Genomic DNA, 115,343 nt, shown 5'->3' on the forward strand with positions numbered 1-115,343 from the left:
AGCCCCCCTCAAGATGAGATTTCCCAACTAGTAAGACCCCTTGAAGACGACGAGGTAGATAGGTTGGAGGTGGAAGTGCAGCAATGCATGGAGCTGACCAATACTAATCGGTCGAGGGCTTATCCAAAACACCCCAAAAAGTGAAGCGAAGCTTTGAAGCAACGCCGAATACTTTCCGGGGACCCCGATAATATATTGGGGAAATGCTACGGATTCTAAAACACGCAAATTTCGTTTCGTATCTAGTTTTCAGGTGATCAAGCATCTGAAGCCGTTTGGTGGCGATGGCGGAAGGGTTCCACGCGTACCCATACCGAACACGACCGTTAAGCCTTCCAGCGCCGATGGTACTTGGACCGAAGGGTCCCGGGAGAGTAGGACGTCGCCAAGCGAACAACCATAAAGACCGTTATCGAGTCATCGATAGCGGTCTTTTTTGTTACACATAAAAAGTAATCATGAATCATCAGAAAGAAGGGCCCCCAGGGTACCCTTCTTTTCTTTACCTTAATAAGCTTCCTTCTCTAACATGTTTTCTTAGCTTAATATCTTTCCAAGATCAGCTGTGTCTTCAAGCCGTCCATGGGAAGCAGCCAACCGTTAGACTCGAGGGTATCCATAAGCTCTGAGCGAAGCTGGGAAGCAACCGAGACATCGGATGTTTTAAAAGAGATTTCGATCAGATTCTCGGTTCCTGTGCCGTCTGCATTGCGAATCGGCCAAACTTCGAGGCTCATTTTCTGGCCATTCCATGATCCTTCATAGCGGTGGAACGTCAGCGGTCCATGAATTCGGGACTGTGAGAGCTTTTGTTCACCCCAATTCGGGGAGGACCATTTTTTGAGCTTACCTGGGAGTTTGTCCAGCAGTAAAGCCAAGGCGTCTTGTTCGGACGGGAGTGTTGTGCCGGTTGTATTCGTGCTTATTTTCTTGGTGTTGGAGAAGCTAAGCGTTTGTTTGCCGTAGCCCCAATCAATCTCGGCCTCGTAATTGTCATCCGAAGCATCAAAGCCTTCCTGGTTTGCCAAGCTGAGCGCGGCGTTAATATCTCCATTTACGATGGGATACCGTTTCTTATAGGTAAGCTCGTAGTTATCTTTGTCCTCTTTTTTGCGAAAGCGTACGTTCCAGCCTTCAGCATCCAATTCCAGATTGTCCGTATCATAATAAGCTACACCGATCGCTTGGGGAACAGCGGCCAGTCCGAATGCTTGAATGACTTCGCTCCGCAGGCTTTCGCCGTTTTCCAGCACGGTTTCGGGTTTGGCAAGGAACTTCACCTCATACGTAGGCACGGCATTGGCTGCGGCTGAAACCTCCGTTCCATGGAGTCCGGTGAATCCACTTCCTAGAGCTGCGAAACCTACCATGAAAGACAACGTCAGCTGTTTCCATCTTCTCAATACAATCACTCCCATAAGCTGGATTTAGGTACACAGCTTACTTTAAACGCTGAATAATTGTGAGTTGTTAACGGGGGATGGCGAATGTATCAAATATGTATAGAATTATTGAATACCGGCATACATTTTTTGTTAATCTATCCATCTGACTTACAGCTTAAACTCCCCTTAATCACAGGATCTGCTCCAATTGGGTGCCCACTTCGCGCAAGACCTCTTGAAAACGCTGAATTTGTACGGAGGGAAGTCGGTCTTTATTCTGGACACTGTATATATGCCGGGATGCCCGGTGGCCGGGAATCGGCATAACGTGCAGGACACCTTCTTGCTGCTCCCGCTGTACCGCCATCCGTGACATGAAAGAAATATGGTCCCCCAATAACACAAGTTGCTTGATCGCTTCGAGCGAGTCCAGCTCCACCGGGCTCCGCATATGCAAACCATGCTGCTCCAGCCAAAGGTCGGTCAGCTGCCTTGTGCTGGATTCACTTCCATGCAAGGCGAAGGGACTGCGGATAATCTGCTCGGGCTGCAGCGAATCCGATTTTGCCAGCGGATGGTCTGGTGAAGATATTAGGGTCAGATCATCCTTGCACAAGGACTCGGCCTGGAGACTGGAACCCGTAAAGGGCTCTGATGAAATAATGCCCAGATCAATCTGGTGCCGTGCCAGCATGTCGCGGATAACCGGTGAAGGCTTGACGGATAAGGAGATCCGTATGCCGGGAAACTCACGGGCAAAGGTATTCAATATCGCGGGCAGCAGATAGGTGGCAGGGACATAACTGGCTCCAATGTGCAGCGTTCCCCGATATAAGCTGTCGTATTCGCGGACGACACGCTCCGACTCCTTGGCAAGCGCGTTAATTTTTACTGCATAATGCAGCAGAGCTTGTCCGGCCTCGGTGAGAAATGTTTTTCCGCTTCGGGACTCGAACAGTCGGACTTGCAGTTCTTCTTCCAGTGACTTCATATGAAAAGTAACCGTGGGCTGCTTAATGCCAAGTATTTCTGCCACGCTGGTCATATGATGATGGCGGTCGATCAGCTCCACAATTTGCAGCTTCATCAGATTCATTCGTATATCTCTCCCTTGGTTATTCCTTATTTATGCTCTCTATATAGATTTAATCTATGAGTATCAACAGAATTCAAACAAAAAGTTAATTCCAAGTTTACATTAGTCTAATACAACGCTTAAACGTAACCCTTACACTGGAAACAGCTTAAGAAGACAGGTTGGGATCGAAAGTGGATATTGAAATCAGGGGCATTGAAAAGTCATTTCAGGGTACACCAGCGTTGCTTCCTACCGATTTAAAACTGCGTCATGGTCAATTCACCACATTGCTCGGGCCGTCAGGCTGCGGCAAAACGACACTGCTGCGGATGATCGCCGGGCTGGAACAGCCGGACGGAGGAGAAATCTATGCGGAAGACCGGTGCATCTACTCCGTGCATAAAAAGATTGACGTTCCGGCGCACAAACGCAACTTCGGGATGGTATTTCAGGATTTTGCCCTCTGGCCGCATATGACGGTATACGAGAACGTTGCCTTTGGATTAAAAGCGGCCAAGCTTAAAACGGATCTCAGGCAAAAAGTAACCGAGGCGCTGGCCATGGTCCGCTTGGAGGGGATGGAGGACCGTTATCCGCATCAGCTGTCCGGTGGACAACAGCAGCGGGTTGCATTTGCCAGAGCGGTAGCGATCCGTCCGGCACTGGTACTGTTCGATGAGCCGTTGAGTGCGCTGGATGCCGTGCTTAGGGAGGAAATGCGGATCGAAATGATGTCGCTTGTGAAGGATATGGGGTTGACTGCCCTTTATGTCACACACGATCAGGTGGAAGCCATGTCGATGTCGGATGAAATCGTGGTCATGAGGAAAGGAGAAGTCCTGCAGCGTGGAACCCCGGAAACGATATATGAAACCCCTAGTCATCCCTTTGTGGCGTCGTTTATTGGCAAGTCCAATTGGCTGACGGTCGATCACTCCATGGTGAGGCCGGAGCATGTGACCTGGAGCAGGACAAGCTCGGAGGATGTATGCTATCAGGCAACCGTGCTAAGCGTGAGTTATGTCGGCGAGCGATACGAAATACGCTTACAGGTGGATGGTTTGGACAAATGGACCGCTTTCCTGGACAAGAGGGTGCCTGTCGGAGAACGCATGAATCTGTACGTGGCTCCCCATACGATCTGCCGGATGGGTGAAGGACCAAGTCATGATACGAATACGAACATGCAACACAATACGGCAAAACGCACGCCTGCTGCTGCAGGCTAAGATGAAGGGGAGTTGGGGAGAAATGAGTCAATTGAAATTACGGAGAAAAAGCGCGATGCTGTTGCTGGCATCCGTCATGAGCCTAAGTCTGTTTGGATGCGGCAGTACCCCAAATGGGGATTCAGTTACGATGCCGGCACAGGATACAGGCAAGACATCTGCATCGGGGAGTGCGCAAGCCGGAGGCAAGCTCGTTCTCTACAGCGCAGGCCCTCAAAAGCTTGCCGACAATATCGTGAGCGGTTTTGAAGCCAAGACCGGAGTGAAGGTAGAGATGTTCCAAGGCACAACGGGCAAAATTTTAGCACGGATGGAAGCGGAAAAATCGAATCCGGTCGCGGATGTGGTCATTCTTGCATCTCTCCCCTCCGCACAAGCGCTGAAGGCGGATGGGCTGACATTGCCTTATCGTGAAGCCGCCAATGCGGACAAGTTGAACAAGGATTGGTCCGACGCCGAAGGAAACTATTTCAGCACAAGCGCATCGGCGCTCGGGATTGTATACAACACCAATCTGGTCTCGGCCCCGCCTCAAAGCTGGGCGGACTTAGGGATGCCAGAGTGGAAGGATGCGGTCAATATTCCGGATCCGACGCTGTCGGGATCGGCGCTGGATTTTATCACGGGCTATTTGAGCGTGAAGGGCGACGCAGGCTGGGAACTGTTCGAGAATTATAAAGCCAATGGCACGGCTATGGCAGGAGCGAACCAAGAAGCACTGGACCCTGTGATCACCGGTGCCAAGAGTTTGGTTGCCGCAGGGGTGGATTATATGGCGTATTCGGCCAAAGCCAAAGGCGAGCCGCTTGACATTGTATATCCGGATGAAGGAACCGTCGTGAGTCCGAGACCGGCTGCGATTTTGAAATCCAGCCCGAACGTGGATAATGCCAAGGCTTTCATTGACTACTTGCTGTCTGACGAAGCGCAGAAGCTGGTGGCGGATGCCTATCTGATTCCGGGCCGTGAGGATGTGGAGGCCGAAGGCCGGACCAATCTGAAGGATATTCCGGTGTTTAAAGTGGATTGGGCTTGGATGAATGACCATGGGGATGAGACGGCGGCACGTTTTTCCGAAGTATTCAAGTAAGTGCATAAGAGGAACCACAGGAAGGCAATGTGAGGTGAACCGCAGTGAGACCTGTCATCATGGACAGTCAGCGATTTTTACGGAAAATGGGCGTTATTCTCGCCCTTTTTCTTCTTATTATAAGCATTGGTGTGCCATTGCTGCTTGTTTTCTGGCAAAGTGTATACCCGGATCAGCACTTTGATTGGCTGGCGCCGATACGAACGATAGCCGGTCATGAGCTGTCCGGCATTTTGCTGCAATCCATCTGGCTGGGGGTATGCGTGGTGGCAGGATCGACACTGCTCGCGCTGCCGCTCGCCTGGATGATGGCCAAAACCCGGTTGGGACAGCATCGGTGGGTGGACGTGATTTTGATGATTCCGTTCATGACCCCGCCGTATATCGGTTCGATGGGCTGGATTCTGTTTATGCAAAAGGGCGGATATTTGCAGCAGTGGCTGCCGGGAGCAGCGAGATGGAGCGATTCCTTCTTCAGCTTCGGAGGTATGGTGCTGATCATGAGTCTGCATTTGTTCCCGTTTCTCTACCTGCTGCTGCGGGACGCTCTGATCCGGATCGGTGGTAATCTGGAAGAGGCCGGAGCGGTTCATGGCGCAAGCGCAGGATACCGGTTTAGAAGAATCATATTGCCGCTGCTGTTATCCTCTTACGGTATGGGCGCGATGCTGGTGTTCGTCAAAACTATTGCTGAATTCGGTACCCCGGCAACGTTCGGTCGACGCATTGGCTATTATGTGATGACCTCGGAAATCCACAAATATATTTCAAGCTGGCCCATCGATTTCGGTAAAGCGACCTCGCTCGCGTCGGTCCTGCTGTCGGTTTGTCTGGTGATGTGGTACATGCAGTCTACGATCAGCCGGAGGTTTACCTATCGTCTTGTCGGTGGCAAAGGTCAACGCTCCAAAAGATATTCGCTGCGCGTCAGCAAAGGCGTCGTCTGCGCTCTATACATCGGTTTGCTGCTGATATTGTCTGTCGGCATTCCTTATTTTTCTGTCATTGCGGCATCCTTGATGAAGCTCCGGGGAGCCGGATTATCCTTGGATAATCTGACGTTTGCCCATTACAAGGAATTGCTGTCCTGGGGATCGGTCAGCCAGAAAGCGCTTGGTAACAGTCTGGGTCTGTCGCTTGCAGCATCTACGGTTGCCGTTCTGCTCGGTACCGGCTTTGCCCTGACGATAGGCAAGTCCCAGGCACGGATGCAGCGGGTCATTGATCTGTTAAGCCTCTTGCCGAATACGGTACCCGGCATTGTGATGGTGGTCGGTTTGATCCTTCTCTGGAATGCGCCATGGATGCCGGTTACGCTCTACAATACCTACGGGATGGTCGTGCTGACGTACGTCGTGCTGTTCCTTCCATATACGGTGCAATACGTGAAGGCCAGCTTTACGCAGATTGACGGTACTCTGTTTCAGGCGGGGCAGGTATTTGGAGGCGGTCCTCTGCTTATACTGCGGCGGATTCTGCTGCCGCTGATTATGCCTGGCATGCTGGCAGGATGGATCATGACCTTCACGATTGCGTCACGGGAGCTGGTCGGATCACTGCTCATTCTGCCGCCATCGATGCAGACATCGGCTACGTATATATTTGCCCAGTTTGAGCAGGGACAGGTATCTCTCGGGATGGCGATGGCCGTTGTCTCCGTCGGCATGACGGTGCTGCTGTTGCTGCTGGTCGAAGCTATGAATTCTAAAAGAAAGTGGAATGCATCATGATGAAACTGACAGTGTGGGGCGGTGCAGGCGAGCACGGCCGCTCCGCCTATTTACTAAGCGGCAGCCAGGTTCATTTGCTGCTGGATTGCGGCGTCAAGAAGGAAGGGTCGGGAGACTATCCCATGATCCAGCAAGAACAGGTGCCGAAGCTGGATGCCGTGTTTCTGTCGCATGCCCACGAGGATCACTCGGTGGCGATTCCGCTCCTGTACCGGCTTGGCTATCAAGGGGAGTTATGGACTACCCGGGAGACGGCAGTCCAGTTAACGGCCTACTTTGCCTCCTGGAGGGAGTATACGGCAAGGGCAGGCGTAGAGCTTCCTTATATGGAGGAGGATCAGCTGGCGATCCGCTACCGGTACCTGGAGGAAGAGGCCGAGAAGTTGACATGGTTTGAAGCGCTTCCCGGCGTAGAGATCATGTGGGGACGAAGCGGCCATATGGTGGGGGCTGTTTGGTTTTTCGTACAGGCTGAAGGAAAACGGATCTTCTATTCTGGCGACTACACATCCGAATCGCTGCTGCTTGAGGATGACAGCCCTGCGCTGGTAGACAAGCCTTCTTCCATGCTGCTGGATCTGGCTATAGTGGATGCGGCTTACGGGACCGACGCTAATTCACAGGCCGATAAACTGAAGCAATTGGAACAAAAGATTGAGAGCACGCTGCAAACCGGCGGGAAGGTATTATTACCGGTGCCGGCCGCCGGCCGAGGGCAGGAAATGATCCTATGGGCATACAGGAATTGGGGAAACGTGCCGATCGTGATCGAAGCGCCACTGATCGAAGGGATGAAGCGACTGCTCTGTCGTTCGGCGTGGCTGCGCGGCAAGGACTCCGATCAAGGAGCGAGAGATCAGCTGGAGTCATTACTGAACCGGAACGATTGGATCATACCCGCTAGTGAGGCGGAACGTAAGTCCTTGCTCCAGAAACACGGGGCATCGCTATGGTTCGTAACCGATGGGATGATGCAGTCGAATCTGGCGCAGTGGTACTATCACCAGATGTCGGGCGATACCCGGAATCTGGTTCTGCTCACAGGTCATGTTTCCAAGGGGACCTTTGGACATCGCCTCCTCCAACATCCGGCATCGTACGGTGTCTGCTCTGTCATGAAAATCAGGTATAAGGTACACCAGGGCCTGGCGGACGTGCGCCAGATGATAACCGGCGTTCCGGCACTGCATACCGTACTCGTCCATGCAGACAAAGGAGAAACGGACCGGTTACGAGACTGTCTGACAGAGGAAGCATCGGACCCCAACCTCCACATTTATTCCATGTCGGCTGGTGAGGAAGTATACTTTTAGACGTGATTAGAGTACCTTTATCGCTCCAGCGATAAAGGTTTTTTTGTGGAATGGCTGTTGTGTGTTTAGATGTAGGTGAAGTTGGTGAAGGCTGTAATGAACAGTTATAAAAATAAATTAGTACCAAGTACTAGTACTTGGTGATATAATAACTATAAACTTGGAGGTGTGAATGATGAGCCAATCAAAATCAAGAATGACGGCAATCGGGACCTATGTTCCTGAACGGATATTAACCAATGCGGATTTAGAGAAGATGGTTGAAACGAGTGATGAGTGGATTGTGCAGCGAACAGGCATGAGGGAACGACGGATTGCTGCCCCGCATGAGTACGTGTCGGATCTTGCCATCAAGGCTGTAGAGGATATGGTTGATCGGTACGGCGTTACCGTGCGGGATGCCGATATGATTCTTGTGGCCACAAGCACGCCGGAGTATTCTTTTCCCAGTACAGCTTCCCGGGTGCAATCGAAGCTGGGCATTGCAAGCACGGGTGCGCTGGATCTGAATGCCGCTTGTGCGGGATTTGTATATGCACTACAGATGGCTGACGGATTAATATCCGGAGGAGCCTACCGTAAGATTCTGGTTATCGGTGCAGAGACCTTATCGAAGATTACGGATTACACCGACCGAACGACATGCGTATTGTTTGGGGATGGCGCCGGTGCCGTATTGTTGGAGAAAGATGAGGAATCCCCAAGTGTGATAGCTTCCGTATCGGGCACTTTTGGCGAAGGCGGCATTCATCTGTATAAAACAGCGCTCTCCGAGCAAATGGACGGCACGGAATTAAAGAGCGGCTGCCTTGTTCAAAATGGGCGTGAAATTTATAAGTGGGCCATTCGGAACATTCCGGACGGCGTCCGTGCCCTTTTGTCCAAAGGAGGCATGACCGCAGAAGAAGTGGATTGGTTTGTCCCGCATAGCGCCAATCTTCGCATGATTGAAGCGATTAACGAGCGGGGGCCATTTACAATGGACCGCACCTTAACCAGCGTCGAGTACCGCGGGAATACGTCGGCAGCCTCCATTCCGCTTGCACTCCAGCTGGCGGTGGATGAAGGACGGCTGAAAGCGGGAGACCACGCCCTACTCTATGGGTTTGGCGGGGGAATGACCTATGCCGGCTCTATCGTAAAATGGACGATATAAAATCGTGACATGAAAACGATGGAACGAACCACCGATTATGGAGAAGCGGACGACTCCGGAGGAAGCGGGACTCACAGTAATGGTCCACGAACCGGAGGAATAATCCGACTGACGAAGTGCTGATCCAACGCGAGAGATTCATCATGTTAATCCATAAGACCGCTATCGACATTCGATATGCGGTTTTTTTGTGCTGCGATTTTTGGATGAACGAACCTGAATCGTAATAAATTCAACTCAAATTCGAAAGTTTACCACCTCAAAATTTGGCGCCGCTTTCATTAGACTAAAGAGGAAAAATACGTTTCATGGAAGAGGGGTAGAAGAATGAAAAGGTTTAAATCATGGAGCTTGCTGCTCCTGAGTATCATCATGGTGTTCACGCTGGCCGCATGTGGAGGCGGTGGCGGCAACGGAAGCAGTACGGCTGAATCTCCGGGGGGAGGCAGCAGTGAAGGGACGGACAATACGAAAGAAGGAACCGAGTCCACAGAGAAAATCGAGCTCTCCTTCTGGTCGCTGGGAACGACCAACTATGAAGATCTGGCGAAGGAATACACGAAAGAACATCCGAACATCACGTTCAAATTCCAGAATACGTCGGACCAAACCGCACATCACAACAACCTGACGACAGCATTGTCCGCTGGCTCGGGCGCGCCTGACATTTTCCAATTGGAAATCGCGTTTATGGAGCGTTTTATCAACAACCAGGATAAATTCTACAATCTGTACGATCTCGGCGCCAAAGACTTAGAAGGCAACTACCTGGAGTGGAAATGGAAGCAGGCCACATCGGTTGACGGCACCTTCCAACTTGGTTTGCCAACAGACATCGGCCCTACGGTCGTATATTACCGTACGGATCTGGCTGAGCAAGCCGGACTGCCGACGGATCCGGACGGGTTTAGCGCAGCGATTGATTCATGGGACAAATTCGCCAGCGTAGCCAAGGAGTTCACAAGCAAAACAGGAAAACCGTTCGCCGACTTGACGGACCTGGTATATAACGGGGTACGCGACCAGTCCCCGGATCAAATCTACTTCAACAAAGAGGACGGCTCCTTTATCGGAGATACGAACCCGCAAGTGAGAAAAGCTTACGACTTTACGGTAAAAGGAATTCAGGAAGGCTGGATCGGCAACTGGATTCTGTGGTCTCCTGAATGGCAAAAAGCGATCAATGATGGAGACTTTGGCGTCATGCTCGGCCCGGCTTGGATTGCCGGCACGATCCGCAATGCCAAGGATACCGCAGGCAAATGGCAGATTGCCCAGCTTCCTGAAGGAGCAGGCAACTGGGGCGGTTCGTTCCTGACCCTGCCGAAGGAAGGCAAGCATTCGAAGGAAGCCTACGAATTCATCTCGTGGGTGCTGAACAAGGAGAATCAGCTGAAATCGTTCAAGGACAGCGGCCTGTTCCCGTCTATCCCGGCGGTGTACAGCGAGCCTTCGTTCACGGAGGAGAAGGATGAATTCTTCGGCGGCCAGGTGATTTCCGAAGCGTATGCCAAATCGGCGGAACGCATCAAGCCGGTTTACTACGGACCGCTTCATGACCAGACCGACACGATCATCAAGAACGCGCTCAAAAACGTACTGGAGAAAAAAGCCGACCCGCAAAAAGAATGGGAAAGCGCCATGAAACAAATCAAGACGCTGGTTGATCGCAGCTAAGCTAAACAGACGGATCATTCCCGCTAGCGCGTTTATATCCAATAACCGTCCGAACCCGAGAAGGGATAAAGCTCTCTTCGCTCGGGTTCGGATTTATCCTTACCTACCTGGAGGTGCATCATGGCAGACACAGCAACGGCAGAATCGCCGAAGCCTGTGCCGCAAAGGCGGCGCTTGTTGACGGAGACCGTGCGCAGCCGGTTTACGGCTTATACGTTCATATCGCCATTTTTCATATTGTTCGCAATTTTTGGCCTGTATCCGATTCTTTTTACCATCTATTTATCCTTCTTCAAGTGGGACGCGCTCGGACCGATGAAATACGTCGGCTTCAAAAACTACGAGCTGATTACAAGCGACCCGACCTTCTGGATCGCGTTTAGCAACACACTCATTATGGCTTTGATGGGAACCGTGCCGCAGCTGATTGTGGCCTTATTTGTGGCGGTTATGCTCAACTCGGCCTTGAACAAATTCAAGAATACGTTCCGCATTCTGTATTTCATGCCGAACATCACCTCCATCGTTGCCGTGACGCTCGTGTTCAGTACGATGTTCGGCAACAACGGGATGGTCAACTGGCTCCTGAACACCTTCGGTGCGGAAAGCGTACCGTTCAACTCCGGCTGGTGGGGAGTCAAAATCGCGATATCGACCATGGTTATGTGGCGGTGGATGGGTTATAACGCCATTATTTTTCTGTCGGGGCTGCAGAGCATTCCGACCGACATTTATGAAGCGGCCAAAATCGACGGCGCCACCCGAGGCCAACAGCTGCTTTATATCACGCTGCCGCTTCTTCGGCCATTCATTCTGTTTGTTACCTTGGTATCAACGATTGGCGCGCTCCAATTGTTTACGGAGCCTTATGTATTCCTTGGTCAGTCCGGCACGGGTTCTACGCGTCAGGAAGGGGTAACGATGGTCACTTATCTGTATAATGAAGCATTTAAGAACGGATTTTTCGGTACGGCAGCGGCAACGGCGGTCCTCTTGTTTATCGCCACCATTCTATTCTCGGTGTTAAATATGATGCTGGGCCGAGAAGGTAAAGATACGGGAGGTAAAAAAGCATGAGCACAGTCGCCATAAGCCGAAAAAAACCGGATGAACCCGGTGTTGTCGCTAAATTTTTCTTCTACCTCTTCATGATCCTTGGCGCGCTGGTCTCGATCTTCCCGTTCTACTGGATGTTTGTCGTGGCTACGAATGACAAGGATGCGGCATTTCATATTCCGCCGCTGCTTACGCCCGGCACGCAGTTTCTGGATAACTTCGCGCGCGTGCTGGAGCGAACGGATTTTTTCAGGGCGTTGATGAACTCGGTCGTGGTGTCTACGGCCGTGACCTTGTCCGTTGTGTTCCTCTGTACGCTGGCGGGTTATGCTTTTGCCAAGTATGAGTTCCCATTAAAGAAGACGCTGTTTGTCTTTGTCATTGCCACGATGCTTGTGCCTGCCCAGCTGGGCGTGCTTCCACAGTACGTCATCATGGCCAAGCTGCACTGGATCGACAGCTATAAAGCGCTGATCGTGCCCGCTATGGTCAATGCCTTCGGCATTTTCTGGATGAGGCAGTACATCGCTTCTGCCGTTCATACCGAACTGATCGAAGCGGGGCGGATCGATGGCGGCGGACATTTCCGGATTTTCTGGAACATAGCTATTCCTGTGGTAACACCGGCGATGGCTACACTGGGAATTCTGAATTTCATGAATGTGTGGAATGATTTCTTCTGGCCGCTTGTCGTATTGAAAAACAGAGAAAATTACACCATTCAAATTGCGCTGCAGCAATTGTTCACCAATAAGGACGGCCTTGATTTCGGGATGATCATGTCCGCTACCTTCACGGCTACGCTGCCGCTTCTCATTGTGTTTCTATTGTTCAGCCGCTATGTCATCGCGGGTCTGACATCAGGCGCGATAAAAAGTTAACATGCGGGGTGATGTCCTACAAGGAATGCGGGCTGTCATGAAGAATAATAGACATAGTAGAGTGGAGGGAGGAAGGATTCATGAAACTCCGCCGAAAGATATTGCTGGCTATTATTCTTCTGGTCTTCATTCCGGTCATCGCGCTGGGCGGGGTATCTTATTACAGCTTTTCGGAAGCGATGGAGAAGAAGTCGAATGATTTTTACTGGATTTCGCTTCTGGAAACGGATCGGAAGCTGAAGTTCGCCTTGAATGAAATCACGACGATTTCGAACTCGGCAATCACCCAGCAGTCGGTTCAGCAGATGTTGAAGCAGCCGGAATACGCAGTTACCTACGAGCAGCGGCAGGAGATCAACAATTTGATCAATCATCCGATGATTGCGTCGTTTGCCTTTTACTCGAACGACCAATTGCTTTATCATACGAATAGCGGAATGGAGCTTCAGGAGCTGAGGCACCAGGAATGGTATGAATCGGTGGAGAAGGCGGAAGGGCGCCCTGTATGGGTCGGTCCAGGCGAGAACGGCTCTGCGGCATCCGGTTCTCCCGTTTTGATTCAATCCAGAGTCATTAAGGATTATTACTCGCTGGAGGATATCGGGACCGTCGTGATTTATGTGAAGCCGGATCTGCTCGATCAGGTATTCTGGGAGGCGGCAACGCTGAAGCAGGGGGATATTTTGCTGGTCAACAAGCAGGGGCGGATCGTGTTCAGCAAGTCAGGTGGGCATATCGGGGAGCGGACGGCATTCCCGTTTCTGTCGGATAGCTATACGAATGGAAAAGGCTATTATATCGATCAATATGCAGATGAAAAATCGCTGATCACGTATTCTCCTTCTCACAATAAAGAATGGTTTCTGGTCGCCATCACACCAAGCAAACTCATCTCGGCCGAATCGGTCTCGATTCGTAATCTGGCCTTGATTCTGGGATTGATCTCGCTCGTGTCGGCATTTCTGTTCGACCGTTTTTTTGTGCGCAGAATGGTGCGCAGCATCATCAGCGCGGTAAACGGGATGAAGCGCGTTAAGCAGGGCATCTTCGTTCCGATCCCATCGCATAAAGTGGCGGAGGACGAGACGGATCTGTTAATTGACGGCTTTAACCGGATGAGCACGCAGATTCAGGAGCTGATCGGACAGGTCGAGACGGAACAAGCACGGAAAAAGGAAGCGGAGATGCAGGCGCTGGTCGCTCAGATCAATCCGCATTTTATATACAATTCACTGGAATCGATTAATTCGATGGCCGTGCTTCAGGGAAACAAGGATATCAGCAAGATGGTGGTCTCCCTTGGTAAGCTGCTTCGCATCAGCATCAGCGAGCATCATGAGCTCATACCGGTCAGCATGGAGCTGGAACATGTCCAGCATTATATGCGGATACAGAAATTCCGATTTGAGGAAAAATTCGATTACGGCATTGAGCTTCCGAATGAACTGAGGCACTACGTTACACAAAAGCTGATTATTCAGCCGATTGTTGAGAACGCTTTATATCACGGGATTGAGCCGATGGAGGAAAGCGGATTGATCTCAATCAGGGTGTCCGAGGACGGCGAGGATATCGTGATCGATGTGGAGGACAACGGTCCGGGCTTTGATCCGGAAACGCTGATCAAGCTATGGAATACGGACCCGGGACAACTAAAGAAGTATCGCGAGAACGGGGTCGGTCTGAAGAATGTACATGAAAGGCTGCGGATCCGGTTTGGCAGCCGTTACGGATTGATGATTTGTTCCTCGCCCGGTTACGGCTCCTTGATACGAATCCGAATACCGAAAATACTGACATGACAGGGGGTGCTGCAGAGTGAGATGGTTTTGGAATTGGGGCTGGATTGTCGGATATGCCACTCTGTTGGCGCTGTCTGTCGCGTGGGTTACGGTGCAGAGTCAGGGACCGGCCCGGGAGGAACAGCCCGAGAAAATTACGCTGACGTTCCGGCATTTCTGGAACAAGGAGCATGACAGACCGGTGCTGGCCATATTCGAGAGCATTGTTCGCACGTATGAGAAAGCGCATCCAAATGTAAAGGTGAACTTTGAAAGCATTGATCAAACGATTCACCGGGAACAAAAGCTGAAGAGCGAGATGGTCACCGGTACGCCGCCGGATATGTTTGTCCTGTTCGGCGGAGCCGAGATCGTGCCCTATGCCAGATCCAACCGGCTGATGGATTTAACGGATTTTTTGCAGGATACCGGTCTGAAAGAGCAATTCAAGGATCTGCACCATTGGACCTTCAACAATCGGATTTACGGTCTGCCTTTTGAGGGACACGCGGAGCCGATCTATTATAATCGGGCTTTATTCCGGCAGCTGGACCTGGAGCCTCCGAAGACGCTGGATGAGCTGAATGAGGTGATTCGGAAGCTTCGCGAGAACGATATCATTCCCTTTGCGCTTGGGAACGAAGACCGCTGGCCGGCAGGGATTTTTGCGCATTATTTCATGGATCGGTACGCGGGCCCGGAGCTGATTGACCGGCTGGTTGAAGGAGAGGATCAGGTCAGCTTTGTGCATGAGTCGTATTTGGAGGCGTTTGAGCAGCTGGAGTCGTGGATCAACGCAGAAGCGTTCAGTCCGAACGCAAATAATATTTCCACGGAAGAAGCGATAGCCCAGTTCACCGAAGGAAAGGCAGCGATGTATCTGAACGGCAGCTGGGATATCACGCTGTTCCGGAATGAGGATCATCCGGATTTTCAGAATGAGGTAGGCGTCATTCCCTTTCCCTCCCTTCTTCCTGGCGAAGAACGGTCCTTGGCAGGCGGATACACGATCGGGATCGGGCTGTCATCGGATTTGGATGAGTCAAAAAAGCAAGCGGCTTTGGAGCTGCTGGGCATGTTCTATACCCCAGAGGTGCAGACACGGCTGGTGTATGAAGGGCTCCGCGTTCCTTCGATGAAGATTGCCTATGATTCAAACAAAACCGGGCCGGTGTTTGCCCAGGTCACGGAATTGATGGAGGAATCCACGAGTACGTTTCTGCCATACGATAACAAGCTGTCACCTGAGGTGAACCGTTTATTCCTTAAAGTTATCGAGGATATGATTGGAGGACGGACGCAAGCTGCCGCCGCACTGGAACAGATTCAGAAGTCCTCGGTGCGCTATTGGCAGCTAAGGCGAAACACGGTGCCGGAGTAACCAAAAGAGACAAGGGGGAACATCATGGGCGGATCGGACGGTAAATTCAGAGTCATTCTGGTTGATGATGAGCCGATCATTCTGCGCAGTCTAAGGGCAGCCATTCCCTGGGATGAGCTGGATCTGGAAGTCGTAGGGGAGGCTAAGACAGGGGACAGCGCTCTGAAGCTGGCGCGTGAAGTGTCGCCGCATATGATCATCAGCGATATTCGGATGCCGGGAATGGATGGCATTACGCTCATGAAGGAGCTGAAGGCGGATCAGGCACGGCGGATTATTATTTTTATAAGCGGGTACGGTGAATTCGAATACGCAAGGGAAGCGCTGCGCGAAGGGGCATTCGATTACTTGCTGAAGCCGATCGATCATGATGAGCTGACGGAGACGATAGCCAAGGCGGCCAGAGCCCTGGAGAAGCAGATTGCGGATGACCAAATGCTGCACTCGATCAAGGTTCTATCGCTGCTGGCCCGGGAGCGGATGCTGACGGAATTTATTGAGGGGAACCGAAGCCCCTTGCAGCATATGCAGTGGCTGGAGGACAGCGAGCTGGAGCATGGATACACGATGGCCGTCATTCAATTGGATCATTACTTGCGGCTTAACGAGTCATGGAGCATGGACGAGAAGCGCCTGTGGCTGTTTGCCGTACGGAACGTCCTTGAGGAATGGTCCTTGCAGCATGGCGGGTTAACGGTATTTCCTTTCCGCAGCGGGGAATGGGTGCTGCTGTTTCCGAACCTGACGAGGGAGCGGCAGGAGGTCATCGGCCGGGATCTGGTGCAATTGATCAAGCGGAACACGAAGCTGTCCTGCTCGGTTGGCTTCAGTCCCAGTATGGCGGGGATTGACCGCTTGGGAACGGCTTATGAGACGGCGGTCCGCGCGTTATACCAGCGGTTCTATTCCGGGGAAGAGGGGGTGTTTGTCGGGACTCCCGATTCCGTCATGGAAACGGCCAGCGAAGCGAAGTATCCGAAGCATCTCGAGTCGCTCATGGTGGAAAGCATCCGCACGCTTCACAAGGAGCGGCTGCTGGAGCTTTTTGACGAGACCAAGGCTTATATCGAGGATCATGCCTTCAGCCGGGAAATGACCGAGCGGGTGCTGCTGGAGATGAGCGTTGTGCTGTATCGGCAGTTTGAGCATATGAAGGTGCTGTTTGAGTGGTCGCTGGAGGAATTGCTGCAGGAGCTTCATGCATCCGGCACCCTTCAGCAGCTGATGGATGTCATTAAAAGCCATTTCAGCAAATGGATTGCCGAGAGCCGGTCGGGGCAGGCCAAGGACAATGTCCAGGCCGTTATGGGCAAGGCCAAGGATTATATCGCGGAAAATTATCAGAAGGATCTCAGCATTGAAGAGGTTTCGGAGCTGGCGGATTTGAGCATCAGCCATTTCTGTACCCTGTTTAAGGCCACAACGGGATATACGTTTCTGGAGTACTTAACGGAATGCCGGATCGAGAAGGCCAAGAGCATTTTGCTGAATACGGATGTGAAGGTATACCAGGTAGCGCCGCTGGTAGGGTATCAGGATCCTCGATATTTCACGCAGGTATTCAAGAAAATAACAGGGAAAACGCCCTCCGAGTATCGAGAAGAGGCGATATCCAAGACATAAAGAGGCTTATGCCTTGTTCGTGGTGTTAATGGGCCAATCCTATGAGGATAGGTTTCAGTACAGCAGGGAATGAATAACAGATCCATTTTTTCCGGTTTGATCAGGGAAAAAGGGAGTTCTGTTATTTTTATTTTGAATATCTTAATATTAAGACTTGACGATTTAAGGTTTAAATACTAAACTGAGATTAAGCACCAGAAACACAAGATAAGTTAAAGAATCAAGGATGAAGCAGCTTTTCGAATAAGGCGTTTATCCAAACAGGACAGGTGCCTAGAAGGGTTCAAATGGTTTCGTTTATGACGAATAAATCATATAGATGGAGGTTGAAGTCATGAAGTTTAAAGGAATTCATCACGTATCCGCGTTAACGGCTGCGGCTTCGCGCAACTTCGAATTTTATACAAAGGTGCTTGGCATGCGTTTGGTTAAGAAAACGGTGAACCAGGACGATGTATCGGTCTACCATCTGTTTTACGGCGACGAAAAAGGAAACCCCGGGACGGAGCTTACCTTCTTCGAAATTCCGATGGCCGGCCGGACCCGTGAGGGAAACAACAGCATTTCGGCAACATCCCTGCGCGTGCCCAGCGACCGCGCTTTGGAATACTGGACCCGGCGGCTGGATGAACACGGGGTAGAACGCGAGGAGATCAAGGAACGTGCCGGCCGATTAACACTTCTCTTCAGGGATTTCGAGGGGCAGCGCATCATTCTGGTTTCGGATGAACATAATGAGGGAGTTCCTGGGGGCATCCCATGGGAAAAGGGACCGGTTCCGGCGGAATACGCCATCATCGGATTAGGCCCGGTGCAGCTGACCGTGCCTAATCCGGTGCAGACTGTGAAGGTATTGACGGAGCTGATGGGCTTCCGCTACAAAGGGCACTATGCTTCGCCAGTTGACGGGCAGCCGGATATCCTGGTCTTTGAGACAGGAGAAGGCGGTACGGGAGCGGAAGTGCACGTGGAGGAACGAACGGATCTTCCGCAGGAACGGCTTGGCCGGGGCGGCGTTCATCACGTTGCATTCCGCGTCGAGGACGAGGAGGAGCTTCGGTCCTGGATTGATCGGATTGGCGATGTTGGATTTTCGAATTCGGGATTTGTCGATCGCTTCTACTTCCGTTCCTTGTATTTCCGGGAACCTAACGGTATTCTGTTCGAGGTGGCCACCGACGGTCCGGGCTTTGACACGGATGAGCATATTGATCATCTCGGCGAATCCCTTGCGCTGCCGCCGTTCCTGGAGCCGAAGCGGGAACAGATTGAAGCCAACCTAAAGCCTCTCCACACCATTCAATAATGATGGCTCATATCAACGAACCAAAAAGCACCAGGCAAGCCTCCATTTTCGGGGCGTTTGCCGGGTGCTTTTTTATAGATATCAGAAAGTATAAACTTTGAAGGTGGGCTTCCTGATATCGCAAGAAAAACTACCTCTAACTGCGGTCTGTCAACTGAGAAAGTACGTCGGTAGGTGTTTTTCTTATAGATATCAGAAAGTATAAACTTTGAAGGTGGGCTTCCTGATATCGCAAGAAAAACTTCCTCTAACTGCGGTCTGTCAACTGAGAAAGTACGTCGGTAGGCGTTTTTCTTATGATCTATTCATATAGCCGTGAAATGGCTTTTGCCGCTGTGCTGACATGCTCGCGCAGCTCCTGTGGAGCAATCACCTCGATTTCCGCTCCGCAGCTTAGAAGAAATGCCGAAGCCGATTCCAAGGTGTTGAATTCCAAATCGGCCTCAACCCATCCGTCGTACTGGCTTTCCAAGTCGCACCGGATTATTTTTACGTATCGCTCCCGCTCAAAGCGTTTGATCAGAGAAACGGTCATTCGAACCTGTGCCGGATACTGCGGGAGATTCTGCATGAACCGTGCCAGCGACTCCTCCCAATACTCAGCTAGATTAAAATCAGCCGGGCGCTCGAAGGTATCCTCGGACATGACGGCATCCACGATTCTCGATACACGGTAAGTTCGCAGCTCGCCTTCGGATTCCGCGACCACATACCAGGTGCTGCGTTTGGCAACCAGCCCCAGCGGATGAATGATTCTTTCGGCCCGCTCCTCCCCCTTCATATATTGTATTCGGATGATACGATCCAGCCATAGTGCCTCCTGAAGCACGGTAAGATACGGATGGGATTCATGGTAGGAGTGCCAGCCTGCGCCATCAATATGGATTTTCTCCCGAATAATTTCGGCATCCTGCCGAATGGAGCGCGGGGAAGAGGCCAACAATTTCTGATATGCTGCATCAAACTGCTTGCGGATTCCCAAATCCCCGATCAGCGGGCTGTGACTGGAGACTAGGAGGGAGATAAGCTCGTCAGGCGTCATCCCGGTCAGGTTCGTTCGATAGCTCTCCTCCAGCACCCAACCGCCGAGGGAGCCTCTTTCCGCATAGACGGGAATACCCGCCGAGCTTAAGCTTTCCATATCGCGTATGATCGTTCGTTCCGATACCTCGAGCTGCTCCGCCAAATACCGGGTATTCTTCTTACCTCCGTTCTGGAGCATCAGCATAATGGACAATAGACGATCCGCCCTCAAGTCATGTCACCTCTTTAATATCTGTAGAAGATAATTGTATTGTAGCACTGATATAAGACAAGGGATGTCATATATGACTGATACGATAAGGATGTTGAGAACATTCAGTATACAGGTTGGAGGTCTCGCTATGAATAAGAATGATCATAAGCCATTACAAGGAAAAGTAGCCGTTGTTGCCGGAGCCACCCGAGGGGCTGGCCGCGCCATTGCGGTGATGCTGGGCGCCGCTGGGGCAACGGTTTATTGCACAGGACGGAGCGTACGGGGTCAGGTATCGGATATCAAGCGGTCCGAGACGATTGACGACACGGCGGATATGGTGACAGAGCGAGGCGGAATCGGCATCGCCGTGCAATGTGACCATACGGTGGAGGAGCAAGTAAAGGCATTGTTTGAACGGATTCGTGAGGAGCAGCAAGGACGGCTTGACATCCTTGTCAATGATATATGGGGAGGCGAGAACCTCACGCACTGGAATATCCCGTTCTGGGAGCAGTTTCTGTCCGATGGATTGCTGATGCAGGAACGAGCGGTTACCACGCACATGATCACCAGTTATTACGGTGTTCCGCTTATGGTGGAGAACGGTGGGGGATTGGTCATTGAGGTTACGGATGGATCTACGTATCGATATCGCGGGAACTTGTATTATAGCCTGGCAAAAATTTCGGCGATCCACCTGGCTGCAGCCATGGCGGAGGAGTTGCGTCCCTATCAGGTAACGGCACTGTCCGTTACGCCGGGATTTTTGCGTTCCGAACAAATGCTGGATCACTTTGGCGTGACGGAAGACAATTGGCAGGATGCCGCAGCGCAAGATCCGCATTTCATCGAGTCGGAGACCCCCTATTTCCTGGCGCAGGGCATTGCGGCGCTTGCAGCCGACCCCAGTGTTGCCGACAAGAGCGGCAAGGCGCTAACCAGCTGGGATTTATCGGATGAATACGGGTTTAGCGACATCGACGGACGCAGGCCGCATTGGGGCAATTATGCGAAGAAGCAAGGACTTCCTCTTACTTAAAAAAGAAAGGGGAGCATGTAAAAACAGGGTGACCTACCGCCATGATGGCAAATAGGTCACCCTGTTTTGTTGTGGATTTTATCGGTTCATTCGCGAATACCGTTGGGTGATCTGGATCGTGCAGTTGCCGGTAACTCGCATCATGAAAGCCAAGAATCCAGGTCAATCAAGTTAGGAACGGCCGCGTCTCATCGAACCCATGATCAGGCTGACGATAAAGACAAGCACGACGGCGCCGATCAGAGCAGGTAGGATGAAGAATCCTCCCATTTCCGGTCCCCAAGATCCAAGCAGAAGTCCACCCAGCCAAGCACCGACAAAACCAGCAATGATGTTACCGATGATACCGCCGGGAATGTCTCTGCCCATAATCAAGCCTGCAATCCAACCAATGATACCACCAACGATTAATGACCAAAGAAAACTCATTGTTTATCACCTCGTATAAGTTATAGTTGTTTGTGCCTTACTATTAACCAAAGACGTGACTTTTAAACCGGATGATGATGAAATCACTTTTTTCCAGTAGTCGAAATACCATGACATTCTTTGATAAATGCGGGGCTTTTGATTATGCTTGAATTATTCTGAGGTTGAAAATAATAAAGGAGCTGGCATGGGACGCATGGTTGAGAAATGGATAGAAGAATATACGATTCAATCGGTTGATGCAGATTTTAAAGGGGATTGCCGTTGGTCTTCGCTGCTCAGTATTTTGCAAAGAGCGGCTGACCGGCATATTGAGGCGCTCGGGATTAGTCGCGAGGAGATGATCGAGCGGGGAATGGGCTGGATGCTGATTACACTGGAGCTTAATATGCAGCGGATGCCAAGGGATATGGAAACCGTATATGTTGACACTTGGAGCCGCGGGTCTAAAGGAGCGCTGTGGCATCGGGATTATCGAATAAAGAACGGCGATGGCGAAATGCTGGGCGAAGCCCGCTCGGTATGGGCGCTCGTGGATATTCATAAACGGAAAATTTTGCGTCCGTCCATGTTTCCATTCGAGGTGCCGATCGGTCAGGAAACGGTTGGAGAACTGCCGAGCAAAGCCGTATTGCCGGAAGGAGTACAGCTGGATGAGGCGTACACGTATATGGTCCGGTACAGTGGAATCGATACGAATGGTCATTTGAATAATGCCCGTTATGCAGACCTGTGCTTTGACGTGCTGGATGTGCAGGAGCTTCGGGAAGGGCAGGTGACCGGCTTCAAGATTACATATCATAACGAGGCCAGGCTGAAGGATACGATGCTGATCAGACGTTCGGTCGAAGAGAACAATCGGGTGTACGTACAGGGCATATCGCCGGACGGGACCAACTTTTTTGAAGCGGCTATCGTTAGTGAATCATAAACCATCAGGCAAATTCTTCTCGGAAGGGAAAGGGCGGCCTGACGCTTCATGGAGGGAGAACGGATGTACAAAATTATGATTGTTGAGGATGACCCCAAGCTGGCGGGGCTGCTGCAATCGCATATCGAACGGTACGGAAATGATGGGAAAATCATCGAGGATTTCGATCATGTGCTGGAGCAATTCCACGAGATAAAGCCGCATGTCGTTCTGCTTGACGTGAATCTGCCAAGCTTTGACGGATATTATTGGTGCCGGCAGATCAGATCGGTATCCACCTGTCCGATTATTTTCATATCCGCTCGGAACGGGACCCCCGATCAGTTACGGGCGCTGGAGAACGGCGCCGATGATTATATCACCAAGCCGTTTGCTTATGATATCGTCATCGCCAAAATCCACAGCCAGCTGCGCCGCGTATATGGCGATTATGCGGCAGCATCCGCCGAGCGTACGGTGGAGAAGGACGGGCTGGTCCTGTATCCCGAACGGATGGAACTGATTCTCGAGGACCGGACATCCATACTCACGAAAAAAGAAACAATCCTTCTGGAAACGCTGCTGAGCCGGAGCCCCCGGCTTGTGACGCGCGAGACGATTCTGGAGAAGCTGTGGGATGATACGTTCGTTGACGATAATACGCTCAGCGTGAATATTAACCGGGTGCGCAAACGGCTTGCGGAGTTAGGGATTGAGAATGCGCTGGAAACGATCCGCGGCTCCGGGTATCGGCTGCACACGGTTTGGAAGAGGTAAGGTAAGGCTATGAAAAAGCTGTTTTGGCGTGAGCAACTGCCCTTGATTTTATTTACGGTCGCCGCGTTGTTCGTGGTGCTGCTCGTATTCTGGTATGACGGTTATGATCATCCGGTGACAGCGGCTTATGCGGTATTCCTCGGTCTGACCATTCTGGGCGGATACCTGGCATTCCGGTATTTCACGCACCGGGATTTTTATGAGCGGCTGTCACAGCCCATCAGGTCGCTGGAGGAATCGATCAAGCATAATGAATCGGCCCCACTGCCTACGGCCCTTAGCGAGCTGATGGAAGAGCAGTACCGTCAATACCGCACGGTCATGGAAGAGTGGGAGCGCCGACGGAAAGAGCATATGATCTTCATGAATCAATGGGTGCATCAGATGAAAACGCCGCTGTCCGTCATTGAGATGATCACGCAAGAGGATGATAACGATTCCTTCAAGAGTATATCCGAAGAGTCTGATCGGATTCGGCGCGGGCTGGAGATGGTGCTCTACATGTCCAGGCTCGAAACCTTTGAACAGGATTTCAGCGTGGAGCCCGTGAAGCTTCATCAGATTGCAGTCGAAACGGTCCACGAGAACAAGCGCTACTTTATTCACAGCCATGTGTATCCGGAAGTGCGAATAGACTCGGATCTCACCGTCCAGACGGATGCCAAGTGGCTTCGGTTCATCATGCTGCAGCTGCTGTCCAACGCCATCAAATATTCCGCCGGTACCGGGCTGAAAGTGACGATCCAAGCCCATCGGAGCGAGGATCGCCGCCATGTTGTGCTGGAGATCACGGACCGGGGGATGGGCATACCCAAATCCGACATGAAGCGGGTGTTCGATCCGTTCTATACCGGGGAAAACGGGCGCAAGCTGAAGGAATCCACCGGCATGGGCTTGTATCTCGTCAAGGAGGTCGTCCATAAAATGAACCATCGAATCGAGCTGGAATCCGAGCCGGGGAGAGGAACGACCGTGAGGTTGATTTTCTCGGGGTGAGACTCGGGACAAGTAGTCCTGTTGGCGTCTGACTGGCGATGTCTTATGATGTTAAGTAAGGTTGTTGGCTGTTTAAAATTAAAATAACAGTATGGATTTAGGCGCCGAGTAGGGTCAATCAGACAACATTTAAGTCATTCTTAGATTATGGAGCGGTACAGTAATCCACATAAATACTTTATGATAGCACCTTATCTCGGATAAACGATGGTTATTGAAATCATCATGAAGCCCTGAGATAAGGTTATTTCTTTTGTTTTAAATCTGTGTAGGTATCGGCACACACCAGCGAAAGAGGACGAAACGATTCCGAAGAAGCGAAGCGGTCGCCTTTGCACCCGAATTTTCACCACAGTGTAATCGTTCAGAAAATTTGGAGGCAACGGCGATCGTAGGAACGTTACGTACTTGGAGCGGTCTAAAGAAGCACAGAAGTTACGTAATCGAAAGCAGTCTAGAGAGGCGCATAAGTGACATACTCGAAGCGTCCTAGAGAAACGTACAAGACGCATTCAGATCGCCTTAGCGTAATCCAGCTGTAGGTTTGTCATTAGCGCATGAATCTTACACCGATGTAAGATTGGTGAAAGAGTGATCGATAGGAGAAGCTCCGGGGATGCTATACACTAACCTTACAAGATTGAAATAACGAAGGTGAGGTTTACAAGATGGAAATTCTAAACGTGCGCAATCTGGGAAAGGTCTATAAGGCCGCGGTGTCCCACGAGGCGCTTTCCAATATCAATTTGAGCATCAACGAAGGGGAATTCGTTGGCATTATGGGGCCTTCCGGCAGCGGAAAAACGACGCTGCTTAACATGATATCCACCATCGACCGTCCCACATCCGGGGAGATCACCATCGGCGGGGAAGATCCGTTCCGTTTATCCCAGGATAAACTGGCCATGTTCCGCCGCCGTGAGCTTGGATTTGTCTTTCAGTCCTTCAACCTGCTGAATACGCTGACAGTCAAGGAGAACATCCTGCTGCCCTTGGCGCTGGACGGCGTGGATCTGGATGAGATGAACCGCCGGGTCGGCATATTGGCAGAGAAGCTGGGCATCACATCCATTCTGGACAAGCGAACGTATGAAATATCGGGGGGACAGGCGCAGCGGACAGCAGTAGCACGGGCTATGATCCACGTACCGAAGCTGGTTCTGGCCGATGAACCGACGGGGAACCTGGACTCCAAATCGGCGCGCGACGTCATGGAAATTATGGACCGGAGAAACAAGGAAGACAACGTGACGATGCTGCTGGTCACCCATGATCCGGTTGCCGCAAGCTACTGCAATCGGGTGGTGTTTATCAAGGACGGACAGTTGTACAACGAAATCACGTACGGTGAGAGCCAGTCGGCCTTCTATCAAAAAATCATCAATGTGTTATCGCTGCTGGGAGGTTCCGGACATGAATTTTCGCCAGTTCGCCATTAACAATGTCCTGCGCAGCAAGCGCACGTATATTGCCCATTTCCTGAGCAGTGCCTTCTCCGTCATGATTTTCTTTACTTACGGGCTGCTGTCGTTTCACCCGCAGCTGAAGGATGGCCTGGTCTCCTCCAGCGGTACCATGTCCATGCTGGGAACGATGGGCATGACGGTATCCCAGTACATTGTGTTTGTTTTTTCATTCTTCTTCCTGCTGTATTCGGTGGGGGCTTTCATCAAGGTCCGGAAAAAGGAGTTCGGCATTCTGCTGATTCTCGGCATGTCCCGCAAGCAATTGAACCGGATGCTGTTTATCGAAAATATATTGATTGGCGTTGCGGCGATCGTTGCCGGGATTGGGACGGGCATGCTGTTCTCCAAGCTGATTCTGTTAATCAGCGCCAAGCTGCTGGCTGTGGATACCGGACTTCCGTTTTATTTTCCGCTCCAATCGCTGATCATCACGGCAGCGGCTTATGCCGTTTTGTTCCTGCTGATTGCGCTGTTCTCCTCGTTCATGCTGCGGAAGGGTACGCTGCTTGCGCTCGTGAAAGCAGAGGAAAGCCCCAAGCCGCAGCCGAAAGCATCGCCTTGGCTGGCGGTTCTGGCTGTGCTGTTGATTGGTGCCGGATACGGCATGGTTATGGTTTTTGCGATTCTTCAAATTTTCAATCTGTTTCTGCTGCTTGGGGGCGTTGTATTCGTCATCATCGGCACGTATTTTCTGTTCACCCAGTTCAGCGTGTTCTTCATGCGGTACTTGCAGAAGAAGGAACGATTTTTCTTCCGTCGAACCAATCTGCTGACGATATCGGAGCTGCTGTACAGAATCAAGGACAATGCGGTGATGTTCTTCCTCGTATCGGTCATTTCGGCATCTGCCTTTACCGGGATCGGTACCACGCTCGCGATCGGGGATCCGGGACTGTCGGCCATGGAGAACCCTTATGCCTTTACGTATTCCATGTATGAAGAGGATGCGGACAGAGGGAATCGATATCTGGATATCATCAGGGAGGAGCTCAGAAAGAGCGGATTCGATTACAAGGAAGCGGAGGTTACCCCGATTTTCTCGGATAACGGGGTGAAGCTGATTAAGCTGAGCGAATATAACAGTCTCATTCAGTCGCTGGGTTACCCGGCAGAAACATTGAGCGATCTTGAAGGGATCTTGACTCCGGGAACGGTAACGGAGAAGAACAGCTACCGAATTGATGGTCCCTTGAATGATCAGTTCGAAGTATTAATCGGCAAGAAATCGGAAATCGTAAAAGTGCTCAAAGCTGAAACGTTCATTGCTGTACCGGCAACCTACGGCGAGACGCTGGTCGTATCCGACCGTTTGTACGAGGATGCGTTCCAGGCACAACAGGATCAGGAGTACGGTTATGCGGCATACCATACGTATTACGTACAGGATTGGAAGAATACAGGGGATGTGTCTAGAGCGATTTTGGATCGTCTCAAGGAGAATGAAGACTACAGCTATTATCTAAAATCATTGTACTTGGATTGGAAAAGCGCCCAGCAGCAGAACGGGATCCTGCTTATGGTGAGCGGCTTGGTCGGCATCGTGTTTTTCACCTTCGCGGCAAGCTTTGTTTATTTCCGGCTATACGCGGATCTTGCCCGGGATGAACAGCAGTATCGCATGATAGCCAAGGTCGGTCTCAGCAAAAAAGAGCTTGGCACCATCATTACCAAGCAGCTTGTCATTATGTTCTTTCTGCCGATGCTGATTGCACTTATTCACAGCGGCGTTGCCTTCGTAGCCCTGCAGCAGCTGGTAGACTTCTCGATCGTAGGGCACAGTTTGAAGATTTTCATATTCTTCCTGAGCATACAGATCATTTATTTCTTTATTACTCGCTGGCGTTATCTGGAGCGTCTCAACAAAATCATTCAGTAAAAATCACCGTTTCTTCGTTGAAAAGTGCCAAAACGGGTATGTTATTACAAGAAGCACTTACAACGAGAAATGGGGGCGATTCCATAATGAATGACCACAGCATGTTAAAGACGGGTGCAGTAGAGCCCGAGGAGATTACGCCGGATATTCTATCCTTGCGTACCGTCATGGTGAACATCCAGATGGTCGGTACGCCGGGAACCGGAGACTGGGTACTGATTGATACGGGACTCGGAAATTTCGAAGGCTCCATTGTAGAAGAAGCTGAGAAAAGATTCGGAAAGCCGCCGGTTTGCATCGTGCTTACACACGGCCATTTCGACCATGTGGGCAATGTAAAGGAGTTGGCCGATCGCTGGAACGTCCCCGTCTATGCTCATCGGGATGAGCTGCCGTACCTCACGGGAAAGGAAGACTATCCACCGGGAGATCCAAGCGTAGGCGGCGGATTGATGGCCCGCGTTGCCCCGATGTATCCGAACAAAGCCATCGATCTGGGCGCAAGGATACAACCTCTGCCGGAGGACGGCAGCGTGCCGGGTCTTCCTGAATTCAAATGGATCCCGACACCGGGTCATAGCCCAGGCCATATCTCCCTTTTTCGTGAACGGGATCGAGTCCTCGTGGCCGGAGACGCGGTCATTACGGTGAAGCAAGAGTCAGCGCTTGCCGTCATCGGGCAGGAGAAGGAGCTGCACGGGCCGCCGATGTATTTTACCCCGGACTGGGATCTGGCGCGTGAATCGGTTCGCCGCCTGGCAAGCCTGAATCCCGGAATTCTGGTCACTGGGCACGGGGTCTCCATGCGCGGCGAAGAGCTAACAGCTTCGCTTGCGCGGTTGGCCCGGGACTTTGACCGTTTGGCCGTTCCCGAGCAAGGACGATATGTGGATAAGGGTACGAATTGAATGAGAACGGATCTAATCATGCAATTCATGATATGAACGATTTATAGGCTGAACGAGACACCGTGAGGGCGATGACCTTGCGGTGTTTTTTATATGAGACAGATGAACAGCCCGGCAAAGTTAATCGCGTATTTTTTATTTTATCGATATAATTCTTATACTAGGCATGCGAGAAGATCCTATCTTCATAGCTACGGAGCTTAAGAACTTGTAATATTTCAACAATGCAATGTATGGGGGATTAATGATGGCCAAAATATTGGTGGTTGAAGATGAAAAACCGATTAGCGACTTGATTACAATGAATTTGAAGCTTGTGGGGCATCAGTTTTATAAAGCTTTCAATGGGGTGGAGATGCAGTCAATTCTGGAACAGGAGAAGGTTGATCTCATTTTGCTCGACGTTATGCTGCCCGGTTTGGACGGTTTCGAGCTCATGAGACGCAATCGGCATCTAAATGTTCCAATTATTTTTATTACCGCTAAAGATTCATTATATGACCGTATTACAGGGTTTGAACTCGGCGCGGATGATTATATTATTAAACCTTTTGAAATTTTGGAGCTGCTTGCACGCATAAATGTGGTTTTACGTCGAAACACACAGGAACATGACGGATTTATAGCGGACGGGGTAGATGTCCGTTTGGCGGCTCGGAAGATTTACAAGAACGGACAACTTGTTGAATTGACTGCAAGAGAGTTTGAACTATTGGAGGTTTTGATTCAGAACAGAAATATTGCGTTGTCCAGGGAAAAGCTGTTGGAGCTTGCCTGGGGATATGAATTTGAAGGCGATACCCGCACCGTGGACGTACATATCAGCCAGCTTCGCAAAAAACTAGGGTGGGAAGAACGCATAAAAACGATATATAAGCTTGGTTACCGTCTAGAATCGGAGGAGTGAGGCATGCAATTTTGGCAGAAAACACTACTAGTAGTGCTTATCTTATTCATTCTGACCCTTGATATAAGCGTAATTATGATTATGAAAAAAAGCTGGCAACTTAACATGGAAAGAGAGATTCAAAGGGCATCCAGTGAGCAGGCATTAATTGCCAACAACATCTATGAAAATTTGAATTCCATAAAATCCCGGGGAATGTCCATCAACGACGCCGTATTATTTGACGTTGCACGGTCTTATGCAGATTATTATCGACAACAGGGAATCACTTTACAACTGTGGGATCGGGGACAGTTAGTTTATAGCGACGAGTCTGCTACAAAGGACATGCCTGTAATACAAAATGAACAAGCAGATGAAGAAACGGTGCGCAAAGTTATCATATCCAAAGAGCTGCCAGCTCCTTACGATCACCTCTTGCTGACATACCGGCGAGATATCGAGGAGTTATATGCCAAACAAGCCGAATTAAATCGTTATTTTGTTTATATCAATTTTATTGCCAGTCCAATTCTTATAGCTCTGCTGTTTATCCTGATCCGACAGTTAACAAAACCTTTGCGGTTATTATCCAATACGACCAAAAATATCGCAGAAGGAAATTATGGTGAGCGGGTGACTTTAAAGAACAACGACGAATTTGGGGAATTGGCCCAGAATTTCAACCGAATGGCCGAAGCCGTGGAACGTCATGTAAGCGAGCTTTCTGCTATGGCTGAGGCAAAGCAAAGAATTGTCGATAACCTGGCTCACGAATTGAGAACCCCTCTGACAAGCATGCAGGGCTTTGCCCAATATTTGAATTCCGCAAACATTGGCGAGGAGGAACGAATGACGGCCAGCGGTTATATCTGGAGTGAAACATTGCGCTTGAAAAACCTGGTCTTTAAGCTGCTGGATCTCTCCATCCTAAGTCACCAGCCGATAGAACGTACACCTGTGTCAGTTGTTGATCTGTTTGAATCCGTCCGGCGAACGGAACACAATAATTTGGAGATGGCTGGTATTGAACTTGTCCTGCAGGTTGAACTCGACAGCGTATGGGGGGATCGTGATTTACTAGCGTCTTTTCTGATCAATTGCATTGAAAATTCAATTCACGCTTCATCCGAGGGTTCCGAAATCAGACTTCTCGCTTATGAACAGAATTCCACAGCTGTACTGGAGGTGCGCGACTTTGGGAGAGGTATGAGCGCCAAGCAAGTGGAACATGCATTTGAGCCATTCTATCGAGTCGACAACGCCCGGTCGAGAGTACATGGGGGAGCTGGGCTTGGTTTATCTTTATGTCGTCAAATTGCGGAGGCGCATCAGGCGATGTTGTTTCTCAAATCCGAGGAACATATTGGGACAACCATTCGAATTAATTTACAACTTCATAACAACAAGCTTCTAACTCGATAACATGTTTAAATTAAGGTATGTATAGGCGGCCAAGCTACATAAAAAGTGGAGGTTTTAACTGTGAACAAAAAGAATGTCCTGGCGACTCTCGCTATATTCGCCATTTCTGGCGGATTGCTTGCAGCCAGCACGTTTGCTGTCCTGTATTTTGTTCCCACGTCTGTACCTGAACTGTATGGGGAATCTACGCAGCAAGGAATACCTGAAATGACTTTAGCAAACAGCAAGATCCCAGTTTTAAAGGTAGAAGCGCCAATTCCGGCAACGACAGTTAAGGAATATCTGGAACAAACGATGACGGACGAGGATATTCAACAAATCTATCATTATTTTGACGACATTAAGGTTGGAACGGAAGCAAGTAACCGAAAAATGACCGATCAGGAGGCTAAAAGGCTGAAGGTATTGAAGGAACAATATAACTATGAAGGTATTCGTCCTCAAAAGCCTTTGCCCCTTAAAGAGGGGAATTATAGTTTCTATTTAGAACTTAGTAAAGCAACTTATGTATATCCCGAGCGGCTTCTGACAGATGAGGAATTATTGCAGTATATTGATTGGCACTCCCGAGTGAATTTTGCTCTGAGCAAACGGATCGTCGAGCCCCAGCCCGATACGAAAGATATAAGTGAAGCAGATGCGTTGGCAAAGGCTCATGACAGCGTAACTCGTCTGTTTGATGTCGATGTCTCCAAACTGAAAGTAACCACATCATACAATAAATTTGGCCCTGGGCAAATTGGGGAATGGTTTGTTCTTTTTCAACCTTACAATGTGGAGAGACTACAAGCAAGCGGAGAAACTTATTTCATGTATGATGTATTCATAGATTCCTTGACGGGGAATGTGATTGATACCACTATTTTCAATTCTAACTATAAGAGAACGCCCATTACAGCGGCTAAGAAAGAGCAGATCAAACAGGATCACAGCTGGATCGATGCGGCTAAAACTATAGTAAGAGAGAAACAGGGTGAAACTCGTGCGATCACAAATACGTCATTCATTGAGGATGTCAAATATGATCAACGCGGTATTGTAGCCATATCCATCGCCTTGGAAGACGGTAACAAATATATAACAGAATTGCGATATCCCGAAAAAACGTTACGATGTCTTATATATGAACCAGCTCTATAGTAGTTATTGTCATAGTATATGTTCTATACAAAACCGAACAATCTTGCATGTGATAACAGAGAACTCATTCAGAATTGGTTTGTCTAATTAAATCATCTACAATTTATCACCAGACAAAAATCCCATTTCTATTATGAAGTGGGATTTTTGTGTCCATATAGCCAGCACTATGCTTAATTACTCTAACCTTATCGAAGATAAACAAGTTAACTTTTTAAGAATGTATTAAAAATATTAGCTAAAAGAAACATAGTAGAGGTGCATGATGAAAAAAACTATTCTCTTGATGATTTTATTCCTATTCTTTCTTATCAATTTACCAGATCAGAGTCATGCAGCAGCTGGCCAATCTAAGATCATATTAGACGGTCAGGAAGTGATTTTGCCTTCTGATGTCCAGGTCACAGTGATTAATAAGCATGTGATGGTCCCGATTCGTGTTGTTGCTGAGAATCTAAAGTTTGGTGTGGATTGGGATCAAAAATCGCATTCTGTAACAATCCAACAAAACTCGAAGATAATCTCTTTACACGTTGACCAAAGAGAAGCGAGGGTAGCTGAGACGCCCATATTATTGGATGTTGCACCTCAAATTTTGAATCAAAGTGTAGTGGTTCCTCTACGCTTCGTAAGTGAACAGATGGGACTCGCTGTGAGCTGGGACAACAAGGATAAAATTGTATATTTGACAACCAGTACCAATAATTCTGCACAAACGGAAGCTTCTACTCCCCATTCAGAAAACAGTGAACAAGTATCGTTAACACATATCAGCGAAATTAATTTTTTGAATAACCAGCTTGTTGTAAGCATGAATGGGATTGTTACACCGATTATTTCTAATTTAAAAGATCCTAATCGAATTGTTATTGATTTACCTAATACAACGTTTGGTGATTTATCTCAACCACTAGCCTCGGGATCTATGGCTAAGTTGGATGTTAGTGGTCAACCCAATGTATCGGAAGTGAGATATTCGTTATTTAATCGTGATCCAGATCAAATCAGAATCGTCATTGAAATGAATCGAGATAGTATAATTCAAGTTAATCATGAGTTTATCGGTGATCAACTGATTATTGATTTAAATGATACAGGCGATTTCGAATCTCCTATTCAAGAACCCTTGGCAGGTGAGCGGGGGAGAAAGATTGTAGTGATCGATCCTGGACATGGAGGGAGCGATCCGGGGACGATAAGTATTTCTAATAAATATGAGAAAGACTTTAACCTTGCTTTATCTCTAAAAGTGCAAGAACTCCTTTTGAAGGAGCCTGAAATCGAAGTATTGATGACCCGCGATAGTGATGTGTACCCTACCCGAACAGAACGTGTGCAGCTTGCCAATACATTAAATGCCGACGTATTTGTATCTATACATGGAAACAGTGTTCTTGAGTCACCTCAAGCCAATGGTACAGAGACTTATTATTATCAGCGAAGCAGCAGTAAACAGCTGGCTAACGCTATTCACAAGCGCTTAATCAAAGCAATGGGGCTGAAAGACCGCGGTGTGAAAGATAAAAGTTTCCAAGTCATTAGAGAAACGAAAATGGCTGCTGTCCTATTGGAAATTGGATTCCTGAGTAATATCTCCGATGAAAAAGCAATGCTATCCAATACCGTACAATACAAAGCTGCTCAAGCTATTGTCGATGGAATTAAAGAATATCTGAGCATCAAGTAAGGATAACTGACGGGCTGCCAATGGATCATTCAGTAAGGAGTGATACACATTAAGGAGTTTATTTCTTTACAGTATAAGAAGTTTGGACATCCTCTTGATGTGTTGGAATTAGAACAACGAGTAGACGATAAACAACTTCAGCACGACGAAATAGTGGTTCGAATGATTCTTAGTCCAATTAATCCTTCTGACCTAATTCCGATTCGGGGTGCCTATAAACATCGAATTCAGCTGCCAGCAGTACCAGGATATGAAGGGGTTGGTGTTGTTGAAGCTGTTGGTTCATCCGTAACAACATCCCTTTTAGGTAAACGGGTACTGCCTCTTCGTGGTGAAGGAACTTGGCAACAGTACGTGAAAACGAAAGCCAATTTTGCAATTCAAGTTCCCGTTGAAATTGATAACGAAACAGCAAGCCAAATGTACATTAACCCTATGACAGCGTGGCTTATTTGTACAGAAGAATTGCGGTTAAAGTCTGAGGATGTGTTAATTGTAAATGCTTGCGGTTCTGCAATAGGACGTATTCTCGCACAATTTTCAATGGTGTTTGGATACAGATTGATTGCGGTTGTAAGAAATGATAGCCATACCCAGGAACTGCATTCGCTTGGTGCTTGGGCGGTAATTGACACGTCTAAAGAATTGCTTGTCCAACGAGTTTTGGATTTGACTTGTGGGATGGGGGCAACGGCGGGTATTGATAGCATTGGCGGGCAAGATGGACACGACCTGATTAAGTGTATCCGTCCAGGTGGCACAGTCTTAAGTATCGGTCTTATGTCAGGAACCCAAATGAACTGGGCCCAGATACACCAAAAACATTTTAATATCAGGGTGAAACCATATTGGCTTAAAAGATGGATAGAAGGTATCTCCGATGTTCGGTGGCATGAAACCTTTGGTGATGTATTCAAATTGGTGATAGATGGGGAATTGACTATTCAAGCACCAAGAACGCGTTTTAGTCTACGGGAATATGAGAAAGCAATTATAGAAACACAACAAAGTGGTCACATAGGGAAAGTGATTTTGGAACCATTTTTATTCAACTAACGCGCTAATGGTCTTCGAACGCATTATTGAAACTAAAATCATTGATTCTTGAGAATTTGATTCAATATGGAAATGATTAGCGGAACTGTGCGAAAATGAAGGGGATCATAAAGAAATTTTTTTTATGAAATGATGAACTGACGTGAACCTGAGCACGTTCTCAGGCATCTAACTTATGTAAGGCCAAGGAAGTGTTGCAAAGGAGGTCTCCCAACTTGAACAAGAAATCCAATATAGAGTGCGATGTTCAGCTTGCCAAGCGTGGGGATCGGGAAGCCTTTAGCCGGCTGATCCACGCTTGCGAGCGTAATTTGTATGGACTAGCCCGCTTGTATCTGAAGCGGGAAGAGGATTGCGCGGATGCGGTACAGGAAGCGATTTATAAATCCTTCATCGCTATCCCTACCTTGAAAGAGCCTGCTTATTTCAAAACATGGCTGTCCCGTATTCTCATTCATGAATGCCTGCAACTGCTGCGCTCCCAGCAGCGGCTGCGTAAGGTTGAACCTGACAACGGGGGTGCCGATGTCCTGCCGTATGAAGCGATCGAACTTAACGAGGCCGTGACTTATCTGGAAGAAGATTTACGCAGGGTTATTCAGCTTCACTATTACCGGGATATGCCGATTAGCCATATCGCCAAGATCGTAGGGATACCGGAAGGAACGGTGAAATCCCGACTGTACCGGGCGCGCGCTATTTTGGCGGAAAGATTGGATCCCTCCACGGAAAGGAACGTGAGCCATGACCCGATAGTAGGTAAGGAGTCGAGTCGGAATGACTTTGCTCCTATCATAACGATCCGGACGGCTAGGTTTGTCGGGGATTACGATATCATTCACAGATCATGGGAGGTTGCGGCTTAATGGGGACGAATCAGAATGTTAGATTGATGGACAAATCCGACCTTGGACCATGCTCGGAGCTGATGCTCAAGGTCTTTAGCGGCGAACCCTGGTTTGACCAGTGGGACTCCGTGCTGCATGTGCAGCAATACCTCGCGGAATTCATGGACAATCCGGTGTTTTTGGGATTTGTTATCGAACAGGAGGGCAAGATCCTGGGAGCCTCTTTTGGTCATACGAAGAGCTGGTATAGCGGTAAGGAATATTATATCCAGGAGTATTTTATCGATACCGATCTGCAGGGCAGCGGATTAGGCTCGGCACTGATGAACGGAATGAAGGCATACTTAAGTTCAGTTCACGTTCATTGCATGGTATTGCTTACAGAAAAGGATCTTCCGGCGGAAGATTTCTATCGGAAACACGGTTTTGAAGTGAAGAAGGATGTTATTTTTATGGCCAACAGATTTTAGTCGGCGGGATTCATATCGAAAATAGGGGAGCTGTCTTGATGTCGGTGCGTGTTCTTAACTAACCAAATTGTATAGGACTCTGGCTTGTGCTTTTTGCGGCAAAAACCCACTTTATGTGAGGTTTATTTGTCATGGCGCGATGGCTTTGAGTCCACCTGGTTAAGAACACAACAGCCATCCCTTATATATTGACTGTACAGCCGTGCCCTGGGCACGGCTTCCCGCTCGGGGGACAGAAGGTGGACGATGGTTCATAGACTTCTGTCCTTTTTTCATGACCGCAGCACGTATGGGGTCACGTGTGTTCTTTTCCAGGGGCAATGGCAACACCATATCTCAGGAAAAGAGCGTGAATCACATGATCCATTATATAGAAGAAGTGAAAACCAAGGTTTCTCTGCAGGAGGGCGTCCAGGTGATCGAACAGCTGCTGGTAGCGAGTTATATGCAGCCCGGTATATCAACCAAAGAGCTGGCACGTCATACGTATCTACCGGTTCCGGTCGCTGCGGCGATCAAGAAGGAGCTCATCAAGGCAGGGGCTCTCATTCAAGAGCGGGGGGTGCGCTGCACCTCTGCCGGGAAGCTCTATGTCGAACAACAGCTGGGATACGGAGGAATCGATGCAGATTTGTATCAAAAGCTACTAGCCGGCGACACCGATTGGCGGACTGAGCTGTCGGATGTGCTCGCAAGACTTACCGAGATTCTGGAGCTGCGTCCCCAAGTCGATGTACAGATCGACCAATCCCAGTGCACGGTAGAGACGAGTTTAAAGAGGGCGATTCTGTCTCTGAGGGAGCACAGCCTGATCGGGAAAAACATCCTGTGCGTGGGCGATGACGATCTCGTGAGCATCTCGCTGGGCCTGCTGCTTAAACGGCTGTTCCCGAACGCAGAGGACCAGAGAGCCAACATTACCGTAATGGATATCGATGAGCGATTCCTCCGGTTTATCCAGGGCGCGGCTGCAAAAGAAGGCTTATCGGTTACATGCAGGCATATCGATCTCAGGCAGCCTTTGCCTGAGGGCTGGGACGGGCAATATGACTGCTTTTTCACGGATCCGCCGTACACGCTCCCAGGGCTGACTCTGTTCTTATCCAGAGGGATTAGCGCGTTGAAACGCGAGAAGGGATGCCCCATCTTTCTCTCCTTCGCCCACAAATCTCCCGATTTCACATGGTCCATGCAGCGCGAATTCGTCCGTATGGGTTTGTCGGTAAAACAGGTCCTGCTTCATTTCAATCAATATATAGGAGCGCAGATGATCGGCAATAGCAGTCAGATGATCGTGCTGACAACGACGGAATTTACGGTGCCGCATTTGACGGACACTTTCGAGGATGAGCTCTACACAGGCGAGGTTAGGCGCACGCTTCGAACCTACAGATGCATCCAATGTCAGGGCGAGCTGCAGGTGGGCGTGCAGGGTGATTTTTCCACGATTGAGGATTTGAAGAAGCAGGGCTGTCCGGTATGTGCCAATCCTACGTTCACATGGCTGGCTAAGAAAACGATCTGACTTATCTTTGTGGAAACAATCGAGGGGAGGTTATAATAGGGGAACAGAGGAAGGGGAGGGCTATGAAAGTATTAGTATTGGCTGAGAAGCCGTCCGTTGCGAAGGAAATTGCGAGAGTAATGGGCAGCCGGGAGAAGCAGAAGAATTATTTTGAAGGACCGAAATATATTGTGACCTGGGCGCTTGGACATTTGGTAGGACTTGCCGAACCCGAGGACTATGATAAGAAGTACCAGACTTGGGTTCTAGAGGATTTGCCGATCCTGCCGGATAACACAAGGCTTAAGGTGCTGAAGGAAACAAGCCACCAGTTCAAGACGGTTCAGCATCTGATGAAGCGCGCGGACGTCGGCGAGATGATTATTGCCACCGATGCCGCCCGTGAAGGAGAACTGCTGGCGCGCTGGATCCTGAAAATGGCGAAGTGGAACAAGCCGTTCAAGCGGCTGTGGATTTCTTCCCAGACGGATAAGGCGATCAAGGAAGGTTTTGCATCGCTCAAGCCGGGGCAGCAGTTCGACCGGCTGTATGAGTCCGCACGCTGCCGGGCGGAAGCGGATTGGATGGTTGGACTGAATGTGACGCGTGCGCTGACGACCAAATTTAATGCACAGCTGTCGGCAGGCCGGGTTCAGACGCCAACGCTCGGGATGATTATGGACCGGGAGAAGGAGATCGTGAATTTCCGCTCCCAGGAGTATGAGACGCTGCAGGCGGATCTGGGGAGCTTTGAGGTATCGTGGCGTCCGTCCGGCGGAGACGGTCGTTTATTCGAGAAGGATAAGGCGGCCAAGCTGAAGCAGCAGCTGGAGGGCAGCACCGGAAAAATCGTCAGCGTGAAAAAGAGCGAGAAAACCGAACCGCATCCGCTGGCATACGATTTGACCGAACTGCAGCGGGATGCCAACCGTCGATTCGGATTCTCGGCCAAGCAGACCTCGAATGTGCTGCAGCGCCTGTATGAGCAGCATAAGCTGGTCACCTATCCGCGTACGGACAGCCGTTACCTGACATCCGATATGGTCGGAACGTTGAAGGAGAGACTGTCGAGCATTGCGATCGGACCGTATGCGTCCATTGCCCGCCCGCTGCTGCGCAAGAATTTATCGCCAGGCAAACGGGTCGTGGATGACAGCAAGGTTACGGATCACCATGCCATCATTCCAACCGAACAAACCGTGCTGCTGAATCAGCTGTCTGTCGATGAACGCAAGCTGTACGATCTTATCGTACGCCGGTTCATCAGTTTGTTCTATCCTCCTGCCCGCTACGATAACGTATCGGTTACCGTTCAGATTGAGGGGGAGCAGCTCTACGCGAAAGGGACTACGATCAAGGACAGCGGATGGCGCGAGGTATACGGCGGCGATTATGATGATGACGCTGACGACGAGCAGGACGATGTTCAGGGCCAGTCTTCAGGCAAGCTCCTGCCGGAGCTGCGAGAAGGAGAGTCGGTGAAGGTGGTCCGCTGCGTGCTGAAACCGGGACGTACCCAGCCGCCGAAGCGTTATAACGAAGCGGCGCTGCTCTCCCAGATGGAGAAGCACGGGCTTGGAACCCCCGCGACCCGGGCTGATATCATCGAGAAGCTGGTTAGCTCGGACACGATCGAACGGCAGGGGCAAACCCTCCATCCGACAGGCAAAGGCAAGCAGCTGATTGAGCTTGTCGCACCAGAGCTAAGAACTCCGGAGCTCACGGCGCGCTGGGAGGCCGAGCTCGAACGGATCGCAAAGGGGCAGGGCAAGCCGGAACCGTTCTTGCGCGGAATACGGGACATGACCAAGAAGCTGGTCACGGATGTAAAGGGAAGCGATGCGGAGTACAAACCGCATAATGTTTCAAACAGCCACTGTCCGGATTGCGGCACCAGGCTGCTTGAGAAGAAGACCAAGCGCGGCAAGCTGCTAGTATGTCCGAGCGACGACTGCGGATACAAGCGTTCAGGCGAGAAGCGTCTGTCCAACCGCCGCTGCCCGCAGTGCCACAAGAAGATGGAGATGAAAGAAGGCAAGGCGGGGCTGTTCGTGCAGTGCCTTGGCTGCGGCATTACGGAAACGCTGAAGAAGGACGCCAAGCATGTGAACAAACGCGAGGAGCGGAAGCTCGTGCAGCAATACAGCAAGCCGGAGTCGATCGGCTCGAACCTGGGCGATCTGTTGAAGGCGGCCCTTGAGCAGAAGGGGAAGGAATAGTCTGCAATGGTGCATCTCCCAAGGCTTGAAATGCGTTTTTCTTGCCGTTGTTAGCATAACCTCGGGTGCAATGGCTCATTCTACGGACAGGGGGTGATTTGCATGCCGAATCATAAAGCAAGAAAAACCGAAAACCAGCAGAACAAATCAAGCATTCTTGAGGAGAGCAAGACCCTCAAACCGAAAAAGGCTGCAGACTATGTTCCAAGCCTGAATGAAATATCCAAGAATGAATCATAAGTTTTCGTAGTGGTTGGAGCATGATCTGGTTGTCATTATGCCGGACACGGGTCCGTTGGAATTATGATCTCGGCCGTGTCCTAATAATGGCATTCATAGATGGCTCGGTCATGGTTAAGATTATTTAGCCGGCATTGTCTTCATTAGCCTGCGGTTTTATAATAGCGGTAGAACGTAAAGCGAATGGCTGATTGGGTAAGATCGATCAGTTGGAATGGGGGTGCGTGAACCAACGTGAGACCTGCACTGATCGTTTGGTTTATTTTTATCAATGCGGTAGCCTATCTGGTCATGTCCGAGGATAAGCGGCGTGCCCGATTGGGACGGGATCGCGTTCCGGAGAGAACGCTGTTTCTGCTGGCTGCCATTGGCGGGGCCTTGGGTGTATGGATTGCCATGTACCGCAAACGTCATAAAACGAGGCATTTATCATTTAAACTGGGAGTGCCGCTGTTGTTAGTCGTGAATGTCGCGCTATACACGTATTTCTGGGGATAAGTCTGTATAATCTGAACTACATAGGACATCACAGCAAGTCAGTAAGCTCGTTTCATATCGGTATGAAGCTGTTTAATAATAAGTAGTAGGTCTTTTCATTATAGAAAGAGGTGGCCTGTATGCTTTTTACTAAAATTCTTCTAGCTTACGACGGCTCCAAAGCAGCGAACAAAGCGCTCGGACGTGCGGTTGAACTTGCCAAAGTAACGCCGGGAGCTACGCTGGATGTCATTCATGCTTACGATTTTCCGCGTTTCTTCGTTGGGGAAGGGCTTGCCCCGATTCCAGCTTCACTTAATAAAGATGTCTACGATCTTGCCGTGCAGACGACAGAAGAAATCCGCGAGCGGATTGAGAAGTCAGGCGTCACCGGGCAGGTGGAGATGATCCAGGGTCCTCCGGCTGAAATCATTCTGGAGTACGCGAATCAGAATGGCAGTGATCTTATTGTCATCGGCAGCCGGGGTCTTGGCGGCATCCGCGAGTTTGTACTAGGCAGTGTCAGCCATAACGTGGTGCAGCATGCAAAAATTCCGGTACTGGTCGTAAAATAAAGTTTGTTGGGATAGTGGGACGCTGAGGCGTCCCTTTTTTTAAGAGATGAGAAATGATAAACGTCAGAGGCTCCCCATTCTTATCTCGCAAGTTAAACTTCCGCTAAAAACGGTCTGCCTTAGAGAAAGTACGTCGATCGACGTTTTTCTTTTAGCAGCGGTCCGTTAGGAGGGTAGGTGCTTTAAAGTTAGAGGAGGTTCATATGGAAATTATTCTTCTTATGGTCTTGGTTGTTCTGGTCGGTCTTATGGTCTCCAGCCGAATGACGGCAATGGAGAAGCGAATGAAACAGCAGCAGAACACGTTAAATCAAATTGCAAACCAACTAGGAATACCCGAGCCGCCGGTTCATGCTCAAGTCAGACAGCTGCTGGCGGATGGACAGGATATTAAAGCGATTAAAATCGTAAGGGAAGAATTAGGATTGTCTTTGGTTGAAGCCAAGCAATATGTAGATGCAATCAAGTATGGCGAGCAGTAGACTATGCTTTTTTCAGAGAACAGGGCGTGATGGAAAAGGCAGGCTTCTTTCGGTTATAGATGAGGTGTTGCATTCTCCAGGGTAAGTTCCCAACGTCCGCCGCGGTATTCGATCTTGTGCAGCCCGGTGTTCGCCGCCGGGAAGAACGGATTCTTATTGCTCCAAGCCATATCCTTAATGAGATGATAAATGATATTGATAACTCCCCCGTGAGTGACGACCAATACGTTCTCATGATCGTTAACCGCAAGCTGATCCTGGCATAAACTCGTGAAGGTTTCCTTAATCCGCATAAAATTCTCTTGGGGGCTTTCACCGCCAGGGTATTTTTCGTCCATCCGTAAGCTTGAAAAATATAATCCTGGATACCTCTCCTCTGCTAAAGAGTGAGGTATTCCAGCGAGCAGACCGTTATTCATCTCCCTCCAATCCTCAAAAGCTTGGAATGGGAGGCCAAGCTTATCGGCAATGATGGCGGCAGTCTGATCGGCTCTATGCAAATCGCTGCATACGATTCGATGGATATTAAAATCATGACGATGTTGATCTAAGTACTTCCCCAGCTTCTCCGCTTGCCTGATTCCTTCCTCTATGAGTCCCCGCTGGCTCCAACCTCCGCGGTACCCTTCTTCATCTTGACCATGCCTTACGAGATAGATAGCCATTGGTTCCTCCTAAGAATAGATTCTGTTTGCGGCATTCAAATATAAATGTCGGGTTAGATGTTTTGTCGTATTTAATATTAGTGACGGTTGTTAAGAATTCGACATTCGCTTTTATCTTCCTTGTAAGTAACCACAATGAATGAGCAGAATATGCCTTATTTTATTCTGAGATAATACTTTTCCCTTACCCTCTATGCAGCAGCAAAAAAAACTCGTTGAATATGCTCCAGCGGAGAGGACGAATCGTGGATGGAGAAGCGCCAGCTGTCGCCTTTAAACACGGGAAACACCCTATATGGTTCAATCCAGTTTCCCGTGTTTAACAGCGATCGGAATCACGATGCGTCAGCGCAGCGGCCGCCAATGCTCCACCTATGTATTGCTTTCGGCTTTTCGTGTCCGACCGTTGCCCACGCCTTTTATAAAGCCCACAAACTTCAGGAAGTTTTTGATTCTGCATGCTTACTCCCTAGATACGAACATTATTTTTTATGTAAATCCGATTGTTCGTGTTTAGGTTGACATTAGGTGTCAGAAATTGATAAACTGAGGATGTTAAGGTTCAAAATAACTTATGAAGCGTGATTGATGAAATTTAATATTTCTCGTATAAAGCCGGGGATATGGCCCGGAAGTCTCTACCCGGAAACCGTAAATTTTCGGACTACGAGGGAATACAAACGGTGCGGCTACGACGGGGCTTGGTTTCAGGGTTGCCTCTTTGGCGGCGGATGCGCAAGACTCTTCTGCTTGACGCAGGCAGCAGCGTTCGTAATCCTTGTATGTCCGAGACCTGCACAGACTTTGTGTTTACGGGATCGGACTTTTTTTTCAGCAGTTAACCATACGATTGTCGAATTTCGAAGAAAGCGGGGGTAACTCATGACAGCACAAGTAGGAGTCATTATGGGAAGCCAATCAGATTGGGATACGATGTCCCATGCATGCCAGGTGCTAGACGAGCTTGAAATTCCTTATGAGAAAAAAGTCGTATCCGCTCACCGGACGCCGGACCTGATGTTCCGTTATGCCGAGGAAGCGGAAGGCCGCGGGCTTCGCGTCATTATCGCCGGAGCCGGCGGAGCCGCTCACTTGCCCGGAATGGTCGCTTCGAAGACGGTATTGCCGGTCATTGGCGTTCCGGTTAAATCGAAAGCGCTGAAGGGGCTGGACTCATTGCTGTCGATCGTGCAGATGCCAGGGGGCATTCCGGTAGCAACCGTAGCGATCGGCAAGGCGGGAGCTACGAACGCCGGATTGCTCGCAGCCCAGATTTTGGGCACTTCGGATGCAGGGATTCGGGAAAGAGTGCAAGCTCGCCGTGACCGTATCCGGGATGAAGTGCTGGAAAGCAGCGATAACCTATGATGAAGAACGGAGCACAGCAGACGAAGGTCTCTGGCAAAAAGCTACTGCCTGGTTCCGTCATTGGCGTACTTGGCGGCGGCCAGCTCGGACGAATGATCGCGCTGGACGGGATCCGGATGGGATATTCGTTTGTCACCCTCGATCCGACGCCGAACTCCCCGCTTGGCCAGATGGCCGAGCAGGTTACAGCTCGTTATGACGATGTGGAGGCTGCCCGGCAGCTCGCGGCGAAAGCCGATGTCATTACGTACGAATTTGAAAATGTCGATGCAGGCGTGGCCCAGCTTCTGGAGGAGCAGTCTTATGTTCCGCAAGGAAGCAAGCTGCTGTACACCACACAGCATCGCTTGCGCGAGAAGGCCGCGATCGAAGCGGCCGGTGTACCGGTTGCGCCGTATCGTGAAATAACAAGCTTGGAAGATTTACGGTCTGCCGCCTCTGAACTTGGACTTCCGTGCGTGCTTAAGACCGCCATGGGAGGTTATGATGGTAAAGGGCAAGCCGTTCTCCGCAGCGAAGACGAGCTGGAATCAGCCTACAAAGAGCTGGCCGCCAGCGGGACAGAGCTGGTATTGGAGAAGTTTGTAAAGTTCGCGTGCGAGATCTCCGTGATCGCGGCGCGTACGCCCAGCGGCATCGTGAAGAGCTTCCCTCCGGCAGAGAATGTGCATGTCAACAATATTTTGCACTTGTCGATTGTACCTGCTCGTGTGACGAGCGAAGTAAAGCGCAAAGCATGTCAGCTCGCAGAACGCGTGGCTGAAGGCTTGGGAGCCGTTGGCCTGCTGGCTGTCGAGATGTTTGTGACCGAGGACGGGGAGCTGTTCGTGAACGAGCTTGCCCCTCGTCCGCATAACTCGGGTCACTATACGATGGAAGCATGCTCAACCTCCCAATTCGAGCAGCATGTGAGAGCGATATGCGATCTGCCGCTCGGGGACACAACGCTGCTGAGCCCGGTCGTCATGGTGAACCTCCTGGGTCAGCATTTGGAGGAAGCAGTAGGGCGTTTTGGAGAGCACGACGCGCTTGCAGAGTCTCTCGGCGTTGTGCCTAAGCTTCATCTATACGGCAAGAGCGAATCGAAGGTCAACCGCAAGATGGGACATATCAACCTTTTGTGCGGGGATGTCGATGCAGCGCTCGAATGGGTAGAGAAAATGAATATTTGGAGGCAGGATTAAACGATGATTGAACGTTACAGCAGACCGGAAATGCGGGCGATTTGGACCGAGGAGAACAAATTCAGAGCATGGCTGGAAGTGGAATTGTGCGCATGCGAAGCATGGGCGGATCTCGGCGTCATTCCGAAGGAAGATACCGTTAAGCTTCGCCAGAATGCGACCTTTAATATGGATCGGATCTATGAAATCGAACAGGAAACCCGCCATGATGTCATCGCCTTTACCCGCGCGGTATCGGAAAGCCTTGGCGAGGAGCGCAAATGGGTTCACTACGGCTTGACTTCGACGGATGTGGTGGACACCGCGATGGGATATTTGCTCAAGCAGGCCAACGATATTTTGGAGCAGGACATCCTGCGCTTTATCGGTATTTTGAAAGAGAAGGCACTGGCCTACAAGCATACCCCGATGATGGGCAGAACGCATGGCGTACATGCAGAGCCGACAACCTTCGGTTTGAAAATGGCGCTGTGGCATGAAGAAATGATCCGCAACCTGGAGCGTTTCCGCCACGCGGCTGACGGCGTGCAGTACGGCAAAATCTCGGGTGCTGTCGGCACGTACGCCAATATTGATCCTTCGGTAGAAGAATTCGTCTGCCGCAAGCTTGGCACGAAACCGGCGCCGATCTCGACCCAGACGCTGCAGCGTGACCGGCATGCGGAATACATGGCAACCCTTGCGCTCATCGCTACTTCGCTTGAGAAGTTCGCTACCGAAGTCCGCGCGCTCCAGAAGAGTGAGGTTCGCGAGGTGGAAGAGGCATTCGCCAAAGGACAAAAGGGTTCCTCCGCGATGCCGCATAAACGGAATCCGATCGGTTCGGAGAACATCTCGGGCCTTGCGCGCGTCATTCGCGGTCACATGGTTTCCGCTTACGAGAACGTGTCGCTCTGGCATGAGCGGGATATTTCCCACTCCTCGGTAGAACGTATTATCCTGCCGGACGCTACGATGCTGCTGAACTATATGCTGAACCGCTTTGGCAATATCGTGAAGAACCTGACGGTCTTCCCGGAGAACATGAAGCGCAACATGGCTCGCACATACGGCGTTCCTTTCTCTGGCCGCATCCTGACGAAGCTGATCGACAAGGGCTTCAGCCGCGAGCAAGCGTACGACACCGTTCAGCCCCGCGCCATGCAGGCATGGGAAGAGCAGCGTCAATTCCGCGAGATCGTGGAATCCACGCCTGAGATCACCGAGGTGCTCAGCGCCGAGGAGATCGAAGATGCCTTTAATCCAAGCTGGCATCTGAAGCATGTGGATACGATTTTTGCCAAGCTGGGACTGGAGTAGTTAAGGAATTTGAATTAGGGCCTGAAGGCTCTATGAACTTGAGAATCACTACAACGGAGAAGGCGGAATTGTTTTGGAGAAGCGCCAGCGGTCCCCTTTGCCCTCGGATTTAAACATAATTACTAAAAATTCATAATAAATCTGGGGGCAACAGGGATCGGAAAAACAATCCGCATTCGTAGTGATGAATAAGCTGAAGACTTTTAACATGATACTGAGCATTCTATTTTTCATCCGATAGAAATACAGGGAGCGACAGTCTCAAGCCGAGCCATACGTCGTCCCAAGGGGAGGAACACATGACATTACCGGCATTATCGACCGCCACGCATCTGGTCAACGTACCGCTGCTGTACAAGGGCAAGGTTCGTGAACTATACGACCTGGGCGAGCATGTACTCATTGTAGTAACCGACCGCATTTCCGCTTTTGACTATGTGCTGGAGCCGCCTGTACCAGCCAAAGGAACCGTTCTGAACAAGCTGAGCGCCTTCTGGTTTGAACAAACGGAACAGCTTATCAGCAATCATGTCGTGCATACGGACGTGAACCTCCTGGGCGATGCCGTCAAGGACAAGGACCTGTTGGATGGACGAATCATGGTGTGCCGCAAGGCCGAGCGCATCGATATCGAATGCGTGGTTCGCGGATACATTACCGGTGGGGGCTGGAGGCAGTATCAGTCCTCGGGAGAGGTCAACGGCATTAAACTGCCGGAGGGCCTGCGCAAGAATGAGGCATTTCCGGAGCCGATCTTCACGCCGGCTGCCAAGAACGATGTCGGTCATGACGAGGACATTTCGCTCTCCCGCATGAAGGAGCTTGTCGGCGAGGAGCTGGCGCTGCAGCTGCAGGACAAAAGCCTGATGCTGTACAAGTTTGCCCGCGATTACTGCAGCGAGCACGGCATTATTTTGGCCGACTGCAAGTTTGAGTTCGGATTGATCGATGGAGAGATCATTCTGATCGATGAGATTTTCACGCCGGATTCCTCCCGTTTCTGGGATGAGAAGAATTATGCGCTCGACATTGAGATTGACAGTATGGATAAGGAGCCTGTGCGCACGTATCTCGCTTCGTCCGATTGGGATAAGAACAGTGAGCCGGATCCCCTGCCACAAGCCGTGGTGGAGGAGACGACGCGCCGCTACACCGATATTTACAGCCGAATCACGGGTGCAAGCCTGTAAGCTTTTATAAACCATTTCATTCATATATACCGAGGAGGAACAGGATACAATGTTGAAAGCAAAGGTCTACGTCACGATTAAGCAGAGCGTATTGGACCCTCAAGGGGTAGCGGTGCAGGGTGCGCTTCATTCGATTGGGTACAAGGAAGTGGAAAGTCTGCGGATCGGTAAATATATGGAACTTGAGCTGGGTACGGACAACCGTGAGGAAGCCGAGCTGCGAGTGAAAGAAATGTGCGAGAAGCTTCTGGCGAATACGGTGGTTGAGAACTACCGTTATGAATTGGAGGGCTAAATCAATGAGATTTGCAGTGCTGGTCTTTCCTGGCTCCAATTGTGATATTGACTGTTATAAGGCGGTAGAAGAGACGATCGGTCAGCCGGTGGATTATGTATGGCATACGGCAACGGATCTTTCCCCATACGACTGCATTTTGGTTCCGGGCGGATTCTCCTATGGAGATTATCTCCGGTGTGGTGCGATTTCCCGATTCGCCCCGGTTATGAGCGAAGTGGCGAAAGCGGCAGAAGAGGGCAAGTATATTCTTGGCATCTGCAACGGATTTCAGATTTTGACGGAGGCAGGACTCCTTCCGGGAGCTCTGCGCCGCAACGATTCGATGAAATTCCGCTGCCATGACACGGTGCTCAAAGTGAACAATAATACAACCCCGTTTACCCGCGACTATGCGGAGGGACAAGAGATTGTCATTCCGATCGCGCATGGCGAAGGCAACTATTACTGTGACGAAGAAACGCTTCAAAAGCTCCGGGACAACCGGCAAATCGTATTTACGTATCAGAACAATCCGAACGGCTCGATCGAGGATATTGCGGGCATCTGCAACGAGCGGGGCAACGTGATCGGCATGATGCCGCATCCGGAGCGCGCGGTGAGCAGCCTGCTCGGCTCGGATGACGGTAAAGCAATGTTTACATCCATATTACAGGCATGGAGGGATACTCATGGCGCAGCAAATGTCCGTTAAGGAACCGACGGCAGAACAGATCGCAGAGCATCAGATTTACAAGCAGATGGGAGTTTCGGACAGCGAGTACGAGCTGATCTGTTCCTTCATGGGACGCAAGCCGAATTATACGGAAATCGGCGTATTCAGTGTCATGTGGTCCGAGCATTGCGCCTACAAAAATTCCAAGCCGCTGCTTCGTCGTTTCCCGACAAGCGGCCCGCGCGTCCTGATGGGACCGGGCGAGGGTGCGGGGATCGTCGATATCGGCGACAACCAGGCGGTTGTATTCAAAATCGAAAGTCACAACCATCCGTCCGCTGTAGAGCCTTATCAAGGCGCAGCCACGGGCGTTGGCGGCATTATCCGCGATATTTTTTCCATGGGAGCAAGACCGGTAGCGATTCTCAACTCGCTTCGCTTCGGCAAGCTGGAGAGCGATCGCGTTAAATATTTGTTCGAGCACGTGGTGTCCGGCATTGCCGGTTACGGCAACTGCATCGGGATCCCGACGGTAGGCGGCGAGGTGGTATTCGACGAAAGCTATGAGGGCAATCCGCTGGTCAATGCAATGTGCGTCGGCGTTATCGACCATGATAAAATTCAGCGCGGCGTTGCAAAAGGGGTAGGCAATCCGGTCTTTTATGTCGGGCCTCCAACTGGCCGAGATGGCATTCATGGGGCGACCTTCGCTTCCGTAGAGCTGACGGAGGAATCCGAAGCGAACCGTACGGCCGTTCAGGTCGGCGATCCGTTCATGGAGAAACTCGTGATGGAATCCTGCCTTGAGCTGATTGATTCCGGCATCGTGCTGGGCATTCAGGATATGGGCGCGGCTGGTTTGACATGCTCCAGTGCGGAAATGGCAAGTAAAGCAGGCAATGGTCTTGAGCTGTACCTGGACCAAGTGCCTCAGCGCGAAGAGGGCATGACGCCTTATGAAATGATGCTGTCGGAGTCCCAGGAACGGATGTTGTTCGTGGTTGAGCCGAAGCATGAAGCCCAAGCACGAGAAATCTTTGAACGCTGGGGTGTCATATGCGCCAAAGTCGGCAAAGTGACGGATGATGGCCGCCTGAAGCTGATCCACCACGGTGAGGTCGTAGGCGACATGCCGGTTAAAGCGCTCGTCGACGAATGCCCGATCTATAACAAACCATCCCAAGAACCGGCTTATTACCAAGAGCAGGCTGCGGTGGATACGCTCCGTTATGAAGAAGTGAAGGATTTGGGCGGTGCCCTTAAGAAGGTGCTCGGTTCGCCGAGTCTTGCAAGCAAAGCATGGGTATACAACCAATATGATCATATGGTTCGCACCAGCACGGCCGTTCGTCCGGGTTCGGATGCTGCCGTCGTAACGGTGCATGGAACGCGCAAAGCGCTCGCGATGACAACGGACTGTAACGGACGTTACGTCTATCTCGACCCTGAGCTTGGCGGCAGAATCGCGGTCAGCGAAGCAGCGCGCAACATCGTGTGCTCCGGTGCAGAGCCGCTGGCGATTACGGATAACCTGAACTTCGGAAGCCCGGAGAAGCCGGAAATTTTCTGGCAGATGGAAAAAGCCGTGGACGGCATGGCGGAAGCTTGTCGTGTGCTTGAAACTCCGGTTATCGGCGGAAATGTCAGCCTCTATAACGAGAATGCCAAAGGCGCGATTTATCCGACGCCGGTTGTCGGCATGGTTGGCCTGATCCATGATACGGATCATATTACAACGCAGGGCTTCAAGGCGGAAGGCGATGCCATCTATGTGCTGGGCGATACCCGTGCCGAACTGGGAGGCAGCGAGTTCCAAGCGATGATTCATGGGGTGTCGGAAGGCAGACCGCCCGAGCTCAACCTGGATACCGAGAAGAAATTGCTCGGCGGCGTACTGAAGGCTATCCAATCCGGTCTGGTACAATCCGCGCATGACGTGTCGGAGGGCGGACTTGCAGCCGCACTGGCAGAGAGCTGCATCAGCGGCAACGTTGGGGCGAGCGTGCAGTGGTCAACCGATCTGCGCAGCGACGTAGCGCTCTTTAGCGAGAGCCAGTCCCGGATCGTGCTGTCGGTGTCCCCTGATCATAAGAACGCGCTGGAGAAGCTCCTGCAAGAAGCGGGCGTTCCATTTACCGCGCTTGGCGTAGTCGGCGGAAACATGCTTAGCATTAACATTAACGGTGCTTCTGCGCTGGAAGAATCCGTGGAGGCTTTGAAATCCGTCTGGGAGGATGCCATTCCATGTCTCATGAACTGATACCCGAAGGACTGTGGACAGGGGATTACTACAATGAGGGAACAGGTCAGAGCGATATTTTCGATACGTTAAAAGAAGAGTGCGGCGTATTCGGGGTGTTTGGGCATTCCGATGCCGCCTCCCTTTCCTATTACGGGCTTCACGCCCTCCAGCACCGCGGCGAGGAAAGCGCAGGAATCTGCGTGGCCGATGGCGAGAATTTCAATTATCACCGCGGTATGGGGCTGGTAAAAGAAGTGTTTGATAAAGATAAGCTGGAATCGCTGCAGGGCAGCATGTCGATCGGGCATGTCCGGTATTCGACCAGCGGGGACAGCAGGCTGACAAATGCGCAGCCGCTCGTCTTTAAATATCGCGAGGGCAATCTGGCGATCGCTACCAACGGCAACATCGTGAACGAGCCGAAGCTTCGGCGCGAGCTGGAGATGGCGGGCTCCATTTTCCAAACGACCAGCGATACGGAGGTCATTGCGCATTTGATCGCACGGTCGCCGAAGGATTTTGTTGAAGCTGCTAAGGATGCCTTACAGCGCCTGGTGGGCGGCTTTGCGTTTCTGCTCATGACCAATGACAAGCTGCTCGTCGCCTCGGACCCGAACGGACTACGTCCGCTCACGATGGGTCGACTGGGCGATGCGTATATCTTCACCTCCGAGACCTGTGCGCTTGAAGTCATCGGGGCGGAAGCGATCCGCGACGTCGCTCCCGGGGAACTGCTGATCCTCGATCGGAATGGGCTTCGGGAAGAGCGTTATACGGAAGCGGGACGCAAAGCGCTGTGCGCGATGGAATATATTTATTTCTCCCGACCGGACAGCGATCTGAACGGCTCCAACCTGCATTCGGCCCGCAAACGGATGGGCAGCAAGATGGCCCTGGAATCGTTCGTGGATGCGGATGTCGTTACGGGCGTACCGGATTCCAGCATCTCGGCCGCGATCGGTTATGCCGAGCAAACGGGCATTCCTTACGAGCTGGGATTAATCAAGAATAAATATACGGGCCGGACGTTCATTCAGCCGAGCCAGGAGCTGCGCGAGCAGGGTGTGAAGATGAAGCTGAGCGCGGTACGGCGCGTCGTCGAAGGCAAACGGGTGGTCATGATCGATGACTCGATCGTACGGGGAACCACGTCCCGCCGGATCGTTAATTTGCTTCGCGAAGCGGGCGCTACCGAAGTGCATGTGCGGATTACGTCGCCGCCGTTCAAGAACCCTTGCTTCTACGGCATCGACACGCCGGACCGCAGAGAGCTGATCGCCTCCGAGAAAAGCGTCGAGGAAATCTGCCGGGAAATCAACGCGGATTCCTTATCGTTCCTGAGCCCGGAGGGACTTATTTCCGCTATTGGCGGTTATGATGAGCAGAGCCCTAAAGGCGGGTTGTGCATGGCATGCTTTGATAATGATTACCCGACGCAGATTGATTTTAACGGGGAAGAGAAGATGGGCTGCAGCTGCTGATTCTGCAGTGGACAGCCATTTTTTCTAGGTTTTATCCTTTAAGTGCGTGTTCAAAAAGGTCGGTTTTCAGCACCGAGAAGGTTGGTTTGAACAACCTCTTTAAGCTGATTATTGATTAAGCCCATAAATGATATATGAATGGATACTTTCGTCATAACGAAAAAGGAGTGTTGTGCGCGTGTCGGATACTTACAAACAAGCAGGCGTGGATATCGCTGCAGGCAACGAAGCGGTAGAGCGGATGAAAAAGCATGTCAAAACGACTTTCAGACCGGAAGTCATGACCGACCTCGGGGGTTTTGGCGCACTGTTTAAGCTGAATAAAGACCAATACGAAGAGCCGGTACTTGTCTCAGGCACGGATGGCGTCGGCACAAAGCTGAAGCTCGCATTTGCGATGGACCAACACGATACCATCGGCATCGATGCGGTAGCGATGTGCGTCAACGATATTGTGGTGCAAGGCGCAGAACCGCTCTTTTTTCTCGACTATTTAGCGTGCGACAAGGTCATTCCATCCAAAATCGAATCCATTGTCAAAGGGATCGCAGACGGATGCAACCAAGCAGGCTGTTCCCTGATCGGCGGAGAGACGGCGGAAATGCCGGGTATGTACAGCGAAGGCGAGTATGACATCGCGGGCTTTACCGTAGGGATTGTCGACAAAAGCAAAATGATCAACGGGTCGAATATCGCGGCAGGGGACACGGTGATTGGTCTAGCATCCAGCGGCGTGCACAGCAATGGCTTCTCGCTTGTCCGCAAGCTGCTTCTGGAGGACGCCGGCTACTCCCTTCAGCAAGAGCTTCCGGAACTGGGCGGACGTCTTGGTGACGTGCTGCTCGCTCCGACCAAAATTTATGTGAAGCCGCTGCTCGGACTGTTGAAAGAGATCGAAGTAAAGGGCATGGCGCATATTACGGGCGGCGGATTCATCGAGAATATTCCGCGTATGCTGCCGGATGGCGTCAATGTCGACATCGAATACGGTGCTTGGCCGATCCTGCCGATCTTTAAGCTGATGCAGGAAAAAGGCCGCATTTCGAACAAGGATATGTTTACGACATTTAATATGGGAATCGGCATGGTGCTTGTCGTCAAGGAACAGGATGCAGACGGAGCGCTTCAATACCTCCGCTCCGCAGGCGAAGAGGCTTATGTGATCGGCCGCGTGACGGAAGGCGAGCGCATCGTAACCTTCACGGGAGCTGAGGTGTAATGAGATCGTTTCGGATTGCGGTTTTCGCTTCCGGCAGGGGCAGCAACTTTCAGGCTTTGGCAGACGCGCAGCACAGGGGAGCCTTGGGCGGTGAGATCAGTATTCTGGTATGCGACAAGCCGCAGGCTCCCGTCGTAGAGCTGGCTAAAGCGGCGAATGTGGATGTATTCGCGTTTCAGCCGAAGGAATATGCCTCGAAGGAAGATTACGAACGGGAGATTGCTACGGAGCTTCAGCAGCGCGGTGTCGAATTGATTGTTCTTGCAGGATATATGCGGCTGCTGAGCCCTTCCTTTGTCGAGTTCTATAGCGGCCGGATTATCAACATTCATCCTTCGCTATTGCCTGCTTTTCCAGGTAAAGACGCGATTGGCCAAGCGCTGGACTATGGGGTGAAGATGACCGGTGTCACCGTTCATTTCGTGGATGGTGGCATGGATACCGGACCCGTTATTGCTCAGAAGGCGGTAGAGATCAAGGAAGGCGATACGGCGGAAGTGCTGGCACAGCGTATTCACGCGGTGGAGCAGAAGTTATACTCTGAAGTCGTTTCCTGGTTCGCTCAGGGCCGGATTTCGTTGAACGGGCGGAATGTGACGATTGCGTAAATGGCTTTTGTAATAAAAGCGGACAAGGTCTTACAGTTAATCGACATGTTCGATATTTCTCGGGAAATAATTTGCAATTATGGATCTTCGACAGCATCTACGGAATCAAGACAGGCTTACTTAGTTGATTTTCATTCAAAATAGGGGGTATGAACGTGGGTATCAAAAGAGCTTTGGTCAGCGTTTCGGATAAAACCGGCATCGTGGAATTTTGCCGCGAGTTGTCTTCATTGGGTGTAGAGATCATTTCGACAGGGGGAACCAAGAACCTCCTCGCCAAAGAAGGAGTTCCTGTCATCGGTATTTCCGATGTGACCGGATTCCCGGAGATTCTGGACGGACGTGTCAAAACCCTTCATCCAGCTGTGCACAGCGGCTTGCTTGCCATTCGCGACAGTGAAGAGCATCAGCGTCAGATGCAGGAGCTGGGCCTCGATTACATCGATATGGTCGTGGTGAACCTGTACCCATTCCAGGAAACGATCGCGAAGCCGGATGTCGAGTATGAAGATGCAATCGAAAATATCGACATTGGCGGTCCAACGATGCTGCGTTCGGCTGCGAAAAACCATGCTTTTGTGAGCGTGGTTGTCGATGCTGCGGATTATGGCAGCGTGATTGAGGAGATCCGGGGCGGCGGCGACACGACCTTGGAAACCCGTAAACGTCTTGCAGCCAAGGTATTCCGTCATACGGCGGCCTACGATACGTTGATTTCCGACTATTTGTCGAATGTAACGGGCGACCCGCTTCCTGAGCGCTTCAGCGTAACCTACGAGAAAATTCAGGACCTTCGTTACGGCGAGAATCCGCATCAAAAGGCGGCATTTTACCGTAAACCGCTGGCACCAGCGGGTACCTTGACGACAGCGGAGCAGCTGCACGGCAAAGAGCTCTCTTACAACAATATCAATGACGCGAATGCGGCATTGCAGATCGTGAAGGAGTTTGACGAGCCGACCGTGGTGGCGGTGAAGCATATGAACCCTTGCGGCGTCGGCATCGGGACGAATGTGTTGGAAGCTTATCAAAAAGCTTACAATGCGGATCCGACATCCATCTTCGGCGGCATCGTGGCGGCGAACCGGACGATTGACGCGCCGACGGCAGATCTGCTGAAGGATATCTTCCTTGAAATTATCCTGGCACCTGACTTCACGCCTGAGGCGCTGGAGATTCTGACGAAGAAGAAGAACATCCGTCTTCTGAAGATGGGCGAGTTCGGCTCGGCCAAGGAGCGCCAAAGCACGCTTGCCGTGACAACCATCGAGGGCGGCATGATTGTACAAGAAAGCGATGTGCATTCCCTGGATGTCGCAGACCTGCAAGTTGCAACGGATCGTAAACCTACGGAAGCCGAGCTGAAGCAGCTCCTCTTCGGCTGGAAGGTAGTCAAGCACGTGAAGTCGAACGCAATCGTATTGGCAGCGGACGACATGACCGTTGGCGTTGGGGCAGGGCAGATGAACCGTGTCGGTTCCGCGCGCATTGCGGTGGAGCAGGCGGGGGAGAAAGCCAAAGGCGCCGTTCTCGCTTCCGATGCGTTCTTCCCGATGGGAGATACCGTGGAGCTTGCGGCGAAAGCCGGCATTACGGCCATCATTCAACCGGGCGGCTCCATTAAGGATGAGGAATCCATCAAGGCAGCCAACGAATACGGGATCGCCATGGTCTTTACCGGCGTGAGACATTTCAAGCACTAATTCATGCGTTTAAAAAGGGGGCTTCGCTGCAGCCTTCAGGCTGCAGCTGAAGGATCACCTTTCATTCAGCAGCATATAGAGGCGACGCCGCTCTTTCGAGCGCGCCGCCTTTAAGTTTAAGGGGGCAAGAAGGTGAAGGCGACCTCACGCTTCGCCCTGTAAATCATTCATGTTATGAAATTTTATCGGTGAATTTGAAATGAAGCGGGAGGGAAAACCATGGATATTTTGGTTATCGGAGGCGGCGGAAGAGAGCATGCCATCGTATGGGCATTGGCGAAGAGCCCGAAAGCGGATAAGATTTACTGCGCACCCGGCAACGCCGGCATCGGACAGCTGGCCGAGTGCGTGCCGATTGCGGTATCAGAGTTTGATAAGCTGGCGGCATTCGCCGTGGAGAAGCAAGTGGGACTCATCGTCGTCGGTCCGGATGATCCGCTGGCTGACGGCATTGTGGATGCATTTGACGCAACAGGCATCCCGGTATTCGGTCCGCGTAAAAATGCAGCCGAAATCGAGGGCAGCAAAACCTTTATGAAGGATTTGCTCCATAAATACGATATTCCGACGGCAGCTTACGCGAAGTTCGACGATTACGAGGAGGCGCTTGCTTACTTGCGCCAGCAAGGTGCGCCGATCGTCGTGAAAGCGGACGGGCTCGCAGCCGGCAAGGGCGTTACCGTTGCACGGACGATCGAGGAAGCCGAGCAGGCCCTCAGCGATATTATGCAATCGAAGGTGTTTGGCGATGCCGGAAGCCGGGTGGTCATCGAGGAGTTCCTGGAAGGCCAGGAAATGTCGATTTTGGCCTTTGTGGATGGCGAAACCGTGAAGCCGATGTCGGCGGCACAGGATCATAAACCGGCTTATGATGGAGATCAGGGACCGAATACGGGAGGAATGGGAACTTATTCGCCATTGCCTCATATTCAGTCATCCATCATTGAAGAGGCGATTGAGACGATCATCAAGCCTACGGCCAAAGCGATGGTAGCCGAAGGGCGTCCGTTCCGGGGCGTTCTGTTTGCCGGATTGATGATCACGCCGGACGGCAAACCGAAGACGATCGAATTCAACGCCAGATTCGGCGATCCGGAAACGCAGGTCGTATTGCCGCGTCTGAAGACCGATCTGCTTGACGTTTTCCTTGCAGCCGTAAATGGAAATCTGGCTGATCTTGAGCTGGAGTGGAGTGACGAAGCAGCTGTATGCGTCATTCTGGCTTCCGGCGGTTATCCTGCATCGTATCCGAAAGGAATTGCGATCACTGGGCTGGACAACGAGCAGGACGGGACGATTGTATTTCATGCGGGCACTTCTCGCGATGCCGATGGAACGTGGAGAACGAATGGGGGACGTGTCCTGGGCGTTGTCGGTTTAGGGGCTGATATTGCTTCAGCACGTGCGAAAGCCTATGAACGGGCAGAAGCGATTGCATTTGAAGGGAAGTTTAACCGGACGGATATTGCGCTCAAGGCGCTGCAATAAGCAAGCTTCATTCGCTAACATCCATGCAAAAAAATGGAGGGACTGCCGCCGATCTGTATTCAAAGATCATGAGCGGTAGTCCTTTCTTGCTGTTATCGGAAATGCATAAAGGGAGTAAAGCTAAGATTTAAGTTCGCCTCCTGGTAGGCCGGGCTTAATCATTTCTAATTCACATTATTGTGCAAACGTTTGTTCAACAAGCAACCATTTATTATGCATTCTTGTCTCAAATAACGTGTGAAATGACTGAATTGCACAGCATATGCACAACTATTTTTATGATAACTTACGAAATAGAGTGAATAGTGAAGGTAATAAGAGATTATATGCTTAAAACGGGTAAAAATGATCTGTGCAAACGTTTTTACATTCGATATTAAATGTTGTATGATGTTTTCAGTGAATGAAGCGCTTTCTCAACGGGATTTTTCCTAAGTATCTCGTCAGATGCTACATAGAAAAAGAGACGCTGAAAATTTTCTGAAATCGTTTGCGCAGATTTCCAACATTTTCTGATCATTTATTGAGAGGGGTAATCATGGAATGAAGATGAAGAAACTACTTACGCTAGCTGCAACCTTCACGTTGGCGTTCTCCATTACAGCGTGCGGAGGAAATTCACCTGCTCCTGCTGCTGAGGCACCTGCTGAGAATCCACCGGCCCAGGAGACGCCGGCCGAAAATACAGAAGCACCGGAACTTAAGCCAGAAGAAGGCGCTAAATTGATCGTATGGGAAAGTAGAGACGAAAGAGCCTACACGGATGCGGTTGCAAAAGAATTTACCGAGAAATACGGCGTTGAAGTAACCATCGAAGAATTGTCTCCAACCGACCAAGTTACCAAGCTTCAACAAGACGGACCATCCGGATTGGGTGCTGACGTTGTACTGTTCCCTCACGATAACCTGGGTAAAGCCGTAGCTACAAACCTGGTTCTGCCAAATGATTACTTCGAAGAAAAAACGAAGAGCAGCAACACGGAAGCCGCTATCCAAGGCGTAAGCTATGACGGCGTTCTGTACGGATACCCGCGCGCTGCTGAAACATACCTGATGTACTACAACAAAGACCTGGTAAAAGAAGTTCCAACAACGATGGAAGAAGTTATTGAATTCAGCAAAACCTTCACTGACAAATCCAAGAACAAATATGGATTTATGTTCGAAACAGGTAACCTGTACTTCGCATATCCATTCCTTGCTTCCAATGGCGGCTACATCTTCGGTAACGGCGGCGCAGATGTCAACGATATCGGCCTCAACAATGAAGGCGCAGTCAAGAGTATGGAAGTTTACGCAAGCCTGAAAGAAATCCTTCCGGTTAAATCCGGCGACATTACGCCTGATATCAAGCGCGGACTGTTCACATCCGGCGATCTGGCTATGGACATTAACGGACCTTGGGAGCTTGGCGGATACAAAGAAGCGCTTGGCGACAAGCTTGGCGTTGCTCCAATCCCAACGATCGGCGGCCAGCCTGCTGTATCGTTCTCCGGTATCAAAGCTTGGTACGTAAGCTCGTTCACGAAATACCCGCAAGCTGCTCGCTTGTTTGCTGACTTTGCAACAAGCAAGGAAGCGCAATTGAAACTGAGCGCATTGGTTGGATCGGTTCCAACCAACAACGAAGCTCAAGAAGACGATCAAATCAAGAATGACGAGTATGTATCGGCATTCACAGAGCAATTCAAATCTTCCCAACCGATGCCATCCGTTCCTGAAATGGCTAACGTATGGTCTCCTGTAGGCGCTGCGCTGGCTGAGATCTGGGATAACAACAAAGACGTGAAAGAAACGCTCGATAAAGCTGTAAATCAAGTGAAAGATCTCAACAGTGGTGGAGCTGGCGAGTAATTACGTTCTTATATAATGCGAGATAGATGAAGAAGTTCACCCGCCGAACAACCGGCGGGTGATTCCTCGATTATATGGAGAGGAGAATGGAGGGAGCATGCGTCAACATCGTACGACAGCAGCCGTATTATCAGCCATCTGTATGGGTCTGGGTCAGCTTTACAACCGGCAATGGATCAAAGGCGTTCTTTTACTTATCGTAGGTATATTCAGTCTGTATTACTTCATCAACAACCTGGGTGATGCCATCTGGGGAATGACAACTTTGGGGGAACAGGGAAGCCATTTAGAGAAAGTCAACGGATTAACCCAAATGGTAGCAGGTGACCATTCCATCAATCTGCTGATTGAAGGACTTATCACCATGATTATGTTTGCGCTTTTTCTTATTGGGTATTATGCCAATATCAAAAACGCATATAACGCTGGAAAACTAAGGGAACAGGGTGTGAAACCCAACAATTTCAGACAGACCCTTTACTATATTTTTGAATGGAAATTTGCGCAATCTTTCCTGACACTGCCGGCCATCGGTATTTTGTTTTTTACGGTTATGCCGATTATCTTCATGGTCATGCTGGCGTTTACGAACTATTCCGCACCAAACAATCTGCCGCCGGCGAATCTGGTTGACTGGGTCGGTTTCAAAACCTTCACCAATCTCGTCGCATTGAAATCGTGGAGCCACACCTTCTTCGGCGTCCTGACCTGGACGATCATCTGGGCTGTGCTGGCCACGGTAACGACGTATTTTGGCGGTGTGCTCGTTGCATTGCTTATTCAACAAAAAGGAATTCGTTTCAAAGGCGTATGGCGTGTCATTCTGATCATTCCATATGCGATTCCGCAGCTGATTTCTTTGCTCGTGATGCGTAATATGTTTAACGGACAATTCGGACCGATCAACCAGTATTTAAGATATTTCGGTTTGGAAGGACTGCCATGGCTGACCGATCCGGTCTGGGCCAAAGTGACCGTTATTATCGTCAATATGTGGGTAGGTATTCCGGTATCCATGCTACTTGTCATGAGTGTCCTGACTACAATACCGAAGGATCTTTATGAAGCGGCCGATGTGGATGGGGCGACCGGATACCAAAAATTCAAAATTATCACCCTGCCGATGATTTTGTTCTCGACGGCACCGGTACTGATTACGCAATTTGCCGGTAACATTAATAACTTTAACTTGATTTTCCTCCTGACGAACGGTAACCCGGTTGTGGGTGACTATCAATATGCGGGGGCGACGGACCTGCTGGTAACCTGGCTCTATAAACTGACCCTTGATCAGCAGCGCTACAGCATGGCATCGGCCATCGGTATCATCATCTTCATGATTATTGCGACCTTCTCGATTTACAATTATCGCAGAACCAGATCCTTTAAAGAGGAGGATATGATCCAATAATGGGAATTAAAATGAGAAATGCGATTCGCCTGACGGCAAGTTACATTACGCTTGTCATCATCGCAATCGGTTGTATTTACCCGGCGCTCTGGATTATTCTGGCCTCTTTCCGTCCCGGAAAGTCGTTGTACAGCAAATCCTTGATTCCAGAATCTTTTACGCTCAGTCATTATAAAGAATTGTTTACGTCCCAAAGCTTTCTGTTTGGCACGTGGTACATGAATACGTTGAAAATTGCGATATTCTCCATGATTATCGGGACCATTCTTGTCCTGCTTACAAGCTATGCGGTATCCCGGTTCCGGTTTAAAGGCCGGCAGAATGCGCTATCGGTCATTCTCGTGCTGGGGATGTTCCCGGGCTTCATGAGTATGATCGCCCTGTATATCTTGCTGAACTCCCTGGATCTGCTGAACACGCATGCGGCGATGATTATCGTGTATGCGGCTGGGGCACCGCTAGGCGGAACCCTGATCATGAAGGGCTTCCTGGATACGATACCGCGAAGCTTGGATGAAGCGGCGAAGATCGACGGAGCCACCAACTTCCAGATTTTCCGCAAAATCATTCTGCCGTTGTCGAAGCCGATGATCACGTATATGGGCTTGACCCTGTTCGTTGGTCCGTGGGTAGACTTTATCTTTGCCAGACTCGTGCTCCGGACAAAAGAAAACTGGACGCTCGCCGTCGGTTTGTGGGATCTCGTCAACTCGACTCAGGACAGTAACTTTACGCTGTTCGCTGCCGCATCGGTACTGATCGCACTGCCGATCACCCTGCTGTTTGTGTTCCTGCAGCGTTTGCTGGTCGATGGCATGACGGCTGGTGCAAGCAAAGGGTAAGGTACGGATAGCTAATCGTATGGATTCATCATTAGACAGATAGATAGAGAGAACATCGAAGAGACACAGCCGGTAACCGCTAGCTGTGTCTTTTTGCATTTAAACATCGATGCAGGGGGACATCTACATATGAACATGATGAGACGTTTTCAATTCAAAGCAGTTGGGATGAAGCTGTTTGTTATCTTTTTTACCACGATCGTGCTGTTATCCTCAGCGTTGGGCATATTATCGTATTTCATCTCCAAGGACACGGTGATGGATCAGGTGTCGGAAGCGACTTCGGGGCAGATGATGCAGGCGGCGGACAAGCTGGATTTTCTGCTGGCCCAATATGAAGCCGCTTCCCGTCAGTGGGCCTTGGACACGGTGCTTCGCGAGGATCTCATTACGGTGAGTACTGCGGATATCGGCATTCGGGACAAAACGGAGGCCGAGAACCGAATCCGTGAGAAGCTGAACGGGATGGCATCCTCGGATAAACGTCTGCAGGGCATGCGTCTGGTTGCGCCCAATCTTCAAGCTCAAAGCTCCTATAACTCCACGGGCTTATCGGGCATGTCATCCGCGGATAGCGTGAAGGCGAAGATTGACCGGATTATACAGGCCGATGGCGAACCGGTATGGTTCCCGACAGAGGTGCAAGGCTTTATGGAGAACGAGAAAACCGCCACCATGACGATGGGGAGATTGCTGAAAAACCTGAAGAATCCGGACGCGCAGTACATCCTGCTGATCGATATCAAGGACGAGGCGGTCGGAGAGGTGCTGGCGAATTTAAAAATAGGGAATAACGGGCAGATGCGAATCGTGGCCGATGATAACCGGATCGTGCACGACATGGACACGGCCCAGCTGATGCAGCCGTCCACCATTACGGTTCCTCAAGAGGTCGAAGAAGGAGGGATTTATTACACCGCCGACGAGCAGATGGTGGTGTATACGCCGCTGAAGACGGCTCCTTGGCATATGGTCGGCTTTGCTCCCGTTAGCGATTTCGTGCAAGCCACGGACAAACTGCTGGCCGTGACGCTTGTGGTCATTGTGGCCGCGATCCTTATTGCGGTACTGATCGGCTATTATATGATGCGCTCCATCGGTCGCCCGCTGAACCAGATGTGCAGCCTGATGGAAGAGGGAGAGCAGGGGAATCTGAGGGTTCGGACCGAATTCCGGCGCGTGGATGAAATTGGCCGTCTCGGACACAGTTTCAACCGGATGATGGGGCAAATCTCGGCTTTGGTCGATCAGACGAATGCTTCCGCGAAGGAAGTGCTGGTTACGGCGGAGGAGTTGGCGGAAGCATCGAAGGGAACCTCGTTGACGGCAGGTGAAATTGCATCGGCCATGGAGCAGATTGCACAAGGAAGCGGAAGCCTGGCGATGGAAGCCGAACGGGAGAATCAGCTGGCTGAGAACATTGGCGTCCAGATGAGCAAGGTTTCGGATTCGAATCAAGTGATGGAGGCAGCGGCTGATCGGGTGCTTCGGGTGACGGGAGAGGGCGCCCGGCATATGGACAATCTGGTGGAAAAATCCACGCGGATTAATCAGGTGAACCGGGCCATCGTCCAGAATGCGGAGAAGCTGAAGGATAATACCGCGTCGATTCACAAAATATTGGAGCTGATGTCGGAGATCACGCATCAAACCAACGTGCTGTCCATTAACGCGACGATTGAAGCGGCCCGTGCGGGGGCAGCAGGCAGCGGCTTCATGGTCGTAGCCAATGAAGTGCGGAGCTTGGCGGATCGTTCCAAGGAATCGATCCATACCGTAGGCGAGATGATCAAGGATATCCGGGCTGAAGTGCAAGGCTCTGTTGATGCATTGACGTCGGCATCACCGCTCTTTGACGAGCAGCTGCATTCGGTTCAGGAAGCTCAGGGCGTATTTGATCATGTTCGCCACGAGATGGATGCTCTTTTAACCGAGATCCGCGAATCGACCCGTTCGGTAGAGGTACTGATCAGTTCCCAGCTTACTCTGACCGACTCGATCTCGGAGGCGAGCTCGATTGTGCAAGAGACCAGCGCCGCCACGGAGGAGGTCGCTTCGATGTCATCCGAGCAGTTCAAGGTGAGCGAGAAGCTGGTCGGCCTGTCTTCACGTTTGGAGGAGCTGTCGGAGGGATTGCGCAAGTCATTGGTGATGTTCAGGACGTAAATAGTTTTTGTATAGTGAGACGCTGCGAGTACGTATCGTTCCTCCAATCGCTGTTGCCCCCAATTTTCTTGGGATTATAATTCTGCAGTAGAAAATCGGGGGCAAAGGCGACCACTATCGTTTTTCCGGAATCGATTCGTCCTCTCCGCTGCTTCGTGCTATGCGTACAACCATTTACGCCTAGGGTGTGGGAGGGGATGGACAAAAAGCCGATGAAGGGGAACATCTTCATCGGCTTTTTGTTGGTAGCGTGTTACTCGGGAGTGCTGGGATATAGCGAGGGATCGTTGAGTTGCCCCGTCTGCTTGTTGAGTTACTACCTGCTGGGACACTCTCCCTTTGGGAATCGCTCATGCAGTGCAGGGAACGTTGAGGTGCTTCGTGCGTAATATGCTATTGCCTGGAATTATGAACTGCATGAATAAAAACCAGCTCTGGGACAATTCCCGGAGCTGGTTTTGTTTAGGTGCTGCTCTTAGCAAAAGCCTATGGGTTGCAGCCCCTGCTTCGCACTAATGGTGGCCGTGCCGCTCGCCGGAGCGGTTATGATGTGGTAGCATGCGGCGTGCTAACAGCTGTCGGCTCGCGTCCGAAGTGGTAGCATACGGCGGGCTTACGGCTGCCAGTTTACATTAATCGTGGCCGTGCCGCTCGTTGGAGCGGTGAAGGAATGGTTTGATCCGCCTTCCCACGTTACCGTTGAGCCTTGTTTTTTCAGGAATTTGAATTCAATGGTTTTGCCAGCAGGCACGCTGACGTCATAGTACCAGGTCGGGTACTGATAGATGACCTGATTATATAACGGACCGATGGCTTTGGCCGGGTCCCAATTGCCAAGCTCGCTTACGCTGCCTGCCAGGTATACGTTTTGTCCGAGCGCGGTGGTGGCATTGTTCACGACAAACCGGACGCTGACTTGATCCCCGGTCAGCACTTCGAAGTTGTCGTGCACATTGCTTGAAGTGCCAGCGCTATTGGCGACTTTAATGTTATATACACCACCGGCAACCGCAGGGATCTTCACTCTGATCTGCGTGTCTTCCCATGCCGTAATGTTAGCGCCCGTTACGGCCGTCGAGCCGAAGTATACCGTGCCTTTGGTTGCGCCGAAGCCGCGACCGTCAATGGTGACGGTTGCGCCCGGTTTGGCCATCATCGGTCCTACGTGCCCGATGGTTGGCGTAGTCACGGCGGTGGTGTACTGCCATACGGCCGTACCGCCGGCAGCAAGCGTAAAGTTGGAAGCCGCTCCGCCTGAGCCAACGGTCAAGCTGTTGCCGTTCAGAAGTCCGCCCAGCACGTCGGCATAGCTGCCGGCAGGCAATGAAGTCGCCAAGCCGGTAATGGAAGCCGGCGTGTTCACGTTACGGTTTACAGCGATAAGCGCCACGTTGCTGCCGAATTTACGTTCATAGATCAGCACATCATTGTTGATCCAGCGCTCCTGCGTCGTTCCATAGGCGATGGCCGGATTGGATTTACGCAGCGGCGCCAGCTTTTTAATTACTTGGTAAGCGGTAGTCGTCGTAGAGAACGAAGGAATCCGTGCCCGGTTGTTAGGATCGTTCCCGCCGGACATGTATTGTTCGGTTCCGTAATAGATGGCCGGCACCCCGCGTGAGGTAAGCGTGAAGGCCAAGGCCTGTTCCAGCTTCCGGCGGTTGGCGCTGTTATCGTGGAAACGTTCCATGTCATGGTTATCGATGAATGTGACCTGATCCTCCACTTGGGCATAATCGGTTGCCGAGCCCTCCAGCATGGACTTCAGACCGTACATATTGTCGGTGTTATCCCTGAATACCTGGCGTACCTTTTGTGCGAAACGGAAGTCCAGAAGGCTCATGCCGGATTCGTTGGCAAACTTATGGTTTTCGGCACTCACTTCGTTCACGCCGAGGAACCATTCGCCGAAGGTGAAGACCGGCTTATAGTTGTTAACGGTGGCCATGAAACTCTTCTGCCAGCCAAACGGCATATGTTTCACCGCGTCCATTCGAATGCCGTCAATGCCCAGATCGAGCCACATTTTGATGGCATCCTTCAGGTAGGTATCCACGGTGCTGTTGTTGTGATTCAGGTCAGCAAGGTCGTACAGGTTTTTGTAAATCCCGTTCTCTGTCGTCGAGAAATCGGTGCCCCCGTTATGATGGAACAAATTCTGCGTATCGTTTGTGTATCCGCCGAGCAGGGTGCCGTTGTTGTACAGCTTCCCGTTCTCCGCGAACGACGGCTGGTCCGAAGAAGCGGGAGAGGTGTGGTTCGGTGCGAAGTCGATGATGACTTTAATATTCTTGGCATGAGCGGCAGCGATGAGATTCTGGAAATCGGCGATCGTGCCGTAAGCCGGATTCGTTTTCTTGAAGTCTCTGGCCCAATAGCCATGATAAGCGGTGTTGTTCACGCCGGAATAGTTGATGACGCTGTAGATGTTCTCGACAGGCTGGGAGATCCAGATGGCGGTAACGCCCATGCCGGTTAGGTAGCCGTCGTTGATTTTGTTAATGATGCCTTGCCAGTCACCGCCGCAGTACAGCCTTAGATTAGTACAGGTACCGTCAAAGGCAGGTCCGGTCGGGTTGTTGGCCGCATTGCCGTCGGAGAAACGATCCGTAAAGATTTGATAAATGACATCCGTGCTGAAATTTTGCTTGTTGGATACCGAAGTATCCGGGGCTGCATGGGCTGGGCCGAGCAGGCTCAGGGCCAGGGACAAGCTAAGGGCAAGAGCGGTTGTCAGTTTGTAAAACTTTTTCATCGTAATTCCTCCTATGTAGTTGATATAGAGAAGGTTGGTTTTACTAGCTTATCGGCTGCTTGAGCATCACCTCCCATACAAAATCGGGCAACAAAAAACCCCGGAATCTCCTGTAGAGAAACCGGGGTTGTTCCATACCGGGTGTGCGGTTACGGAATGCATGGCCCTTAAATTATGCGAGTGTTTGATTTCAACAATATTGTAAATGAAAGCGAATTCAAGTGTCAATACGTAATATCCAAATAAAAGGAAAATGTATGTAGGATATGGTGAAATTAAATTTTATTATTGCTAATTATTATTGAAACAAAATTTTACAGGTCATATAATAGGTCTAGGAAACGTTTACATTTTGATGATGATATTGAAGCGAATGGCATGATCGTTATTCAGTTGATCCGGCTTAAGGCCTTGAAGCAAAGGAGGAGAGAACAATGGAGCGTCATGCGGAGGCTGGTGCAGAGCAGCTTGGATTGGGAATCAAGGGAGTGAAATCGGCTTGCGCCGCCATTGAACGCGAGATTGCGTCAGGGACGACACCGGGTGCCGTACTGGGCGTTCTGCATGAAGGCAGAAAATGGTTCTACGCAGCCGGCTATGCCAATCCCAAGCCAGCGCAGGGGCAGCCTGTGCCTGTCAGCGAAGATACGTTATACGATTGTGCATCCTTAACCAAGGTGGTGGTTACGCTCCCGTTGATTCTGCAATTGATCGATGAGGGAATCTTGACCTTAAGCACAAAAGTGAGTGACATTCTGCCTCCATTCGGAACGGCAGGCAAAGAAGAAGTTACGGTAGGCCAGCTGCTGACGCATACTTCCGGGCTTCAGGCGGATATGAACCTGCATTCCCATGGCTGGGACAGGGAGCAGATGTGGAATACCGTTCTTACAGCACCGCTCGTGACCAAGCCGGATACCGAAGTGATTTACAGCGACTTGGGATATCTGACGCTTGGACGCATCATAGAACGGTCGCTCGAACTACCTTTGGACCAAGCGTTTAAGCGATGGGTGTCGGATCCGCTGGGCATGCGTCAGGCTACACTGACTCCTTCGCCGGAAAAGCCCGGCCGCTATGCTGCAACGGAGTATGAGGATACCATCCAGGATCATCTGTGCGGGATCGTGCATGACGAGAAGGCCCGGGCCTTGGGTGGTGTATGCGGCCATGCCGGCTTGTTTGCCACAGCAGGCGATCTGCTGCAGTACACGCGAATGTGGCTGGAGCAAGGGGCGATCCCGGCAACGGCGAGTCCAGAGGCGGAGGGCGGGGAATCCCGCATTTTATCTCGGGCTGGGGCTGTTGCGGCCACTCGTACCCATACAGGACATATGCATGGCTCCAACCGTGGTCTGGGGTGGGTACTGAAAGGGGATAAGATGGATGCTTCCGGTGATTGGATGGGTCCTGGCTGTTATGGACATACCGGATTTACCGGAACCAGCATGTGGATCGATCCCGAGTTGGATCTTGCGGTCGTTCTGCTGACAAACCGCGTATATGGGGGGCGGAGCAGCAGCGTGGCTCAGCTGCGCGCACAGGTCCACAACGCGCTGACGGGAGCCGTGGCATGGTGAGACGGGGATGTCGCGGCGTATGGTTGACAGCCATCCAGGCATGCCCCGGACCATGCGCCGTGTGCACAGGGAGTAGTACGCACGATGTACACAATAACCGCCGTTCAATTCGGTAGGGGCAACGGCAATCGGGAGGCAATATGACGCCGGATGGACATTAGCAATAACCAAATTGAGCCGGTTCATTTATGGAACTTGTAAATAGATGTACCGCCCAGTACATGAAATATTTTGGTTAATTAAGATGAACCGGTTGCACGCCGTTTTGCGGCAATCGCAGCCAATCCAAGGACTTACGACAATAAGGAGGGAATACGCAATGACGAGTTTAACCTACAGGTCTTACCGGCCTGGGGACGAGGACGGTATCACTGCGCTGTGGAACGCCTGCCTGCCGGGAGATCCCATCACCCGGCTCCGCTTTCGGAATTTGGTGCTGCTCGATCCGAACTTTGATCCGCAGGGACTGCGGATTGCAGAGCAGGAGGGCCGCATGGTGGGCGTCCTGTATGCGGTGCGCCGGAGGCTGCCGATGATCGGCACCGAGCTGGAGCCGGATCACGGCTGGATCACCTTCTTCTATACCGATCCATCGGTTCGAAGACAGGGTGTAGCGTCGCGGCTGCTGCAGGAAGGCGAAGACTATCTTCGCGGTCATGGGCGCAGCAAAGTCTTTTTCTCCTCGTATGCCCCGAATTATATCGTGCCGGGCATCGATGGCGAGCGATATCCGGAAGGCTTGGGGTGGCTTGCGGCCAGCGGCTTTACCCGCAATTACACGGCGGTTGCGATGGATCGCTCCCTGGTCGATTTTCATATGCCGCCGGAGGTAACGGAGCTGAAGCGGCAGCGAGAGGAAGAAGGCTTTACCTTCACGCTGGCCCAGGACAGCGATTTGGTGGAGCTGATCGAGTTTGCGACGGACGTGTTTAACCCGGATTGGGGCCGGGCGATTCGTGAGGGACTGCTGCAGCGACTAAGAACGGATCAGATTCTGATCGCACGCGATCAAGGGAAGCTGGTGGGCTTCTGCCTGCATGGCGGATATGAGGGCGTGGCGGAACGATTCGGTCCCTTTGGCGTGGATCCGTCGATGCAAGGGAAGGGACTCGGAAAAATCCTCTTGTATGACTGCCTTGCCCTTATGCGTGCTCAAGGACTGCACGGTGCCTGGTTCCTCTGGACGGGCGAGCAGAGTCCCGCAGGCTATCTGTACCGCAAGGCCGGATTTCACGTGACGCGCCGATTCGATATTATGAGCAAGCCGCTTCAATAGATTCTACTACTATTCATACAAAGGGGAGATCCGATTTGACGGAAGCTAAGCAGCATCATATTTTGGCGATTGGCGGACATGCGGGCGATATGGATCTAACGGCAGGAGCCGTAATCGCTAAATACACGCAGGCTGGCCACAAAGCAACGTTTCTTCATTTAACGCCGGGGGAGAAGGGACACCCTCGACTGACGCCCGAGGAGTACGCGAAGCAGAAGATTGACGAAGCTCACCAATTTGCCGATATCGTTGGCGCGGATGTCCGATTCCTTGCTTACAAGGATGCCGAGCTGCCGCTTGATGAGGAAGTGAAATATCAGGTAGCGGACGTCATACGGGAAGTGAAGCCGGATATCATCATTACGCATTGGAAGGAGAGCATTCATAAGGACCACTCCAATACCCATTACATTGTGGAGGACGCCCGCTTCTATGCGGGGCTGAAAACGATTGAACGGGAGCTTCCGGCCCACTATGCCCAGCATTTATACTATGCGGACAATTGGGAGGACCCGTATGATTTTCATCCCGAGGTATTCATCGATATTCCGGACGAAGCCTATGAAACGTGGGTGAGAGCCATGAACGTGTATGCTTATGCGCGCGGGGAAACCTATGGCTTCCCGTTCATCGAATATTACAAAGCGCTCACGATCGTGCGGGGGGCTCCGGTGAACTTCAAGCGGGCTCAAGCCTTTGCCGTTCCGAGAGGCGCGTTGACTAAACGATTACAATTTTTCTAAATATATGGTTTTAAATCCAGACAACTGGAATAATACCTAATGAAATCACAAAAAAATTGTGAGAAATGCCAAAACATCCACTGACATTATACCTATCTTTTGATATAATGAGTGATGTTACGGGGGAACACGTACGGAATCATATATAGAGAATACAAACAGGAGAGGAAGTCTTCCATATGGAGGCTTCCTCTCTTTTCGTTTTGTTCGTCACCGGTTGTGATACACAGGCTACGGGCGATATAGCGTTTCCGATTGCAGCTCTGGCGTGGAGGGGGAGGGTCGGCTGTTGCATTTTTAAAAATCCATGGTATGATGTATTTAAAGAATCTTAAATTAAAGATATTATAACAGGATATTAGGGCAACCTTTGATGGGGATTGCGACCTAATTTATGATGTGGTTTTTAGGGCTGCCTTTGGTCCTATTGAGCTATTCCAGGGCATTCTAACATTAATGGTGTCAAACGGAAATCTAACCATATCACCAATCGAAGGGAGACTACAAATATATGGAACATACGCATATTTACCGCCAGGGAACTTCCCCGGAGGCACCAACCTTACTATTGCTGCACGGTACCGGGGGGAACGAGGAGGATTTGCTGCCGCTGGCCGAGATGATCTCGCCAACGTCGAATGTGCTCGGGGTCCGCGGGAACGTGCTGGAGAACGGCATGCCGAGATTTTTCCGGCGCCTGGCCGAAGGCGTGTTTGATCTAGAGGATCTCGTGAAGCGCACGCACGATCTGAATGAATTCCTGAACTGGGCAGCCGCCGAGTACGATTTTGACCGCAGCCGCATCGTGGCAGTCGGGTATTCAAATGGCGCCAACATTGCCGCCAGCCTGCTATTCCACGAAGGAGATGCGCTTCAAGGGGCTATTCTTCATCATCCAATGGTTCCGCTGCGGGATAAGACCTTGCCGGACTTGTCCGGCGTACCGGTCTTCATCTCGGCCGGCCGGCGCGATCCGATGTGCACGCCGCAGGAGAGCGAGGATCTGAACGAACTATTGAGCGGGGCAGGCGCGGACGTGAAGCTGCATTGGGAGAACGGGGGGCATCAGCTCAGCCGTGCAGAGGTCGGGATGGCCGCTGCCTGGTTTAAGGAGAAATTCCTGTAATACCGGGTGTGCCAAGATCCATGATGCGTTCCCTGTCTAATCAAGTAAAAATGAAAGCGAATATGATCAAAATACCGTCAATGCGTTGGCGGTATTTTTTTTATACTTTACCCATCGAATAAGAATCGAGGGGGTCCGACATGGCACAAACAATGGAGACGATGAAAAAGCCTGGCGCCCAGCCGACGCGGGGGGACAAGTCCAGGGGATCCTTGCAGCGGGGAGAGAATCTATGGGGGATCGCATTCGTAAGCCCGATGCTGATCGGCGTTATCATTTTGGTGCTATTTCCGATATTGGCAACGCTTGTGCTGGGGTTTGCCGATTGGAATTTCGTGCAGGGCTGGGACGGCATCCGGTGGGTCGGGTTTCAAAATTTCCGCCAGCTGCTGGAGGATGACATGTTTATCAAGTCGGTTCGCAACAACATCTTGTTTCTGTTGACGGTACCGATCTATATGATGATCTCGATGGCGCTGGCCATTTTGATCGACCGGTTTGTCTATATGAAGGGCTATTTTAAAGTGGCTTACTTCATGCCTTACATATCCAACATCGTGGCGGTTGCCGTCGTATGGCAGGTGCTGTTCCAGCCGTCCTACGGGCCGATCAACGAAATCCTCCGGACGCTCGGGATGTCCAATCCGCCCAAGTGGATTGCCGATCCGAATTTCGCACTGATTTCCATTATGCTGATTTCGATCTGGATTTCCATTGGCTTCAATCTAATTATCTATATCGCTGGGCTGCAAGCCATACCGAAGGATCTGTACGAAGCGGCGGACATCGATGGAGCGAACGGCTGGACCAAGTTCAGGCGCATTACGCTGCCGCTGTTGTCGCCGACATCTTTTTTCCTGCTGGTAACGGGGATTATCTCCACATTCAAGGTGTTTGAAATTATTGCCGTCATGACCCAAGGCGGGCCGATTGGCTCCACCACGATGATGGTCTGGTACTTATATGATACAGCCTTCATTAATCTGAAGGTAGGTTATGCATCGTCCATTGCCGCGGTTTTGTTCGGTTTTGTCATGCTGATTACGCTGGGACAGTGGGCCGCTCAGAAGAAGTGGGTCAACTACTAGGAGGGAGGGCGCTGCTTTATGGGGACAAGAGTCGGTGTTGACTTGCGCAAGCTTATCGTCACGATCGTGATGTTCGTGGTGAGCATTTTGTTTCTCCTCCCTTTTATCTGGATGCTGGTGACATCCTTTAAGGTGGAGAGAGACGTATTCGTATATCCGATTCAGTGGATTCCGCGGGAGTGGAATGCGATTCAGAATTACAAGGAGGTATGGTTCGGCGATTATCCCTTCTATCTCTATTATTGGAACTCGATCAAGGTCAGCCTACTGACCACGATCATCTCGGCCATGGTATCCGCCCTGGCTGCCTACGGCTTCTCCAAAATCCGGTTTGCCGCCGGCAATTGGCTGTTCATCATCGTGCTGGTGACCTACATGATTCCGGGCCAGGCCATCCTGATCCCGCAGTTTATTCTCTACCGCAACATCGGGCTGTTCGACAACCATTTCGGCCTCATTATGCTGGGAAGCTTCAGCGTGCTGGGAACGTTCATGCTCAGGCAATTCTTCATGGGGGTGCATCAGGAATTCATCGAATCCGCCAAAATCGACGGCGCGAACCATCCGCGGATTTTCTGGTCGATTGCGCTGCCGCTGGTGAAACCCGCTGTGGCCACCTATGCGATCCTGCGGTTCATCTGGACGTGGAACGATTATCAGAACCCGCTCATCTTCCTGCGGACGGACCGGCTCTTCACGATTCCGCTGGCGATGCAGAAATTCACGTCCTTGAGCGGAGAATTCTATTCCCTGATCATGGCGGCTGCCGTGTCGGCGATATTCCCGCTGCTGATCGTTTTTATCATCGGCCAGAAGAGTGTCATCGAAGGCATTGCGCTGGGCGGAGTCAAGGGGTAGGAGCCTCGGGAATGAACGGGGTAAAAATAGTTCCAACATCAGTAAAGATTGTTTTATGGTTGAGATGTAAGCGCTCTATATAATGTGGGTAGTTACAGCTAGAATCGTCACGACCTTACATACCGATAGATATCAATGGGGAGGGTTACAGACAATGATGAACAAGAAATGGTGGTCAGGCGTTCTCACGGCCGCGATGGTGATCGGCTTGCTGTCCGGCTGCGGCGGAGCGAAGGGAAATGCGACACAAGAGGGTTCCGCAGAAGGCGGGGGCAAGACCAATCTGAGGCTGTACACCTATGGCACGGAGGAAGCTTACAATTGGAAAAAGACGATCCAAGCCTATGAAGAGGCAACGCCGGGGGTAACCATTGAGCTGGTGCAGCTCAGCGAGAAGGGAGATACGCAGGAGGCGTTCAAGAAGCTTGACCTGGAGGCGGCATCCTCGGCCCAGATGGACATTCTGATGTTCAGCGATCCGGCAGGTTATGCGCAGCGGGTGGCGCTCGGCATGGCCGAGCCGCTGGATGACTTTATCGCGAAGGACGGGTACAGCGTGGAAACGGATTACAAAGTGGATACTCGCCTCGATGGCAAGGTCTACGCGCTGCCCGGCAAGTTCAACCCATGGTATGTGCTGCTGAACAAGGATCATCTGGAGGAAGCGGGACTGCCGGTTCCAACGGACTGGACCTGGGACGAATATGCGGATTATGCCAAAAAATTGACCCAGGGCGAAGGAGCGTCGAAGCGCTACGGGACGTATTTCCATGGTCCGCAAGGGGGCGGATGGCTGGAGTTTCTGAAGCTGATGATGGCCAATCAGCCTCAAGATACCGATTATTTGAAGGCCGACGGCTCTTCCAATCTGGATAACCCAACCTTCAGACAGACGCTGGAACTGCGCGTGCGAATGGAGAAGGAAGACCAATCCTCGGTGCCTTATACGGACATGATCTCCCAGAAGCTGAATTACCGGACGCAATTCTTCAATCAATCCGCAAGCATGATCACGATCGGCAGCTGGATGAACACGGAGATCGGCGGAACGGATAAAGTGCCGCTGGACTTCAATGTCGCCGTAGCCCCATTCCCGAAAAACGAGGAAGGCGATCCGACGGGACTTACGCCGGTAACCACGGATTACGTGGCGGTGGCTGCCAAGTCGAAGCATAAGGAAGAAGCTTATAAATTCGTCCGCTGGTACACAACGGAAGGGCAAATCGTGCAGGGCAAGAATATTCCGGCCTGGCAGCAGGTGAAGACCGAGCAGGTGGAAGAGATCATTGACACCATTCTGTCGGGCACGAAAAGTCCGGAAAAGGTAGACAAGAAATCGCTCGTGGACACATTGGTTGCCTCGAAGGCCTCGGCCATCGTGCCGCCTGCGCCTTATCAGGCGGAAGTGTACGAGGCAGTGAACGAGGAATACGAGAAGCTGATTCTGGGTAATCAGGATATTGATCAGACCATCGCGAATTCGCAGGAGCGAGTGAACAAAATTATAGAATCCAACAAAAAATGATCTGGTATAATAGACAAAAAAATCGGGACGGAACTCTTCGTCCCTTTTTTTGAATTTGCGTACATCATTCCCGTCACGCCATACCCGAGGTGGATCCTATGCCCGCAAGACTGAAGAGCCTGGTCCCAAGCTCCATCAGGCATAAGCTGATATTAGCTGCCGTCACCTGCATCGTCGTTCCCGCCATCGTCAGCTTGATTCTGTACAATTCATTAACGAAGGAAGCCTTGAGGCAGCAGGCGGTATCCAACGCAAGCGATGCCCTTCAGCTGGTCCGCGGATCGGTGACGAATCTGCTTTTAAGCAAAATCAATATCGCCAATTACATTCAGATGAATTCCGGCTTGAATTCCTACTTCAAGCAGGTGGTCTCCGGCAACGAAGATCCGGATCCTTATCGCAGGTTCATGGAATCCAACCGGGTATTGGAGCATCTGGACAGCTTGACGGTCGTCGGCGAGAAAAGTTATGTCACCGTCATTCTGGAGAACGGCTCCTATTACATGAATTATTCCGTAAGCGATTACAATCCGCTTGATTACAGGCAGCGTCCCTGGTTCGGCCAGATTTCGGAGCTGAAAGGCTTGGAGTCCTTGTGGACGGAGCCGGAGGCCACGATGTTCCGCTCCGACCAAATCGATCATCCGACGCAATTATCAGTGGTGCGCACCCTCCGGCTGCCGGATTCCGAAATTTACGGCTACGTGATCGTGACGTTCATGGAGGATCAGATCAGCGGGATCTTCAACTCCCTTTCAGAAGGCAATGATATGGTGCTGCTGGATGCCAAGGGAACCATCGTTTCCGGCAGCCATCAGAGCCAGATCGGAACGACCTTTGCTTATCTCGATGATTTGGATCAAGAGAAGCCGTACTCCATCGTGCCGATGAAGGGGGAGAAGCAGCTGATGGTACACCAGGATATCCCGTATGCCGGATGGCGCCTGGTGCTGATGCAGCCGTACAAGGATGCAATCGTCAATATCAACTCGATCTTTAACCGGGTGTTCTTGTTTCAGATGTGTTCCTTTCTGATCTTTCTACTGCTGCTTATTGCGCTTGTCCGCACGTTTACCAAGCCATTAGTCAAGCTCGGCAAAGTGGCAACCTCCGTGCAGCGCGGAAACCTGGAAGTCAGGTCGAACGTTCATGGCAATGATGAGGTTGGACGGCTGGGTCATTTATTCGACGACATGCTGGACCGGTTCAAAGCCATGATCTCGGAAATATCCGAGAACCAGGCGAGAAAACGAAAAGCGGAGCTCCGAATGCTCCAAGCCCAGATCCATCCCCATTTTCTGTTCAATGTTCTGAATTCGATCCGGATGAAGGTCATGAAACGGGGCGATCCCGAAAGCGCCAAGATGATAGGCTCCCTGTCCGTGCTGCTCCGCATGACGATCAGCCGCGAGGAGGACGAGATTGCGCTTCACGAGGAAATTGACCTGATCTCGCATTATGTAGCTCTCATGAACCTTCGGCAGAAGGAGGAGGTCAGGCTGGAGCTGGATATCGCGCCGGAGGCTTTCCTCTTCAAGGTGCCGCGCTTTTTTCTGCAGCCGATCGTGGAGAATGCATTAATCCATGGGCTCAACCAGCAGGCAGGGACGATTCGAATTGCAGCTGCCATGAAGGGCAGGCACCTCGTGCTGACGGTGAAGGACGACGGGATTGGCATGGATGCCGCCGTCCGGGAGTCGATTGCCCGGAGAATCCAGGGCCGATCCGACGGGTCTTCGAAACAGGAGGAGGCAAGCGGAGGCAGCTTCTCTCATATCGGTCTGCAAAATGTGATGGAACGGATGAGCATGGTGTTCGGCGAGGCTTTCCAATGCCGCGTCTACAGCGAGCCTGGCCAAGGAACGGTGATCGAGATGTTTATACCGGAAAGAGGGAATACGGATGTATAACGTGATGCTGGTGGACGATGATTATCCTGTCATCGAGCTGTTGTCGGAGGCCATCTCGTGGAATGAGCTGGGCTTGAATCTGATGGGAAGTTATGAGAACGGAATGAGTGCCTGGGAAGATGCAAAGTCTTCGCCTCCGGACATTCTGATTACGGATATCGGCATGCCCAAAATGAACGGGCTTGAGCTGTCCGCACGCATTAAAGAGGTGAAGGCCGATGTACGGATCGCCATTCTGTCCTGCCACAACGAATTCCAATATGCCCAGCAGGCCATGCGCCTGAACGTACAGGATTATCTGCTGAAGGACACGCTCGATCCCGAAGAGCTGGCACAGCTGCTGAGGCGGTTCAAGCAGGCGATGGACGAGGAAGCACAGAAGGGCTGGGAGCAGTCACGGATGATCCATCTGGTGGACGAATCCAGGGAACTGCGGAAGGAGCAGAGCCTCAAAAATTTCATCCACCAGCCCCTACTTTCCCCTGAAAAATGGCGGCATGAGCTGTCGGAATATGGGGTGCTGAAACCGGGCTATCACTGCCTTCCCGTGGTCGGACATCTGGAGGATGTGCGGGAGATCAGGAACCGCTTTGCCTCCAACCAGACGCTGCATTTTGCCCTGGGCAACGTGCTGCGGGAGGTGCTGGATCAATTAAATCCGGATGCGGTGCATGTCCTATACGATGCTAAGTCTTCGCTGCTCCTGTTCTCGTATCGACCCGGCTTGGGCAGCAACATATACGATGAGGCCACCGCCTGCCTAAAGGAGGTGCAGCGGACGCTCGAACGCGTGCTGCGAATCCGCATGTCGTTCCTGATCGGCCGGGGCTGCGCGGATCCTGAAGGCTTAAAGGCAGGGCTCAATGAACTGCTGGCCTGCCAGCATCAACGATTCTATCTGGAGCCGCAGGAGATATCCAAACTGAGCGGAACGCTTGAACAGAAAAGTGTGCCTGGAGATCCCGATCTCTTCGTTTATTATGACCGGGCCAGCTCGGAGCTGCGGGAATCACTGCTTGGAAAAGAGGGTTCCAGCGGGCCGAGCGACACAGTCGATCGGTGGATCGTTTGGATTCAAGGCAAGCGGTACGCACCGGAATCGGTCAAGGACTGGGTATTGAAGCTCCTGCTGGATCTAAAGCTGAGGCTTCATCTCCTGCATTCGCTGTCACCCGCGTATACGGCCGATGCGCTGCACAAAGAGATCATGGACATGGACTCCCTGAACGAGCTGAAATCCTGGCTTCACGATTATTTGGAATCCACCATACAGGCTATGGACCGGGGATTCGGGGGCAGCCGAAGATCGGAAGTGGCGGAGGCCTGCAAATACGTGTCCCTTCGGCTTGACCAGAGGATCACGCTGGATGACGTTGCCGGCTGCCTGCACCTGAATCCGAGCTATTTCAGCCGCATGTTCAAAAAAGAAACCGGCGTCACCTTCATCGAATACGTCACCCGGATGAAGATGGAGCGGGCCAAGGAGCTGCTGCGGCAGACGGACCGCACGGTCGGGGAAATCTGCGAAAGTCTGGCTTACGACAATGTGAGTTATTTCAGCAAGACATTCAAGGCGTATGCGGGGGTAACCCCCGTAGAGTTCCGGAACGGTTGAACGGGAGTTGAAACGGGCGTCTGAACGGGCGTCGAGATGGGGAGGAGGTTTTAGTCCGATGAACAGGATGCAGGAGCTGACAACGATCGTGAACGGGATGGCTCCCGCCGATCTGCGGATGTATTACCAAGGCGGAGACCAGAGGTCCTTCTGGGAAGGCATCCGGCTAAGCGAGGATTACGAGCAGAACATATCCGAGATTCGCGAGGAAGGGGAACGGCTGCTGTCTGTTCCGAACCCGCCGCTGACGTATGACTTATTCATCCGGTTTGCCCGGCAGGGAACGAGGCTGGATTATGAGAAGGTTTATTTCGAGCGAAGGCTCAGGCTGAATACGTTTGCCCTGCTGACCCTTCTCGAGCCGGATAAGGAAGCGTATCGGACGGCTCTTCAGGAGATGATCTGGTCTATCTGCGAAGAGTATACCTGGTGTTTACCAGCGCATCTCAACGCGGAATCGCCGGGCGGCATCAAGGGGACGATTGATCTGTTCAGCGCCGAGACCGGGTTTACCCTCAGCGAAATCCGCGTGCTGCTGCGGGACCATCTGCCTTCGCTGCTGATCTCGAGAATCGGGGAGGAAGTTGAAGAGCGGTTGTTCATCCCTTTCCTGAGCCACGAGCACGGCTGGGAGACGGCCACGCACAATTGGTCTGCCGTCTGTGCCGGTTCCATCGGCTCCGCCGCGCTCCTGCTTATGGAAAGCGGGGACTCTCTAGCGAAGGTTCTGCTGAAGACGGAGCAGTGCATGGACTATTACCTGCAGGGCTTTGGCCCCGATGGAGCCTGTCTGGAAGGGCTGGGATATTGGAATTACGGGTTTGGGTATTTCGTGTATTATGCCGATTTGCTGTGCAAGCGCACCCGAGGCGAGATGGACTGGTTCCGTGCGGAGAAGGTCGGCCGCATCGCTTTGTTTCAACAAAAGTGCTTTTTGGGAGGCAAGGCCGTCGTCAACTTCTCCGATTCGCAGCCGGAAAGCACGGTACATATCGGCTTGTCTCATTATCTAGCCGGATTGTACGGGGACTTCGAGTCTCCGCCGCAGTCTCTCCGGTCGGGTTACCGTGACGATCATTGCAGCCGCTGGGCTCCGGCTTTGCGCAACCTGATCTGGCGGGATCCATTGATGACGGGAAGCGATTGGGGAGAGGCAAATTATTATTTGCCCGATGCCCAGTGGCTGATCTCCCGCAGCTCCCATGGAGGCGAAGTGTACGCGTTTGCGGCCAAGGGCGGCAGCAATGGCGAGCCGCACAATCATAATGATCTCGGGCATTTTATCCTGTACGGCGCCGGGGAAGCATGGTGCTCGGACCTTGGCTGCGGGGAATACACGGCGGAGTATTTCGGCGAAGGCCGGTATGGCTATGATTGCAACGGCTCCCAAGGCCACTCCGTGCCGATCATCGACGGCCATTACCAGCAAGAGGGCCCGGATAGCGCCGCGGTTGTATGGGAAGCGGCGACGGGTGAAGCCGTGGATCGGCTGCGGCTGGAACTGACCTCAGCCTACCGCGTTCCTGCGCTGCGGGCATTCACGAGGACGCTGGAGTGGAACAAGGAGGGGCATCGGCCGGAACTGACGCTGAGCGACCGATTCACGTTCGATTCGCCCCCGGAGAGTCTGGTGGAGCGAATCGTCACCAGGATACCGCCCGAGCTGGTGCTGATGGATGGCAGGAAGGTTGTTAGGTTGCGGGCACCGGGAACTCTTGAGCAAGCAGAGGCAGGAGGGCAAGAAGCCGTTCAGACCTTAGAGAAGAGGGGGGAGCCGATTGCGGCTGAAGAAAGAACCGGGGAGCAGTCGGCTCAGGGCCAAGGGGGGAACCGGGAGGGACCGGCTCAGCACCGAGGAGGTAATCGGGAGCAGCCTAAGGTACAGGACACTATCCCGGGTCCTGCTTTTTCCATAGACGACAGGCCCGGCCTGCTGATCCACTATGACAGCAAACTGGTGGAGCCTGAGCTGACAAGGCATACCTTCCGTGATCACTTCGGCAAGGAAGCGGCCTGGTATGCCGTGGATTTTAACGTGAAGGTCCCTGGCTTGCATGCGAATATCGATTTCAGATTTCAATTCATATGAACAGAGGAGTGGAGAGGGATGAAAACGGAAATCGCTTTGGATTGGGTGACGGAAGCCTGGGAGAAATCGCTTGCGAAGACGCAGCGAAACGTAACGCGGATCGGGGCAAGGTTTCCGCATGCCAGCCAGAATGGAGTCTACCAGCTGGAGCCGCCGCATTGGTGGACGGCCGGCTTCTGGCCGGGCATGCTGTGGCTTCTGTACAATGACAGCGGCCTGGCGGAGCTTAGAACCACCGCCGAGCAGTGCGAGCTCATTCTGGATGACGTGCTGAACCAATATGTGCGTCTGGATCACGATCTCGGCTTCATGTGGACGCTGACCAGCATGGCTTCCTACAAGCTGACCGGCAGCGAAGAGTCCAAGATACGTGCGCTCAAGGCAGCCAACTTCCTGGCGGCACGCTTCAACTTGAAGGGCCACTATATTCGAGCCTGGAATCCGTGGTCGGAAGGGGAGGATAACGCGGGCCTCGCCATCATCGATTGCGCCATGAATATGCCCCTGTTGTTCCAGGCGTCGCAGATCAGCGGCGATCCCCGCTATCGGCATATGGCCGAAGCGCACATGGATACGGTGGTCCGGGACTTCGTTCGGCCGGATGGTTCCGTCTATCATATCGTTCGATATGATCCGGCAACCGGTGAGCGCCTGGAAGGGATCGGCGGGCAGGGCTTTGCGCCGGAATCCGCCTGGTCCAGGGGAACGGCGTGGGCGATCTACGGCTTAACGCTTGCCTACCATCATACAGGCAAGTCGGTATACCTCGACACGGCCAAAACGGTTGCGCATTTCTTCCTTGCGAATCTGCCGGAAGACCATGTGCCGTTCTGGGATTTCCGCGCGCCGGATGAGGCCCGCATCTACCGGGATTCCTCCGCCGGTGCCTGCGCCGCCAGCGGCCTGCTGCTTCTGGCGGACAAGGTGGAACCGGGGCAGGGGGCCGTATACCGGACGTCCGCAGTCCGAATTCTGGAATCGCTGTACCGGAATTATGGTACGTGGGACAACGATAAAGAGGAAGGCCTGATTCTCCACGGCACTAGTCATTATCCGGAAGGCCGGAATATCGACGTGCCCCTGATTTACGGCGACTTTTTCTTTGTCGAAGGACTGGCGCGGCTAAGAGAAAAGGGGCCCTTTTACTGGGAATAAAGGAGATTGAAGCGGACGGATGGGGTACTAGGACTGGGGGCAGGGACAAGACCAGGACCAGAGTTAGGAACAGAAAAAAAGAAAAGCTGAGGAAGAGTAGAGGGAGAGCAGACGTACCGGAAGAGGATAAGAGAAGAAGAAGCACTGGGAAATGGATAGTAAGATAGATTCTCAGGAAGAGAATAAGAGAAGCAGGTGCTCGGGAAAGTCATAAAAGATGCGAGTAAGAGGATAAGAGATGTAGAAGTACAGGAAATGAATAAGAGAAGCATTCCGGAAATGGAGTGAGAATTTAAAAATGAGCATACAGGCTGCAAGGAATCTCGGTCGCGGCTCGACCCATCCGGTTGCCCGGAATCCGCTGCGGACAAGAGAGGATGTGCAGGAAGCACTCACCCAACTGCTCGAGCCTCTGAATACATATTATAGCGAGGGGCGCGCACGATTAATCCTCGACCGTTCGGGTGTCGACGCCTATGCCGATATTGCGGAGATGGAGGGCTTCTCGCGCGTGCTGTGGGGACTCGTTCCCGCCGTTGCCGGAGGCTCCCATGACGAGCTGTGGGAGCTGTCTCTGCAAGGGATACGCTCAGGGACGGATCCGGAGCATGCGGAGTACTGGGGGAAGGTTAAGGACTATGATCAACGTCTGGTGGAGATGGCGGTGTTCGGATTGGCCTTTGCCCTGATTCCGGAGCGCATCTGGCAGCCGCTGAGCGAGAAGGAGAAGTCTAATCTCTATCAGTGGCTCGATCAGATCAACTACCATCCTTGCTATGATTGCAATTGGCTGTTTTTCCACGTATTTGTCAACATCGGTTTCCGCAAAGCTGGCTTACCGTACGATGCGGGGCAGTTGGAGAACAATCTCCAACGAATAGAGGAGTTCTATCTGAATGCAGGCTGGTATAGCGACGGAATCGGGGGGCACAGCGATTACTACGTGCCATATGCTTTTCATTTCTACGGCCTGATCTATGCGCAGCTGATGGGAGAGGAGGACCCCGAACGCGCTGGTCGCTACAGGGAGCGGGCGGCGTTGTTTGCACGAGATTTCGTCCACTGGTTTGCCCCCGACGGGGCAGCCGTTCCTTACGGGCGCAGCTTGACGTACCGCTTTGCCCAGTCGGCCTTCTGGTCGGCTGCGGCTTATGCCGGACTGGAAGGGTTTAGTCCGGGCCAGCTGAAGGGGCTGGTCCTGCGAAATCTCAGATGGTGGTTTCAACAGCCTATTTTTGACCGGGACGGCGTGCTAACGGTGGGGTACGCTTATCCGAACCGAATTATGTCGGAAAACTATAACGCGGCCGGCTCCGTGTACTGGTCGTTAAAGACGTTTCTGATCCTGGCTTTGCCGGAGGAGCATCCGTTCTGGACGGCCGAGGAGCAGGAGCTGGCGGAGACGGGAAGTATTTCGGTCCAGGAGCCTGCACATCTGGTCCTCTGCCGTGACGAGCAGACTGGTCATGTGGCCGCCTTCAATACGGGCCATCCGTCTACCAACGAGCATACGCATACTTCGGCCAAGTACGAGAAGTTTGTCTACTCTACCGCCTTTGCGTTCAGCGTGCCGAGGGCGGAATGGGGACTGGCTCAAGGTGCTTTTGATTCCATGCTGGCGCTAAGCGAAGGGGATCGACTGTACCGGGTCAAACGTTTAGGCGAGGAGACGCGGATTCAGGAGCATGTGCTGTATGCCAGATGGAAGCCGTGGAGAGACGTGGAGGTACGGACATGGATAGCTGCGGGGCTGCCTTGGCATATCCGCATTCACCGGATCAGCACGGGCAGAATACTTGATGCTGCAGAAGGCGGTTTTGCATTAGGTTTAGGATCTCTGGACAGCTCCTCGGCGGGAGAGGGAGCAGCAGCTGCTTCCGGTACCTTCGGCACGAGCGCCATCTATGGCATGCTCGGTTACGATACGGCAGAGCTCATTTATCCCCATGCCCAAACCAATCTGCTGCGTCCCCGAACCGTCATTCCTACGTTGAGGGCGGCGCTCAAACCCGGAACCCATTGGCTTATATCGGCCGTGCTTGGCGATCCAAGCGCTCCGGTCATCGAAGAGCCTTCCATGGAAGCCGTGAAGGAGGGGCTGGGCGTAGAAATCTTACATCGTCAGATTAAGATAACCACGCAGAATGGGAATGTTATTGTGATTCCGATGGACTGATTGGCATGCCGTCATTCGTAAGCTGGAGGCGGATTCGTCTCCGTACCCAATACAACCAAGAAAGCCGGGGGATTGATAACCCCGGCTTTCTTGCGCTTCATATAAGCACCTCATCCTCCCTGATCGTGGCGATGGGCTGCAGAAATTGATGATCGAAGGGCCGGAGCTCAGTCCCTGCCCGAGCTTTATTCACCCAGTCCGGATTGACCAAGGCGCTGGTGCCGATCGCAACGAAGTGCGCATGGCCTGAAGCCAAGAGTCGTTCCGCGACAGCCGGATCACCGAGTTTGCCGTTCGCGATGACGGGAACGCTGCTATACATTGTGGCAAGCTCGGCTAAGGTCGCCTCGCCCTCAGCGAAAGCGGGGGCGTAAGCTTTGTACTCCGTCGTGTGAATGTAAGACGGTGAAGCCCCACTCAATTGACCGAATATGATCTTGGCATCCTCCACTCCCTGAGCCCACTTATGATGAAAATCGTTCACCTTGCCCTGGGAAACCCGAACACCCACAATATAGTTCGGGCCAACGGCTGAGCGAATGGCTTCCAGCACCTCAACGACGATTCGAATCCGATTCTCCGTGGACCCGCCGTATTCATCCGTTCTGTGGTTGGTGTAATCGGTTATGAATTGATCGAGCAGATAGCCGTTTGCCGCGTGGATTTCAACCCCGTCGAATCCAGCGGCCTTGGCGCGAAGTGCCGCATGAGCAAAATCCTGAATGGTTTGTTTAATCTGAAGCTGCGTTAACTCCCGAGGGGTGGCGAATTCTCCGCTTCCTCCGTGATCCTCAAGCATAGCGCCCACCGGCTTCACCGCTGAAGGCGCAACCGGGACGAATCGATCATGCTGAACCAGGGCCCCGGCGTGCATCAGCTGTGCAATGATTTTACTCCCCTCCCGATGAACAGCTTCGATGACAGGCTTCCAGGACGCGGCCTGCTGGTCATTGGCCATGCCGGGTTGGTTGAGATAACTCTGGCTCTGTACGGCATCCGGATAAAGGCCTTCCGTAATAATCAGACCGAACCCGCCCTTCGCGAATCTCTGATAATATCGAACCATTCGGTTGTTAGCCAGGCCATTCGGCTCTGCGCTCGTTCTGGTCATGGGTGAGAGTACGGCGCGATTGGGCAGTTTCAAAGATCCTAATGAAGCTTCGGTTAGCAGGTTGGGATATGAATGCATGGTTGTATCCTCCTCATTGGTTGATCAGTCTTATTGCGACCGACGCTTGTTAGTGGGTATGATCTGATTGTATTTCGCATGGTCTATACTGTAAAATGATAGAAATTAATATATGTATCAATAAAAATGATACCAAGAAGGTGAGCTGGATGGACTTAACGGATCTGCGGGTTATATCCGTCATTGTGGAGGAAGGCAGCGTATCGGGAGCTGCCGAGAAGATGGGGTATGTGCAATCCAACGTGACAGCGCGCATACGCAAGCTGGAGTCCGAGCTGGGTGTTCCCTTGTTCGACAGACATCCAAAGGGCGTCTCCCCCACGGAGAAGGGGCTCGTTCTTCATCGATATGCGAAGGAGATTCTCGGCATGGCTGAGGAAGCCGTTGCAGCAGTGAAGGAGCCCCCGTATCCCAGCGGTCCGCTTGTGATCGGCGTCGTGGAGACGATGGCGACATCGCCATCCTTTATTCAGGCCTTGTCCGAATTCCAACGAATCTATCCGGAGGTCGGGCTGTCTCTCGTCAGCGGAACTTCTCCACAGCATGAGGAAAGCATGCTCCGTCGAAAATTGGATGGGGCATTCATTACCGGCGATTATGACAGGTCACGGCTGGAGAGCGAGCTGGAAATCCGGGAGGAGGTGTCGCTGCTTGTTTCGTCGGAGAAATACGGAGAAGAGGAGACGTTCGAGGCGTTCGGTCTATCGGGTGCTTCTTGGATCGTGTTTCCCAAGGGATGTCCGTTCCGGAAGTCTAACGAGGAATGGCTTCGCAGCGAAGGGATCGCCACAGCAAACATGATCGAGATCAGCACATTGGAAACGATGCTCAGCTGTGTACGAGCCCAATTGGGTTGCGCGCTTCTGCCGGCATCGGCCATTCCTTGGTCCGATCCAAGTTTAAGGGCCTACCCCGTTCCGGATGGGTATCGCATTGCCACGACACAGCTCGTCCGTCGGAATGAATCATTCCGCAGCAAGGCGTTTGCTGCTTTTGCAGCATGCGTCAGAGAAGCGGGCGGGATAGGTTCAACTGGAAATCAGGCCCCATGCTCTTGAAATCATCACCATTTTGCGAAGGCTTGCCAGAAAAGGGCGGGATATTTTCATGAAAAGTGATACAATGATAGAAATACGTAAATAAGGGTAGCGGAAGGATCAACGTTTACCTGGCAGCGAAGTGGGAGTGTGATCGAGAGAATGGAAGAGACGTATACGGCAAAACGGGCAGTCAGCATGGAGGACATCGTGCGCGCACACCACGTGCTTCGTGAAGTGATCGTACGCACGCCGCTGCAGCGGGACGCTGTGCTATCGGCTAAGTATGACTGCGAAGTGTATCTGAAGCGCGAGGACCTGCAGGTGGTTCGCTCCTTCAAGATCCGCGGCGCTTACAATATGATTCGCAGCTTGTCGGATGAAGAACGCAGCAAGGGCATTGTGTGCGCGAGCGCGGGTAACCATGCGCAAGGGGTGGCTTTCTCCTGTAACGCGTTGAATATTAAAGGCAAGATTTACATGCCGAGCACGACCCCGAACCAGAAAGTGAAGCAGGTGAAGCGTTTTGGCGGGGGCAGTGTTGAGGTCATTCTGACAGGCGATACCTTCGACGATGCATATGCTGAAGCGATCAAGGCATGCGATGAGTATGGCATGACCTTTATTCACCCGTTCGATGAAGCGAAGATTATCGCGGGTAACGGAACGATCGGGATGGAGGTTATGGAGGAGCTGGACGCGCCGGCCGATTATATGTTTGTCACCATCGGCGGCGGCGGTCTTGCGGCTGGCGTGGCAACGTATGTCAAAACCGTCAGTCCAACAACGCAAGTTATTGGCGTTGAACCGCTCGGGGCTGCGTCCATGATCGAATCCAAGAAGCAGGGTGAGGTCGTCACCATGCACGAGATCGACAAATTCGTGGATGGCGCCGCCGTGAAGCGTGTCGGGCAGCTGACTTATGATATATGCTGCGAGTTGGTTGATGACATCGTGACGGTTCCGGAAGGAAAAGCCTGCACCACCATCCTTGAGTTATATAACGAAAATGCGATCGTTGTAGAGCCTGCCGGGTCGCTGGCCGTGGCTGCGCTGGATATGAACCGGGACCGGATTCGCGGAAAAACGGTGGTATGCATCATCAGCGGCGGCAATAACGATATCGACCGGATGCAGGAAATCAAGGAGCGCTCCTTAATTTATGAAGGGCTGAAGCATTACTTCATGATTAACTTCCCGCAGCGTGCGGGAGCACTCCGCGAGTTTCTGGAAGAAGTGCTTGGTCCCGACGACGATATCGCACGCTTCGAATACACGAAGAAGCATAACAAGGAAGACGGGCCGGCCCTGGTGGGCATCGAGCTGTTAAGGCCCGAGGATTACGGTCCGCTGGTAGAGCGGATGCAGCGCAAGGGACTGGATTATACAGAGCTTAACAAGAACATGAACTTGTTCAATCTGCTGATTTAAGAGGTATACAGGCCGCGATAAATAGGCTCAGACTACGATTAAAAGCCGGATTCTCCTACAAACGGGAATCCGGCTTTTTTATACATATTCATTAGGGTGGGAATCTTGCTGAACCATTGGGAATGGTCTGTGGTTCGTTTGTCTAGTCGAGCGGAACCGCCTTCGCACGATACTGCTCCACTTCCTGGGTCAACTTGTCCTTATTGCTCTCAAGCACTTCAGACCAGGACTTTAGCTTTTTCAAGAGAGCGCTTTTGGAGACGGTGTCGCTGTCTTTGAGGATGTTATCGAAGGCTTGCCGCACTTCGGGGTCCAGAAGATTGTCTTCGTACTTGAATAGCGGTGTATTGTTATAGCCGTAGAATAAGCTTAGCTCAGTAAAACGAAGCTTCAGCTTCACATCAGCGGCTCGGTTTGATTTGGGATACGTCGTAATAAAGGCCTCCTGCGCAAGTCCACGTTCAATGACCTCGGACCAAGGGATCACCAAGGCGGCATCACTGACGGCAGGCTTTTCGGATTCCACGATCATGATGTCGATATAGGCCTGAATATCCTTATTGATATAAGGCTTGTATGGTTTCAGTGTCGTATAGTCGATAATCGGGAAGATGACGCCTTCGGTCGTATATAGTCTGTAGCCGCTGTCCCGCAGGTTGATGAGCACCTTGCGAAGCGTGTCGTCCTTGGTTTTGTTAATGGTGGTGTTAATCGGTTCCCCGAATTTGTACAGGTTCATCAGTTTATCTTGAATGCCGATTTCATACACCTTGTCGGTTTTGGCCGGGAGCGCATCATTCATCGCATTCTCCAGCTTGAGCACCAGCATGGTCGCCTGATACGTGGTTACGCTGCGGATATGCTTGGTGATGTAAGACTTGGCATAAGCCACGTCGGATTCCTTCAGCAGTTTACTGGCTTTGTTGTAAACCGCATTGCCGAAGGCAGTAGCTTTACTTGAGACGGCGGTTGAACCAGCTTGGGATACGGATGCAGGTGCCGCGTTAGCGATGACGCCAGTCTGGATCGATAGAATAAGTGCAAGGATGGCAGCCATCGCGGATTTTTTTGATTTTGACATATATCTTCCTCCCTTACCACACATTACCCTTATCCTATCATCTTCTGTAGAACATTAGTTTACAATGAACGAAAAAATATTAAAGATTTTGTTATGCGCCGGACGCGAATTCATGACGAGTTTGTATTATTTGTTCGAAAAAAGAAGTTTCGTCCCTGCGATTCCGACCAGGAAGATAACGAGACTGATCCATGGCGCTATCGTCAGAACCGGCAGCAGCCGCCCCAGCCATACGCCGGCAACCAGAATCACTACGGTAATGGCGACATAAATCCCCATATTGCGGACATTAATCTTGCGCTTGTCCTCCTCCGGTTTGAAGGTGCCACTCTTCATCCATCTTAATAGTGCGTGGATAAGCACATAGGAGCCGCCTGCGATCAGAATCAGGGTGGAAATACGTACCTGCGTCATGCGCTCAACCGGTCCCCCGGCCCACATTGTGATGAATCCGACCAGCGCTTGGACGAAAAAAAACCAGGTTAAGGCAATCCATGGGATCATGACATGGTATTGGAGACTGCTGAGGCCTTTCATTTTTGGCAGCTGCTCCACCAGCTCCTTGCAGTAGGACTCGGGATCGCTTCCGAATACATCCTCAGCACTTTTGCCTTTGGCTTGGGCATCCAGCAGGTGCTGGGCGATTTCGAGCAGCAGTTCCTCGCCTTTTTGCTCCTGCACGGAGCTGCTGCGGATATAGACAACCATGTCTTGGTAATAGCTCAGGTTGTTTGGCTTCATGGCATCCTGGAGTCGGTTGTTCTCTTTGATCATCTGTTTGGTATTCATCTTCACTGTCCTCCGCGGGTTAGAATATGGTCTACACTATCTTTAAGCGTTCCCCAATGTTCCTTGAATTGTTGAAGAACGTGCAGGCCTTTATCGGTCAAATTGTAATATTTGCGGGGCGGCCCCCCGGCACCGGGCGCCGGCCGTAGTGTACCTTCAATAAGCTGGTCTTTCTGCATGCGAAGCAGCAAGGGATAGATGCTGCCTTCGCTTACAAACGTGAGTCCGCTGTCTTCCAGCAGCGTGCTAATCTCATAACCATATACCTCCCGATGCTCCATAAGCGAGAGAATGCAGCCTTCGAGAATGCCTTTTAGCATTTGACTTTGGGTGGTCATGAATGGGGTTATCCTCCTTCAATTATATTGCTATGCAAGGTAGTGGGGCGCATTGAGGCTGGGCTACGAATGAGAATGATCAATGACGAGTGATGGCGATGGTGGATGAGAAAGACAATGACGAACGACAAATGATAATGACCAATGGCAATGGCGAATGACAATGGCGAATGACAATGGCGAATGACAATGAACAATGGCGAATGACAAAATAGCAATTGACCAATAAAGAATAAAGAATAATGAATAATGAATAATGAATAGCGAACGAACAACGAAAAATAAATAACGAATAGCCAAAAGCCAAAAGCCAAAAGCCAAAAGCAAAAACCAAAAACCAAAAGCAAAAACCAAAAACCAAAAACCAAAATCAAAAGCCAAAAGTAATAGCAATAGCACAATAGCAATAGCAACCAGTCAATACGCACCTTGTTCCTTACAAAATGAATGTCCTTGCAACTACCTTGTTATGCAATATATCATAGCAGCAACATACTTGCAATGCAAGGTAGCTAGAAAATATATGTCGTATTCGTGAACCAGGTATAATTCCCCGGCTCCTATTTCACAATAATAAGCATTCTAAGCAATAGACGACACTCTAAACATTTAGGGATAAGAAGGAGGAGTTCTCAGGTGAGTGCTAACTTTTATGACGATGAATTGCATGGTGGAGACGCTGTGCCGGCAAACGGGCAAGAGGTTGTCGCGGGCAGCAGTGCAGCGGATGGGATATTTGGCCAGGCATACGCCTCCGAGGGTGATGAAACAGATCTGTCTGCCTCATCCTTATGGGAGAACGACCCTGTCGGGAAGACCTGGATGAACGATTGGAGCGGACGAGAAGAGACCCATGCGATGTTTCGCCAGAGCTATGAGTAGAGGTTAAAGATGCGGTGCGAAAACTGAATGAAGGTTGAAGTGGACAAGAAGAGTTGCACGCTGGGTTTTGCAGAGCCGCGAGTGGATGCTGAATGGACCATTCCTTAACCTATGTAGCTTTAGTAGAAGGTTGAATCGCTGCATAAGGTTGATTTTTAGGAGCCAAGCATGGCTATAATCTCGCCTCGCTTCAGTCAAAATCCACTCGCATCGCACTATCATATCCCACTATCTTATCCTTACACTGCAGTTCGCCGTCTGCCATTTGCGTTGACAATCCTTAATCACGATGCTAAGATAAGTTTAATTAATTCATATTAATCTTATCGGAATTATTAATATTATGATTACGGTGCGTTATCGCAAGGAGGAATCGGCATGGAACGGCAAATTACAATCCGGCATAATCAAGAGGAACTTACGGCAACTATCCATTACCCATTAAAAGAATCGGCCCAAGGCGGCCGGTGCAATCGGGTACCGTTGGTCATCATCTGCCACGGCTTTGTTGGAAGCCGGATCGGCGTGGACCGACTGTTTGTCAAAACGGCGCGTGCGTTTGCCGAAGACGGGTATATGGTGATCCGGTTCGATTATATCGGATGCGGAGAGAGCTCGGGCAATTATGGCAGCGAGGGGCTCGACTCGATGATTGCCCAGACGCGTTCCGTTCTCGATTATGGACTCAGCTGTACCGATGTCGATCCGACGCGCATCACACTCATTGGACATAGCTTGGGCGGCGCTGTCGCCCTGCAGACCGCCGTTCGTGACCGGCGCGTGAAGAATCTGATCCTGTGGTCTGCGGTAGGATACCCGTTCAATGATATCGTCAAAATCACCGGCCGCGATGTGTACGACACCTCTGTTAAGTCGGGATCCGCTGATTATTTGGGATACTCGTTTACCCCGGTCTTTTTCGAGTCATTGGCACAGGGCCAGCCTTTCCAGGAAGCGATCAAGTTTACGGGCAATGTGCTGGTGATACATGGTACCTCGGATGAAGTCATTCCGGTGGACTACGCTTTCCTGTTTCAAAAAGTGTTCTGGATGCGCCAGGAAGGCCGCTGCGATAAGGAGATTATCTTCCAGGCTGATCACACGTATTCCGCCGGGCCTCAGCGCGAGCTGCTCCTTCAGCGGACACGGGATTGGTTGAACGAACAGGAGAACATTCAGCAGGAATGGCAGCACTGGATGATTTAAGGGAGTTATTTGGCATAATGGGCGATTTAACGGTACAATAGAGTTGTCCCTTGATTTTGAAGCTGGAGGTGGCATCGATGACGTTACCTGCTTTATTTATTGCCCATGGTTCGCCGATGATGGCCCTGGAGGACAACGAGTACACCCGCTTCCTTGAGCAGTTGGGGCGGGAGCTGCCTGCACCTAGGGGCATAGCTGTATTTTCTGCCCATTGGGACGATCCGGATCAGCGGCTGACCGAAGATGCCGAGCATGGTACGATGCATGATTTTTACGGATTTCCGGAGGAAATGTACCATATCACGTATCCTGCCCCAGGCAGCGCGGAGCTGGCAGCTGAGATTCGTCAGCGTTTTGAGGCAAACAATCTGCATGCCAAAGCCGTGACCGGCCGTGGACTGGACCATGGGGTATGGGTCATTCTGCGCAAAATGTACCCCGATGCGAATATTCCCGTGGTGGCCTTGTCCGTGGACTCCAAGCGCTCGCCTAACGAACAATATTCCATCGGTGCGATGCTGTCCGATTTGCGTGAAGAAGGCATCCTGATTATCGGGAGCGGCGGTTTGGTGCACAATCTGCGGATGGTGCATGAGAGCGATGAGCCTGATGAATGGGCGGCTGCATTCGATGAATGGATTGCGAAGCAGCTGACGGAATGGAATCTGAGTAATCTGTTTGCGTTTGACAAAAAAGCGCCTCATGCCGGCGATGCTGTCCCTTCCTATGGACGGGAGCATTTTGTCCCTTTGTTCTATGCAATGGGAGCTGCCGATAACGGCCGCAAGGCAAAGCGATTGTTTCAATCTTACCAATATGGCAGTTTGAGTCTAAACTGCTGGTCATTCGAATAATGAGATGCCGGGCTTGGTTCACAAGCTCGGCTTTTGTTGTGTTTGAGGGGATATGTGGGGGATTTCTGTAGGCAGCGAGTCGGAGTAGATGTCTGTGGGAAGAAGCAGGAATAATGGGGCTGTTATTGGGTAACCCGTGCACTTGGTCAGTCCGTCGGCCCGGCAGTATCGGACCTTAGATCCGCTATTTTCGCTATCGGCTCGTTTTTGCGGGGTTTATCGGACACACGATCCGTTAAGTTGCGGATAATCGGCAAAATGATGGCCTAATTCGGTGATTAACGGATCTCCGGTCCGTTAGTGTTAAAAAATGGGTGCTTTTAGTCAAAATAAGGTTCTCTGAGTCCGCTAAAATTGTAAATCGCTCTGAGTGTCGTATGTACACTCGATGTATGACAACGCTCGAACGTAAGTACAACACTCTTCGGACCTCAGATCCGCTATTCTCGCTATTGGCTCGCTTTGCGGGTTTTATCGGACACAGAATCCGTTAAGTTGCTGATAATCGGCAAAATGATGGCCTTATATGATGAATAACGGATCTCTGGTCCGTTAGTGTTAAAGAAATGGTGTTTTTGGTCAAAATAAGGTTCTCTGAGTCCGCTAAAATTGTAAATCGCTATGCAGTGTCGTATGTACACTCGATGTATGACGACGCTCGAACGTAAGTACAACGCTCTTCGGACCTCAGATCCGCTATTTTCGCTATCGGCTCGTTTTTGCGGGGTTTATCGGACACACGATCCGTTAAGTTGCCGATTATCCGTAAAATGATGGCCTTATATGATGAATAACGGATCTCTGGTCCGTTAGTGTTAAAGAAATGGTGTTTTTGGTCAAAATAAGGTTCTCTGAGTCCGCTAAAATTGTAAATCGCTAGGTAGGGCCATATGAAAGATGCTCGAACGTAAGTACAACGCTCGGAAGTAAGTACAACACTCTTTGACCTCAGATCCGCTATTTTCGCTATCGGCTCGCTTTTGCGGGTTTTATCGGACACAGAATCCGTTAAGTTGCTGGTAATCCGTAAAATGATGGCTTAATTCGGTGAATAACGGATCTCTGGTCCGTTAGTGTTAAAGAAATGGTGTTTTTGGTCAAAATAAGGTTCTCTGAGTCCGCTAAATTGTAATCGCTCTGAGTGTCGTATGTACACTCGGATGTATGACAACGCTCGGATGTATGACAACGCTCTAACGTATGGCAAAGCTCCAACGTATGACAAGCTCCAACGTATGACAAAGCTCGAACGTATGAGCTCCAACATATGCCACAACAAAAACAGCCCGGCTTGATTGCTCAAGTCGGGCTGTCTAATCAATAGAGTAGAATTTATCTTCTACAGTTAGCTACTTACCGTGTTATGCCGTTTGTTTTTTGAACGGTGTGTGCGTGGTTCCGTCGCCCTTGGTTGTTTTATGGGTCATTTTGTTCCACAGGCCGCGGAGGTAAGGGAGAACCCAACGGTCGAAACCGATTTTACCGGCGTTGGCAGCAGCGACGATGATCAGTACTTCAAGCAGCAGCATTTGGGCGTTGGTGCTCACGGTGCCCGAGAAGAGGAATGCGGCGTTCATCACAAGTCCCATCAGAGCAGCGAAGGTGGTGAAGGTACCGAGTATCAGACCGACCCCTACGAGGAACTCACCGAGCGGGATGATAACGTTGAAGAGCTTCACGCCCGGCAGTGCTCCGTGTTCGAGAAACGCTGCCCACCAGCCTTGTACAGCGGGGTGATCGCCGGTTGCTTTGGCAATCGCGCCTTGCAGGAAGCCCCCTGCGTCAAATCCGCCCGTCAATTTACCCCAACCTGCCGTCATCCATTCATAACCGATGTAGACCCGAATGATGGTCAGCAGCCACATTGCCAATTTGTTTGTTCTCAGCCAGGTGTTAAACATATAAACCACTCCTTAAAAGTATGATTTCTTTTTTATGAAAGCTTCCTTGCCAATTCTCGGATGTGCCTAAGTTCTGCGATGCTGTTCTTTAGGAAGATGATCATCTCTTTCATGTCTTTATTATAAGTGAAATAAATCACAATATATGTGATTTAAATCACATTAGTGATAAATATCATAAAAAACTTTATATTCGTGAGTTGGCAGGTGGTAAGTTACAGGTGGCAAGCGGTAGGGATAACAAGCGCAATATAGAATGGGGGAGAAATAGAGGACAAGGAGATGTGTAAGCTAACAGTATGATGCTGATAGTGAAGAATGGCTGCTTGCAGGATGGTTGCCAGTAGGCTAATAAGCAGTAAGCAGTAAGCAGTAAGCAGTAAGCAGTAAGCAGTAAGCAGTAAGCAGTATGCAGTATGCAGTAAGCAGTAAGCAGTATGCAGTATGCAGTAAGCAGTAAGCAGTATGGAAGCAGTAAGTAGTAAGTAGTATGCAGTGTGAGTAAGTAAGGGCAAAGTCAGTAAGTAATAAACACGAAGAGAGTAGTAAGTGCAAAACCAGCAGCCAGTGAAGTGGTAAGCTCAGAGACAGTAAGCAATAAACAAAGCAGTATGTAGTAAATGCAAAACCAGTAATAAGCAAAGTAGTAAGAGAGCAAAAAGAAGTACGCAGTAAGCAGTAAGTAGTAAGCGCAAAGCAGCACCTAGTACGTGGAGCGTGTGGATAGAGGAAGGAGGGATATCATATCGCTAGAATCATTGGGTTCGGTGTGAATTTGTTAAAAGGGGCAAATTGTTTATAAGACACGGATGACCGGTACCGATGGCCGCGATCACCCGTAGATTTATTGATGAAGGCAAGCAGTAAGAGATCGGAGAGAGGAGAACCTTCAAACTTTCTGTAAGACAGATGAAACGAGTTGGAGTAGCCAGGCGAGAACTTCTCATGATGAGAAGCAAGCGGCCGCCTTGTGATTACTTTGGCTTTTTCGTTAGTTTACTCCCGTATTCCTTGTAACTTCAGATCGCTTGATTCTGTAGAGAGGACGGGTCGCTGCTGATTTTTGCTTTGCGCGTGAATTTATCTTGGAGGTAGGGCATGAGCCAGCGGTCAATCCCGATCTTTCCGCTGTTGGCAGCCGAGAGGATGATCAGGAATTCAAGCAGCAGGAGTTGACCGTTGATGCTGATGGAACCAGAGAAGAGATACGCGGCGTTCATCACGAGCCCCATCAGCGCGGCGAACGCAGTGAATGTGCCGAGAATGAGGCCAAGCCCGACGAGGAATTCGCCCAAAGGAACGATGACGTTGAACCATTTGACGCCGGGCAGCGCGGCATGTTTTAGGAATACGGCCCACCAATCTTGAACCGCAGGCTGCTCACCCGTGGATTTGGCGATGGCCCCCTGCATAAATCCGCTTGCATCGAAACCTCCCGTTAACTTACCCCAGCCTGCCATCAACCACTTATACCCGACGTACACCCGAATGATCGTCAGCAGCCACATTGCGATTTTGCTTGATTGCAACCATTGAATAAACACCAGCACCACTCCTCCAATGAATAATCATTCTCTTTTTTGTTTTCAGATTTTTGCAAATTTGAAATTCGTAAGCTGCGACGAAAGCCGAAAAAACAGCAACGATCTATATAATGTCGTATCCTAACAAATTATTCATATTTGCAAAAATCTGTATTTAAATACAGTATTCGCATAGGCTGCGATTTGGCATAGGTTCTTGGCATGAAAAAAAGACGGCGGAGAACCGGAGTTCTCCACCGTCTTTGTATGATCGTTACGATGTTAAGCTGTTCGCTTTTTCAGATGAGTTGTCGGCGCTTTGGGCTCATGACCGCGGTGGGTCATTTTATTCCACAGGCCACGAAGGTAAGGGAGTACCCAACGGTCGAGACCGATTTTACCAGCGTTGGCAGCAGCGACGATGATCAGCACTTCAAGCAGCAGCATTTGGGCGTTGGTGCTCACGGTGCCCGAGAAGAGGAACGCGGCGTTCATGACCAGTCCCATTAGGGCGGCAAAGGTGGTGAAGGTACCGAGAATGAGTCCGAGACCTACCAGGAATTCACCGAGCGGGATGATGAAGTTGAAGAGCTTCACGCCCGGCAGTGCCGCGTGTTCGAGGAACGCTGCCCACCAGCCTTGTACGGCGGGGTGATCGCCGGTTGCATTGGCAATCGCACCCTGCAGGAAGCCCCCGGCATCAAATCCGCCGCCTGTCAATTTACCCCAACCTGCTGTCAGCCATTCATAACCGATGTAGACCCGAATGATCGTCAGCAGCCACATTGCCCATTTGTTTGTTCTCAGCCAGTTGTTAAACATATAAACCACTCCTTAAGTGAGTTTTGATTTTTTGGATTAGGACATTACGTTGTTTCTAATGTCGTTGTTGTTGGTTCTTGTTGCCTTGGGAAGTGATCACCTTCTCTATGTCTTTATTATAAGTGAAAATATTCACAATACACGTGATAAATATCACAAAGTTGTGAACGTTTCGGTATGAGCGCTCCGCAGAGGGGGTTATATCCAATGTGGGCACCGATTTCTGGGTGCGCGATGCCTAGTTAGGAGCACGCTTGGATGGCTGTCAGGCTGCCATTCACCTGCTTTCTGCTTAGAGCCATAAAGTACTGCTATATCTATGTCATCATGTTATCCATTATCTGTTTGTTACGTTTAACGATCATTGTTGGGGGTTGTTGACTCCAACATTATCAGCGATGCGATCAAGACGAAGCTTTTTGTCCAAAATGTTTTAGCACATCCATTTCATGATGGATTTCATAAAACCCTAAACCTATAAAGTAACAGGCAGCACAGGAGAAAGGATTAAAGATTGTCCTCGATTGTTTCCGAGAAGCCTGTTGTTTGAATCAAGCGATATAGAAAATAGAGAGCTCGCGCCTGAAGTTTGATCGTTTTGTGCAGGTAAGCTTGAATACTTTCAGAAAGCTTCATCGCATGCTCGATGTTCTCTAGCTCTAAGCGTGCAATGGATTGTTTTAAGTTTACGGTTTCCTCGGAATAAACGGAGCTCTGCAGTACCTGAATCATCCTAATTTTAAAAAGATGCGATTCATTATAAAGACGGTAATCGTTATCAGGGTCTCGCTTAGCAGTGAACAGGCCGCTCTGCTCCCAGTAACGGATTGCCGATTTAGGAGCCCCCGTTCGTCTGGAAACCTCGTGGATGCTGAAATATTGGTTAGAGTCGTTAGCTCGACTACCTTCAGAACACGATTTCAACTCCCTTACCAGTTGATCCAAACTTACTTTTTCCCGATGCAGCATAACCTCTCGATCCCTGACGATCCACAATGCGTCATCCAACTCATTTCGCCCAAGACAATGCATTACCTCGCTCGTTACTTCCATACCGAATGCGGCAGCCATGGCTTGAATACATGCCAGATAAGCTTCATGCCGTTCTGTGTACATCCGATATCCATTTGAAGATCGATCTGCAGGAGGTATCAACCCCTTCGCTTCGTAGTTCCGTAGAGTGCTGCTACTTAACCCGTATTTCTCTGCCAGTCTTTTGGGTCGAAAGCTCATGTGATCCCACCTTCGTAAAAAATGCACAACATTAAAACCATTGTAATGTAATTCTGGATTTTTTATTGATTTCCTTCATATTTACCTCCTAAACCTTCCAATTGGCTTTCATGTTGTATGATGAAAATAATCCAATTCAAGGAGGAGTTTATATGACAGTAAAACCAGTATTGCGTTCGGACATGACCATTGAGGAGATTTGTGTGGCAGGTAATCAATATATTGAATCGGTATGGAAAACACGATACGATTCGATGTTTGATGAGTTAACGATCGCTTTTCGTGAAATCGAGGATGCTGCCTATGGGCTCTATTTGGATCAGTTGATGCCCGCACTATTTGAGAGCCTTGAAGACGCCGGGTTCGAAGCAATGGAGCCCCTCAAGGAGCATGATTTCATCATCGGGAAATGTTTGCTATTTCGCAATTCGCTTGAAAAATGGGGAACCGAGGAAAATAGGTCTAGAATATTCTGGAACGTGATACGTAGTAAGAATGGTCAACAACCCATTGGAACCTTATTGACGGAAATCCCTCATTCTCATCTGAAGTTCGACATTCCTAGGGCACCTGTACTATATTCGCTGAGCGAATATGAGAGGGAGCAAATCGCGCGAGGGATTCGACGGATTAAGGAATAAGAATTTAGGGTAGGGGACTATTCCTATTACGATGCATTGAACGGTGAGTCGTTCGAAGATCAAGTATTGTATCATTATGAGGTCATCGGGGCCAACTACCGCTCTGAGGGATGCCGGCGATGAGAAATCGAAGGGACCCTCACGATCGGTGACCTCTTGGCTTTAGCAAGCCGTATCATTGATGTGGGGTTGCTCCTAACATAATAGGAGTTATCTTTGCCCAAAAAAGGCGCCCTGGCTATGGGCGCCTTTTTTTATATTTATCGTTGATTTCCTTTTTAAGGCCTCCGTGGCGCTCCAATACTGCTACGTTTACTGAGGTCAGAAGTCTGGGTATTAATGAGACCATTAAAAGATCCTCCAAAAGGGTCGGTGTTATATTGATAAATCCAAATCCACCTACAACACCAAGTGAATCAGGAAAAGTTTTATTACTTTCTGCCATAGGAGGCTGGGCTGTACACTCTTTTTAGAGACCGAAGTAGCATGCTTCTTCACAAAATTCGCATCCTCCTCACTTAACTCTTCTCCGACCTCATAACGATCGTTAATTTCATTCAACTTTTCTCGAATTTGAAGATCGGATAATCCTTCTTCAGGCGCTGCGAATGCCATACCAACTGCGCTAAGAGTTAGTCCCATAACAAGTAATGGTATCAAAGCCAGCCTCATGATTTTCTTTAACATAATAAATCCTACCTTTTTGTATTTTGAACCTTATTAATTGTGGATCTAATAGTATAAACACCTAGAAACAGGAAAAAGTTATGGGAAATATTAAACTATGGAAGACCTTAATTTAAGAGAAAAAAAGAGGGGAATTCAGATCAACTCCAATTACATATGTCCAAAATATAGCCTTTGACTAAGCAAAGAAGAAAAGGACCTGCGGTGTCAGGTCTTTTTCTTTAGTGAACATCGAAGACTTGCTTTAAGAAATCGGGTTACCTTTGATATTCATCTGGATGTTTCCTCTTCTATATACAGACAAAGGACGATACAGACAAAGCACGGATTTTGTGATTAAATGTAAACTAAAGTTGAATTGTCGGTTGGGAATTTTGGGGAAATAGGTTGGAAATTTAGGGTAATGAGTAATGGGAGCGTTCATAGGGGGAAACCATATGTTTAGCAAAGGGTCTTTGTCTTTCCGTAAATTCGCGTGGAGGACAAGCTTGTTGTCCATGGCGACAGTATTGCTGCTGTCCGGATGCAGCGGCGGCGGTAAACAGCAGGCGGAACCAACGCCGGCACCAGTGGTGGAGGCTCCGGTCGAGCAGCCGGTCGAAGTGCCTCAAGAGGAAGCGTCCTCTCCATATAAGGCACCGCTGACCGGAATGCCGTTAGAAGCGTCACTGACGCAGCGGCCGCTGGCCGTTATGATCAATAACGCACCGGCGGCAAGGCCGCAGTCGGGTCTGGGACAAGCGGACATGGTATATGAAGTGCTGGCGGAGGGAGGGATCACGCGACTGATCGGCATATTCCAAAGCCAGAGCGGGATTGAGAAGATCGGGCCGATTCGCAGCATTCGTCCTTATCTGATCAATCTAGGCGAGAGCTACGGCGGGGTGCTTGTACATGCTGGAGGCAGCCCTGAAGCTTATAGCATCATCCAAAAGCAAGGCAAGCAGGATATGGACGAGATCGGAAATGCAGGCGCCTACTTCTGGAGGGCCAAGGACCGCAAAGCGCCGCATAATCTGTATTCCAGCGACGAGAAGCTCCGTGAAGGAGCAGCGAAGCTCAATTATGGCAACGACGTGAAGGTGCCGCAATATTCGTTCTATTCCGAGCCGACGGCTGCAAGCGGCGATGGTGCAGAGGGAACGGCGCCAGTGGGTGTTGTTTCCGGTGAACCCGGGGAGAAGGTAGAAATCAAATTTTTACTAGACAGTTATGTGGTGGCTTATCAGTATGACGGTTCGTCCAATACGTATAAACGGTGGGTCAATGGATCGCCGCATGTGGATCTCAACGATAACGTTCAGCTGGAGGCCGCGAATGTCATCGTGCTCGGGGCGGATCATAAAGTGCTGGATGATGTGGGCCGGCTTGCCGTGAATGTGGAAACGGGCGGGAAAGCGATGCTGTTCCAGCGCGGAGAAGTCATCGAGGGGCAGTGGGTACGTGCAGCGGGCGATGCGATTCGTTTCGTGAAGGACGGCAAAGAAGTGCCGTTGGTACCAGGAACAACGTATTTCAACATTGTGCCGAATTCGCCTTCTTTTGAAAGCCATGTGACAATCTCGAATCCTTGATGCGCAAGAAGTGGTTGGAGGATGCTGTGTCGGGATAATTTGCACGCCTACGGAGATGTTAATAGGCAAGGGAATTGAAGCGATATCCATGCATCTTCTATTTTGTTAGTTCCTTACATTTTTGAGTGTTACTTTTCTATACACACCCTGCCATGGATGTGATAAGATAGTCAAGGTTGTCTATCTTTTGAGGGCGTTCGCGGCAATTTATCGAAAAAAGGGGTTAAGAGTATGAAATTGAAGAAGAAGGATATATTCTTCCAAACGCTGGAGAATATGGCCGATACGGTGGTACAAGCCGCAGATTATTTTTCGCAGCACGTTTCCAATCTTCAAGATGTGCTTGAATTTGCCAATGAAATGAAAAAATACGAGTCCCAGTGTGATACCTATACGCATACCATCATTACTGAGCTCAACAAAACGTTTATCACGCCAATCGAACGCGACGATATTATGGACCTGACAACCAGCATGGACGATGTGATGGACGGATTGGAAGCAACGGCATCCCGTTTCTATATGTACAATTTGGGGAAACCTGACGAGTACATGGTACAGTTTGCCGAAATTTTGCGTCAATCGGCTTACGAAATTCAGAAGGCCATTCATTTGCTCTCTCAGAAAAAACTTCTGGCTATTCGTGAGTACACGATCCGCTTGAACGATCTGGAGAACCAAGGCGACGAGCTGCTGCGCATCTGTATCAAGGATCTGTTCGCCACCGTCTCTGACCCGATTCTGCTGATCAAGAAAAAAGAGATTTACGAACGTCTTGAAACGACCACGGACACCTGCGAAGACGTGGCAAATATGCTGGAATCCATCATTATGCGCAACTCGTAAGGGAGTCCTGAACAATGGATACAACGATGTTAGTATTAGTAATTGTTGTTTTTTTGGCGCTTGCATTTGACTTCATCAACGGGTTCCACGATACGGCGAATGCCATTGCAACGTCGGTATCAACCCGGGCCTTGAAGCCGCGGGTAGCCATCTTGCTTGCAGCCAGTATGAACTTCATCGGTGCGATGATGTTCACAGGGGTTGCCAAAACCATCGGCGGCAGCATCGCGGATCCGACCAAGCTGGATAACGGGATCGAGGTTGTTATTGCAACATTGCTTGCAGCCATCATCTGGAACCTGGTTACCTGGTGGTTCGGATTGCCTTCGTCCTCTTCCCATGCCCTGATCGGGGCATTGGCCGGTGCGGTATTCGTCGGCGCGGGAAGCGACATGCTGAATTACGGCGGATTTAAGGATATCGTGTTGGCGTTGGTCCTATCGCCTGTCATCGCGTTTGTGATCGGTTATCTGGTCATGCAGCTGCTTAAGGTCATCTTTGCGAAGCGCAGCCCGCATACGGTGAATAAAGGCTTCCGTACGATGCAAATCTTTACGGCAGCACTCCAATCCTTCACGCACGGTACCAACGATGCACAGAAGGCGATGGGGATTATCACCTTTGCCCTGGTTACCTCCGGTCAATTGACGGAGATGGAAGTTCCGCTCTGGGTTAAAATTTCGGCAGCGACAGCGATGGCGCTCGGAACCTCGGTGGGCGGCTGGAAGATCATCAAGACCATGGGTACGAAAATTTTCAAAATCGAGCCGATCAACGGGTTCGCAGCTGACTTTTCGGCCGCATCCGTCATCTTCTCGGCGACACTGCTTCATCTGCCGATCAGTACAACGCATGCGATTACCTCGGCTATTCTCGGTGTAGGCTCAGCAAAACGCTTCTCCGCCGTGAAATGGTCCCTGGCAGGCCGCATTGTGGTGACTTGGTTTATTACGATTCCCATTACGGCTGTACTGGCAGGAGTCATCTTTAAAATTCTTTTCTAAAACATAATTACACATAGATCATGGATAGTAGTGGGCCAATCAGGAATCGATTGGCTTTTTTTGTTTAATGAAACCGAATTGTGCACAGGAAGGAGTGTTGATCATGATTCGCACGTTAGCGATTACACCAAGCTATGAAGCCGTAATCGGGCTTCCGCTCGAAGAGATTCGAATCGAGGATTATGCCTGGATCTGGGCCGATTTCAGTGAGCCCACGCCGGAGGAGGCACGGATGCTGGAGAGCTATTTTCATTTTCACCCGCTTGCGGTGGAGGATTGCCTGCATATCCTGCAGCGGCCGAAGCTGGATTATTACGAACAGATGCAATTTTTTGTCCTCCATGCCCTTCAGCCGGATACCTTGCAAGCCGTCGAGGTGGATCTGTTTCTTGCACCTTCGTTCATTGTCTCCTTCCACGAAAAGGCACTGCCCGAAATGAATGACGCTTGGGAACGCGTCACCTCGATCGCCCGCAAGGGTCCGCTGGGCCAGGACGGTCCAAGCTTCACGGCATATACCATCATGGATAAGCTGGTGGATCAGTACTTCCCAAGCTTGTTTGCCATCGAGGATGAGCTGGCGGAGCTGGAGAGCCGAGGCGAGAAGGATTCAGTGGAGGAGCTGATGAATCAGGTGTTTGCGCTGCGTTCGAGGCTGCTTCGCCTGCGGCGGACGGTCGTGCCGATGCGGGATCTGCTGTACCGGATCGTGAACTCGCAGCATTTGGAGCACCACGCGCACCATGCTTATTTTTCCGACATCTACGATCATCTGCTGAAGCTGGCGGACATGATCGAGGCCGACCGCGAGATGACGGCGGATCTTCGGGACAGCTACATATCGGTGAATTCGAACCGGATGAATACGATCATGAAGACCTTAACGGTGATCACGACCATCTTCATGCCGCTCACCCTGATTGCCGGGATATATGGGATGAATTTTGAGAACATGCCGGAGCTGGAGTGGCATTACGGATACTTCTTCGTGCTTCTTCTCATGTTTGTGCTCGGCGGCGGCATGGTGTTGTGGTTTATGCGCAGAGGCTGGTTTAAATAGAGAGGTTCATTTTGGCGTGAACATGGTGATGCCATTCGGAAGTAGAGGTTGGTTAGCCAGCGTATCGGTCGGTCCAAGTCCTTGCCAAGTCCTTATCTGATGAGGGGAAGGTTGTCCTGCACCATAAGACCAATGCTAAATCGCTGGGGTTTCTTGTTTCTCCGTAAGGGGTAAAGGCTTGCAGAGGAGGGACTGCATATGAAACTTAGGCTCAGACCACATCCCAAGAAGCGTTCATCGCATCATCCAGATGAGCCTTTGCGTTCCCGGCTGCGGCGCCGGATGCTTCGCTTGGCATGGAAACGAAAACGAAAGCTGGCCGTGACGAACCGCTATGAGGTGGGCATGGTCATCAGCGAGATTGCGACCGGCCTGTTGTTCATCACAGGCAGCATTCTCATGTTCTATCCCCATATGAAGCGGATTCCGACCGTTCTGTATCTGGTGGGCAGCATTATGATGCTGCTGCGTTCCGGTCTGCGCGGTTCCTATTGGTTCCGGTTAAAATCACTCGAAAGCGTCGAGAATAAAGAAGCCGGCCCCGAAGAGGACTGGACGCGCTGATGAGGATCTCATCGTGTTGATGAAAAGGATATGGCTCCAGTCTAGGTAACCGACTGGAGCCTGCTGCATGATGTATGATGGTTCGGATGATCCCGCCTATGGTGAGCTTCAAACGTATATGCTAAACCAATCGTGACAGATATCCTTCGATGATCAGAGGCTGCGGTGTTTTTTGAAACTCATGGCAAAGGTTTAAAGTCTACCGATTTACATAGGTTAACGGCGACGTCTGCCTTTACCGGATGTTTTGCGCGAGCCGGAGCGGCGCCGGCTTCCCGAGGAACGGCGTCTTCTAGGTTTATATTCGTAGCCGTCTTCATTTTGGTCCGTAAATGCGCTTGGTGAGGATCCGCTGCCACCTCCGCCTTTCTTCTTGCCGAGTGCGCCTGCAAGCAGAGAGACGATGGGTGCAAGCTGCTGGAAGCCCTGCATGACCTTTTGTACCTTGCCAATGTTGTTCACGATGCCGTCGATGCCCCCCATCCGATCGATGAGGCCCTTGATGTCGCTCATATTGTTGACCCCAAGCCCGCCGAGGAGCTTGCCTAATCCGCCTCCACCGCCGCTGCCGCCTCCACCGCCGAGGAGACCTGCCAGACCGCCTCCGCCGGAATTCGTGGATGGAGCCAGAGCCGAAGCTGAAGCCTCCATGTCCGTTACACCGTCGGTATATGGATATAACGCGGTTTCACCGACTTCCGGATAATCGCTGTATGGCGTGATGCCAGGGTATGGCGATGGCGCCTGCGGCAGTGATTCATATTCATTAAGCGAACGCTGGTTGTTAGTGGGTCGGCGGTGATAATAGTGAGAATGACGCGTCATGATATCACTTTCCTTTTTGAGTTAAGATACTATACTGTATGATACGGGCGGGCGATGGGTTTAGGCGGATGTCCCGATTTTCGGGATAGGAGCGGAATCGGGCGATCGCCCAGGAAGATTTTGGCGAGCACTGAAGTGGTGAAATGTGAGCGTGCATAAGGGATGCTGCCCCTGGGTAATGGTTGTCCTGTAGTGCGTGAAATCGTTAATGCTTGAAAATACTAGTTCCGCTCGGGTACAATGGGAGTGCGAGTGTTATACACAGTAACAATAGGGGATGATCATCCAGTGCAATTAAAGAAGCTAAATGATAAAAGCATCGATCAATTATTCGAAGCGATATTAACCCTGGGCAGTGTGGAAGAGTGCTATGTATTCTTCGATGATCTCTGCACCGTTAACGAAATTCAGTCCTTGTCGCAGCGGCTGGAAGTGGCGCGCATGCTGGGCAAGGGATGCACATACAACCAGATTGAAGCAGAAACGGGAGCCAGCACCGCAACGATTTCGCGCGTGAAGCGCTGCCTGAACTACGGCAATGACGGTTATAAAATGACGCTGGAGCGTCTAGGACGTTAAAATATGACGAAACCGGGTGTGCTGGTTATTAGTCATGGTTCGCGTGAACAGAAATGGGTGTCGCTTGTGGACGAAGCCGTCCACAGATTGGCGTTCCGTATGGATATACCGGTCGTATCTTCGTACCTGGAACTGGTAGAGGGCCGTCTGATTCAGGACGGCATCACGGCCTTGGAAGACCAGGGTGTCACCGACATTGTGGTCATTCCGCTATTTGTCTCGTCCGGCAGCACACATGTCGACGAAATAGCTTATGCTATAGGAGCGAAGGTCGTTCCGGACATGGAGACGGACCTGGCGCCGGTTCGGGTCCAGTCCCGGATTCATTTTGGCACGCCGATGGACGACGACCCCGAGATTGCGGCTATGGTATGGGATAAGGTAAAAGAGCTGTCCGTGAACCCGGCCAAGGAGGTTATTCTCCTCGTCGGACACGGCAGCCGGCATGATCTGTTTCGCAGCCGCTGGGAAAAGGGTATTAACTCTTTGGCACAGCGAGTTAGCGAGGTAAGCGGAACAAGCGCAGATTATGCTTTACTAAGTCCCGGCGATGTTCGGGACAAGGTGACAGCATGGATGGAGCGCGGCTGCGATGTGATCGTAGCTCCGCTTTTTTTAAGTGAGGGGTATTTTACGGAGAAGGTTATACCCGATCGACTCGAGGGGCTGGAATGCCGATATTCCGGCAGAACCTTGCTTCCGCACCCGCTGCTGCCGCAGTGGATGGAGTCGCAGGCCAAGCTTCTTCTTCTATCCTTGAAATCATAAGTAGGTGGCGTATCGTTAATGAGAAATGCAAGGTTAATCTATAACCCAACCTCCGGCCGGGAGGAAATGAAGCGTCGGCTTGCTGATATATTGCACCGTCTGGACAGTGCTGGCATCGAAACCTCCTGTCATGCAACAACCGGAGAGGGGGATGCGACCCGTGAAGCGGCGGATGCCGTCGAACGCGGATACGATCTGGTGATCGCAGCCGGCGGAGACGGTACGCTCAATGAGGTCATCAACGGGATGGCCGGCAGGGATAACCTCCCGCCGCTCGGTATTTTCCCGCTGGGCACCACGAACGATTTTGCGAGGGCGCTCGGCATCTCGAAGAACTGGGAGGAGTACTGCGATCTGGTGATTCGGGGCGAGACGCGTCCGATTGACGTGGGCAAAGCGAATGATCGTTACTTCATCAATATTGCGGGCGGCGGTACGCTGACCGAGCTCACCTACGAGGTGCCAAGCAAACTGAAGACGATGATCGGGCAGCTGGCGTATTATTTGAAGGGGATCGAGAAAATGGTCAGCCTCGCGCCGCAGGAGCTCATCATCAACGCCAGCGGTCATCCGGCGATCCATGACGAGTTCATGGTGTTCCTCATTGCGAACAGCAACTCGGTCGGCGGCTTCGACAAAATCGCACCGGGCGCGAGCATCGACGACGGCTTGTTCGACGTCATTGCCCTGCGCAAGTGCAATCTGGCGGAGTTCGTACGCGTGGCTACGCTCGCCCTGCGCGGCGAGCATATCAATGACAAGAGGGTCGTGCATTTCCGCACCGACTATATGGAGGTCGTATCTCCGGGACCGGTTCAGCTGAACCTGGACGGCGAGTTCGGCGGCGTCCTGCCAGGCACGTTCCGCGTTCTGCCGCAGCACTTAAGGATTTTTGGCTGAGATGTTTGGCTGGTAGAGAGGCGTAAGGCATCGGGGCGCGTAAGGCGTGATGGTTGCTGCCGATGGCTCAGTGTGTGGACTGTTAGCATTAGCGATGGATAGGCGATTGGGGCGATGGGTCATTTTAAATGATGGAACAGGCCGAGGATCGCCGCTTAGACTCCAGGCTCTTGTAAGTAAATGATTGGATTTGCAGGCTGGATGGATTGAATAACATACGAGGCTCCCGTATAATGATGGACGTGAGCTTGTGCGCTAAGCTCCCTTGGGGGAGCTTTTTGTTGTTTAAGCGAGTGAAGGTTAACGGAAGATCATCCGCTTTGATTATGGATGGTGTTCCGATTGGGAATATAGAGTAGTAAGGGACAAGTTGAACGGAAAGAAGTGAACAGCACATCATGAAGAAGAACCGCAAGGGAAGCGACACGCGCCGCCGCGGCAAGCCGGCGGCTTCGGCGGCCCTCCTGGACCTGCCGGTGGCGAAGAACGACGAGGTCGTGATCGATATTATAGGAATGAACCATGACGGGGAAGGAGTCGGCCGTGCGGACGGCTACACCCTGTTCGTTCAGGGCGCCCTGCCGGGCGAGAAGGCCCGGGTGAAGGTGCTCAAGACCAAGAAGCAGTATGGCTACGCCAAGCTGCTGGAGCTGGTCAAGCAGAGCCCGAACCGCATCGCGGCCCCATGCCCCATCTACGACCAATGCGGCGGCTGCCAGCTGCAGCATATGAGTTATGCCGGACAGCTGGAGTGGAAGCGCCAGCTGGTGGTTGACAACCTGGAGCGGATCGGGAAGCTGCGGGTGGTGCGTGAGGCGGCAGGTGGTGCTGGAGAGGCACGTGTGGGCGACGAGCGGAGTGGCACAGATGGTGGAGTGGACAATGAGATTTCTGAAACCAATGGGGCGAATCCTGCCGTGTCCGGCGTTGGATCAGATCAAGAGGGGATCCTCGTGCGTCCGACACTCGGCATGAACGAGCCTTGGCGCTACCGCAACAAGTCCCAGGTGCCGATCGGCGTAACGGAAGGCGGCCTGGTCGGCGGCTTCTACGCCCGGGGCAGCCACCGGATCGTGGACATGGAGACGTGCCTCATCCAGCACGAGCAGAACGACGAAGTGGTCAGCCACGTCAAAGCCATCGGGCGGAAGCTAGGCATCACCGCCTACAATGAAGAGACAGGTCAAGGCCTGCTTCGCCATGTGGTGGTGAAGATCGGTTTTGCTACCCGGGAGATGATGATTGTGCTCGTGACCAATGGCGAGCGGATTCCGCGGGTGAACGAGTGGGTCGCTGCGATCCGTGAGGAGCTCCCGGCTGTGGTGAGTGTTTGCCAGAACGTGAACACACGCAAGACGAACGTTATTTTCGGGGATGTTACCCGCGTCCTATGGGGACGTGAAGTCATCCATGACTATATCGGGGATGTGAAGTTCGCGATTTCTGCGCGTTCCTTCTACCAAGTGAACCCGGCTCAGACCGAAGTGCTGTACGGCAAGACGGTGGAGTATGCGGGGTTAACCGGAGAGGAGACCGTGATCGACGCCTATTGCGGCATCGGGACGATATCCCTGTTCTTGGCCCAGCTTGCCAAGAAGGTGTATGGGGTCGAGATCGTGAAGGAAGCGATCGAGGATGCGCGTGCCAATGCAGAACTGAACGGTATGAAGCATGTGGAGTTTGAAGTCGGCGCGTCCGAAGACGTGATTCCGCGCTGGAAAGAGCAGGGCATCGAGGCCGATGTCATTGTGGTCGATCCGCCACGTAAAGGGTGCGATCCGCGTCTCTTGGAGACGATTCTTGAGATGAAGCCGGAACGGGTTGTGTACGTGAGTTGTAATCCTTCCACACTGGCACGGGATTTGCGTGTGTTGGAGGATGGCGGGTATCGGACGGTGGAGGTAACGCCGGTGGATATGTTTCCGCATACGACACATATCGAAAGCGTTGCTTTGTTGTTGAAAAATTAATACAGGGTTGAAATCTCCTTTGTATAAAGGATTTAATCGGTGGTACAGATATATAAAATTGATTGATACAGCATCAAAAATGGTTCTTTGATGTGAAATTGATGTGAAAAAGTTAATTAATCCCCAGTAAATGGTGATAATTCGACACAAAAAAAGACACTTTCAGCATTTAGCCGAGTGTCTTTTTTTCTTGCTTATCTTTACGAGAAGTAAACAGCGAATCGAATTTATCAGCTGCAGCTTGATCAGCTGAACGGAGAGCATGGCCATAAATGTTCATTGTGGTTGTGATGTTGCCGTGACCTAACCGCTCTGAAATAATCTTAGCGTGTACACCTTGGTTAATGAGTAGTGTTGCTGATGTGTGCCGTAGATCGTGAAAGCGAATGTACCGCAACTTGTTCTTTTGAATGAATTGTCTGAACCACAGATAAGGTCGTTCATGGTGAAACGGTGTTCCGTCAGTGTGTGAGAATATAAAATTCCATTCCCTTCCTTCCCGATCCGTACCATTCCAGGCGTCCTTAAGCTTATCACGTTCCTTGATCCTGTGGGCGTAGTATTCGCGAAGTTCCTCCAAGACAGAGCTGGGCAAAGACACTTTACGCTGAGAATTCTTGGTCTTAGGTTCTTTTACTATGATTTCGCCTTTAAGAGCTTGTACCAGCGTTTGGGATACATCAATAACGCCAGTTTTCCAGTCTATATGTTTCCACTCTAAACCAAGTAGTTCCCCGCGCCTCATACCCGTTGTTAGGGCCAAGGTAATCATCATGCGCCAATGGAAAGGTTCCTTTTCAAGCGCTTGGAGCAGCTGAGAGACTTCTTGTTCGTCATATGGAATGATTTCTTTATTGACGACCTTTGGCTTCTTCACGGACATTACAGGGTTAGCTTTAATGATCTTCCATTCCACAGCACGGGAGAATATGTTCTTCAACACGCGGTGATTTATTTGTATTGTTCCCGATGATAGTCCACCGCTCTTATTGTCCCCTCTGCCGCCATCCTTATCTAAGCTCTCCAAGAAGTCCACAATATGCAAAGGCTTTATATCCTCTAATTTCATATGACCGAAAGTAGGAAGGATCCGTTTCTTTAGGTGAGACTCATAAGCGATCCTTGTTTTATGTTCCAGATGCTTAACGGAATACTTTGAGCGCCACTCTTTTATAAAGGCATCGAAAGTCATCCTCTGTGGAGTGATATATTCGCCGGCTTCTACTTCCTGCCTAAACTTAGAATATTCATCATCTAAGTAGTTCTGTAATTTCTTTGTTGTTTTGAGTAGTGCTTCATCCGTCACGGTGATGGTTTTGGTTTTGCGACCATATTTTCCACTAGGTCCTTTGCCAGTATACACCGTAAAAAACCAAGAGTTTTCACCACGCTTTTGGATGTTAGCCATTCTTATCGTCCCTTCTAATAGGTTTATATTTTCCTTCTTTGATGGCTCTAATAATTGCTTTAGCACAGAGTTCATGAATGAAGTCTTGTGTTTCTTGTGGAAATTGATTGATGTGCATTCGTAATGTCTCCACGTTAGTTTATTATTGTTACGGAATAAGGGGAATAAGGGGAGTTAGTCTATAGCCCCTTATCGCATAAGGCTTCATAGGCTTTTCTTTTTCCTAAAATTACTTCTGATTAAGTGAATAATAACTAATTGATTGATAAGTACTACATTTTTTCTAAATATTCATCCAAATCACCGTCTTGAGAATGGATGAAAGCTTTAATTTCATTTCTTACAAACTCATCATCCATGAATTTTATTTCCATAGAGCTTTTATCTATTTTAATTGGGAGATCATATGTGACGTTTATTTCATTCAATGCAAAGTCAGTGATATTATTGAAAATTTCTTGTCTAAAAATCAAAGGAATCTTCTCGAGGCGGGATTTATCATTAATGGAAAAAACAACTTGTGTACGTCTCGGGTAGTTTTCTGTGTTTAACAAACCTAACATTGTAATTATTGTCTCGTTATGAAAAATCTCTACCTCGTAAAAACCTGAATATTTAGCTATTGCTATTCTCCCCCAATCTTCGGGTTTAGTTTGGTGTTTATTTGGGTGGGTGAAAATGTAATTAAATTCCACATCAGCATAAGTAAATAAATCACCTGGAAGAACGTCTAATAGCTTACAAATAGCATCCATTGTATCGAATTGAATTCCCTTTCCAGAATTATTTTGCAATGCGCTTAGTGTATTGCGAGATAACCCCGTTCTCTCAGATAACTCTGAAATATTAATACCTCTTTCAGCCATTAGAACAGCCAGATTACACTTTATCATAAATTATCACCAATTCCTTTAGTTTTGATTAAAAGTATAAACAATTTGCTAAATATATTCAACAATATATATTGACTTATATTTTTGCGTCTGATATCGTTATATCAACAAGTTGATCAGACTTCTGAACAATTTATCAGCATTTATAAACAAATTGTTATTAGTGCTCAAACAAGGTTGTGGAGAGAAGGAGGTGATTTTGTCTTGAATGAGAAGCCATACAACCCAGGTATGAGTGAAGAAGTCGAAAAGGACACGAATGATAATGCAAATAATAGGAGCTGAAAATTCATGGATGAATCCAAAAAAGTAATTAAGGAGTTTAGAAAATCATTAGAGAAGACTTACTTTCCTCAAGGCCCTTCCCAGGAAATGATGAAACTTTTGGATAAGGTCGAATCTGGACTGAATGCCACATATCAAGCCGGTTTAGTGGATGGATCAGATCAACTCCAATGGAACAATAATTCTTGTCTTGGTTTCGCGGTTATGGCTGCGGTCAGAATCGGAATGGATGAAGAGACGACTAAAAAACTCATTGGCGACATTCTTCACTCGTTTAATTTTGTAGGTCCTGAATTAGCGGCAGCTGTTTATTGCAATTCAAAATATAAATTGTAGAAAGGGAAGATGAACATGGAAAAGATTACTTACGCACAGTATTTGCAAGACAATATTGGTTCTCTCATGATGTCCGAATGTTTAGAGGTAATTCGCCAGGCTGAGCGCGGAGAACTGTCAGATTTGGATGTTGAAGAAGAGCTAACACCGGTTGTGGGGAATGTTCTTACGGAACTCTTTAACAAGGATCGTGAGACATTCGAATATCTGCTTGAAAAAATTAAAGTCGCGGCTGAACAGAGAGAGCGACTGGAAAAAGAAGAACACTTGAAATTTGAAATGTATCCGATGGGAGAAGCCCTAGATCTCCTTCCCAAATTCGGAAAAATACTGAACTACATTCGTGACGGATATGTCATTCATGATCATTGGTTGGATGCAGATGGAGTGTTGATTGTCGTGTTGGATGAGCCACAAGCAGAATAGACAAAAGGAGGGCGATTCACATGTATCAAATCACACTCAAAATGGCACGTATCAATAGTGGATTTTCGTTGGATCAAGCAGCCGAAATTGCCGGGGTAACTAAACGGACCTTGAAACGTTGGGAACAAGATAGTGGCAAAGCTAATCTAGTTTCAGCCGTAACTCTGTTGCGTGCTTACGGCACTTCAATGGAGCATGTTCGATTTGGAAGAGAAGAAGATGTATTGGAAGAATTGCGACTAAAACTAGATAAGGTGGTGGGTTAGATGACGAAAATCACATTAACTGTTGCTGAAGCCGCTGAGTTGATTGGAGTGTCACAAACAACAGTGTATACCATGGCCAGGGAAAAACAGATCCCACATGCAAGAGTTCGGGGACGGATCCTGTTCCATCGAGATGTGATAGAGTCTTGGCTGCGTGGTGAGCTCCAACAAATGAAACAGGCATAGGCGGTGACGTTCATGAACATCGATAAAATACCCACGGAATTAAAGGAAAGAAACCAATGGGTTTTAGCGAAGCTCGAGCAACGTAAAGGGTCAGATAAGCCAACCAAGGTTCCTTACACTGTAGATGGAGAGCGAGCATCCTCTACCGATCCCAATCGTTGGGCAAGCTTTGAGGAAGTATTAGCGGCGTACAACAAGAACAAGGGGGTTCTTTTAGGGATAGGATATGTATTTTCTGAAGGAGATCCGTTCACAGGGATTGATATAGATAACTGCATAGTGGATGGGAAGGTACAAGAGGATGTTGTCGAAATCGTAAAATCGTTGGATAGCTACACTGAACGTAGTCAAAGCAAAAATGGCCTACATGTAATTGTAAAAGGAAGAATCCCAGGACCGAGAAATCGAACGGGGAAGTTTGAGATGTATGACCAAGATCGGTTCTTTGTGGTAACTGGTGATCATGTGGCAAAGACACCAACAAGTATTGAACAACGACAGAGCGAACTGGCATGGCTCTATGATCTGTTGTTTGCCGGTAATAAACCTAATGAAAATATTGTCATAGAATCGGCTGTGACGATAGAAGATCAGGAAGTCCTAGAAGCTGCTAAGAAGGCTAAGCATGGTGAGAAGTTCGAAAGGTTATATTCCGGTCGGTGGAGTTCTTACAACAGTCAGAGCGAAGCAGAACAAGCCTTATGTAATATGCTTGCCTTTTATACCAGAAATACAGAGCAAATAGACCGATTGTTCCGAGCAAGCGGCCTAATGCGCGAAAAATGGGAACGGGAAGATTACCGTAACCGAACCATATCAAAAGCTTTAGAAGGTGTGACTGAACAATACAAAGGCAAAAAGAACATATCAGATATTGAAATTAAATCATCTAACAACAGATTAACACAACTTCAGGATATTGACGAGTCCGAATATGAGTTCGTGTTTGATACGGTCGCTGAATGGGACGGAAAACTTGGCGAAATGGCATTACATGGTTTGGCCGGAGATGTTGTCCGATTAATCGATCCACACACTGAAGCAGACCCTGCCGCATTGCTCATCAACTTTCTGACGATGTTCGGAAACATGGTAGGAACTGGACCGCACTTTATGGTTTCGGGCGGTGAACATAGGATGAAGCTGTTCTCAGTTCTTGTTGGCGCGACCTTTAGAGGCAAGAAAGGAACATCATTAGAACCGGTCCTCAAGCTAATGAATGCTGTGGATGTAGAATTCAACGCACGGAAGAAGTCAGGGCTTTCTAGCGGTGAAGGTGTGATATATGCGGTGCGTGATGAGGTTGTCGAGCAACAGCCCGTGTATGAAGGTTCGGGGAAGCAGCGGAAGCCAACAGGTGAGTATGAAGAAGTAATAACGGATCCAGGCGTTAAGGAAAAACGGTTGCTGATCGTTGAGAGTGAATTCGGATCCGTGTTGAATGTATTGCGGCGAGATGGTAATACGCTATCGGCAATTATACGAAATGCTTGGGATGGTAGTGGGGACATTCGCACACTCACCAAGAATCCTATGAAGGCAACTGACACCCATATATCAATTCTAGGACATATAACACCGGAAGAACTTAGAAAGCTTCTTACGGGGAATGAAATCCATAACGGCTTTGTAAACCGGTTCTTGTGGCTATATGTTCAGCAATCGAAATCTCTTCCAAGTGGCGGAGAATTCCATAAAGTAGATGTCGGTCCAATTGTAGAGAGAATCAAAAATACGTTGGATTATGCATCCAATGGAATGCCGAGAGACGACAACGGAAACATCCTTCCCATGGAGCGAGATAACGCCGCTGCTGAGTTATGGGGAAGAATCTATGAACCAATCCAAAAGGACGCTAACGGCGTAATAGGGGCAGCTACAAGCCGGGTTATCCCTTATCTAATGCGTATTGCTTGTATATATGCCTTGCTGGATCAGTCGCATCTTGTAAGAGTAGAGCATTTAAGAGCAGCACTGGCTGTTTGGCAGTATTGTTACAAGTCCGTTGTATTCATTTTTGGTGAACAACAAGTCCAAGATGATCCAGTTATCACGAAGATAATAACAAGATTGAAAGATTGTTCAGAAGGTCTAAGTCTGACAGATGTTAACGATCTATTCAAGGGAACTGTGAAGAGTGGTGATCTACAAACTGCGGTGAAAAAAATGCAGGAGAATGGACTTGTTAGTGTTAGAACCATTCGAGGAAAGGGCAGACCAAAAAGAGTCATTCAGTTGAATATTGATTCAGGGGAAATAGCGTAATGGACATAGTCCCGGACTTATTCAGAACTTTATTTCTGAAAAATAGCGAACCGCAAACCATTGATATTAGTGGAGTTGTTGAGTATATCCCCTTAATCCCCTTTTTCTTAATCTTTAATATGAAAAGGTGATATCATGCCTACTGCTGACGAACTGATCTATGAAGCTGAGATAGAACAAATGGACAAGAGGGCGAGGGCCGCAGGGTTCCTCACTCTGTGTCCAGGCGAAGTCTATACATGTGAACTACATCGGACAACTCATGTATTCATAATGCCTGTGGGAGAGAAATGGAGCTCATGGCGTGAAACATGGAAAGAGGGAAAGTTGCACTCTAATGCTCAGAAAATGATAGTTGAAAATGTTTCATTTGAAATTGCGCTGCTGAAGGCCAAGAGCTACGCACAATTCATTACGAAGAAAAGAGGAATGTCATAGATAGGTGGGTTAGAAAATGAAAAAGGAACTCAGAACATTTGAGATTCGATTCCAGGATAGCGTCGCAACCATTTCTACAGATCGAACACGGATCGGCACTTTGGAAGCTTTGATTAGGATGATATTCCATGAGTTCCACCGGAAGAAACCAGAAGACTTTGACAAGTTCATGATACGTCTGAACCTATTACACGAATTCTCTAAACAACGGGAAAACGATATTTCTGGCAAACC

Annotated in this window: 100 protein-coding genes, 2 rRNA genes, 1 pseudogene and 1 riboswitch (1 of these 104 running past the window's edge); of the genes and pseudogenes, 85 read left to right on the top strand and 18 right to left on the bottom strand. The window is 50.6% G+C overall.

Annotation, left to right across the window (positions count from 1 at the left end; genetic code table 11):
• Both PAEVO_RS25180 and rrf read left to right on the top strand, forming a co-directional pair.
• Positions 1–127 (top strand): 23S ribosomal RNA (locus PAEVO_RS25180); the annotation flags it as partial.
• A 147-nt stretch (positions 128–274) separates the two neighbouring features.
• Positions 275–391: ribosomal RNA gene (rrf, locus tag PAEVO_RS25185) — 5S ribosomal RNA — on the top strand.
• A 151-nt stretch (positions 392–542) separates the two neighbouring features.
• Here the strand turns inward: rrf and PAEVO_RS25190 are convergent.
• Both PAEVO_RS25190 and PAEVO_RS25195 read right to left on the bottom strand, forming a co-directional pair.
• Positions 543–1,412: a hypothetical protein gene (locus PAEVO_RS25190; protein WP_243390968.1), complete on the bottom strand. Its 870-nt coding sequence runs from the start codon at positions 1,410–1,412 to the stop codon at positions 543–545.
• A 163-nt stretch (positions 1,413–1,575) separates the two neighbouring features.
• On the bottom strand, positions 1,576–2,481 hold the full coding sequence (locus tag PAEVO_RS25195; protein ID WP_207797534.1) for a LysR family transcriptional regulator: 906 nt from the start codon (positions 2,479–2,481) through the stop codon (positions 1,576–1,578).
• A gap of 173 nt (positions 2,482–2,654) precedes the next feature.
• Here PAEVO_RS25195 and PAEVO_RS25200 point away from each other — a divergent pair, with 173 nt between their 5' ends.
• The 12 genes from PAEVO_RS25200 (at position 2,655) to PAEVO_RS25255 (ending at position 18,686) form a co-directional block, all read left to right on the top strand.
• Positions 2,655–3,692, top strand: a complete 1,038-nt coding sequence (locus PAEVO_RS25200; protein ID WP_100540830.1) for an ABC transporter ATP-binding protein — start codon at positions 2,655–2,657, stop codon at positions 3,690–3,692.
• Positions 3,693–3,714: 22 nt separating this feature from the next.
• Positions 3,715–4,782, top strand: a complete 1,068-nt coding sequence (locus tag PAEVO_RS25205) for an ABC transporter substrate-binding protein (protein WP_100540263.1) — start codon at positions 3,715–3,717, stop codon at positions 4,780–4,782.
• A gap of 86 nt (positions 4,783–4,868) precedes the next feature.
• Positions 4,869–6,512 carry an ABC transporter permease gene (locus tag PAEVO_RS25210; RefSeq protein ID WP_207797545.1) on the top strand — a complete coding sequence of 548 codons (1,644 nt, stop codon included), beginning with the start codon at positions 4,869–4,871 and terminating at the stop codon, positions 6,510–6,512.
• Entirely contained in the window at positions 6,509–7,825 is a 1,317-nt protein-coding gene (locus PAEVO_RS25215; protein ID WP_100540264.1) for an MBL fold metallo-hydrolase, read from the top strand. The genes PAEVO_RS25210 and PAEVO_RS25215 overlap by 4 nt, the downstream gene beginning before the upstream one ends.
• Positions 7,826–8,000: 175 nt before the next feature.
• Positions 8,001–8,981, top strand: coding sequence for a ketoacyl-ACP synthase III (locus tag PAEVO_RS25220; RefSeq protein WP_207797535.1), 981 nt, complete (start codon positions 8,001–8,003; stop codon positions 8,979–8,981).
• Between the two features lie 327 nt (positions 8,982–9,308).
• Positions 9,309–10,658, top strand: coding sequence for an ABC transporter substrate-binding protein (locus PAEVO_RS25225; RefSeq protein ID WP_100540266.1), 1,350 nt, complete (start codon positions 9,309–9,311; stop codon positions 10,656–10,658).
• A gap of 120 nt (positions 10,659–10,778) precedes the next feature.
• On the top strand, positions 10,779–11,735 hold the full coding sequence (locus PAEVO_RS25230; protein WP_100540267.1) for a carbohydrate ABC transporter permease: 957 nt from the start codon (positions 10,779–10,781) through the stop codon (positions 11,733–11,735).
• Positions 11,732–12,595 (top strand): carbohydrate ABC transporter permease, encoded by an 864-nt coding sequence (locus tag PAEVO_RS25235; protein ID WP_100540268.1) that lies wholly within the window; start codon positions 11,732–11,734, stop codon positions 12,593–12,595. The genes PAEVO_RS25230 and PAEVO_RS25235 overlap by 4 nt, the downstream gene beginning before the upstream one ends.
• 80 nt (positions 12,596–12,675) lie before the next feature.
• Positions 12,676–14,397 carry a cache domain-containing sensor histidine kinase gene (locus PAEVO_RS25240; RefSeq protein ID WP_100540269.1) on the top strand — a complete coding sequence of 574 codons (1,722 nt, stop codon included), beginning with the start codon at positions 12,676–12,678 and terminating at the stop codon, positions 14,395–14,397.
• 16 nt (positions 14,398–14,413) lie between these two features.
• The gene (locus PAEVO_RS25245) at positions 14,414–15,757 is read left to right on the top strand and encodes an ABC transporter substrate-binding protein (RefSeq protein WP_100540270.1); all 1,344 of its coding nucleotides are present in this window, start codon (positions 14,414–14,416) and stop codon (positions 15,755–15,757) included.
• Between the two features lie 24 nt (positions 15,758–15,781).
• Entirely contained in the window at positions 15,782–17,380 is a 1,599-nt protein-coding gene (locus PAEVO_RS25250; RefSeq protein ID WP_100540271.1) for a response regulator transcription factor, read from the top strand.
• A gap of 334 nt (positions 17,381–17,714) precedes the next feature.
• Entirely contained in the window at positions 17,715–18,686 is a 972-nt protein-coding gene (locus tag PAEVO_RS25255; protein ID WP_100540272.1) for a ring-cleaving dioxygenase, read from the top strand.
• A 301-nt stretch (positions 18,687–18,987) separates the two neighbouring features.
• Here PAEVO_RS25255 and PAEVO_RS25260 read toward each other — a convergent pair whose 3' ends face one another.
• Positions 18,988–19,941 carry a helix-turn-helix transcriptional regulator gene (locus tag PAEVO_RS25260; protein ID WP_100540273.1) on the bottom strand — a complete coding sequence of 318 codons (954 nt, stop codon included), beginning with the start codon at positions 19,939–19,941 and terminating at the stop codon, positions 18,988–18,990.
• 130 nt (positions 19,942–20,071) lie between these two features.
• Here PAEVO_RS25260 and PAEVO_RS25265 point away from each other — a divergent pair, with 130 nt between their 5' ends.
• The gene (locus PAEVO_RS25265) at positions 20,072–20,965 is read left to right on the top strand and encodes an SDR family oxidoreductase (RefSeq protein ID WP_100540274.1); all 894 of its coding nucleotides are present in this window, start codon (positions 20,072–20,074) and stop codon (positions 20,963–20,965) included.
• Positions 20,966–21,136: 171 nt separating this feature from the next.
• Here PAEVO_RS25265 and PAEVO_RS25270 read toward each other — a convergent pair whose 3' ends face one another.
• Complete coding sequence (locus PAEVO_RS25270) at positions 21,137–21,394, bottom strand: GlsB/YeaQ/YmgE family stress response membrane protein (RefSeq protein WP_006208269.1); 258 nt, start codon at positions 21,392–21,394, stop codon at positions 21,137–21,139.
• A gap of 196 nt (positions 21,395–21,590) precedes the next feature.
• On the opposite strand from PAEVO_RS25270, the gene PAEVO_RS25275 reads away from it, so the two are divergent.
• From PAEVO_RS25275 to PAEVO_RS25360, 19 genes are all read left to right on the top strand, one after another.
• Entirely contained in the window at positions 21,591–22,325 is a 735-nt protein-coding gene (locus tag PAEVO_RS25275) for an acyl-[acyl-carrier-protein] thioesterase (protein WP_347708148.1), read from the top strand.
• Between the two features lie 63 nt (positions 22,326–22,388).
• On the top strand, positions 22,389–23,081 hold the full coding sequence (locus PAEVO_RS25280; protein WP_100540276.1) for a response regulator transcription factor: 693 nt from the start codon (positions 22,389–22,391) through the stop codon (positions 23,079–23,081).
• 9 nt (positions 23,082–23,090) lie between these two features.
• Positions 23,091–24,077, top strand: coding sequence for a sensor histidine kinase (locus PAEVO_RS25285; protein WP_100540277.1), 987 nt, complete (start codon positions 23,091–23,093; stop codon positions 24,075–24,077).
• 668 nt (positions 24,078–24,745) lie between these two features.
• The gene (locus tag PAEVO_RS25290) at positions 24,746–25,516 is read left to right on the top strand and encodes an ABC transporter ATP-binding protein (protein ID WP_100540278.1); all 771 of its coding nucleotides are present in this window, start codon (positions 24,746–24,748) and stop codon (positions 25,514–25,516) included.
• Entirely contained in the window at positions 25,491–27,419 is a 1,929-nt protein-coding gene (locus tag PAEVO_RS25295; RefSeq protein ID WP_100540279.1) for an FtsX-like permease family protein, read from the top strand. The genes PAEVO_RS25290 and PAEVO_RS25295 overlap by 26 nt, the downstream gene beginning before the upstream one ends.
• An 86-nt stretch (positions 27,420–27,505) precedes the next feature.
• A complete protein-coding gene (locus tag PAEVO_RS25300) occupies positions 27,506–28,327 on the top strand; it encodes an MBL fold metallo-hydrolase (protein ID WP_100540280.1) in 822 nt (273 codons plus the stop codon).
• A gap of 247 nt (positions 28,328–28,574) precedes the next feature.
• Entirely contained in the window at positions 28,575–29,234 is a 660-nt protein-coding gene (locus tag PAEVO_RS25305) for a response regulator transcription factor (RefSeq protein WP_100540281.1), read from the top strand.
• Positions 29,235–29,237: 3 nt separating this feature from the next.
• The gene (locus PAEVO_RS25310; RefSeq protein ID WP_100540282.1) at positions 29,238–30,638 is read left to right on the top strand and encodes a sensor histidine kinase; all 1,401 of its coding nucleotides are present in this window, start codon (positions 29,238–29,240) and stop codon (positions 30,636–30,638) included.
• Between the two features lie 60 nt (positions 30,639–30,698).
• The gene (locus PAEVO_RS25315) at positions 30,699–31,778 is read left to right on the top strand and encodes a hypothetical protein (protein WP_100540283.1); all 1,080 of its coding nucleotides are present in this window, start codon (positions 30,699–30,701) and stop codon (positions 31,776–31,778) included.
• Positions 31,779–32,043: 265 nt separating this feature from the next.
• Positions 32,044–33,465, top strand: coding sequence for an N-acetylmuramoyl-L-alanine amidase family protein (locus tag PAEVO_RS25320; protein ID WP_100540284.1), 1,422 nt, complete (start codon positions 32,044–32,046; stop codon positions 33,463–33,465).
• 99 nt (positions 33,466–33,564) lie between these two features.
• Complete coding sequence (locus tag PAEVO_RS25325) at positions 33,565–34,521, top strand: zinc-dependent alcohol dehydrogenase family protein (protein ID WP_279300480.1); 957 nt, start codon at positions 33,565–33,567, stop codon at positions 34,519–34,521.
• Between the two features lie 215 nt (positions 34,522–34,736).
• Complete coding sequence (locus PAEVO_RS25330; RefSeq protein ID WP_100540286.1) at positions 34,737–35,387, top strand: sigma-70 family RNA polymerase sigma factor; 651 nt, start codon at positions 34,737–34,739, stop codon at positions 35,385–35,387.
• Positions 35,387–35,839 (top strand): GNAT family N-acetyltransferase, encoded by a 453-nt coding sequence (locus PAEVO_RS25335; protein ID WP_243390932.1) that lies wholly within the window; start codon positions 35,387–35,389, stop codon positions 35,837–35,839. Before PAEVO_RS25330 ends, PAEVO_RS25335 begins: the two co-directional genes overlap by 1 nt.
• Positions 35,840–36,197: 358 nt before the next feature.
• Positions 36,198–37,364, top strand: a complete 1,167-nt coding sequence (locus PAEVO_RS25340) for a bis-aminopropyl spermidine synthase family protein (RefSeq protein WP_100540288.1) — start codon at positions 36,198–36,200, stop codon at positions 37,362–37,364.
• Between the two features lie 62 nt (positions 37,365–37,426).
• On the top strand, positions 37,427–39,562 hold the full coding sequence (locus tag PAEVO_RS25345; protein ID WP_100540289.1) for a DNA topoisomerase III: 2,136 nt from the start codon (positions 37,427–37,429) through the stop codon (positions 39,560–39,562).
• A gap of 102 nt (positions 39,563–39,664) precedes the next feature.
• Entirely contained in the window at positions 39,665–39,802 is a 138-nt protein-coding gene (locus PAEVO_RS33975; protein ID WP_012819087.1) for a hypothetical protein, read from the top strand.
• 234 nt (positions 39,803–40,036) lie between these two features.
• Positions 40,037–40,300 carry a DUF1294 domain-containing protein gene (locus PAEVO_RS25350; protein WP_100540290.1) on the top strand — a complete coding sequence of 88 codons (264 nt, stop codon included), beginning with the start codon at positions 40,037–40,039 and terminating at the stop codon, positions 40,298–40,300.
• 119 nt (positions 40,301–40,419) lie between these two features.
• Entirely contained in the window at positions 40,420–40,854 is a 435-nt protein-coding gene (locus PAEVO_RS25355) for a universal stress protein (protein WP_100540291.1), read from the top strand.
• A 203-nt stretch (positions 40,855–41,057) separates the two neighbouring features.
• Positions 41,058–41,336 carry a hypothetical protein gene (locus PAEVO_RS25360; RefSeq protein WP_100540292.1) on the top strand — a complete coding sequence of 93 codons (279 nt, stop codon included), beginning with the start codon at positions 41,058–41,060 and terminating at the stop codon, positions 41,334–41,336.
• A 53-nt stretch (positions 41,337–41,389) separates the two neighbouring features.
• Here the strand turns inward: PAEVO_RS25360 and PAEVO_RS25365 are convergent, their stop codons facing one another.
• Positions 41,390–42,001, bottom strand: coding sequence for a histidine phosphatase family protein (locus tag PAEVO_RS25365; protein ID WP_100540293.1), 612 nt, complete (start codon positions 41,999–42,001; stop codon positions 41,390–41,392).
• 585 nt (positions 42,002–42,586) lie between these two features.
• A riboswitch (purine riboswitch) is annotated at positions 42,587–42,688 on the top strand.
• A 195-nt stretch (positions 42,689–42,883) separates the two neighbouring features.
• Here PAEVO_RS25365 and purE point away from each other — a divergent pair.
• The 16 genes from purE to PAEVO_RS25445 all read left to right on the top strand — a co-directional run bounded on the left by purE (position 42,884) and on the right by PAEVO_RS25445 (position 63,006).
• The gene (gene purE, locus PAEVO_RS25370; protein ID WP_009592351.1) at positions 42,884–43,369 is read left to right on the top strand and encodes a 5-(carboxyamino)imidazole ribonucleotide mutase; all 486 of its coding nucleotides are present in this window, start codon (positions 42,884–42,886) and stop codon (positions 43,367–43,369) included.
• The gene (purK, locus tag PAEVO_RS25375) at positions 43,366–44,553 is read left to right on the top strand and encodes a 5-(carboxyamino)imidazole ribonucleotide synthase (protein ID WP_100540294.1); all 1,188 of its coding nucleotides are present in this window, start codon (positions 43,366–43,368) and stop codon (positions 44,551–44,553) included. The genes purE and purK overlap by 4 nt, the downstream gene beginning before the upstream one ends.
• Before the next feature lie 3 nt (positions 44,554–44,556).
• Positions 44,557–45,852, top strand: a complete 1,296-nt coding sequence (gene purB / locus PAEVO_RS25380; protein ID WP_100540295.1) for an adenylosuccinate lyase — start codon at positions 44,557–44,559, stop codon at positions 45,850–45,852.
• A gap of 299 nt (positions 45,853–46,151) precedes the next feature.
• Complete coding sequence (locus tag PAEVO_RS25385; protein ID WP_100540296.1) at positions 46,152–47,042, top strand: phosphoribosylaminoimidazolesuccinocarboxamide synthase; 891 nt, start codon at positions 46,152–46,154, stop codon at positions 47,040–47,042.
• Positions 47,043–47,091: 49 nt separating this feature from the next.
• Positions 47,092–47,337 carry a phosphoribosylformylglycinamidine synthase subunit PurS gene (purS, locus tag PAEVO_RS25390; RefSeq protein ID WP_012819094.1) on the top strand — a complete coding sequence of 82 codons (246 nt, stop codon included), beginning with the start codon at positions 47,092–47,094 and terminating at the stop codon, positions 47,335–47,337.
• 4 nt (positions 47,338–47,341) lie between these two features.
• Positions 47,342–48,031: a phosphoribosylformylglycinamidine synthase subunit PurQ gene (gene purQ / locus PAEVO_RS25395; RefSeq protein ID WP_100540297.1), complete on the top strand. Its 690-nt coding sequence runs from the start codon at positions 47,342–47,344 to the stop codon at positions 48,029–48,031.
• Positions 48,009–50,252, top strand: coding sequence for a phosphoribosylformylglycinamidine synthase subunit PurL (gene purL / locus PAEVO_RS25400; RefSeq protein WP_100540298.1), 2,244 nt, complete (start codon positions 48,009–48,011; stop codon positions 50,250–50,252). Before purQ ends, purL begins: the two co-directional genes overlap by 23 nt.
• Positions 50,237–51,715: an amidophosphoribosyltransferase gene (purF, locus tag PAEVO_RS25405; RefSeq protein ID WP_100540299.1), complete on the top strand. Its 1,479-nt coding sequence runs from the start codon at positions 50,237–50,239 to the stop codon at positions 51,713–51,715. The genes purL and purF overlap by 16 nt, the downstream gene beginning before the upstream one ends.
• 178 nt (positions 51,716–51,893) lie before the next feature.
• On the top strand, positions 51,894–52,934 hold the full coding sequence (gene purM, locus PAEVO_RS25410) for a phosphoribosylformylglycinamidine cyclo-ligase (RefSeq protein ID WP_100540300.1): 1,041 nt from the start codon (positions 51,894–51,896) through the stop codon (positions 52,932–52,934).
• A complete protein-coding gene (gene purN / locus PAEVO_RS25415) occupies positions 52,934–53,542 on the top strand; it encodes a phosphoribosylglycinamide formyltransferase (protein WP_100540301.1) in 609 nt (202 codons plus the stop codon). The genes purM and purN overlap by 1 nt, the downstream gene beginning before the upstream one ends.
• A 155-nt stretch (positions 53,543–53,697) precedes the next feature.
• Positions 53,698–55,245 (top strand): bifunctional phosphoribosylaminoimidazolecarboxamide formyltransferase/IMP cyclohydrolase, encoded by a 1,548-nt coding sequence (gene purH, locus PAEVO_RS25420; RefSeq protein WP_100540302.1) that lies wholly within the window; start codon positions 53,698–53,700, stop codon positions 55,243–55,245.
• A gap of 219 nt (positions 55,246–55,464) precedes the next feature.
• Positions 55,465–56,733 carry a phosphoribosylamine--glycine ligase gene (gene purD, locus PAEVO_RS25425; RefSeq protein ID WP_100540303.1) on the top strand — a complete coding sequence of 423 codons (1,269 nt, stop codon included), beginning with the start codon at positions 55,465–55,467 and terminating at the stop codon, positions 56,731–56,733.
• Positions 56,734–57,276: 543 nt separating this feature from the next.
• The gene (locus PAEVO_RS25430) at positions 57,277–58,587 is read left to right on the top strand and encodes a sugar ABC transporter substrate-binding protein (protein WP_100540304.1); all 1,311 of its coding nucleotides are present in this window, start codon (positions 57,277–57,279) and stop codon (positions 58,585–58,587) included.
• Positions 58,588–58,684: 97 nt separating this feature from the next.
• Positions 58,685–59,998: a sugar ABC transporter permease gene (locus tag PAEVO_RS25435; RefSeq protein WP_100540305.1), complete on the top strand. Its 1,314-nt coding sequence runs from the start codon at positions 58,685–58,687 to the stop codon at positions 59,996–59,998.
• The gene (locus PAEVO_RS25440) at positions 59,998–60,840 is read left to right on the top strand and encodes a sugar ABC transporter permease (protein WP_076325595.1); all 843 of its coding nucleotides are present in this window, start codon (positions 59,998–60,000) and stop codon (positions 60,838–60,840) included. The genes PAEVO_RS25435 and PAEVO_RS25440 overlap by 1 nt, the downstream gene beginning before the upstream one ends.
• 129 nt (positions 60,841–60,969) lie before the next feature.
• A complete protein-coding gene (locus PAEVO_RS25445) occupies positions 60,970–63,006 on the top strand; it encodes a methyl-accepting chemotaxis protein (protein ID WP_100540306.1) in 2,037 nt (678 codons plus the stop codon).
• A 613-nt stretch (positions 63,007–63,619) separates the two neighbouring features.
• Here the strand turns inward: PAEVO_RS25445 and PAEVO_RS25450 are convergent.
• A complete protein-coding gene (locus tag PAEVO_RS25450) occupies positions 63,620–65,761 on the bottom strand; it encodes an alpha-amylase family glycosyl hydrolase (RefSeq protein ID WP_100540307.1) in 2,142 nt (713 codons plus the stop codon).
• A gap of 434 nt (positions 65,762–66,195) precedes the next feature.
• Here PAEVO_RS25450 and PAEVO_RS25455 point away from each other — a divergent pair, with 434 nt between their 5' ends.
• From PAEVO_RS25455 to PAEVO_RS25510, 12 genes are all read left to right on the top strand, one after another.
• Positions 66,196–67,341 (top strand): serine hydrolase domain-containing protein, encoded by a 1,146-nt coding sequence (locus tag PAEVO_RS25455; RefSeq protein WP_100540308.1) that lies wholly within the window; start codon positions 66,196–66,198, stop codon positions 67,339–67,341.
• Between the two features lie 319 nt (positions 67,342–67,660).
• Positions 67,661–68,617 carry a GNAT family N-acetyltransferase gene (locus PAEVO_RS25460; RefSeq protein ID WP_100540309.1) on the top strand — a complete coding sequence of 319 codons (957 nt, stop codon included), beginning with the start codon at positions 67,661–67,663 and terminating at the stop codon, positions 68,615–68,617.
• Between the two features lie 35 nt (positions 68,618–68,652).
• Positions 68,653–69,360, top strand: coding sequence for a PIG-L deacetylase family protein (locus PAEVO_RS25465; RefSeq protein WP_100540310.1), 708 nt, complete (start codon positions 68,653–68,655; stop codon positions 69,358–69,360).
• A gap of 511 nt (positions 69,361–69,871) precedes the next feature.
• Entirely contained in the window at positions 69,872–70,486 is a 615-nt protein-coding gene (locus PAEVO_RS25470) for an alpha/beta hydrolase (protein ID WP_100540311.1), read from the top strand.
• Positions 70,487–70,626: 140 nt separating this feature from the next.
• Positions 70,627–71,574, top strand: coding sequence for a carbohydrate ABC transporter permease (locus PAEVO_RS25475; RefSeq protein ID WP_100540312.1), 948 nt, complete (start codon positions 70,627–70,629; stop codon positions 71,572–71,574).
• A gap of 18 nt (positions 71,575–71,592) precedes the next feature.
• Entirely contained in the window at positions 71,593–72,432 is an 840-nt protein-coding gene (locus tag PAEVO_RS25480; RefSeq protein WP_100540313.1) for a carbohydrate ABC transporter permease, read from the top strand.
• 154 nt (positions 72,433–72,586) lie between these two features.
• Positions 72,587–73,957: an ABC transporter substrate-binding protein gene (locus PAEVO_RS25485; protein ID WP_100540314.1), complete on the top strand. Its 1,371-nt coding sequence runs from the start codon at positions 72,587–72,589 to the stop codon at positions 73,955–73,957.
• Positions 73,958–74,055: 98 nt separating this feature from the next.
• Complete coding sequence (locus PAEVO_RS25490; RefSeq protein ID WP_100540315.1) at positions 74,056–75,867, top strand: cache domain-containing sensor histidine kinase; 1,812 nt, start codon at positions 74,056–74,058, stop codon at positions 75,865–75,867.
• Positions 75,860–77,482, top strand: a complete 1,623-nt coding sequence (locus PAEVO_RS25495; protein WP_100540316.1) for a response regulator transcription factor — start codon at positions 75,860–75,862, stop codon at positions 77,480–77,482. The genes PAEVO_RS25490 and PAEVO_RS25495 overlap by 8 nt, the downstream gene beginning before the upstream one ends.
• A gap of 58 nt (positions 77,483–77,540) precedes the next feature.
• Positions 77,541–79,571, top strand: coding sequence for a heparinase II/III family protein (locus PAEVO_RS25500; RefSeq protein ID WP_100540317.1), 2,031 nt, complete (start codon positions 77,541–77,543; stop codon positions 79,569–79,571).
• Positions 79,572–79,589: 18 nt separating this feature from the next.
• Complete coding sequence (locus tag PAEVO_RS25505; protein WP_100540318.1) at positions 79,590–80,726, top strand: glycoside hydrolase family 88 protein; 1,137 nt, start codon at positions 79,590–79,592, stop codon at positions 80,724–80,726.
• Between the two features lie 298 nt (positions 80,727–81,024).
• A complete protein-coding gene (locus PAEVO_RS25510) occupies positions 81,025–82,902 on the top strand; it encodes a DUF2264 domain-containing protein (RefSeq protein WP_100540319.1) in 1,878 nt (625 codons plus the stop codon).
• A gap of 97 nt (positions 82,903–82,999) precedes the next feature.
• On the opposite strand, the gene PAEVO_RS25515 is transcribed toward PAEVO_RS25510, so the two are convergent.
• On the bottom strand, positions 83,000–84,091 hold the full coding sequence (locus PAEVO_RS25515) for an oxidoreductase (RefSeq protein WP_100540320.1): 1,092 nt from the start codon (positions 84,089–84,091) through the stop codon (positions 83,000–83,002).
• Between the two features lie 149 nt (positions 84,092–84,240).
• Between PAEVO_RS25515 and PAEVO_RS25520 the strand changes: the two genes are divergently transcribed.
• Positions 84,241–85,149, top strand: a complete 909-nt coding sequence (locus PAEVO_RS25520; RefSeq protein WP_100540321.1) for a LysR family transcriptional regulator — start codon at positions 84,241–84,243, stop codon at positions 85,147–85,149.
• Positions 85,150–85,290: 141 nt separating this feature from the next.
• On the top strand, positions 85,291–86,559 hold the full coding sequence (gene ilvA / locus PAEVO_RS25525) for a threonine ammonia-lyase IlvA (protein ID WP_100540322.1): 1,269 nt from the start codon (positions 85,291–85,293) through the stop codon (positions 86,557–86,559).
• Positions 86,560–86,701: 142 nt separating this feature from the next.
• Here the strand turns inward: ilvA and PAEVO_RS25530 are convergent, their stop codons facing one another.
• The 3 genes from PAEVO_RS25530 to PAEVO_RS25540 all read right to left on the bottom strand — a co-directional run bounded on the left by PAEVO_RS25530 (position 86,702) and on the right by PAEVO_RS25540 (position 88,767).
• Positions 86,702–87,640: a hypothetical protein gene (locus PAEVO_RS25530; protein WP_100540323.1), complete on the bottom strand. Its 939-nt coding sequence runs from the start codon at positions 87,638–87,640 to the stop codon at positions 86,702–86,704.
• A 126-nt stretch (positions 87,641–87,766) separates the two neighbouring features.
• Complete coding sequence (locus tag PAEVO_RS25535) at positions 87,767–88,429, bottom strand: DUF1129 family protein (protein WP_100540324.1); 663 nt, start codon at positions 88,427–88,429, stop codon at positions 87,767–87,769.
• Between the two features lie 2 nt (positions 88,430–88,431).
• Positions 88,432–88,767, bottom strand: a complete 336-nt coding sequence (locus PAEVO_RS25540; RefSeq protein WP_076325576.1) for a PadR family transcriptional regulator — start codon at positions 88,765–88,767, stop codon at positions 88,432–88,434.
• A gap of 636 nt (positions 88,768–89,403) precedes the next feature.
• Here PAEVO_RS25540 and PAEVO_RS25550 point away from each other — a divergent pair.
• From PAEVO_RS25550 to PAEVO_RS25560, 3 genes are all read left to right on the top strand, one after another.
• Positions 89,404–89,649, top strand: a complete 246-nt coding sequence (locus PAEVO_RS25550; RefSeq protein WP_100540325.1) for a hypothetical protein — start codon at positions 89,404–89,406, stop codon at positions 89,647–89,649.
• A 378-nt stretch (positions 89,650–90,027) separates the two neighbouring features.
• Positions 90,028–90,855 carry an alpha/beta hydrolase gene (locus PAEVO_RS25555; protein WP_100540326.1) on the top strand — a complete coding sequence of 276 codons (828 nt, stop codon included), beginning with the start codon at positions 90,028–90,030 and terminating at the stop codon, positions 90,853–90,855.
• Positions 90,856–90,932: 77 nt separating this feature from the next.
• Positions 90,933–91,709, top strand: coding sequence for a DODA-type extradiol aromatic ring-opening family dioxygenase (locus PAEVO_RS25560; protein ID WP_100540327.1), 777 nt, complete (start codon positions 90,933–90,935; stop codon positions 91,707–91,709).
• Between the two features lie 1,361 nt (positions 91,710–93,070).
• Here the strand turns inward: PAEVO_RS25560 and PAEVO_RS25565 are convergent.
• From PAEVO_RS25565 to PAEVO_RS25580, 4 genes are all read right to left on the bottom strand, one after another.
• Positions 93,071–93,610 (bottom strand): DoxX family protein, encoded by a 540-nt coding sequence (locus PAEVO_RS25565; protein ID WP_100540328.1) that lies wholly within the window; start codon positions 93,608–93,610, stop codon positions 93,071–93,073.
• 1,019 nt (positions 93,611–94,629) lie between these two features.
• On the bottom strand, positions 94,630–95,154 hold the full coding sequence (locus tag PAEVO_RS25570; protein ID WP_100540329.1) for a DoxX family protein: 525 nt from the start codon (positions 95,152–95,154) through the stop codon (positions 94,630–94,632).
• Between the two features lie 261 nt (positions 95,155–95,415).
• Positions 95,416–95,955 (bottom strand): DoxX family protein, encoded by a 540-nt coding sequence (locus PAEVO_RS25575; protein ID WP_100540330.1) that lies wholly within the window; start codon positions 95,953–95,955, stop codon positions 95,416–95,418.
• Positions 95,956–96,462: 507 nt separating this feature from the next.
• Entirely contained in the window at positions 96,463–97,188 is a 726-nt protein-coding gene (locus PAEVO_RS25580) for a MerR family transcriptional regulator (protein WP_100540331.1), read from the bottom strand.
• A 152-nt stretch (positions 97,189–97,340) separates the two neighbouring features.
• On the opposite strand from PAEVO_RS25580, the gene PAEVO_RS25585 reads away from it, so the two are divergent.
• Positions 97,341–97,829, top strand: coding sequence for a DUF6022 family protein (locus PAEVO_RS25585; protein WP_100540332.1), 489 nt, complete (start codon positions 97,341–97,343; stop codon positions 97,827–97,829).
• Positions 97,830–97,838: 9 nt separating this feature from the next.
• Positions 97,839–97,919, top strand: a pseudogene (locus tag PAEVO_RS25590) (acetyltransferase); the annotation flags it as partial.
• A gap of 309 nt (positions 97,920–98,228) precedes the next feature.
• On the opposite strand, the gene PAEVO_RS25595 reads toward PAEVO_RS25590, so the two are convergent.
• Entirely contained in the window at positions 98,229–98,516 is a 288-nt protein-coding gene (locus tag PAEVO_RS25595; protein WP_100540333.1) for a hypothetical protein, read from the bottom strand.
• A gap of 437 nt (positions 98,517–98,953) precedes the next feature.
• Between PAEVO_RS25595 and PAEVO_RS25600 the strand changes: the two genes are divergently transcribed.
• The 5 genes from PAEVO_RS25600 to PAEVO_RS25620 all read left to right on the top strand — a co-directional run bounded on the left by PAEVO_RS25600 (position 98,954) and on the right by PAEVO_RS25620 (position 103,564).
• Positions 98,954–100,090: a DUF3048 domain-containing protein gene (locus PAEVO_RS25600; RefSeq protein ID WP_165789755.1), complete on the top strand. Its 1,137-nt coding sequence runs from the start codon at positions 98,954–98,956 to the stop codon at positions 100,088–100,090.
• Positions 100,091–100,321: 231 nt separating this feature from the next.
• Complete coding sequence (locus PAEVO_RS25605) at positions 100,322–100,936, top strand: DUF47 domain-containing protein (RefSeq protein WP_053489885.1); 615 nt, start codon at positions 100,322–100,324, stop codon at positions 100,934–100,936.
• A gap of 14 nt (positions 100,937–100,950) precedes the next feature.
• Positions 100,951–101,940 (top strand): inorganic phosphate transporter, encoded by a 990-nt coding sequence (locus PAEVO_RS25610; protein ID WP_100540335.1) that lies wholly within the window; start codon positions 100,951–100,953, stop codon positions 101,938–101,940.
• Positions 101,941–102,043: 103 nt separating this feature from the next.
• Positions 102,044–103,000, top strand: a complete 957-nt coding sequence (corA, locus tag PAEVO_RS25615) for a magnesium/cobalt transporter CorA (RefSeq protein ID WP_100540336.1) — start codon at positions 102,044–102,046, stop codon at positions 102,998–103,000.
• 198 nt (positions 103,001–103,198) lie between these two features.
• The gene (locus PAEVO_RS25620; RefSeq protein ID WP_100540337.1) at positions 103,199–103,564 is read left to right on the top strand and encodes a YrhK family protein; all 366 of its coding nucleotides are present in this window, start codon (positions 103,199–103,201) and stop codon (positions 103,562–103,564) included.
• A 216-nt stretch (positions 103,565–103,780) separates the two neighbouring features.
• Here PAEVO_RS25620 and PAEVO_RS25625 read toward each other — a convergent pair whose 3' ends face one another.
• Entirely contained in the window at positions 103,781–104,389 is a 609-nt protein-coding gene (locus PAEVO_RS25625; protein WP_100540338.1) for a hypothetical protein, read from the bottom strand.
• Between the two features lie 288 nt (positions 104,390–104,677).
• Between PAEVO_RS25625 and PAEVO_RS25630 the strand changes: the two genes are divergently transcribed.
• The 4 genes from PAEVO_RS25630 to rlmD all read left to right on the top strand — a co-directional run bounded on the left by PAEVO_RS25630 (position 104,678) and on the right by rlmD (position 108,606).
• The gene (locus tag PAEVO_RS25630; RefSeq protein ID WP_053489879.1) at positions 104,678–104,968 is read left to right on the top strand and encodes a YerC/YecD family TrpR-related protein; all 291 of its coding nucleotides are present in this window, start codon (positions 104,678–104,680) and stop codon (positions 104,966–104,968) included.
• Between the two features lie 3 nt (positions 104,969–104,971).
• On the top strand, positions 104,972–105,736 hold the full coding sequence (locus tag PAEVO_RS25635) for a sirohydrochlorin chelatase (RefSeq protein ID WP_100540339.1): 765 nt from the start codon (positions 104,972–104,974) through the stop codon (positions 105,734–105,736).
• 18 nt (positions 105,737–105,754) lie between these two features.
• Entirely contained in the window at positions 105,755–106,636 is an 882-nt protein-coding gene (locus tag PAEVO_RS25640) for a diacylglycerol kinase (protein WP_009592325.1), read from the top strand.
• Positions 106,637–107,034: 398 nt separating this feature from the next.
• A complete protein-coding gene (gene rlmD, locus PAEVO_RS25645; protein ID WP_100540340.1) occupies positions 107,035–108,606 on the top strand; it encodes a 23S rRNA (uracil(1939)-C(5))-methyltransferase RlmD in 1,572 nt (523 codons plus the stop codon).
• Positions 108,607–108,775: 169 nt separating this feature from the next.
• Here the strand turns inward: rlmD and PAEVO_RS25650 are convergent, their stop codons facing one another.
• Together PAEVO_RS25650 and PAEVO_RS25655 are read right to left on the bottom strand one after the other, a co-directional pair.
• Positions 108,776–110,014: a tyrosine-type recombinase/integrase gene (locus PAEVO_RS25650; RefSeq protein WP_100540341.1), complete on the bottom strand. Its 1,239-nt coding sequence runs from the start codon at positions 110,012–110,014 to the stop codon at positions 108,776–108,778.
• 272 nt (positions 110,015–110,286) lie between these two features.
• Positions 110,287–110,907, bottom strand: a complete 621-nt coding sequence (locus PAEVO_RS25655; RefSeq protein ID WP_100540342.1) for a helix-turn-helix domain-containing protein — start codon at positions 110,905–110,907, stop codon at positions 110,287–110,289.
• A gap of 291 nt (positions 110,908–111,198) precedes the next feature.
• Between PAEVO_RS25655 and PAEVO_RS25660 the strand changes: the two genes are divergently transcribed.
• From PAEVO_RS25660 to PAEVO_RS25690, 7 genes are all read left to right on the top strand, one after another.
• A complete protein-coding gene (locus PAEVO_RS25660; protein WP_100540343.1) occupies positions 111,199–111,528 on the top strand; it encodes a hypothetical protein in 330 nt (109 codons plus the stop codon).
• A 15-nt stretch (positions 111,529–111,543) separates the two neighbouring features.
• Positions 111,544–111,954, top strand: a complete 411-nt coding sequence (locus PAEVO_RS25665; protein WP_100540344.1) for a hypothetical protein — start codon at positions 111,544–111,546, stop codon at positions 111,952–111,954.
• A gap of 20 nt (positions 111,955–111,974) precedes the next feature.
• Positions 111,975–112,220, top strand: coding sequence for a helix-turn-helix domain-containing protein (locus PAEVO_RS25670; protein WP_100540345.1), 246 nt, complete (start codon positions 111,975–111,977; stop codon positions 112,218–112,220).
• Positions 112,221–112,406: a helix-turn-helix domain-containing protein gene (locus PAEVO_RS25675; RefSeq protein ID WP_100540346.1), complete on the top strand. Its 186-nt coding sequence runs from the start codon at positions 112,221–112,223 to the stop codon at positions 112,404–112,406.
• A 12-nt stretch (positions 112,407–112,418) separates the two neighbouring features.
• Positions 112,419–114,671 carry a phage NrS-1 polymerase family protein gene (locus PAEVO_RS25680; RefSeq protein WP_100540347.1) on the top strand — a complete coding sequence of 751 codons (2,253 nt, stop codon included), beginning with the start codon at positions 112,419–112,421 and terminating at the stop codon, positions 114,669–114,671.
• Between the two features lie 135 nt (positions 114,672–114,806).
• Positions 114,807–115,109 carry a hypothetical protein gene (locus PAEVO_RS25685; RefSeq protein WP_100540348.1) on the top strand — a complete coding sequence of 101 codons (303 nt, stop codon included), beginning with the start codon at positions 114,807–114,809 and terminating at the stop codon, positions 115,107–115,109.
• 16 nt (positions 115,110–115,125) lie between these two features.
• Positions 115,126–115,343: the 5' portion of a hypothetical protein gene (locus tag PAEVO_RS25690; RefSeq protein ID WP_100540349.1), read on the top strand. The gene runs 64 nt beyond the window's last position; the window shows 218 of its 282 coding nt (coding positions 1–218); it begins with the start codon at positions 115,126–115,128; the stop codon falls past the right edge of the window.

It is taken from the genome of Paenibacillus sp. GM2FR (assembly GCF_002803325.1).
Classification (GTDB): Bacteria; Bacillota; Bacilli; order Paenibacillales; family Paenibacillaceae; genus Paenibacillus_AQ; species Paenibacillus_AQ lautus.

Bases quoted from the DNA above. Each gene is read 5' to 3' on its own strand.
- PAEVO_RS25605 (WP_053489885.1), top strand. From the start codon at position 100,322: ATGAAATTGAAGAAGAAGGATATATTCTTCCAAACGCTGGAGAATATG.
- PAEVO_RS25255 (WP_100540272.1), top strand. From the start codon at position 17,715: ATGAAGTTTAAAGGAATTCATCACGTATCCGCGTTAACGGCTGCGGCT.
- purE (WP_009592351.1), top strand. From the start codon at position 42,884: ATGACAGCACAAGTAGGAGTCATTATGGGAAGCCAATCAGATTGGGAT.
- PAEVO_RS25495 (WP_100540316.1), top strand. From the start codon at position 75,860: ATGTATAACGTGATGCTGGTGGACGATGATTATCCTGTCATCGAGCTG.
- PAEVO_RS25610 (WP_100540335.1), top strand. From the start codon at position 100,951: ATGGATACAACGATGTTAGTATTAGTAATTGTTGTTTTTTTGGCGCTT.
- PAEVO_RS25445 (WP_100540306.1), top strand. From the start codon at position 60,970: ATGAACATGATGAGACGTTTTCAATTCAAAGCAGTTGGGATGAAGCTG.
- purK (WP_100540294.1), top strand. From the start codon at position 43,366: ATGATGAAGAACGGAGCACAGCAGACGAAGGTCTCTGGCAAAAAGCTA.
- PAEVO_RS25220 (WP_207797535.1), top strand. From the start codon at position 8,001: ATGAGCCAATCAAAATCAAGAATGACGGCAATCGGGACCTATGTTCCT.
- PAEVO_RS25520 (WP_100540321.1), top strand. From the start codon at position 84,241: ATGGACTTAACGGATCTGCGGGTTATATCCGTCATTGTGGAGGAAGGC.
- PAEVO_RS25490 (WP_100540315.1), top strand. From the start codon at position 74,056: ATGCCCGCAAGACTGAAGAGCCTGGTCCCAAGCTCCATCAGGCATAAG.
- purQ (WP_100540297.1), top strand. From the start codon at position 47,342: ATGAGATTTGCAGTGCTGGTCTTTCCTGGCTCCAATTGTGATATTGAC.
- PAEVO_RS25450 (WP_100540307.1), bottom strand. From the start codon at position 65,761: ATGAAAAAGTTTTACAAACTGACAACCGCTCTTGCCCTTAGCTTGTCC.
- corA (WP_100540336.1), top strand. From the start codon at position 102,044: ATGATTCGCACGTTAGCGATTACACCAAGCTATGAAGCCGTAATCGGG.
- ilvA (WP_100540322.1), top strand. From the start codon at position 85,291: ATGGAAGAGACGTATACGGCAAAACGGGCAGTCAGCATGGAGGACATC.
- PAEVO_RS25565 (WP_100540328.1), bottom strand. From the start codon at position 93,610: ATGTTTAACACCTGGCTGAGAACAAACAAATTGGCAATGTGGCTGCTG.
- PAEVO_RS25320 (WP_100540284.1), top strand. From the start codon at position 32,044: ATGAAAAAAACTATTCTCTTGATGATTTTATTCCTATTCTTTCTTATC.
- PAEVO_RS25195 (WP_207797534.1), bottom strand. From the start codon at position 2,481: ATGAATCTGATGAAGCTGCAAATTGTGGAGCTGATCGACCGCCATCAT.
- PAEVO_RS25340 (WP_100540288.1), top strand. From the start codon at position 36,198: ATGATCCATTATATAGAAGAAGTGAAAACCAAGGTTTCTCTGCAGGAG.
- PAEVO_RS25270 (WP_006208269.1), bottom strand. From the start codon at position 21,394: ATGAGTTTTCTTTGGTCATTAATCGTTGGTGGTATCATTGGTTGGATT.
- purB (WP_100540295.1), top strand. From the start codon at position 44,557: ATGATTGAACGTTACAGCAGACCGGAAATGCGGGCGATTTGGACCGAG.
- PAEVO_RS25540 (WP_076325576.1), bottom strand. From the start codon at position 88,767: ATGACCACCCAAAGTCAAATGCTAAAAGGCATTCTCGAAGGCTGCATT.
- PAEVO_RS25635 (WP_100540339.1), top strand. From the start codon at position 104,972: ATGACGAAACCGGGTGTGCTGGTTATTAGTCATGGTTCGCGTGAACAG.
- PAEVO_RS25660 (WP_100540343.1), top strand. From the start codon at position 111,199: ATGGATGAATCCAAAAAAGTAATTAAGGAGTTTAGAAAATCATTAGAG.
- PAEVO_RS25680 (WP_100540347.1), top strand. From the start codon at position 112,419: ATGAACATCGATAAAATACCCACGGAATTAAAGGAAAGAAACCAATGG.
- PAEVO_RS25310 (WP_100540282.1), top strand. From the start codon at position 29,238: ATGCAATTTTGGCAGAAAACACTACTAGTAGTGCTTATCTTATTCATT.
- PAEVO_RS25440 (WP_076325595.1), top strand. From the start codon at position 59,998: ATGGGAATTAAAATGAGAAATGCGATTCGCCTGACGGCAAGTTACATT.
- PAEVO_RS25515 (WP_100540320.1), bottom strand. From the start codon at position 84,091: ATGCATTCATATCCCAACCTGCTAACCGAAGCTTCATTAGGATCTTTG.
- PAEVO_RS25640 (WP_009592325.1), top strand. From the start codon at position 105,755: ATGAGAAATGCAAGGTTAATCTATAACCCAACCTCCGGCCGGGAGGAA.
- PAEVO_RS25225 (WP_100540266.1), top strand. From the start codon at position 9,309: ATGAAAAGGTTTAAATCATGGAGCTTGCTGCTCCTGAGTATCATCATG.
- purF (WP_100540299.1), top strand. From the start codon at position 50,237: ATGTCTCATGAACTGATACCCGAAGGACTGTGGACAGGGGATTACTAC.
- PAEVO_RS25485 (WP_100540314.1), top strand. From the start codon at position 72,587: ATGATGAACAAGAAATGGTGGTCAGGCGTTCTCACGGCCGCGATGGTG.
- PAEVO_RS25505 (WP_100540318.1), top strand. From the start codon at position 79,590: ATGAAAACGGAAATCGCTTTGGATTGGGTGACGGAAGCCTGGGAGAAA.
- PAEVO_RS25500 (WP_100540317.1), top strand. From the start codon at position 77,541: ATGAACAGGATGCAGGAGCTGACAACGATCGTGAACGGGATGGCTCCC.
- PAEVO_RS25480 (WP_100540313.1), top strand. From the start codon at position 71,593: ATGGGGACAAGAGTCGGTGTTGACTTGCGCAAGCTTATCGTCACGATC.
- PAEVO_RS25460 (WP_100540309.1), top strand. From the start codon at position 67,661: ATGACGAGTTTAACCTACAGGTCTTACCGGCCTGGGGACGAGGACGGT.
- PAEVO_RS25250 (WP_100540271.1), top strand. From the start codon at position 15,782: ATGGGCGGATCGGACGGTAAATTCAGAGTCATTCTGGTTGATGATGAG.
- PAEVO_RS25560 (WP_100540327.1), top strand. From the start codon at position 90,933: ATGACGTTACCTGCTTTATTTATTGCCCATGGTTCGCCGATGATGGCC.
- PAEVO_RS25535 (WP_100540324.1), bottom strand. From the start codon at position 88,429: ATGAATACCAAACAGATGATCAAAGAGAACAACCGACTCCAGGATGCC.
- PAEVO_RS25385 (WP_100540296.1), top strand. From the start codon at position 46,152: ATGACATTACCGGCATTATCGACCGCCACGCATCTGGTCAACGTACCG.
- PAEVO_RS25530 (WP_100540323.1), bottom strand. From the start codon at position 87,640: ATGTCAAAATCAAAAAAATCCGCGATGGCTGCCATCCTTGCACTTATT.
- PAEVO_RS25600 (WP_165789755.1), top strand. From the start codon at position 98,954: ATGTTTAGCAAAGGGTCTTTGTCTTTCCGTAAATTCGCGTGGAGGACA.
- PAEVO_RS25595 (WP_100540333.1), bottom strand. From the start codon at position 98,516: ATGTTAAAGAAAATCATGAGGCTGGCTTTGATACCATTACTTGTTATG.
- PAEVO_RS25215 (WP_100540264.1), top strand. From the start codon at position 6,509: ATGATGAAACTGACAGTGTGGGGCGGTGCAGGCGAGCACGGCCGCTCC.
- PAEVO_RS25290 (WP_100540278.1), top strand. From the start codon at position 24,746: ATGGAAATTCTAAACGTGCGCAATCTGGGAAAGGTCTATAAGGCCGCG.
- PAEVO_RS25455 (WP_100540308.1), top strand. From the start codon at position 66,196: ATGGAGCGTCATGCGGAGGCTGGTGCAGAGCAGCTTGGATTGGGAATC.
- PAEVO_RS25620 (WP_100540337.1), top strand. From the start codon at position 103,199: ATGAAACTTAGGCTCAGACCACATCCCAAGAAGCGTTCATCGCATCAT.
- purN (WP_100540301.1), top strand. From the start codon at position 52,934: ATGAGATCGTTTCGGATTGCGGTTTTCGCTTCCGGCAGGGGCAGCAAC.
- PAEVO_RS25300 (WP_100540280.1), top strand. From the start codon at position 27,506: ATGAATGACCACAGCATGTTAAAGACGGGTGCAGTAGAGCCCGAGGAG.
- PAEVO_RS25580 (WP_100540331.1), bottom strand. From the start codon at position 97,188: ATGAGCTTTCGACCCAAAAGACTGGCAGAGAAATACGGGTTAAGTAGC.
- PAEVO_RS25670 (WP_100540345.1), top strand. From the start codon at position 111,975: ATGTATCAAATCACACTCAAAATGGCACGTATCAATAGTGGATTTTCG.
- PAEVO_RS25295 (WP_100540279.1), top strand. From the start codon at position 25,491: ATGAATTTTCGCCAGTTCGCCATTAACAATGTCCTGCGCAGCAAGCGC.
- PAEVO_RS25355 (WP_100540291.1), top strand. From the start codon at position 40,420: ATGCTTTTTACTAAAATTCTTCTAGCTTACGACGGCTCCAAAGCAGCG.
- PAEVO_RS25555 (WP_100540326.1), top strand. From the start codon at position 90,028: ATGGAACGGCAAATTACAATCCGGCATAATCAAGAGGAACTTACGGCA.
- PAEVO_RS25585 (WP_100540332.1), top strand. From the start codon at position 97,341: ATGACAGTAAAACCAGTATTGCGTTCGGACATGACCATTGAGGAGATT.
- purD (WP_100540303.1), top strand. From the start codon at position 55,465: ATGGATATTTTGGTTATCGGAGGCGGCGGAAGAGAGCATGCCATCGTA.
- PAEVO_RS25655 (WP_100540342.1), bottom strand. From the start codon at position 110,907: ATGATAAAGTGTAATCTGGCTGTTCTAATGGCTGAAAGAGGTATTAAT.
- purS (WP_012819094.1), top strand. From the start codon at position 47,092: ATGTTGAAAGCAAAGGTCTACGTCACGATTAAGCAGAGCGTATTGGAC.
- PAEVO_RS25345 (WP_100540289.1), top strand. From the start codon at position 37,427: ATGAAAGTATTAGTATTGGCTGAGAAGCCGTCCGTTGCGAAGGAAATT.
- PAEVO_RS25365 (WP_100540293.1), bottom strand. From the start codon at position 42,001: ATGGCTATCTATCTCGTAAGGCATGGTCAAGATGAAGAAGGGTACCGC.
- PAEVO_RS25275 (WP_347708148.1), top strand. From the start codon at position 21,591: ATGGTTGAGAAATGGATAGAAGAATATACGATTCAATCGGTTGATGCA.
- PAEVO_RS25280 (WP_100540276.1), top strand. From the start codon at position 22,389: ATGTACAAAATTATGATTGTTGAGGATGACCCCAAGCTGGCGGGGCTG.
- PAEVO_RS25265 (WP_100540274.1), top strand. From the start codon at position 20,072: ATGAATAAGAATGATCATAAGCCATTACAAGGAAAAGTAGCCGTTGTT.
- PAEVO_RS25470 (WP_100540311.1), top strand. From the start codon at position 69,872: ATGGAACATACGCATATTTACCGCCAGGGAACTTCCCCGGAGGCACCA.
- PAEVO_RS25285 (WP_100540277.1), top strand. From the start codon at position 23,091: ATGAAAAAGCTGTTTTGGCGTGAGCAACTGCCCTTGATTTTATTTACG.
- PAEVO_RS25625 (WP_100540338.1), bottom strand. From the start codon at position 104,389: ATGACGCGTCATTCTCACTATTATCACCGCCGACCCACTAACAACCAG.
- PAEVO_RS25685 (WP_100540348.1), top strand. From the start codon at position 114,807: ATGCCTACTGCTGACGAACTGATCTATGAAGCTGAGATAGAACAAATG.
- PAEVO_RS25360 (WP_100540292.1), top strand. From the start codon at position 41,058: ATGGAAATTATTCTTCTTATGGTCTTGGTTGTTCTGGTCGGTCTTATG.
- PAEVO_RS25240 (WP_100540269.1), top strand. From the start codon at position 12,676: ATGAAACTCCGCCGAAAGATATTGCTGGCTATTATTCTTCTGGTCTTC.
- PAEVO_RS25335 (WP_243390932.1), top strand. From the start codon at position 35,387: ATGGGGACGAATCAGAATGTTAGATTGATGGACAAATCCGACCTTGGA.
- rlmD (WP_100540340.1), top strand. From the start codon at position 107,035: ATGAAGAAGAACCGCAAGGGAAGCGACACGCGCCGCCGCGGCAAGCCG.
- PAEVO_RS25235 (WP_100540268.1), top strand. From the start codon at position 11,732: ATGAGCACAGTCGCCATAAGCCGAAAAAAACCGGATGAACCCGGTGTT.
- PAEVO_RS25305 (WP_100540281.1), top strand. From the start codon at position 28,575: ATGGCCAAAATATTGGTGGTTGAAGATGAAAAACCGATTAGCGACTTG.
- PAEVO_RS25230 (WP_100540267.1), top strand. From the start codon at position 10,779: ATGGCAGACACAGCAACGGCAGAATCGCCGAAGCCTGTGCCGCAAAGG.
- PAEVO_RS25205 (WP_100540263.1), top strand. From the start codon at position 3,715: ATGAGTCAATTGAAATTACGGAGAAAAAGCGCGATGCTGTTGCTGGCA.
- purL (WP_100540298.1), top strand. From the start codon at position 48,009: ATGGCGCAGCAAATGTCCGTTAAGGAACCGACGGCAGAACAGATCGCA.
- PAEVO_RS33975 (WP_012819087.1), top strand. From the start codon at position 39,665: ATGCCGAATCATAAAGCAAGAAAAACCGAAAACCAGCAGAACAAATCA.
- PAEVO_RS25210 (WP_207797545.1), top strand. From the start codon at position 4,869: ATGGGCGTTATTCTCGCCCTTTTTCTTCTTATTATAAGCATTGGTGTG.
- PAEVO_RS25510 (WP_100540319.1), top strand. From the start codon at position 81,025: ATGAGCATACAGGCTGCAAGGAATCTCGGTCGCGGCTCGACCCATCCG.
- PAEVO_RS25650 (WP_100540341.1), bottom strand. From the start codon at position 110,014: ATGGCTAACATCCAAAAGCGTGGTGAAAACTCTTGGTTTTTTACGGTG.
- PAEVO_RS25665 (WP_100540344.1), top strand. From the start codon at position 111,544: ATGGAAAAGATTACTTACGCACAGTATTTGCAAGACAATATTGGTTCT.
- PAEVO_RS25435 (WP_100540305.1), top strand. From the start codon at position 58,685: ATGCGTCAACATCGTACGACAGCAGCCGTATTATCAGCCATCTGTATG.
- PAEVO_RS25575 (WP_100540330.1), bottom strand. From the start codon at position 95,955: ATGTTTAACAACTGGCTGAGAACAAACAAATGGGCAATGTGGCTGCTG.
- PAEVO_RS25475 (WP_100540312.1), top strand. From the start codon at position 70,627: ATGGCACAAACAATGGAGACGATGAAAAAGCCTGGCGCCCAGCCGACG.
- PAEVO_RS25675 (WP_100540346.1), top strand. From the start codon at position 112,221: ATGACGAAAATCACATTAACTGTTGCTGAAGCCGCTGAGTTGATTGGA.
- PAEVO_RS25430 (WP_100540304.1), top strand. From the start codon at position 57,277: ATGAAGATGAAGAAACTACTTACGCTAGCTGCAACCTTCACGTTGGCG.